The following is a 98,797-nucleotide window of genomic DNA, read 5'->3' on the forward strand; positions in this document are numbered from 1 at the left end:
GACCCGGTCGCCCGGTGAAAGCGTGTCCGGGCTTGCCGGTTCGTATTCCGCGGCGGCCGTTTCGCGGATTTCCTTCTGCAGCCGGCTGCTTATTCCGTCCTGGAGCGCGATGATCTCCTGCTGAAGCTCGCCGGCTTCCTTTATGCCGGCGCCCTGGAGCCCTGTTATTTTTTCAGCGATGAGCCGCCGGTATTTCTTCAGTTCCTCGAGGAATTCCAGTCCCTGCGCCTTTTTCACGTCCCGGGTAAGCTCCCTCAGTTCCTGTTCGCGCGCGGCGATTTTTCCCTTTTCCCGGAGGGCTTCATCGCGGAGCCGGTCCAGGTTCATCCGCTCCTCCTCCATCTCGCCGCGGTACCGCTGCGTTTCCTCGAGGAGAGCTTCCATGGAGATGTCCCTGTCGTCGATGAGGGACTTCGAGCGCTCCAGGATGCTTTCGGCCAGGCCGTAATTGCGGGCAATCTCGATGGCATAGCTGATGCCCGGAAGACCCATAATGAGCCGGTACGTGGGCCGCAGGGTCTCCAGGTCGAAGGAGACCGAGGCGTTCCGGAAAGCGCTGTCCGACGAGGCCAGCTCCTTGAGCTCCGTGTAATGGGTGGTGACGATGATCCTGCTGCCGTTTTTCACCATCTCCTCCAGGATGGCCTGCGCCAGGGCCGCGCCCTGGCGGGGATTGGTTCCTACAATTATTTCGTCGATGAGGACCAGGGTGCCGGGGCCGCCCCTGCGGATCATTTCATTTATGATGGTGATCTGTCCCGAATAGGTGGAAAGGGACTGCTGCAGGTTCTGGTCGTCGCCGATATCGGCCATGATGTCGGCGAAGATGCCGATGCGTGAATCGGCCGATGCCGGGACATGGAGCCCCATCATGACCAGGAGCACGGCTATCCCCGTGGTCTTCAGGATGACGGTTTTGCCGCCCGTATTGGCCCCGGAGATGATGAGGCAGGTAAAGGCTCCGCCGATGGAGATATCGTTGGCCACGGTTGTGTCGGGCTGCATCAGGTAGAGCAGGGGATGGCGTGCGCCGAAGAGCTCGATGACCGGTTCGTCGGGAATGACCGGCGCCGCTCCCCGTATAGCCGTGCTGAAGCGCGAGGCGGCGTTGATGAAGTCGATGTAGGCCAGGACCTCGATGTTCCGGTACAGCTCCGTTGCCCGGCTTCCCACGTGGTGCGACAGGTCTGTCAGGATGGCCAGTATCTCGTATTCCAGTTCCCGTTCCAGCATGATAATGCGGTCATTGAGGGGCCGCACCGCGTCGGGCTCCAGGTAGAGCGTGGCGCCGCTCGATGAAACGTCCTGCACGGTGCCTCCCATCTTGCCCTTCATGTTTGATTTTATGAGTATAACGTAGCGCTGTCCCACGGAGGTGATGATCTTTTCCTGGATGACATGTTCCGCCGAGGGGGAGTGGAGCACTTTGTTCAGGGTTTTTTCGATGTCATCACGGGTTATCCGGATATCCCTTCTGATTCTCTTCAGTACGGGATACTGCTCCGGGCTCAGTTCAGCGTCATCGGTAATGGAGGCTTCAAGGATTTTTGCCAGGGGGGCCAGGTCCTGGAGGGCCGTGTATTCCTCGTCCAGGGCAGGGAAAGCCTCGCGGTGTTCCTGGAGGAAATGTTTTATCCGGTGTGATGCTCCGGCGAATTTCCTGATATCCATAAGCTCATCGAGCCTGAGAACGGCCTGCTTTTCGGCCCGAACCACCAGGGGCCCTATTTCGACGATTCCCGAGAAGTCGGGAAACCTGCCCAGAATGGCCAGTTCCTTCAGGTCCGATATCTTTCTCATCTGGCGCCGGGCCGGTTCATGTTCCAGGGGTGACAGGGTGCCTGTCAGGGCCCTTCCCGTTGTTGTGGCGCACCGTGAAGCGATTTCCTCCACGATGAGGGGCCATTCCAGTACATCGAGGACTCGTTTAGAAAGTCGGTTTTCCATATAATACTGCTATGCGCCGGCATCATGGGGAGTCAAGATTTTTTTCCCTGAGCAGGGCCGATTAAATAGCCGCTTACCCATAATTTGCTTGCTATTTTTATCATCGATATTAAAAACCTATCATCTTTGATGCGTATCGCCGCTTTTATAAAAAAGATACGGCAAAATTTGTAACCAAAATCATCTGAAGGATTCAGAATGGTGTAATTGTATCTACCTCGTTTGCCGTTTTTCCGGCGGTTTTAACTTTTATTCAAATTGCATGAAATGACCTCAGCGGACCGTCAAGGGACGCTGGACGCATAAAAAATATGGAGTGGACACCTATGATCAGTGCCAATGAATTAACCAGGTATTACGGTGATTTCAAAGCGGTTAACAATATCTCCTTCACCATCCGGGACGGAGAAATTACAGGTCTTCTGGGACCCAACGGTGCGGGGAAGACTACCACGCTCCGGATGCTCACCTGCTTCCTGAAACCCTCGGGCGGCAACATCGTCGTGGATAATTACCGGATTGATGAAGAGCCCCTGAAAATAAAGGAGATAATAGGCTATCTGCCCGAATCGGCGCCCCTGTACGGGGACATGATCGTCTACGATTACCTTCAGTATGTTGCACAACTGCGCAATGTGCAGGATAGCGGTAGAATCCGCGAGATAGGCGAGCTCTGCGGCATAGGAGAGGTGATGCACAAAAATATCAACGAACTCTCCAAGGGCTACCGGCAGCGCGTGGGACTTGCCCAGGCCATGATCCATGATCCCAAGATACTCGTGCTCGACGAGCCCACCTCGGGACTGGACCCGAACCAGATCATCGAGATACGCAAACTTATCAAGGAGATCGGGAAGAAAAAAACGGTCATACTCTCAACTCACATCCTCTCCGAGGTGGAAGCAACCTGCGACAGGGTCATCATCATCAACCAGGGAAGCATCGTGGCCGATGACCGGACCGAAAACCTGCAGGCGGCAAAGGGCAGCAAAACCGTGACCGTGAAGGTCAAGGGTGCCGACTTCGAAGCGCTTTCGGGCTCCCTGGCATCGCTGCCCGGCGTGGAGAAGGTGACGAACCTGGGAGACGGCGAACTCACGGCGGCATCGGTTACCGTGGAAGGAAGCCACGACGCCCGTCCCCACATCTATGACGCCATTAAATCAAGGGACTGGACCCTCTATGAAATGAAGCAGGAACAGCGCAGTCTCGAGCATATATTCAGGGAGTTGACCATAGGAGGAAGCGATGAATAAACTGAAAGCGGCGCGCATCATCATGAACAGGGAACTGAAGGCTTACTTCGTAAGTCCCATTGCCTATATCGTTATCACAATTTTTCTTGTTTTCACGGGTTTTTTCTTTTTCAAGGATTTCTTTTATTTCAACCAGGCCGAGATGAGGAACCTCTTCCAGCTCCTTCCCCTCATGCTCTCCTTTGTCATTCCCGCCGTGACCATGCGGCTTTTCTCCGAGGAAAAACAGAGCGGAACCATAGAGCTTCTCATGACCATGCCGGTGACCTCCCTGGACACGGTCCTGGGCAAGTTCCTGGCCGGTACTGCCTTTTCGGCCATCATGCTGGCTCCCACGCTGGTCTACCTGGTGACCCTCATGATAGTGGGATCCCCCGACTTCGGTCCTGTTATCGGCGGATATCTTGGGGCCCTTCTTCTGGCCGGTGCCTATACCGCAATCGGCGTTTTATCGTCGTCACTGAGCAAGAACCAGATAATCGCCTTTTTCCTGGCCTGGGCCCTGAATTTTTCGCTCTGGCTCGTGGACAAGGTGACCCTGTTCCTGCCCTCGAAGCTGGGTTTTTTGGAATACCTGGGATCGGACTTCCATTTTCAGAACATTGCCAAGGGGCTCATCGACACCCGGGATATCATATATTTCCTTTCAATAATGGCCATCGCCATTCTTGTAACGGTTAAAATTGTCGACGAAAGGAGATAAGCGTCATGAAAATAAATATACCGGAATACATCGATAAAGTTAAAAATTATTTCACGGGAGCCGGGAAGGCTGATGATAAAAACTTCCAGCTGGCTCTCAATATAATAATTATCGTTCTCGTCAATATCGCAGCCGTCACCTTCAACATGCGGTGCGATCTCACCCGGAACAATACCTATTCACTTTCGGAGAAGAGCGAAGAGGTTGTATCAAACCTCAAGGAAGATATGAAGATAAAGGTTTTCTTTTCCAAGGACCTGCCGGCCCAGCACTCGGCCGTGCTGCGCTACCTGAAGGACCTTCTGGATGAGTATGACTATTACGGAAACCGGCACTTCAGCTATGAAATCGTCGATGATAAGGACCTGGAGAAACAGGCCTCGGATTACGGCATTCAGCCCGTGCAGAGCCAGGAGTTCGTCGATGACCAGGTGAAGCTGCGCCGGACCTACATGGCCCTGGTGCTTCAGCACGCCGACCTGGTGGAAAAGCTTGAATCGGTGACGGAAACGCAGGGGCTGGAATACAAGATAACCTCGGGCATGGAAAAGATGGCCGTTAAGATTGACGGCCTCCTGGCCCTGGAGAAACCCATGACGCTGCGCCTGTACCTGGATTCGCGGCTTGTCCACCTTCCTATCGACGGGATAGGCAAACTGCAGGATCAGGTAAAGGACGCGGTGCAGAAAAGCAATCTCCGCAATTATGATAAGATACGCCTGGAAATAGTCGATCCCTCAAAGGACAATTCCGGCGCGTCACTTACGGCAACCTACGGGCTTACCAGGCTCCAATGGAAGGCCATGCGCGACACCCTGGGAAGGCCCATTCCGGCCGGCGACGGTGTGCTGGGACTGGTCCTTAGTACGGAGAACCGTTTTCAGCGCCTTGACCTTGATGTGGCTCCCTCACTTTTCGGCAATTATGTCATTGCCGGCGCTGACAATCTCGAAGACAGGATCAACAGCGCCGTGGGGGTCATTCTCAGCAACAGCACCAGGGTCGGCTATATTTCCGGACAGGGAACGGCCGATATCAACGATGAACGGAGCAGGGAAGGGGCAGTCATACTGAAACAGCTTCTGTCCGATAAATACGAGATTGTTCCCCTCGATATCGACGGAGAGGATATTCCCTCGGGAATTGGTGTGATCATAGTCAACGGGCCAAGGGAAAAGTTCTCTGACATGGCGTTGTACCGCATCGACCAGTTTCTCATGAAGGGGAACGACGCACTGTTTTTTATCGACTCATTTTTCGAAATGCAGATGCCGCAGCAGCAGAACTTTTTCCAGCAGCAGCAGCCCATCGTGCTTCCCGTGACCACGGGCCTGGAGGATATGCTGGCCCATTACGGCATCACCGTGAACAGGGACATCGTCCTGGACGCCAACAGCGCCCGCATCAACATGGGTCAGATGATAAAGGAATATCCAGCCATGCCGGTGATACTGAAGGACGGTCTCAGCAGGGACAGTGTTATCACGCGATATCTCAACAGTGCCGTTTTCTTCAAAGCTTCGTCGCTTTCCTATGATGAGAAAAAACTGAAGGATGAAGGCCTGTCCCTCACCTGCCTGGTGTCGACATCCGATGATAGCTGGCTCATGACGGGCCGCATCGATTTCAATCCTTATCTTATGGAAGCGAACCGTTCGGGGGATATGAAGAGCTACCCCGTAGCCGCTCTCCTTTCGGGCTCCTTCGGCAGCTATTTTAAAAACAGGGAAATTCCGGTTTCAACGAAGGATAAAAAAACCATGGGGCCTCTTACGGCAACGGCCAGGCTCGATGCCACGATCAAATCGGGAAAGACCGAGATTGTTGTCGTGGGCACCTCGGAGATATCCCGTTCCGGTTTCATGATGGATTCCCGCAAGGTGCTGTCCCGGGGCCGACGCGATGAGGTCTTTTCCAATGACCTCCTCATCCACGGCATGGTGGACTATCTCGCGGGGAACGACTACATTCCGGAGATGCAGAGCAAGGACCTGGACTTCAATCCCCTGGATAAAACCGGTGACGCCACGCGCACGGCCCTGAAGACCGTGAATATAGCCGGTGTGCCCCTTCTCGTGATCCTGGGCGGCCTGCTGGTATGGCGCCGTCGCCGGGCCCGGAAAAAGGCACTGCTGAACGAATTTTCTAAAGAGGTTTGACGATGAACAGAAAGCTGGCATTCAGTCTTGGCATAATAGTAATTCTTCTGGGATACATCTGGTTTTCCCGGGGAACGGGTTCCCGGAACATCCCCGATCTTCCCGACTGGGAAGGCGAAGCAACGGAGATCACCATAAACAGGCCCGGCAGCGCCATCAAACTCGTGAATGAAAAGGGCGCATGGCTGCTGAATGATGAGAAATTTTCCGCGGACCCGCAGCGCATCGAGGGGCTGGAAAACAGGCTCCGCGATCTGGAGATCACGGACCTGATTTCCCGTAAGGGATTTTTCCAGAATTATGACCTTACTCCTGAGAAGGCCGTATCCATCACGGTCAAACAGGGAGACCGTGTTGTCCGTGATCTCATGATAGGAAAAACAGGGACTACGGGAAAGCATACCTATATACGCATCAATAAAGGCGGCGATGTCTACCAGGTTTCAGGCGTTTTTACCGGTGAGACGGGTGGTACCGTTGATGATTTCAGGGACAAGACCGTGTTTCAGGTTGAAAAGGAAGCTGTAACGGGTTTTGCCGTCAATTACAAAGGAAGGACTTTTACCTTCAAAAAAGAGGTGATCGCGCCGGAAAAAACTTCTGAAGCGGAAAACGCGAAATCGAAGATAGAGGGGGCTCCCGCGGAACCGGTGAAAAAGGAAAAATGGACCTGTGCCGGTTATGAACAGGTGGCGCTCAACTCCGCCAGGATCGACGGTCTTCTTGGCACCTTTAATCCCCTCAAGGCGTCGGGATTTGCCGCCGTGGACGGGAAATCACTGCAAAGGCCTGCTGTAATAGTGACCATCAAGGTTTATAAAAAGGATGTTATTCTCACTGTTTTTGATAAAAAAGAGGATAACAGGTATCTGGCCACATCTTCAGAGAGCCCTTACGTGTTTTATCTCGATGAATGGAAAATTAAAAAATATTTTATTGAAAATCTGAAGGATTACTCTGATAATAGCAGGTAAGAACGGGTGTAACTACATTTAACGAAACGGGATACAGAAATGAGCAATGGCAATGATATACCGAACGGATCAAATGGGTCGGATTCCAATGATCCAAACATAATTCTCGCCACGGAGATGGTACCCGAGATACTTACCATCATTCCACTTTCACAGAGACCTATTTTTCCCGGCATGATGATTCCCCTGGTCCTCTCCGGTGAAGAGATGATCAACAGCGCCAGCGTCATACTGGAGACGGATCATAAAATGGGCGGCGTTGTCCTCATCGAAAATGCCCACGAAGGGCATGTCCTTTCCAAGGATATGTACACCGTGGGTGTGGCCGTCAAAATCCTGAAGGTTACTCCCATCGATGACAAGACTATCCAGGTTATGGTCAACGCCCTGAACCGGTTTTCTCTCATGGAAGTGCTCCAGGAGGAGCCCGTGATCCAGTGGAAGGTTCATCATCATTATGAGCAGGAATATAAAAGCACCGACGAGATGAAGGCCTATTCCATGGCCATTATCAGTTCCGTCCGGGACCTGATAAAGTCCAACTCGCTTTTCCAGGAGGAGTTCAAACTCTTTCTGAACCGTTTTACCGCCGAGGATCCGGGGAAGCTGGCTGATTTTGTATCCTCCATGACCTCGGCCGATGCAAAGGATATCCAGGATGTCCTTGAGACCTTTGATATACGCAAGCGCGTGGAAAAGGTCATTTTTCTCCTGAAAAAGGAGATCGAGCTCAGCAAACTTCAGAAGAAGATTTCCAAACAGATAGAAGATAAGATGTCCAATCAGCAGAAGGAGTTCTTTTTGCGGGAGCAGCTAAAGGAGATCAAGAAGGAACTGGGCCTGGAAAAGGACGAGAAGACCTCGGAGATAGAAAAGATAGAGGACCGGCTGAAGGACCTGGTCATCTCCGACGAGGCCATGAAAAAAATAGATGAGGAGCTGAACAAGCTGAGGCTCCTGGAACCCCATTCGGCCGAGTATGGCGTCAGCCGCAACTACCTGGACTGGCTCACCACCCTGCCCTGGGGCGTGTTCTCCCATGACAATTATGATATTCAAAAGGCAAAGAAGATACTGGATCGGGACCACTACGGTCTCGATGATATAAAAGAAAGAATTCTGGAATTCATAAGTACCGGTAAAATGAAGGGTAATATCTCCGGGTCCATTATCTGCTTTGTCGGCCCTCCCGGTGTGGGAAAGACCTCTATCGGCAAGTCCGTGGCCGAGGCCCTGGGCCGCAAGTTCTACCGGTTTTCCCTGGGCGGCATGCGCGACGAGGCCGAGATAAAGGGACACCGCAGGACCTATATCGGGGCCATGCCGGGCAAGATCATCCAGAGTCTCAAGACCGTGGAGGTGTCCAATCCCGTCATCATGCTCGATGAAATCGACAAGATCGGCGTCAGCTTCCAGGGAGACCCGGCCTCGGCGCTGCTGGAGGTGCTGGACCCGGAGCAGAACGCGAATTTTCTTGATCACTATATAGATGTTCGTTTCGACCTGTCCAACGTACTTTTTATTGCCACGGCCAATCAGCTTGATACCATTCCACGGCCTCTCCTGGACCGTATGGAGGTGATGAACCTCTCGGGTTATATCCAGGAGGAGAAGGTGGAAATAGCACGCAGGTACCTGGTTCCCAAGCAGATCCATGAACACGGCCTGAAAAAGGGCATGATCAAGGTGGATACCAGGGCCATCCGCGGAGTGATTGATGGCTATGCCCGTGAAGCGGGTGTGCGGAGCCTGGAGAATCATATCAAAAAAATCATGAGAAAGGCGGCCCGCCGCTTTGCCGAGGGAGATACAAAGTCCATCATCGTGACCGAAAAGAATCTGGAGGAATTTCTCGGCAAGCCCCGCTTTACCGATGAATCGCTGTATGACAAGAAGATTCCCGGCGTGGTCATGGGACTGGCATGGACGAGCCTGGGCGGCGCTACCCTATATATCGAGGCCACGGCCATTCCGGCCAGGGCGCGGGGGTTCAAGCAGACGGGCCAGCTTGGTAATGTCATGAAGGAATCAACGGAAATTGCCTATACCTATATCAGTTCACGTGTGGATAACTACGATATCGATAAGGAATTTTTCAATACCAACCTTGTCCACCTGCATGTGCCGGCCGGGGCCACCCCCAAGGACGGTCCTTCGGCGGGTATTACCATGGCCACGGCCCTCTACTCCCTGGCGAAAAACAAGCCGATTAAAAAGTTTATCGCCATGACGGGAGAGCTCACCATTACCGGGAAGGTCCTTCCCATCGGCGGCGTAAAGGAAAAGACTATTGCGGCGAAGAAAGCAAAAGTGAAAAATATCATTTTCCCCTATGAAAACAAGAAGGATTTTGAAGAGCTGCCCGGTTATATTAAAAAGGGTTTGACCGCGCATTTTGTAAATTATTTTGACGAGGTGCTCAAAATAGTTTACTGATTGATCGGCGGTTCCCTGTTTTTCGGGAAACCGCCGATACCGTTATTTTTATGTTTTTTATTATTGACATATTCAGTATCTGATTTTATGTGATTTTCATGCGCCGCCCAGGTGGTGGAATTTGGTAGACACGCATGGTTGAGGGCCATGTGGGAGATTTCCTGTGCGGGTTCAAATCCCGCTCTGGGCACAGCGGAAAAGAAGGTGGCAAAAGATTTTGTCACCTTCTTTGTTTTTATTTTGTGAACGTTGTTGATGCTGTTCCTGCTGCTTTTCAATTCAGCATTTAATAAGGGAACCTCTAAAAATCATTATATGGATGTTCCCTTGTGGGCACAAACATTTGTAAAAGAAGGTTTTAACCCCCACTAACTCCCCCTATTAGGGAGAGAAATAACGAGGGGGTGGAAAACCTAATTTTTAAAGGTGCCCATAATTATTTTAACAAACAGGGGGTATGTATGAATCTTATATTGTTGGGAGCTCCCGGGTCCGGAAAGGGCACGGTTTCAAAATTATTGGTGGAAAAATTCGGTCTCGTCCAGATTTCAACGGGCGATATTCTCAGGGGCGCCGTTAAGGCCGGTACACCTATTGGGAAAAAGGCACAGGAGTACATGACAAGAGGAGACCTTGTTCCCGATTCCGTTATCATGGGTATTATGGAAGAGCGTCTTCAGGAAAGCGACTGTAAAAAGGGATTCATTCTTGACGGGTTTCCACGGACAATTCCTCAGGCTGAGGATCTGAACAAACTCCTGTTAAAGCTTTCCATTAAACTTGACCTTGTCGTCAATCTCGAGGTTCCCGAGGCCGAGCTTCTCAAGAGGCTCACCAGCCGGAGAACATGCTCCAATTCATCGTGCCAGGCCATTTACAATGTCATATCCAATCCTACGAAGGTAGAGGGAGTGTGTGATAAATGCGGCAGTCCCACCATCCAGAGGGATGATGAAACCGAAACCGCCATCAAACACAGGCTGAAAACCTACGATGAAAAAACAGCACCGCTTATCGGTTTTTACAAGAATGAAGATTATTTTATCTCCGCGGACTCAACGGAAAGTAAAACAGTCTACGATGAAATCGTAAAAAAAATGAAATAAAAGGAAGGATGACCGAATATCCTTTGAAATATTGAAACAAGCTCCATATTACGATATGGAAAGTCTGAAGCGGTTCATTGTGAACCGCTTTTTTTATAATGGCGGTTGTGTGAAAGTCTTGACAGAAGGTTTATTGTGTCTTAGGAATATCTACCCTGGAGCATTCCTGATAATGCAAAAATTATGATGTTTTGATCTTTATATCAATGAAAGACAAGAAAGACAAATATATAATTCTCGCGGTGGATGACCAGCCGTCGAATCTCCAGCTTGTTGAAAACATTCTCGGAGACAGGTTTGATCTTATATTCAGGAAAGATGCCCGGTCGGCCCTGGAGGTCCTGAAAAGAGAAAAGGTCGATCTCATTCTCCTTGATTATATGATGCCTGAAATGGATGGACTGCAGTTTTTACAGGTCCAGATGGACGGCGAAGCCCTGCGGAATATTCCCACTATCTTTCTCACGGCAGCCGATGATGAATCGGTCCTGCAGGAGGCCTTTTCTCTGGGTGCCTTTGATTATATTGCTAAACCCTTCAGAAAAATCGATCTCGTCGCGAGAATAAATTCCGCCCTGCAGCTGGCCAAGGAGCGGCAACGGATAAAGGAACAGAATATTGAACTGATACGGCATCGCAATCATCTTCAGGAACTGGTTGAGGAGGCCACCCTGGAAATAAAGGAAAGAGAGCTGGAAATAATACACCGGCTTGTCACCACCGTGGAATTCAGGGATACGGAAACGGCGAATCATATCAAGCGCATGGCACGTTATTCAAAACTCATTGCCCAGAAGATTCTTCCCCATGATACGGAAAGAATCAATCTCATTTACCTGGCGGCCCCCATGCATGATGTGGGCAAAATCGGTATCTCCGACAATATCCTGCTCAAGCCGGGGTCCCTGTCCGAGGATGAAAAGGATGTGATGAAGATGCATTCCCGTATCGGCTATGCTATCATGAAGGGCAGCCCCTCGGCGCTGATACAGACCGGTGCCATGATAGCCCTGACTCATCACGAAAGATGGGACGGGGACGGGTATCCCGATGGTCTGACCGGTGAGGATATTCCCCTGGAAGGCCGAATTGTCGCCGTTGCAGATGTATTTGATGCCATGACGTCGAACCGGGTATACCACGGTGCGGCCTCGATTGAAGAGGCGATTGAAACCATCGGGAGGGAATCGTCACGGCATTTTGACCCAAAATGTGTTGAAGCCTTTCTTGACCAGATCGATGCGGTCAGGCGCATAAAGGCTGAATATGGTGAATTCTGAGACTTTCCCGGTGAAGGGCCTGCTATGAAATTGTATAACAGCATATTTAGTTTTTTTGCCCGGCAGGTATCGTACGGATTTACCATCTATCTGATCTGCTTTCTTGCCTCCCTGGTGGCTCTTGTCTATGGAGTCATTTTTGTCAATTTTTCCATGGGCCTCTCGGCGCAAAGCGAGCAGGATCTGAAGGTGATGATCCTGGTGGCCCGCACCATCGCGGTGCTGGGCTTTGTTCATGCCACGGCCCTGGGTATGCTGGAGCGGGTAGGTCTGCCGGCCCTGTTTAAACCGGCCCGCCACATAAACGCCTATTTCAGAAAGGTCGGGGAACGGGAAAAAATCAGCAATGAGGAGCTGCTTGCCGCCCTGCGATACCTGATAAAATTTCCCGATTACAATATGTTCCTGACCATATTTTTCTCAGTCATCATCGTGATTATCGTTTTCACCTCGACCGTTATATATAAGTATTCCATGTTTCAGCTGCAAACCGTGGTTGCCGGAGGAATTATATCCATATACCTTTACGGAGTGCTTGCCTATACGGTCACGGATTTGACGGTGTACCGGTTCCGGAAAGCGACGTTCGGCGCCGTTATCGAGCGGGGGCTGCAGATTCCCGAAACGTACGGGCTCAGCATCCCCAGGAAAATACTCCTGATACTGGGATACCTGATGCTCGCTGTTTTCAGCCTGATATATCTTATCCTCTATACCGATATCTCGCTGAATTATCTTGTTGTATATTTTACCATTTCAGCGCTCCTCATCATTGGCCTGGTCATGGTTTATACCTATCCCATAATAAATGTATTTTACAGCGTACTGGCCGCCACGGACAGGCTTTCGCACGGAGAAGAGAGCCTCCTCGTCCTGGGGAATAATGAAAAAGAGGTTATCAATTTTGCCGCCCTGTTCAACCGGTCCATAAAGGAGTTCGTATATCTCCGGAAAAATCTCGAAGTCAAGGTAAAGGAAAGGACGGAGCTTCTGGAGAAGAAGAACAGGGAACTGCTGGAAAACGAAGAAAAATTCAAAACACTCACCGATTCGGCCCAGGATGCCATCATCATGATGGACAATGACGGCAACGTATCGTACTGGAACAATGCCGCGGAAACCATATTCGGCTACCGGCGCTTTGAGATAATGGGAAAACCCCTTCATGAGATACTGGCGCCGCGGCATTACTTCGAGCTTTTTTCGAAAAAATTCCCCGATTTCAAAAGACTCGGCAAGGGACTGCTTCTGGGGAAGACCGTTCAGCTTGCGGCAGTGCGGAAAAGCGGCGAGGAGTTCCCCGTGGAGATATCGCTCTCGGCGTTCAGGCTGGAGCATAAATGGAATGCCGTGGCCATCCTGCGCGACAGCACGGAGCGGAGGAAAACCGAAAAAGATCTCTACGAGGCGAAGATGGCTGCGGAAGCCGCCAGCAAGGCCAAGAGCGAATTTCTGGCCAACATGAGCCACGAGATCCGGACGCCCATGAACGGCATTCTCGGGTTTTCCGAGCTCATCAAGCATGAGGCAGGTGATCCGGCCATACGGGAAAAGGCCGAGATCATCTACCGCAGCGGGAGCGGGCTCCTGGAGCTGATTAATGATATTCTCGATCTTTCCAAAATAGAGGCGGGCCGCATGGAGGTTAACTATGATACCTTCGATTTTTATGACCTGCTGCGGCAGACGCACATGCTTCATTCCATCGTGGCGGAAAAAAAAGGCCTGGGATTCAAACTTGCAATAGATGAAAATATATCACGGTATATCATTTCCGATCAGAAAAAACTTCAGCAGATACTCACCAACCTGCTGAACAATGCCATTAAATTCACTATTGAAGGTTCCGTGCTGCTCAGTGCCGAGCTGCTTTCGGGCAGTGATGACGAACATATCATAAAAGTTTCCGTTGCCGATACGGGTATCGGGATTCCCGAGGAGTCGAGAGAACTCATATTCAAGTCCTTTGAGCAATCCGATTCGTCCACGACAAAGAATTTTGGCGGAACGGGCCTCGGGCTGGCCATAGCGAAAAGCTTTGTCGAAATCCTTGGCGGGAAAATCTGGGTTGATTCCGAAATGGGATCAGGCTCGGTTTTCTCCTTTGTCTTCAAGGCCCATACCGGTGCCGATGAGGAAAAAAATCTTTTCCCCGAGAACCAGGCCGTTGTTCCCGATATGCAGAACCTGAGCGTCCTGGTCGTTGATGATAACGAATACAACCGGATGCTTATGAAGTATCTTCTTCAGAAAAAAGTTAAAGTCATTCATGCCCTCGATGACGGTGATCAGGTTATGAGTTTTGTCCGGGATAATCCCGTGGACCTAATCTTTCTTGATATAAAAATGAAGAACATGGACGGGGTAACGACCTTTAAACTCCTGCGGGAAAACCCGGAATACAACAATATAAGGATTGTGGCATTTACGGCGAGCGTGATCGGTGGGAAGCACGAGGAGATGATGAGTATGGGATTCGACGGGTATCTCGAAAAGCCCATATCGAAGAATTCCTTTATGCAGCTCATGAATAAGATGTATCCCTCGGGAGAGGCGGTTATCGATTTTGATGATACCGGTGAAAGTAAAAGCAAAACGGCTCCTGCTGTTATAGATCTGGCTGAATCCATGGAACATCTGCGTTCGGCCAGCCTGGACAGGAGCGGTGACCGGAAAAAAGCCATCGATATTCTTTACGGTCTCATTGAGTCTTTTCCGGAACACGCCGAGCCTCTGTCTCTCATTCTTGAGACTATCAATAATTTTGATTACGAAAGGGCCCGCAAACTCATTGACGGCTTTCCCGTATAATAGCAAAGATGTGATAAAAAATACTTTACAAAAATGGGCCTGTTTCAATAGTAATATATAACAGTAACCGGTATTGCATGCGTTTTTCCCCGCCGCGGGCGGGGATATTTATACAGAGGCGCGTGTATCCTGCCGGCACTAAAAAGGAGAGATGCCCGAGCTGGCCGAAGGGGACGGTTTCGAAAACCGTTGTGGGTTATGCTCACCGGGGGTTCGAATCCCTCTCTCTCCGAATTGAGTAATGAGTGAGCAGTGAAGGATGATGGGTTTTTATTGCTGATCACTTTTCACTCTTCACCCGTCACTAAAAAGGAGAGGTGTCCGAGAGGCCGAAGGAGCACGGTTGGAAACCGTGTGTAGCGCAAGTTACCGGGGGTTCGAATCCCCCCTTCTCCGAATCCATAACACAGGCATGAAAATGCCGGTTTCCGCATATTGATAAGGTTTTAATGATAATCGGGGCATGCTGATATTTTTTTACTCATAACTCACTCCGGCGGACGCCGGCTCCATCAATAACACCAGGCTATTCAGGTTTGATAAGAGGTTATGGCATATCAAGTAATTGCCAGAAAATGGCGACCCCAAAAGTTCGATGATGTCGTTTTCCAGGATCATATCTCCAAGACCCTGCAAAACAGCATCCGCAATGGCCGGATTTCACACGCATATCTTTTTTCCGGCCCCCGCGGCGTGGGAAAGACTACCATGGCTAGAATCCTGGCCAAGGCACTGGACTGCGTCAACGGTCCCACCGATACCCCTTGCGGTGTCTGTGAAAACTGTATTGAAATCAAAAACGGGACCTCCTTTGATGTCATAGAAATAGACGGTGCCTCCAATAACGGTGTGGAGGATGTGCGTCAGCTGCGGGAAAATGTGAATTTTGCCCCGGTAAAAGGCAAATACAAGGTCTATATAATAGATGAAGTGCATATGGTCACCACGCAGGCCTTCAATGCCCTGCTAAAGACCCTGGAAGAGCCGCCGCCCCACGTAGTTTTTATTTTCGCCACCACGGAGTATCATAAAATACCGGAAACTATCCTGTCACGCTGCCAGAAATTTTTCTTCAAAAAAATACCGGCTGAACCCATTGTGGAGCACCTCAAGCACATAGCGAAGCAGGAGGGCTACACCATATCGGACAATGCCCTGTACCCTATCGCCCGCGCAGCCGACGGCGCCATGCGCGACGCCCAGTCCCTGCTTGACCAGGTCATTTCATTTTCCCAGCAGAGCGGGGGCGCCATCGATATCTGCGAAGAGGACGCACTGACCGTACTTGGTATAGTGACCATAGATAGTTTTACGGCCCAGCTGAAAAATATCGCCGGAGACAATGCCCTGGCCATCATGCAGGAAGTGGAGCGCGTGGTTACCATGGGCGTCGACATACCGAGATATGTGGCGGGATTCATTGATGTCCTGCGGTCACTGCGTCTGGTGAAAAACGGCGTTTCCATGCAGGGGCTTCTGGGTCTGTCCGATGAGGAAGCGGCCCTGATAAAATCCCTGTCGGGACTTTTTCATGATGAAGAGATGAGCCAGATATTCCGCATCGCCGTGGAGCTCCAGTCGGACCTCAAATATGCTAATAACGAACGGGTCAACCTGGAAATGGCCCTTCTGGATATGCTTGCCGTGAAGAGAAACCCATCTCTTGCGGAACTGCTGAGGAAGATGCAGGATGTTAAAGCGGCAGACTCCGTCGGTGCCGCATCTGCTTCTCCGCGTGCGGCGGCGTCGGCCCGTCCTGAAAAAAAAACCAAGCCGGCCCCTGAAAATAAAGACATTGCGGAAGAATCCGATGTCCGTGATGCCTGGAGCGACTTTATGAAGGGGATCATAGGCGAAAAGCAGTTTTTGCATGATATTCTCAAGCCGGCATCGATACATCTTGAGGGAAGAACACTGCATATTATTTATCCTGCGAACGAGGATAATTCTTATTATACACGTATTCTTGATACGGAAAAAAGGAATGTCGTAAAAGAGGGCATGTCCCGGAGACTCGGCGTTGACCTGAATATCAGTGTCGGTGTTGCCGTTTCCGGCACTGCAGACCCGAAGCCCGGCGCCGCAAAGGCTGCGGAAAACAATAATGGCGGTACGGGAACCGGGCAGGGCAGGGAAGGTATATCGGAGCCGGCATCCCCCATTCCCGACGCGGTAATGATGAAAAATCCCGAAGTTGAAGGTGTGGAAGGGAATAATCCTACCATTGAGAAGATAAAAGACCTGTTCCATGGTCAGATAATAGAAAAAAAAGGAGAATGAGTATGCTGAAAGGTCTTGGAGATATGGGAAACCTGATGAAACTGCAGAGAGAAATGAAAAATATTCAGAAAAAACTGCAAAAGACCCGGATGGAGGGAAAGTCCAGCGATGGTTCCGTCAAAGCCAGCGTGAACGGTGAATTCAGCCTGCTCGATATCACCATCGATCCGGCAATGGTTTCCCAGGGAGATGCAAAAAAAATAGAGAAGATGGTGGTCTCCGCCGTCAATAATGCCGTTGAAAACATGAAAAAGGAATCGGCTGCTGAAATGGCCAAACTTACGGGCGGCCTTAATATTCCGGGACTGGGCTGACCGGAATGGATCACCCCTCACGGTATCTTGAGTCCCTTACGAGGGAATTTTCCAGGCTGCCGGGAATCGGCGTAAAAAGCGCATCGCGCCTGGCCTTTCACATTCTCAAGATGAGCCATGATGATGTCAGTAATCTTGTCAGGGCAATGCTCGAGGTAAAGGAGCATATCACGGCGTGCAGGATATGCGGGGGGATTGCCGACAGTGATGTCTGTTCCATCTGCTCCGACCGGGACCGCGACTCGCATACAATCTGTATCGTGGAGAATGCCAGGGATGTGCTTACGATCGAAGGGACCAATGAATTCCACGGCCTTTACCATGTTCTCATGGGCGTCATTTCACCGCTGGACGGCATCGGGCCCGATGAACTCAATATATCCTCGCTGCTGGACCGATACTCAGCGAAGCCGGTACAGGAGATGATTCTGGCCCTGAATCCCACCGTGGAGGGGGATGCTACGGCCCTGTACCTGGCCGGGATTCTCATGCCCCTGGGTGTCCGGGTTACCAGGATAGCCCACGGTCTGCCCGTGGGTTCGGATCTTGAGTTCGCTGATAGCGCCACCATCGTCAAGTCCTTCCGGGGACGCGTGGCCATGTAATGAGGGTTTTATTTTTTTGTTTTCTGCCTTTTTTTCCCTTCAATATGAATGATGACGGGAATTCCTTCCATGTCGAACTCTTTCTGCAGTGATTTTTCGAAATAACGCACTACATCCTTCCTGAAAAGAGCGGCATTGTTCACAAAAAACTTGAATTGAGGCGGTATGGTATGTATCTGGGCCGCATAATATATCCTGATCTTGTGTCCCAGTTGCGGTAACCTGCCTGCACTCTGGAGTCGGGCAATTACCTTGTTCAGCGTAGGTGTGTCTATCCGCTTTCCGGCCTTTTCTTTCAGCTGTATGGCCGTCTGTAGAATTTTGTTTATGCGTACCTTGTTTTTCGCGGAGATGGAAATGATGGGGAAATCATCGGCACGGTAGAATTTAAAAATCAGTTTATCCTTGAATGCGTCGAAGGTTTTATCATCTTTTGGTATGGTGTCCCATTTATTTACGGCAAAAATAACGGGTTTTCCCACATTCTGGATCTCGTCGAAGATTTTTTTATCGGTTTCCGAGAGCCCGATCTCGGCGTCCATGACATGGATGACGATATCGCTCCCTTTTATTGAGTCAATAGTCCTGGTGAATGAATAATATTCAATGTTTTCAGTCATTTTGCTTTTTTTTCTGATGCCGGCCGTATCGACCACCTTTACCAGCTTCTCATGAAAAGTGAAATAATCATCCACGGAATCGCGTGTAGTGCCGGGAATTTCGGAAACAACGGACCTTTCGTAGCCCATAAAGGCATTGAGAAGGGTGGATTTGCCCGAATTAGGGCGTCCCACGATGGAAATGGTGATGTCGGGTTCCCTTACAGCGGTTTTTTTCATGGGAAGCAGTTCCGTTACTCTGTCCAGCAGCAGGGGGAGATTGTAACGCTGAAGCGCCGAGATGGGAATTATTTCCTTGAAACCCAGCTCGTAGAAGTTCGCTACATTGGCCATCTTCTCGTTGTTATCCATTTTATTGACGGCCACAATTGAGGGGATGGACATTTTGCGCACCAGCTTGGCCAGGTCCCAGTCGAAGGAGTCCGGTGCCGGGTCTTCCAGGAGCAGTATGATGGCCGACGACCGTTCCAGGTGCCTGCGCGCGTTATCCAGGATGGGCGCCGACAGTTCCGACAGGTCCGGAAGGTCGAGGCCGGGAGTGTCGGAGAGTATGAAGGAACAATCATTGTAGTGGACATTGTAGTACAGCACATCGCGGGTGAGTCCCGCATGGGCGTCGACGATGGCCTTCTTCTCCTTGATGAGAGCATTGAAGAGAGTGGACTTGCCCACGTTTCTTCTTCCGACGATTGTGACAATAGGTAATTTGCCGCTCATAGTAATACCATTTTAATTGTTTTAAAAAAAATATTAATAAACTTTTAAGGACGCAATGACGAATAATAAACAAAGAGCTCTTAGGTGACAGTGGCGTGCCGGACATTATGCGCGCCGACAGTCGGTAGTGCTGTTGATTATAGATTGCTCAATACCATAATCAACTATTCGATAATGGTTGCAGCGTCAAGTGATTAATTATAATTAACAGCATTACGTCAGTTATACGCAAAAAAATTTTTTTTGCTTGCATTAAAATTAATGATGAGTATCATTAACCAAGTAAAACTTAATTTAAAAATTGAGGTGTAATAAACATGGCAGGTAAATCAGTAAAACAGTTAAGCGACTCACTCAAGAGGAAGTCAGCGAAAGTGTCCAAGCTCCAGAAAGAGCTGAAGGCCGAAGAAGCCGCTGTCGGCAAACTGAAAAAAGACATCGACGCTGCAAAGAAAAAAGAAGCTGCTAGCAAGCCCAAGCCCAAGCCCAAAGCTAAAGCCAAAGCTAAAGCCAAAGCTAAAGCAAAGAAGTAGGCAGTGTTTTATTTAACAGGTAAAAGAAAAAAAGAGGGATGAACCCCTCTTTTTTTCTTTTATCAATGCCCGCTGGACGGGTCTTCCCAATAATTTTATTGAAGTAATCGCGGGGAATGCACGATATTTTATTAAGATGTTTTAAGTGGAATCAATTGCATTTGTGTATTATAATTTATAAAACCCATGAGGTCGCGGTCTGGTGAAGGTAAATCAGAGAAAACAGCGTGATTTCGATACGATGGAGACAATCGAAGATGTTTTTGGCATCCTGAAGGAACAATTCAGGAACAGAAAGCTGTATGTCCGCTATTCTGTGGAAAAAACGGAGATTGCCATCAACGAATTCCTGGATGATAACACGGTCATGGTCGTTACCGATCCTTCGTATAAAGCGGATAAGATAATCAGCATCTACGGTCTTTCGGAAAAATACCTTGAAGTTGATTTCGAGATAGTGGAGGAGCGCGGCCCGGGCTATTTCCACTGCCGCATAATGAGTGCCCGGAGGGCCGTAAAGGGGCGGAAGGATCTGCGATTCAAGGTAAACGCCGATGAGGCCTATGCTACGAACTTCAAGATATCGAAGCATACTATCGATATATCGGGTTTTAATATCCCCACCAGCATAAAAGTGGTGCTGGACCAGTTCCATTCCAGCAATTCCGGCATGAGCGATATCGTTAAAGTGGATGTTTTTTCAACGGGGGAAAGGGATTCGGTGCTGAAATATATGAAAAAGACGGGGAAAACCCTGTTTGTTCCCGATGCAGCAGACCCCAAGGCCTATGAGGCAATGAATGATGATTTTATCGATGCCCGGGAGCTTTTCGGGGCTGAATTTAATCTCCTGGTGAAGCGAAATGTGGAAAAGGGCTATAAATCCATTATCACGGTTCCTGTACTGTATATAACCGAGGTCTCCGATACGATACCATTCGCCTATATCCAGCTCATCTCCAAGACCGAATACTTTACCCTGGACAAGGTGCTGGATATAAAGGCCCAGTCCTTCAAGCTCGTGGACCGGATTCGCGATGCCAACACGCTGCTAATCCCGGTACACCAGGAGATAGTCGATATCAGCCGCGGCGGAGCGAAGCTCAGGATTACGAACGAGAATCTTGTGAAATCCATGCTCAAGTCAAAGGGGTTTATTTTTGATATCGTTTTCCGCCTCCAGGCTCCCATCACCATCTACGGGGATATTAAAGCCACGTACGGCGACGATAGCGGTGGCATATTCGTGGGTGTGGACTTTGAAGGCAACAGCTCCCGGAAGGACGAGATGAAGCGGTTTTATTCCATACTGCATCCCATGGAAACGGACTACAAGGCCCGCCTGATCAAATCGCTGAAGAAAAAATAACGGTTTGCGCTTTTATTTCCCCCGCGCCGTTTCCGCATCGGATTTTCTTGCATAAAAAGGATGGATTGTTGAATAGTGGGCCTTATTTCCCCCGGTTTTATATTTTTTTAATACCAATTCGAGGATAGCGCCGCCTGAAGGAATAAAATTATCCAGGTGCCGGTGATTTTTCAGAATTTCATCGACGATTGCGCCGTAGGGGACGATCCCGTCTCCGGCACACCATGTACGCGCGGCAGGATCGGCCTTTTGCAGAAGCTCTTCCATGCCGTAATCGCCGGGCGGAACCAGCTCCACCGTTTCCCCGGGCTGCTCGCCGTGCCCGTACAGGGCTCCGAACACTCGTTTTTTTCTGGCATCGAAGGCGATAAGAATCTGCTCTCCCGGCGATGCCGGCACCGAGGAGGCATAGAGCTCGTGGGTCTTTATCCCGAGGAGCGGGATATTCAAAATCTGGGCCAGCATCCTTGCCGTTGTTACGGCAATGCGGATACCCGTGAATGAGCCTGGCCCGATACCGGCGGCGATGAGATCGATGCTGCTCAGGTCAATGCGGGCCTCGTTCAGCAGCTTTTTCATGTTCTGGAAAATGGTGGCGGAATGAGTTCTATCCACTGTTTCATGGTGCATGAAGACATCAGCTTCCCTGCCGAGAATGATGAATTCCAGCGGTGTTGCCGTATCAAAGATCAGGATATTCAATGGTTATGCTCCTGGTATTCTCGTCGATGTAATCAATGAAGATTCTGTGGGAATTTTCCGGCAGCCTGTTTCCCGCGTTTCCCGCCCATTCGATCACGGCCACGCCGTCTCCTTCCCAGTATTCCTCAAAGAAGAGATTGTCGAATTCGTCATCGCGTTCGATGCGGTAAAGATCAAAATGATGCAGGGGCAGTGGCCCTTCATAGGATTCCAGCAGTGTGAAAGTCGGGCTGGTGATATCATCCTCGATGCCCATGCCCAGGGCGATGCCCTTGGCGATAATTGTTTTTCCTGCGCCCAGATTGCCATGCAGGGCGAATACATCGCCTTTTTTTGCCTGTCTGCCGATTTCGCGGAAAAATTCAAGGGTTTCCTCCGCTGAATGGGTGACGATGGTCTCTTTTTTCATATGATAGTTATTCAGAATTACATAAAATAATTGAAATAATAAACGCCATTTTGTATTATAACATAATATTATACAATTGAAATTCTTTTATACAACCGTTCTGTGCATGCGATTGTATAAAACAGAACAGCTTTTGCAATCATGATTTAGTGCTTGATTATTTGTTCAAAAGCTGGCAGAAGTGCAAAAAAAAGAATAAATCAGAATAAATGTTGAGGAGTAAACAATCAAATGATGGTTAAAAAGGAAGATAAAATACAGAAAAAGAAAAAAATCATCATAGATGCCCTGAAGGTACGTCTGAGGAACGATGTATACTCAAAAATAACGGTTCAGGATATTGCCGATGAGGCCGGGTTCTCCAAGGGTGGAGTGCTTCATTATTTTGCAACAAAAGAGGATATCTACCTGTCGCTCATCGAGGATATTTTTAATGAGTTTGATGTTGCCCACCGTCAGATTCTTCAGATGGGTCTGGAAGCCGACTCCATGGCGCCCATGTCGGCACTGGTTGGCGTCGAGAATTTTATCCTCGATAAAACCAATATTCGGATAATTATCAACCTCATTCTCTACGCCTTCGAAGATGAGAAAATACTCAAAATACTGAAAACTTACATAAGTCGTCTCAGAATATTTTATGATAATATCATCATCAATGACAGAAAATCCGTACCCACACGGCGTCGTTCCGATCTCGATGTTAAATATCTCTCACGTATTGTACAGACCATCGTAATCTTCATCGGCATTCTCGAATCCATAGATCCCATTGAACTGGACCATGTGGAGATTGTAAAGTATGTTACATCCCTTTTAAAAGCGTAACATGTACTGAGTTCAATGATCGACAAGGGGATACTGTATTCAAATCTCAATAGCGGGCTTATTTTTGAGCGGTTTTCCGCCTTTGAAAGAAATCTGGAAAAAAACCTGCCCTATATCCGGCGGCATGGTGGACTTCAGGGAATCATGCCCCTTCTGGCAGGCAAACATGTTATTATCGCCGGGGCGGGCCCTTCCCTGGAAAAGGATCTGCATTTTTTGAAAAAATATCAGTTCCGCCGGGAGCTCGTCATTATTTCCACGGATATGGCCCTCAGGCCCCTTGTGCGCAACGGGATAGTTCCCGGATTCGTCATTTCCTGCGAAACGACTCCTGTGGATTTTTTCGGAGGACTTGATACGAGGAAGATGCGGCTCCTGGCGTTTACCTGCATGTCCGGGATCAATGTGCGGAAATGGGGGGGGGAAATGCATTTTTATAACTGGATGCTTCACGAGGAGCCCTTTAGCGCGTTATGGGAAAAGGCCGGGAAGGAGCTGGGATTTGTCGCTACGGCGAGCCTGGTCACCACGCAGGCCGTGGCCATAGCCCTGGGGTGCGGCATCCAATCGCTTCTCCTCTGTGGAAACGATATGGCCTTTCTGGACAGGTTTTATCTACGTGAATCTCTTGTCCATGCCCGGCATCTGCTCGGCCAGACGCGGCTGAAGCCGATGCCTGCTCTTGAAATGGAGATTTCCCGGAGGGCCCGGGAGTATGAAATTCATCGCGATGGAAAGGGGTTTTATACCAATTCCCAGTTTCTCGCGGCAAAATTATGGCTGGAAGAACTTCTGGAGACCCAGGCTGTGCCGGTTTTCGATTGCAGCGTGCCGGGATGCTCTGTGAAAAGCGTCAGGAAGACACATATTCGGGATTATTTTCTCATGTTTGAAACGAGAAAAAAACGGAAAGGGAGGCAACGGTGATTACTCTTCATAAATTTAACGGTGAAATTTTTACGCTTAATGCGTCGCACATCGAAACCGTGGAGGAAAAACCCGATACCGTCATCACACTGGTGAATGACAGAAAGTACCTCGTAAAGGAATCCATGGAAGAGGTATTGCAGAAAACGATTGAATACTTTTCCAAACTGCATGTGGGTGCAGGCACCCTGAGCATTGAAAGGCTGGATAGGGGCAAAGACCGCTGATACGGGAACAGTGGATCATTACATGTGCTGAAAATATCTTGACAAATATGCATATCAGGGTTGATTTTATATAAGGTGGTGCCATGGTAGATTTTAGTGTAGCGGAACATGACGATGTTATTATCATCAGCATCAGCGGTGAATTTTATCTGGAAAGCGTAAGTTATGCGGAGGAGCTCTGGAATGCACAGGTGTCCAGGAAGCCCCGTGTAATTGCCTTTAATTGCAAAAAAATTAAATATATCGATTCGTCGGCCATAGGAATACTGGTTAAATTTCTCAACAGCTCGGCAAAAGCGAATGTCAAACTGGTTTTTTTTGATCTGAGCGAGACGGTCGTAACGGTATTCAAAACAGCCAAGTTGAACAATTTTTTTACCACCATGTCAAAAGAAGAATTTGAAGCTGAATATATCACACATTGATCGCCCCTCTTTCCCGTTTTGAGTTTTTCGTGTAAATAAATATACCTTATCGATGAATTTTTTTGCTTTTCGCCATTCTTTTATGCCGAAAAACTAAAAAGAGCACATAGAGCCTGAAGCGGAACTATGTCGGAAGATTTGCCGTGCTCGTTTGAAGATGGGCCTGTATTCCTGTTTTGCGGCTTATTTTCCCTATGAAGAATGATGATAAAAGATGTTACATATCAGGTAAAATGCATAAATTAATTGACATAAATGATAATTATATATTATTATGTCACATAAGTTTGCGCAAATTTGCCGGCGGGCAGAGTGTTGATTCCTGATTATATTCTTAGTACTTTTATTAGGGTGGGTGCTCCCCGCATTCGAATAAAAGATCAAAGCAAGGCGGTAGCAAATGGGCGACGATGAAAGGGATGATATAATTGAAGAGGAGGGGGCTGCTCCTGAAGAACCGGCAGGGTCCGGTGCCACCTCTAAAATCGTTAAAATACTGCTCTATGTGGCAGGAGGCATATTGCTCATTGTCCTGGTTACCGGTATATCCTATCTGGTGTCGAAGAATGTTCAGGAAAGCAATTATGAAAAAAGTCAGGATATCGTAGCGGCTCCGCCGCCTCCGCCCCTGAATACCTATGAGCTTCCTTCATTCTCAAAAACGACGGCGGACACTGAACCTCATTTTATCAAAATGCAGATTTCATTGGCTTATGAAATGAATGTGGAGCTGAATAACGAACTGGTAAACCGGAAGGATGAAATTCAGCACATTATCAACATACTCCTTCAGGGGAAAAAATATGAAGATTTGGACTCGGTGAGCGATGCAGTGGAATTGGCCGAGGAAATTAAAGCTCATATAAACGTGAGGCTTATTTCAGGGAAAATTAAGGAAGTATATTTTAAGGAGTTTGTCGTAAATTAAGCCTGCTGCGTTGAAGTTCGAATTATTGTCTTAATGGTGCTGAACAATTTTTGTCTTTCGATGGCGATGGTTTAATCTTAAGAAGCGCCTGAGTTAATGTATATTGCCGCAGGCGGAAATAGTGGAGGATGCTATGGGTGACGGCTCATTATCACAAGACGAAATTGATGCCCTGTTGCAGGGTGCCGACGATATAGGAACGATTCCAGGGACTTCCCCCTCCATGGATTTTGGAGGATCATCGGGGATGTTTTCCGGCATGGAACAGAATTCCGTCAGGGACCTGCTTAACGGCATCGTCGGTTCTGTGGCACCTTCGCTGGCCGGTTACCTGGGAGGCAAAAACCTGGTCATCACCAATGCGGTGGTGGAGGGGAAAAATCGCGATGCTATCATGGGAGAATTTCCTTCCCGGTACGTTCAGGTCGCAATGGATTACAGCGGCGTTGTAAGCGGAAAGAACCTTGTCATATTCAATCTCGCCGATGCAGGATCCATATCCTCTCTCATGATGGGTGATGAGTCCGGTGTAGCTCCGGCAGAGATGACCGAGGCGCATCAGAGCACGATCCAGGAGTTCACTAACCAGCTTCTTTCATCAATCGCAACACAGCTGGGCAACCGTCTGGGGGGCGGGATCGGTACGACACCGGCAGTGCTTTCCATGGTGCGGAATGCCAAAGAGTTGCAGCTGCCTCCGGGCGATCTGGTTAAAATCACATACGATATTATAATTGAAGGCGTTGTCAATTCTAAGCTGTATCATATAATGGACGCTAATCTGGCTTCCTCCATGTCACGGGGAGGAGGAATGCAGACCCAGTCCATGGGACCACCCCAGACATATCAGCAGCAGGCTTCCCAGGTGGGCATAAGCCCGGTGAAGTTTCCGCCTCTCGATGAAGGGATATCGCAGAGCGCTGTCGGTGATATATCTCTGCTGCTCGACGTTCCCATGACGCTCACCGTGGAGTTGGGTAGAACATCCAAACTGGTACAGGAAATACTGGGCCTTGGTGAAGGTTCCATCATCGAGCTTGATAAACTGGCCGGTGAGCCTGTCGACCTCCTGGTTAACGGAAAGCTCATTGCAAAGGGAGAGGTTGTTGTAATAGACGAGAATTTCGGTGTCAGGGTAACGGATATCGTAAGTCCCGATGAACGTCTGACCGGAATGAGGCCCTAGATTGTTGCGAGTCCCGCCATTAAAAACTAATGACGGGACTGAAATATAATGAGACATAACATGATTGTACTGGAAAAAATAAATAATTACGGGAAACGGAATGGAGCACGCATGGCGGGGTTTCTTCTCCTTGTGCTGTTTCTGATTACCCTTGCCGATGTCGCGCTCCTTGCTGAAAAGAAAAAAAAGGTCCAGTCCCCCGGCGCGGTAAAGGTAGAAAAAACTGCCGACCCGGCCGACAAGCTGAAGAAGAACGAAAAAACCGGAACTGAAGGGAATGCGGAGTCAACCGTGGAAGAAAAACAGCCCCTGGTGAAGGAAGAACCGGGTATTCCGGGAATAACCGACAAGGAATACACTGAGGATGATTTCAAACCAAAAGCGGAAGAAGAGTCCTATGCATGGATGATAATAAAGACGATCCTGATCCTGGGCATTCTCGTAGGGGCCTTCTATTACTTTTTTCAGTTTGTCACCAAAAAGGCGGGAATAAACATACAGGGCGAGGATGTGGTGAGGATACTCTCCGTCGTCCCCGTTGGTCAGAATAAATATATTCAGGTTGTAGACCTGGCAGGGAAAATACTGGTTCTCGGCATTGCCGACAGCGGGATTAATCTCATAACTGAAATAACCAGCAAGGAAGAAATGGACAGAATCCGGTTGCTGGGCTCACGTTCAAAACCGGTTCCCGAGGGCGGCTTTCAGGAATATATTAAAACCCAGATCGGCAGGGTAATTGAAAAAATAAACGACAAATATGAGCACAATACAACGACCGATACCATGCTGGGCGGTGATTCCGGCGTTGATCTGGATTATCTGAAGCGACAGAAGAAGAGATTGAAGCACTTGAATGGTAATGGCGATGAATAAAAAATACCTGTTGATAATCATGCTGGCGCTTTTGTTTGTGCCGGTGCTTGTTCATGCACAGAATGCCGGCGGAGTCCGCATGCCCATACCCAAAATCGCCTTTGACATAGAAGAGGCAGGGTCCCCGAAAGATGTTGCACTAAGCCTCCAGGTTCTGTTCCTCCTGACCATATTGACGCTGGCACCATCCATCATTCTCATGACCACGGCCTTTACGCGGGTCGTTATCGTGCTGGATTTTGTTAAAAGGGCACTTTCCCTTCAGCAGATGCCGCCTAACCAGGTGATAGTCGGTCTGTCGCTCTTTCTTACTTTTTTTATTATGGCTCCCACTTTTACGGAAATTAATGATACGGCCCTGCAGCCCTATCTTAACGGCAAAATAAACAACACCCAATTTTTTGACAAAGGCATGAAGCCTCTGAGGGGGTTCATGTTCAGGCAGACCAGGGAAAAGGATATTGCGCTTTTTATAAAGCTGGCCAAGATCGAGAAGCCCAAGAACAAGGAAGATGTGCCGTCATTTTGCCTGATTCCGGCATTTATGATCAGCGAGCTTAAACGCGCCTTTGAAATCGGTGTGTATTTATTTATTCCCTTTATCGTTATCGACATGATAGTGGCAAGCGCTTTAATGGCCATGGGTATGATAATGCTGCCCCCGGTTATGATATCGCTGCCTTTCAAGATCATTCTTTTTATTCTTGTGGACGGCTGGAATCTGCTTGTCTATGAATTGGTACGGTCTTTCAGATAAGTGCAATATCCGCTTGAAGGGATGTAAAGACCCTTTGCGGAACAGGTAAGTCGGGTTGAGGAAAAAACAATGACAGATATAATGGTAATAAAAATACTGCGTGAATCCTTGATGACGACATTGATCGTGTCGGCACCCATAATGGGAATAGGAATGATAGTAGGTCTTATCGTGGCGATATTTCAGACAACCACTTCAATACAGGAACAGACGCTGACCTTTGTTCCTAAGATTATAGCCATTTTTGCCGCATTGCTCATTTTCGCCTCGTGGATGATACGAACGCTCGTGAACTATACATACAATGTTTTTGAGATGATAGGGAAAATGGGCGGGGGGTGATGGAGTATTTTGTATATCATTTCCAGGTGTTTTTGCTGATCATGATGCGAATGAGCGCCATGATCGTCATAGCACCGTTTTATTCCAGCGCTGTCATACCGATGAGGTTGAAAGCGCTTCTTTCGTTTCTTATAGCGCTTGTTATTTTTCCCATAATAGCCTCGCACGGCTATAAGATAACGGGGAATATGGGAATATATTATCTCATGGTTTTACGGGAAGTGGTCATCGGGCTGTATATCGGCTTTCTCGTATCGGTTATGTTCGCGTCTTTTCAGCTCGCCGGGCAGTTGTTTTCGGTGCAGATGGGCTTCGGTATAAACGAAGTGCTGGATCCCCTGGGGCAGGTTTCGGTGCCCCTGATCGGACAGCTTCAGAACCTGATAGGGCTTCTGATTTTTCTTGCTATCGGCGGGCATCACTTTCTTATTGAGGCCCTGTACAGGTCATATGAACTGGCGCCTCTGGTCAGTGCGGACAAGGCTGTGATGGGGCAGCTTTTTAAATATCTCATGTATACCTTCAGCGGGATGTTTATAGTGGCTATAAAAATAGCACTTCCCATCGTAGGCGTACTGTTCCTCATCTCGGTGAGCATGGGTGTGCTGGCCAAGGCGGCTCCGCAGATGAATATCATGATGATGGGATTTCCCTTCAGCATTGTTGTCGCTTTTGGACTATTGATAATAACGGCCCCGCTCGTGGTGCGGATTATGCAGGTATCACTGGAGCGGACCTTTACATTTGTGGTAAAGGTGCTGCATCACTGGCCAGGGTGATCTGTTTTGAAAAACCGGCAGGTATTTCACCTGCTGATTATATGTTAAGGATGAAAGTGTGAGTCAATTTCTCGAAACATATTACGGCTGGAGCCATCCCGATCTGCAGGGCTTTGTTTTCAACCTGCAGCTTTTCGGCGCTGAGGATGAAGGCAGAACCGAAGAGCCTACAGAGAAAAAACTGCGGGAAGCCAGGGACAAGGGGCAGGTGGCCAAAACGCAGGAACTGGCCCAGACTCTCGTTGTCATATTCGGCATTCTGGTTGTTTTTATATTCGGGGCGTGGATTTATGATTCACTGGCGGGTATGACCAGGTATTACCTTTCATCTTTTTCACGGATGGAGATAACGTCGAAGAGTATCCAGCATGATTTCTTTTCCATAGTGTTTGAGATGACGAAGATACTGATGCCCATATTCGGGGTTGTGGTCTTTGCGGCGATTATCGGAAACGTGATACAGGTTGGGTTCCAGGTTTCAACGGATCCGTTAAAATGGGACTGGAGTAAATTAAAATTCGATCCGGCCACGGTCTTGAAAAAGATATTTTTCTCCAAGCAGGTTGCCATGAACCTCTTTAAATCGATTTTTAAGGTTCTGGCCATCGGATTTGTGGCATATCTCATTATCGTTGCCGACTTTGAGGAAATTATGGCAACGCCCGATTTTTCTCTGGCCATGGCACTGAAAATAACTATGCTATCAGGACTTAAAATAATCCTGTGGACATCGGTCCTTCTCCTTCTCCTATCTGTTCCCGATTATTTTTTCCAGAAGCAGGAATTCATTGAATCATTGAAGATGACAAAACAGGAATTAAAAGAGGAATACAAGGAAACGCAGGGGGACCCGTACCTGAAAGCCCGGTTGCGTGAGATGCAGCGTGAGCTGGTCATGAAGAATATGATCCGTGACGTCCCCCGGGCCGATGTCGTTGTAACAAACCCGACACACTTTGCCGTGGCGCTCCAGTACGACAAGGAAACCATGGAGGCCCCCACGCTAATAGCTAAAGGCGCAGACAGTATGGCACTGAAGATCCGGCAGGTGGCCAAGGAAAATAATGTGCCCATCATGGAGAACAGACCGCTTGCACAGCAGATCTACAAGGATGTGGAAGTAGGAGACATAATACCGGGAGAGCTTTTTTACGCCGTATCTTTGGTTTATGCCGAACTGTACAAAAAAAATCAGTATCAGGAAGCGATATGATGCATTCAGGTCCAGGATCGTTGAGGGGAAAGGAGGGTTGTAATGGCTGAAGCTAACAAGACGGCAATGCCGCTGTTTGCCAATTTACAGTGGATGCAGAAAACCGATATACTCATGGGAATCGGCGTCATTTCCGTAGTCATGATGCTCATCATCCCGTTGCCGACCTTCCTGCTCGATTTTCTTCTGGCAGTGAGCGTCATGATAGGCCTGCTGATTCTCATGATCGTTATGTTCATCAGCCGGTCCTTTGACTTTTCAATTTTCCCGGCTTTGCTCCTCATCACGACGGTTTTCCGCCTGGCACTGAACGTATCGTCGACGCGGCTCATACTGCTCAATGGGGCCGCCTTTGATGGGAAGATCATAAGGACATTCGGAGCCTTCGTCGTCGGGGGTAACTATGCCGTAGGTTTTATCATATTCATTATACTTGTGGCGGTTCAGTTTCTGGTAATCACCAAGGGTGCCACAAGGACCGCTGAAGTAGCGGCCCGGTTCACCCTCGATGCCATGCCGGGAAAGCAGATGAGCATAGATTCCGACCTGGCAAACGGCCTTATCAACGAGAGCGAGGCGCGGAAACGTCGTGAGGAGATTCGGAAAGAGGCGGATTTTTACGGCGCCATGGATGGTGCTTCGAAGTTCGTCCAGGGTGATGTGAAGGTCGGTATTATCATAACCGTGATTAATATAATCGGCGGATTCACCGTGGGTATGGTCATGCGGGGAGAGTCCTTTGATGTGGCGTTGAAAACATACACGCTGCTCAGTATCGGTGATGGACTTGTGGCCCAGATCCCTTCACTTCTGATAACCACTGCTACCGGTATAATCGTGACCCGTGCCGTTTCCAATGACAATATGGGCGACCAGATAGCGGACCAGCTCGGTTCTCAGCCCAAAGCCCTCTTCATTACCGCTGCAGCTCTCGGGGGCTCCGTGCTGATACCCGGTTTCCCGAAATTCTCTCTTATATTTCTTGCAGCAGGCCTTGCCGGACTCGGATACCTCCTCACGCAAACCCGAGAAGAGGAAAAAAGTCTGGCCGCGCGGGAAGAAGAAGATGCGGCCAGAAAAGATCATAAACCGGAATCCGTTCTGCCTCTCATCCAGGTCGATCCGCTGGAAGTTGAGATCGGGTATAATCTCATTCCCCTTGTCGATCCCGAGCAGGGCGGAACGCTGCTTGACCGGATAACCAATATCAGGCGCAGGAGCGCCCTCGACATGGGCCTCATCGTGCCTCCCATCAGGATCAGGGATAACATGGAACTGGAGCCTGAGGCCTATTCAATTCTCATCAAGGGCGTCGAGGTGGGCCGCGGGTATCTGCAGGTGGGCAAACTCATGGCTATGGATCCCGGCGATGTTCAGGAAAAGATCCAGGGTGGCGAATTCACGGAGCCCGTATTCGGCCTGAAGGCCATATGGATAGAAACGGAGCAGCGGGATATCGCCGAGAGCAGGGGATATACCGTGGTGGATTGTCCCACTATTACCGCCACGCATCTCACGGAAATCATCAAGAAACACGCCGACGAGATTCTGGGCAGGCAGGAAGTGCAGCAGCTCATCGATAACCTTAAAAATGATTATCCGGCTGTTATCGGAGAAGTCGAAGACAAGAAAATCGGTCTTGGAGATATTCAGAAAGTGCTGCAGAATCTGTTGCGGGAACGTGTATCAATCCGGAATATGCTCTCGATAATGGAGAGCATCGCCACCTACTCGGACCACACGCGCGAGGCGGGTCTCCTGACGGAATATGTACGGTCATCACTGGCACGGCAGATTACCAATGATTATGTGGACCGGGATAATATCCTCAATGTTATCACCGTTGATCCCGAGATCGAATCGGCCATGCGAAGCGCTCTGCATGATGATCCCGTTGAAGGCCGGATCCTAGCGCTCGATCCCGATTCTCACCGGGTGATTGTGCAGGCCCTCCTCGATGCCTTCGGCAGGGCCAGGAACCTGGGGCATACGCCCGTATTCCTTGTTTCACCCCAGGTGCGGAGCGTGACATTTGCGCTTTTAGAAAGGGAAATACCGGCACCGGCAGTACTATCGTACAATGAAATAGCCAGCACGGTCCGTGTTAACGTAATTGTATCGGCCCTGGTTTCATCGGCGGCCTGACGATAAATGACTATAAAGAAAGGAATGGTGCTGTGGATATTGCACGGCAAAACAATAAGAAGCAAGGAGTAGAATGATGAGATACGTAAAAATTCATGCCAGGACCTATAACGAAGCGATGATGAAACTGAAGACAGAGCATGGAGATGATGCAATTCCCATTAGTCACAAATATGTCAAGGAAGGCGGCATTCTTAACTCACGTTTGTTTGCCCGGGAAGTGGTGGAGCTTACTGCCGGCGTTCAGGACAGAAAAACGACGCAGAAACTGAAGCAGGAAAAGAGAAATATCGATTTTACCGTGGGCGATTCCCGTGGCCTCGATACCCTGCTGGCAGCAAAGAGCAGGCCTGTCATGGAAAAGGCCGCCGCTGCGCCCAGGGATACCCACATGGAGTCCATTAACAGGACCATCGATGTGTTGAATGAAAATCTGAATGATCTTCGCACCGGTAATGAACAGAAAAAAGTTGCTCCGGAGCCGGTAAAGGATTATACTGAGAATGCGGAACAAGAAGAGACCAGGGGTGCTGTCGGGGAATCTCTGACGATAAAACGATTTGAAAAGGAATTCCTTGATCTTAAAGATACCCTGAATAAGCTGGTTAACAGTAAGAATTCAGAAACGCCTCACGGTCACACATCGGCACAGGAACATTCCGTTATTAACAAGTATATGGAAGTGCTCAGGAAAAATGATTATGACACTGAACAATGCAATTCCATAATTAAGGAAGTGAAGAATTCTGTCAGCAAAGACGACCTGAAGGACGAATATAAGATCGAAAAGAGCCTGAAGGATCTTTTGAAGAGCAGGATAGTAACCAGCGGGCCCATTAAAATAACCAATAAAAAGAAAATAATAATGTTCGTCGGTCCTACAGGGGTTGGGAAAACAACGACCCTGGCGAAACTGGGAGCCCTTCATTCCCTGAGAGAGGGGAACCGTGTCGTGTTCATAACCATTGACAATTACCGGATAGCGGCGACGGAACAGCTGAAGAAATATGCGGAAATTATGCGTATACCCATATATGCGATAAACGACCAGAAGGAGTTCAGGGCCGTTATTGACAAGGAGAAGGCAGATATTATTTTGGTGGACACATCAGGGAGAAGTCATAGAAATGAACTTAAAATTTCAGAGATCAAGAGCTATGCGGACCTGGTGGACTATGATTTTGAGAAGATACTCTGTGTGAGCGCCAACACGAAAAAAAGCGATCTTCACGATGTATTCAGGGCCTTTGATATAATGAACTTTGACAGTGTAATAATTACTAAAGTTGATGAAACTTCTACTATTGGGAATGTTGTCGATATTGCCGATAAATATAGTAAGCCCATATCATATTTTACCAACGGACAGGAAGTGCCCAATGATATTGAGGTTGCCGATACAGATAAGATTGTCGACATGATTATGGGCGGGGCTAAACTATAAATCGTAAGGAGGTCCAAGTTGGATCAGGCTGCTAATCTCAGGAGATTAGTCCTTGAGAAGGGTACAAACCCTAAAAAAACCAAGACTATTGCCATAACAAGCGGTAAAGGGGGAGTGGGTAAAACAAGTATATCCGTCAGCCTGGCTATCGCGCTCGCCCAGGGAGGATCATCGGTCACTCTGCTTGACGCTGATCTTGGCCTGGCGAATATTAATGTAATTCTGGGTATCATACCAAAATATAACCTGTATCATGTAATCAAGGGCAAGAAAAAGCTGAAGGATATTGTCATTGAAGTACCGGAAGGTATTAAGATAATTGCCGGTGCATCGGGATTTCATCAGTTGGCCAACCTGGAGCCCAAGCAGCGTGCTGATTTTATCGGCGCTCTTGCTGAACTGGATTCAGATGACTACATGATTATTGATACGGGCGCAGGTGTTTCCCAGAACGTTCTCAGTTTTGTTATCGCCGCAGATGAAGTGATCGTAGTGACCACACCGGAACCTACGGCAATAACCGATGCATACGGGATCATCAAGTCCATTGCGGCACAGACTCCCGACAAGGTCATAAAACTTATTGTCAATCGCGTCATGTCGGTATCGGAGGGAAAACGTGTAGCACAGCGTGTGATAAATATTGCCGGTCAGTTTCTCAATATTAAAGTTGAAAATCTTGGATTTGTTTTTGATGATATTTATGTTCCCAAGTCCGTGAGAAATCAGAAACCCTTCATCGTCAGCTATCCCAAGTCAAAGGCATCGGGTTGTGTCACTATAATCGCCGATAGAATAAGCAACAGGGAAAAAATTGAAGGGAAAGGAACAGGCTTGGCATCATTTTTCAAGAATCTGATTACTATCACCGGTAGTGAGGGTGAAGAATAGAGCCTGATGAATAAAATAATCAGGGTAACAATATGAATAACGGTAATTCTCATATAGTGCGGGGAAGTCTAATCCGCATAGAGGTTTAAAAAGAGCTTGATTTGTAGATTTGTAGTTGATATATAGTAGTCTGTTGTATTTGATTCCTGTTCTGTCGTTTTAATGAAAAAAGAGCGCATCATGAATGTTCGAGATATACAGATAGAATATAAAATCAGCATGATATTCGCGTCAACTGCGCTACTGTTATCCCTGTTTTCCGGAATAATTGCCGGAATCGATAACACAGTGGTAGTAGTACGGGCAGTCTTATCGGCGGTAACATTTGCCGGTCTGGGCTTTGCAGTTATGTATGTTTTCAAAAAGTTTGTTCCGGAATTTGGTGAAATATTCAGGGGTTTTGGTTCCCGTGAAGAACAGGATTCCATTGACGTAGAAACCCCGGAATCTCAAAATGATACCTATGACGGTGATGCTACAGGTGGAGGAGCCGGCGCTGCGGCATATGCCGGCAGCGAAGGTTTTTCCGAATTCAATGAGGGTGATTTTCCCCATTTGAAAAGCAGCACGGGTGGAACCGGTCTGGAGGATTCGTTGAATGCACAAGGAGGCGGAGATGAATTTGCCGGGGGTAAAATCAATCCGTCAAAGGGGAAAATGGGAAAACATATAATTGCCAATGAGAGCTTATCCAAATATGAACCAAAGATATTGGCTGAAGCAGTACGAACCATGATGCGTAAGGGCGAGGAATAAAAAATCCGGGAAAGGGATCATGAATAATAAAAAGTTTCAAGAACTAGATGCAATAGGCGAAGAAAAACTCTGGGATAAATTCATCAAGTCCCAGGATCAGATGATCCGGGATTATTTTGTGGTCAAATATGCCCCTCTTGTTAAATATGTGGCAGGGAAAGTTTCCATGGGAATGCCCCAGAACATCGAATTTGACGACCTGGTATCCTATGGTGTTTTCGGTCTTATCGATGCAATCGGAAAGTTTGATCCGGCCCGGGGAATAAAATTCAAGACCTATGCCATGACGAGGATCAGGGGGGCCATCTTCGATGAGTTACGGTCCATCGACTGGATTCCCCGTTCCATACGGCAGAAGGCCAAACAGATCGAACAGGTAATATCAGAACTGGAAAATAAACTTGGCCGCACCGTTGAGGACGACGAGATTGCCAAGGAAATGGGCATTTCCAATGACGAGTTTCAGTCTCTTCTCAATAAGCTGAGTGGAACGTCCATGCTTTCTCTTAACGATATTTGGTACCTGGGCGATGATAATGACGAACTTTCAATCCTCGAGACTCTCGAGGCGCCTGAAAGCATGAATCCCGATATTCTCATTGAAAAAGAGGAAATACGTGATTATATTATTGATGCAATCAAAAAATTGCCGGACAAGGAAAAGAAGGTTATCGTCCTGTACTATTATGAGGATCTTACCTTGAAGGAAATAGGGGAAGTGCTCGAGGTAACGGAAAGCAGGGTTTCCCAGTTGCACACCAAGGCGATTATGAGATTACGGGGACGATTGGGGAGAATCAAGTCCAATATTGTTGGTTGATATGTCAAAATTAAAAGACCTGTTCATGGATATTGCAGATTCCGATGATTTCAGTGGCGATAATGCCGTTGAGGTTTATGCGGATTCAGTGAAGCAGGCGCTTGAACTGGCTTCGAAGGAGTTGAAAGTCGACATCTCGATGCTGGATTATGAAATTATTGAAAAAGGCGCTGCAGGATTGTTCGGATTTGGGCGCCAGCCCTACCGGATTCTTGTGCGGCCCCTGGAAGTTGCCGCAGAGCACTCTGACCTGGAAGAAATTGAAAAGAAACTAGCCGCCCATATCCCCGGAATTGTGCTTGAAGAGAAAAAGGATGTCGACGCTTCATTCAAGATTCGCGTTACAAAAAGTGGTATCTGGCTTACCGTCATTCCTCCAAAAGGGAAAGGAGTCGATATCGATGTCAACCAGATAAACAACAAGCTCTATTCCATGCGGATCAGTAATGCCGATATTTCCCTCATCGAAAAGGCGGTAAAAAAACAATCGGGTAAACCGCAAAGGCTGGGAGATTGGACGCCCAATCCCAATTATGACGGGAATATGACAGTGAATATAACCGACGATGAAATGAAAGCCTTTGTCCATTTCACGCCTCCCCGTTTTTGTGGCCGGCACATGGAGTACAATGAGGTTATCGACGCCTTGAAAGGGGCCGGTGTCGTTACGGGAATAAGAGAAGAAGTGATAAAGGAATATCTGGAAAACATGGATTACACCCACCCCCTTGCCGCGGCTGAAGGTCAACGGATGAGGAATGGACGTGATGCCTATATCGATTACAAAGTCCGTGTAGATAAAACCAGCGTAAGTTTCGAAGAGGATGAAAGCGGGAAGGTCGATTTTCGCAACCTGGAACTCCTGGAAAATGTCGTTGTTGGCCAGGTGCTGGCTGTCAAGGTTCCGGCGGAAGAGGGTGTGCCGGGCCGGACTGTTACCAATAGAATTCTACCTGCAAAATCGGGCAAGGATGTCCAGATTCAGTACGGTAAGGGGACCATCCTGTCTGAAGATGGTCGGGAGCTGACCGCTGAAATAAACGGTCAGGTTGTTTTTAAAAGAATGAAGATCAGTGTCGAGCCCGTGTATGTGGTCAACGGGGATGTCTCTCTCGAAACAGGGAATATTGTTTTTCTGGGATCGGTCATTATTTCGGGAAGCGTACAGGATAATTTTGTCGTCAAGGCTGCCGGTAATATTGAGGTAAAGGGGACTGTTCAGAAGGCCTTCCTTGAGGCAGAAGGTGACATCATCGTTCACCAGGGTATCTCGGGTCGTGAGGATTCACGGATCGAAACAACCGGAGGATCGATTTTCGCTAAATTCATACAGAACGCCAATATTGTTTCTGAGAATGATGTTCTTGTCCCCGAGGGTATCCTTCATTCCAATGTAGATGCCGGTGGACGCATTTACTGCAATGGCCGGCGTGCCCGGATTGTAGGTGGCCTGATCAGGGCTGGTGACGAGGTGAATGCGCGATTTCTGGGAGCCGATGTGGCTACTAAAACCGAAATACGTGTCGGCATCAATCCCAAGGTGCTGCAGCAGATGAGCGAGTTGGAGACAATAAAGGTGAAAATCTCCGGTGAACTTGAAGGATTGCAGAAAAACCTTACAACACTGACCAACCAGAAGAGGACATCAAAACTTTCTGAGGAAAAGGAAAAAATGTTCCAGGAATTAACGGCCAGGAACCAGAAACTCACCAGTCGGACAGAAGAAGTCAACCTGGAGCTTGAGGAACTGAATGCCTATGTAGGCATGCTGGAGCACAGGGGGAAAATTTGTGCTGAGAAGACAGTATATCCCGGTGTTGACATTTATATTAAAGATCAGAAATTTCTCGTGAAGGATCAATATAACTATATTAAATTTACCCTTGAAGGGGATGAAATCAGGCTCTCTGAATATGAGCCGCCTCAGATAATTGAAGGACAGCAGAGGATTGCTACGCTGATTCAGCGTAAGAGATAGCAGGAGAGGAATTTGGCATGTCAATTAAACCAATCGATCTTCAAACCAACATCGGACAGATGCATGAAGTGGGGAGAGGAGAACATGCCAGATCCGGCGCCGGAGTAGAGCAGCAATTGATTCTCGACAAGGAAGCAGCTCAAAAATCGGCATTAAAAAATACCAGGCTTGATGAATCGAATAAAGGTGAGAAGACGGAAGTACGAGATACTCTTGCCAACGATAAGGAAAATAAAGAAGAGCAGGCCCGGAAAGAAAAAGAAAAGAACGATCAGCACGGGGATGGAACAACGAAGACACGCTCCAAAGATGACCGAATGGGTAAGATTATTGATGTATTGAAATAGGGTGGTTGAATTTTGTGATTGCAGATATTAAAAAAAATCAAAACAAAGTAGCTTCTAAGGAGACATAATGCAACTGTTTATACTTATAGTAATCAACATCTTCATGGGAGCCCTTCTTTATCTTGTCATCAGCCTCAAACTGGAAAAATCAGCTTCGGAGTTTCGCGAAAAGAAGCTTCGCAAAGAGATGGACGACATCATAAAGGAATTCAATGCCGCAGCCGAGCGCAATATTTCCATTCTTGAAAACAGAATCAGTCTCATGAAAAGGGTAATGGAGCGAAGCGGGGATATGAACAGCCTTGATATTACCATCGGGAATGATAGCGATGGTGACAGAGAAAATGAGGAAGCATCATTTTCTTATCCGGGGAATAAGAACAGCCTGAAAACTCTTGACAATAAACAGGAGGAACCGTCGTCTTTACTGCAAAAAAAGGAAATGCCGCAATCTGCATACGGAGCCATTGATCTAAAAAAAAGCTTGCTTAAATTATTTAGAAATGTTATAGATATGATATATGATAAAAAAAATAAACTTCTTGATCGCTTTGTAAAGGGAAGTGATAACGACGGTAAATCAGACCGGACACTCCACCGCAGGAAAGCAACGGGAGTGGCAGATAGGGATATAAATCATTCCGATACTCTTATTGAAAAAGATTTTACTACGATGCAGGAATCTCTTTCACGCAAAGGCAAATTGATTGATACTGTAGATGTTGGTGGTACTCCTGATGCAATCATGGCGTGCGATGGTGAAGAGGCTGATGCAGAACTGAATGAAGAGGAAGTTCTTCGTCTTTTCTCTGAAACAAAGGACAGGTACGGTCTTATTGACGAACTCTTTGACAAGGGTTATTCAATGGAGAAAATTTCACTTCTATCGGGAATGCCCGTGGGTGAAATAAAACTGGTGTTGAATCTGAGAAAAACATTATAGCCTGTTGCAATGCTTTACGGAAACTGGCCATTTAAAGATTGTATAATGATTAATGAAGAGACGGGGTAAAGCTCTGGTAATGGAATTAAATATAAAAAGACTGACTGAAGAAGAGTTTAAGAAGTTCGCTAAACTTATTCATGATGAAAGCGGAATTTTTCTTAAGGATTCGAAGATTACCCTGCTTTCAAACAGATTGAGGAAAAGGCTTCAGGCTCTCAACTTTATGGAGTTTGCCGCCTATTATGATTATCTCCAGCGACTTTCCGGTGATGAAAAAAAACGGGAATATGAAATGCTGCTGGATGTTGTATCCACTAATGAGACGTATTTTTTCAGAAATGAAAGGCATTTTGATGCATTAATACAGACAAGCATTCCGGAACTGGCCAAAGTAAAAACAAACAAGAAATTGAGGATCTGGAGCGCAGCCTGTTCAACGGGCGAGGAGCCCTATACACTTGCTATCTGTGTTCTTGAGTGCATGAAATATTTGCAGGGATGGCAAATAGAAATTATTGCCACCGATATCGCTCTGTCCGTACTTGAATTTGCCAGGATCGGAGAGTATTCGGGTAGAAGAATTGAAAAGGTGCCACCTGAATATTTGAACAAGTATTTTATACCGAAAAAATCGGAGCCGGGAGTCTATACAGTAAAGGATGAATTAAAAAAACTGGTTAAATTCAGCTATCTTAATTTTTTTAAAAATCCTTTTCCATCCGATCTGGACATTATTTTCTGCAGGAATGTCATGATATATTTTGACAAGGAACATCAACAGAAGCTGGTGGGTGATTTTTTTAAGGTGATAAATAATCCAGGATTTTTGTTCATTGGCCATTCTGAAACGCTTCATTCTATTTCCGAAGATTTTGTCTATAGAAAAATTCTTGAAGCACCAGTGTATGTACCGAAGCCAAGGAGATAACGGTGAATTTTACTCTTATTAATGTGGGCATAGCGGATCTGAAGGTGGCCTCGGGGAGTGATATCCTGCGGACGATCCTGGGTTCATGCGTGGGCATATGCCTCTATGATGCGGAAGCGAAAGTGGGCGGCCTTTCACATATCATGCTGCCCGTGATGAAATCAAAGACGTCCTCGGAAAAGAAGTACGCCGATACGGCCATTCCCCTTCTTCTCGAGGAAATGAAAAAAATCGGAGCGAGGAAGGATAAGCTCATCGCTAAAATAATCGGCGGTGCCACCATGTTTAATCTCTCGGAAAACAGCATGATGGCCGAAATCGGCAGAAACAATATCATCAAGGTGAAGGAAATACTGGATGAAATGAAGATAAGGATTATTGCTGAAGATACAGGCGGTGACTATGGGCGGACCATTGATTTTTATATGGAGAATGGAGAGATCAAGGTTAAATCTCTTGGCAAGGAAGATAGAATATTATAGGTTGTTTTTATGGAAAGTATGACAGGCTACGCCTTTATTGAGAAGAGTTCCGATCAGTTTTCCTTCTCGGTTGAAATAAAATCTCTGAATTCTAAATATCTCGAAACATATGCTAATATTCCACGGATATTGAGAAATGAAGAGAATGATTTAATAAGCATTCTGAAGGAACGTTTTTCCCGTGGCAAGATAGAACTGAGTATTGAAATCTATGACTGGACCGATACGCGTCCCGTTTCATTGAATGCATCCCTTATAAAGAAATACTATCAAGAACTGCAGGCCATTCACAGTAGCCTGCATATTAAAGAACCTCTTCGATTTGAATCTATATTGTCTCTTGAAGGAGTGTTGAACCGGGAACGCTCGATTGTGTCAAAAAAATCGCGCAAGGACATATATACTGCTCTGGAGTATGTCGTAAAGAAAACCATTGAAATGCGGAAGAAAGAGGGGATGGCCACTAAGAAAGACATTATCAATTCCCTTGAAGTGATATTGGAAAATGCTGAAACGATCAAGAATATAGCCCGTAATTTTGTCACTGAAAAGCAACAGCTTTTACAGAAAAGGATAAACGCATTGGCCGGCGGCGCCGTGGATGACCAGAGGCTCATGTCGGAGATTGCCATCCTCGCCGACAAGCTGGACATCAATGAAGAAACGGTTAGACTCAACGACCACCTTCAGAAATATAAAACAGTGATGAAGGATAAAGGGCAAATCGGAAAAAAACTCGATTTCATTGCCCAGGAGATGTTCAGGGAAATTAATACAATATCCTCGAAATCAAATAATTCCGAGATATCGCATCTTGCCGTGGAAGTTAAAAATCACATCGATAAAATACGGGAACAATGCCGAAATGTGGTGTAAACAGATATGAAAACGACTCTTATAAATATCGGATTTGGCAATGCCGTTGTGGCGGAAAGAGTAGTGGCTGTAATTACTCCCGCATCGGCATCGGGCAAAAGGCTGCGCGATGAGGCGAAGGGCAATAATATCCTCATAGACGCCACTCATGGCCGAAAAACACGTGCCATTATCATAATGGATAGTAACCATGTTATTCTTTCGGCTATGCAACCGGAAACAATAGCTAACAGGCTCATGAGCAATGCAACGGAGTAATATCTCTCTCGTTGTTTCAGCCCCCTCAGGCGCCGGGAAAACAACCATTATACAACGACTTTTACTGGACTACGATATTCTCAGGTTCTCCGTATCAACTACAACGAGGCCGCAGCGGAGCGGAGAAATACCCGGGGAAAGCTATTATTTTGTATCAAAGGGTGATTTCAGGAATATGATCGACAAGGATGAATTTCTTGAATGGGCCGAGGTACACGATAACTACTATGGAACTTCTAAAAAAGAGATTGACAGAATACAGGCCAGGGGAAAAATCCCTATATTTGACGTCGATGTACAGGGCGCAAAAAACCTGAAAAAAAAGCTGGCTAATGGCATTTATATTTTTATAGTTCCACCTTCTCTCAAGATACTGGAGGAACGGCTGAAAAATCGGAAAACAGATACTGAAAATCAGATTGCCGTACGTCTGAAAAACGCTGTTGCCGAGCTGAAAGAATTTGCGTTGTTTGACTATATCATTATTAATGATAGACTGGATTTCGCCATTGATCAATTTAAGGCGATTATGACAGCTGAATTATGCCGAAAAGACCGGAATACGGCCGCTATTGAAAAAATTTTGGAGGTTTACAAGTGATTATACCCATGGATAAATTGATAATGTACAATTGCAACAAGTACATTTTTACGAAAGCTACAATGAAGTATGTTGATAAAATAGCCAATATAAAAAATTATCCGGAAGAAAACCTGAACTGGAAGGTTGTCCCCAATATCTTAAAGCTCACGCTTGAAGAAGAATTGAAGTTCGAATATCAGTTGCCTCATGAGCTTGCCGCCCTTGAGGCCAGTAATCCCGATGAGACCAGTGAGGAATAAATAGATATTCGTTCTATAGTGATAGCAGGGCCCACGGGCGTGGGCAAGACTGAGCTTTCATTGTTGTTGGCAGAGGATATTTTTGAAATAATATCTTTTGATTCGGTACAGATATATAAATATCTTGATATTGGTAGCGGTAAACCCGACAAGGTTCAGAGACAGAAAGTCCGGCATCACCTTATAGACATTGTTGAGCCGGATTCTGATTTCAGTGCCGGTGATTTCGTAAGATTTGCCGGTGAAAGCCTGGCGGAAATTGAGAAAAGTGGAAAAGAGTCTCTCTTCGTAGGCGGGACGGGTTTGTACATTGATTCTATTTTCGGTGGTTTATCACAAATTCCACCCGTTGAGAATCAAATACGGGAAGAGATAATACGAGAGATAGAAATAAAGGGACTGGATTTTCTTCATGGAGAACTCATGAAGATTGACAGGCATTTCGGTGAAAAAGTCCATCCCAATGATCGGCAGAGAATTATACGTGGTTTGGAAGTTTTCCGCGGTACGGGAAAGCCACTGAGCAGTTATTATGCTGTGGAAGATAATACGACCGGTCAGGATATTCTATATGTAGGTCTGTATGAAGAACGTGAAGCCCTGGTGGAGAGAACGGCTCGCAGGGTTGACCGGATGATGGAAGAGGGTTTTCTCGAAGAAGTCAGGTCCTTGCGGGAACGTGGTTTTGGCCCTGAACTGAAATCCATGCGCACCATCGGCTACCTGGAGCTCAACCGCTATCTCGATGGATTGACGGGATTATCGGAAGCAATCGAGAGTATAAAAATAGAGACCAGGCGTTACGCAAAAAGGCAGATGACCTGGTTCAGAAAAAATAAAAAAATAAACTGGTTTCACCGGCTGGAAACGGACAGAATACAAAAACTTGTCGGAGACTGGTTGAAAAAACAAAAAAATAAATACAGAGGTATGTGATACATGGCAAAGCAAATCAGTAATTTACAGGATGTATTCCTCAATAATACCAGGAAGGACAGGTGTGAAATTACTGTATACTTGGTTAATGGTGTGCCCATCAAGGGGCGTGTATTGAGTTTTGATAATTTTACAATACTCATGGAAGTAGACAAGAAGCAGAACCTGATTTACAAACACGCTGTTTCTACTCTCGTTCCTGCGAAACCAATGCCTTATCGCGATGAAAAAGAGGAAGAGCAGGGAGCCTGATGTATTAGTGTAAACTGAATGGTGATGATGAAAAGTTTTTTTATAAAAGTAATATTCATTCTCCTTATTGCTGCAGGTGGTTATATTTTCATAACATCATACCGGCCTGTTCCTGAGGGAATGATATCAGTGGTGTACGGAAATCAAGACGATGCTCCGGTGATCGTGGTTTCGGCAGGATCGCGTTTCGTGATTCAAGGTGTAGCCCCCTGGCTTTATCATATAGAAACGATCGCACTCGACAAAAGGGACAGCTTTGATGTGAAAATGACCATTCCTTCCCTGGTGGGATTAAAGGATGAATATTATGGCATCAGCATTCCCGTTTCCGTGGAATACAGTATTGAGTGGGATAAGGTTAGCGACTATACTCTTTTTAGAAATAATTCTTTAAAAATAAGCAATATAATATTTGAAGATACGGTTCGTTTTTTTAGCAATCAGCTTCAGCCCTATCTGCTTCCTTTTTATCGGGGACCGGCATTGGAATTTAGGAAAGAAGAAATAAAAGCAGCTGTTAGAAACGGGTTAACAGACAAACTGGCCGGGCAGGGAATTACTCTGAAAAGAATTGATATTTATGAAAACTGGACATATCCTGATAACGAAAGATATAGAGAAGGTCTTCAGTATCTGGCTGAATTACGCCGTATTGAAATCGAGAATGCAAAATCTCTTTCTCTTCTGAAAAATCGGCTTGAAGGCGAAAAAATTCAGGAGGAGGCCCTGTATAAAAAATACAGGGAGATGTCGCGGATTATAAAGCAGAATCCTGATATTCTGAAATATATTTATATTGACAAATTGACCGATGATTTGAAAGTGATAGTTTCATCAGACAAATCTATGGTACCTCTTTTCCTTGAAGAGGGAAAAAATAAAGGATCCGTATCTGAGAAGGGTGAAATTAACAATCTCAGATGAGAAAAATGAATTAAAAGGAGTTTTCTATGCCTTGTGGTAGAAAGAAAAAAAGGAAAAAAATTGCCAATCATAAGAGAAAAAAGAGAAGAAGGCAGAACAGGCACAAAAAGAAAGTCTAAGTGGCAGAGTAGGGAGAGATTGGTCATGAATTTTTGCCAATCTCTTTTATTTTAAGGGGTAAAACCGTTCCAGCCATGAGGAAAACGACCACCAAAACCAAAAATCAACAGGTTGAGACATCACAGTTTCACTGGAAAAGACGTCCCTCGGAGATTCGCGGTTACCAACGAACACTATATATAACTGCGGAGAACGGAGATTATATTCGCATCGACTACAATCTCCGTGAAAAGAGAATCCGCCTGTATGTTGAAGTGCAGAACGAGGGCGGCAGTCCGTATTATAGTGTGATAAAAAACGGTAAAATTACCGCAGAACGCAGTGTCCTCAGCGGTCGTACCTATGGATTTTCTGAAAAATTTTCTGAAAGGGCAGAAATATTTTCGAGTATACCGAATAATGATATAATACGTCTCATTAATTATAACTATGGTATCTCTTTTGCAAAGAAAAGATTTTCCGGCAAGGGCGCCGTCGATAAGCAGCGCCGTCTCGAAGAGACGCGTAAGCGTTACTTTGTAGAGGATAAAAACCCATACGACGATCAGTATGCCGGTGCAGAGCAGTATATCCCCAAAATAGGTTTAATAGATATCCTTGATTTTCTTGTGGGACTTGCCATTTCAGCCGGTATATTCTATTATCTGCAATTTGATTTTATCGCCATGGGCGTGATTGCGGCCTTTTTTGGTGTGTCCATCGGGATGGTGGATATGTTTATCAGGGAAAGGTCACCCATGGTTTTTAAGGTGATTTTTTTCGTAGTGACAGGCATCGCCTCATATATCTACGGCTATTACATTTCATAAATTCCCACAGTACCCATAAAAATGTCTGAATATCCAAATTAATGCTTGAAAAGTTATTTTATTCAATTAGGATATTGTTCACGGATGGCGATCCGCGGCTGAATCAGCCCTTAGTGCCGTTAGAAGTAGGGGAAGCCGGGGAATAAATTATCCTTAAGAGATAAAAATAAATAACAGGTACAAGCAGGAAACAGCTCATGATCGATTCTAAGGGCGATGTAGTTACCTCTCAGCAGGTAGTATGTTTTAAAATTGGAAACGAAGAATATGGCGTTGATATTCTTCTCGTTCAGGAAATTCTCAAGCTTCCCACTATCACAAAGCTGCCAAAGTCAGTTCCCTATATCATGGGAGTAATCGATCTCAGGGGGAAGGTCATACCAATAGTTGATCTGAGTAAAAAATTTAAAATTGACCAGAAAAGAGAGAAGCAGAGCAATCGCGCTATTGTTGTGGATATCAGCGGAAAACAGGTGGGACTGGCTATTGATTCTGTCAGCCACGTCATTAAAATAAATTCCAATGATATCGAACCGCCTCCTCCCGTTGTGAAGGGAATTTCCGGCCGTTATATCGTGGGTATCGCTAAACTTGAAACGGGTTTTGTCGTTATCCTTGATATTAACCAGATATTCACCTCGGAAGAAGTTACAAGCCTCTAGTATTGGAATGTCTCCGTCATTTATTGATGTATTTCAGAAGGCGGCTATAAGAATCGTTTCAATCTCGTCAAGGTTCAGCGGTCGTGGTGTATTCTTGAGGAATGGATATTTCATGGCTGTTTCCGCGATATTCTTGAACTCTGATTTCATCACCTCAAAATGAGACAACCGCTGGGGAATGTCTATGTCGGTTTCCAGTTTTCGAATTGCCTCAACGGCCTTGATGGCTGCCTCAATAACGGTAATATCCCGCACATCCTCTCCCATGACTTTTGACATCTGAACATATTTGCCTGGAGCGGAAGTAAGGTTAAATTCCATAATGTGAGGGAGGATAATCCCCATGGCGCTTTCAAGGTCGAGGGCTGTTTTTGATGCCAGGGCAAGGGACGTTGCCAAAGTAACTGAAAGAAAGGCTACAGAAAAGGCTATGCCGGACATTACCGATGCCGTCGAAAGGTAGAGCCGGGGTCCGGGATTCTGAGGTTCTTTAAAAGTAATGGGAAGATTCCGGAATATCATATCAATTGATTTCAGGGCAAAGGTGTTTATAATGTCGTTATTTGCCCGGGAAATGACAGATTCTGTTGCTATGGCCAGTGAGGCAACGGTATTTTTCATGATGCAGCTCTCTTCTACAAGCAGCGACAGGGATGGATCGACTATTGTCGCTTTAGGAAAAAGAATTTCATTATGATATACCTTTTTGACGCCTTCATGTATATCGTCGAGGAATAATAAAGGTGCAATCTCAAAACCGAAAACGGGGAATGCCGGCATGGTTATCATTGCAACGGGATTTTCGCTGATTTCCGGTTCGGAAAAAAGACTGTCGCAGAAAAGAAAATTGTTTATTAATAGAGAGATGGCCTTGGCGGAGTTCAGTGCTTCAATGCCTCCAAAACCGATTATCATGTTGCAATTTGTTTTCTTTGCGAATGACACGGCGGTGTCAATATCTTCCGTGTTGGGATATTCGGGTAATTCATCATAAATGATGCAGCCGATTCCTGCCCGCTTCAGATTACTTGCCACGGCCAGGGCTTTTTCGTGAAAAATTTCAATGTCGTTGGAAGTCATTATGAGGATTGCGCGGGAACCATATTGTTTAAGAATTTCAGCAATATTGTTGATAATATCCTGACGGATAAATATTTCAGTGGGTAGGTTAAAATCGGGTGTAACTGAACTTTTCAATCTAATCCTGCCATAAAAAAAGCGGACATATTTGTCGTATCTCCGCTTTATTATTCTTACAATTCAAGTGTAAAGTCAGTGCTGAAGAAATTGATTACGGCCTCAACAGGAAGTTGGCAATTTTACTAGCCACCATTTCAAGAACCTTGTTATCGTTGAAATCATAGGAGCCATTTTTTATCTGCTCTTTGATTGCATTGACTCGGTCGGCCCTGATATCTGGCGTCTCGTGAACAATCTGCATTTGTTTTGATATTTCAGCGGCTTTTTTGCCTTCTGATGATATCTGGACAGAGTCATTTTTCTTGGTCTCTTTTGTGCCCGCCGCAGGCTTGGTCTTTTTCGGCTCTATAATGTTGTTTATGTTGCTTATTTTATCAATTGCCATTTTAATAACCCTTTTATAATCTACTTACTATATCGGAATATTTTGTCAATTCTTTAATGATTTATTAAATATCTAAAATAAATATATGCAATTTTAAAGTAAAATCAAGCTAATTATTAAATACAGCAACGGTAAATTCACCCTTCTCTTTGACGGAATCGAGACCTGCGTCTTCACCGGTCAGGGTGCCGGAAATAAATTCCTCGTACACCTTGGTCATTTCGCGGCCGATGAGAACTTCTTTACCGGGAAAGACCTGGTAAAGCGCAGGGAGAAGTTTTTTGATTCTATAGGGTGACTCGTAGATAATAATGATGCCCGGGAATTCCCTTAATTTTTCCAGTTCATGGATTCGCTTTCCTGGTTTTTTGCTGAGAAATCCACCAAAGATGATGTTTTTTTCAGGAAAGCCGGCTACGGATATAATGGTCGCCAGGGCTGAAGGGCCGGGTAGGGGAATTATGGCAATACCATATTCCCGTGCTTTTCTCACCAGCATACTGCCTGGATCGGAAAGTGCCGGCGTGCCTGAATCGGTCAGGTAGGCGATATTGTTTCCTTTTTTCAGTTCAGAGCATACTTCTTCTATGCGAGCCGGTGAAGAGTGGGCATGGAGTGATCTGAGGGGGATATGTATGTCGTAGGCCATGAGCAGTTTTTTGCTCTGCCGCGTATCCTCACAGTAAATTATATTGATGGATTCTTTAAGTATTTTCAGGGCGCGCAGGGTAATATCTTCAATATTGCCTATGGGTGTCCCAATTATATAGAGTGTTCCTTCTGCCATGGTATCTCCGGTCGGCAGTGCTGTGACTTTCAGGGGGTCAGAGCATCTGTCACTATTTTATCGATATAATATGTACGTGGGTTAAATATTAATCCAGCAGTTTCCTGAAAAATTCCGGTAAATGGTATTATTTTAGCCGTTAGATTCATGTGCAGTGTGTCTTGAAGATTTTTATTTGACAGTGTGAACAATACAGAGCATGTGTACAGGATGAAATTTACAGTAATGCACAATGATTATACTTCCGCGGCCCGGACCGGTGAAATCACCACGTCACGCGGTTGTATCCGGACGCCTGTCTTTATGCCTGTGGCAACCAGGGGGGCCATACGGGCCCTGACAAACAGGGATATCGAGGAAATAGGGTTTGATATTATTCTATCCAATACGTATCATCTGTACATCCGGCCGGGGACACAGGTTCTGGAAGAAGCAGGCGGACTTCATGCCTTTATGAATTACAAAAATCCCATCCTCACAGATTCGGGAGGTTTCCAGGTCTTTTCACTTTCCGATCTTTGTAAAGTGTACGATCACGGCGTCGAATTTCGTTCACATCTTGACGGTTCGAAACATCTTTTTACACCGGAGAAGGTGCTGGACATACAGGGTGTCATAGGGTCTGATATCATGATGGTACTGGATCAGTGCACTGAATATCCCATTGAGAAAAAGGATGCCAGGGCCGCTCTTATCCGCACCGTCGATTGGGCGGGTAAATCATTCCGATACTGGAAGGAGCATTTTAATCCGGAAAAGCAAAGCCTGTTCGCCATCGTGCAGGGCAGTGTATTCGGCGATCTGCGCAGGGAATGTGTCGAGAGGCTGACGGAGATGGATTTTCCCGGCTTTGCCATCGGTGGACTCTCCGTGGGAGAACCGAAAGAACTCTACCAGGAGATCACCGGGTTCACCATGCAATACATGCCCGTTGAAAAACCGCGCTATATGATGGGCGTGGGGAGCCCTCTTGAAATTATATTCGCCATAAAGAATGGTGTTGATATGTTTGATTGTGTCATGCCCACACGCATAGCCCGTAACGGCACGCTGTACACATCGCAGGGAAGAATCAACATCAAGGCTGCGCGTTTTGAAAAGGAATACGGGCCCCTGGACCCGAATTGTTCCTGCTATGTCTGCAGAAATTTTTCCCGGGCTTACCTCAGGCATATTTTCAGGGCAGGAGAGATAGCCTCGCTTATCTACAACACCTACCATAATCTTTTTTTTATGAAAACTTTCATGGAAGAGATACGGCAAAGCATTGCTGCCGACACTTTTTTAGATACCGAAAAAAAGTGGACGGGTATATTTGGATAATTCAACTGAACGAGCAATATAATTTGTATAATTTATCTTGACATCATAATAGCATGGATTTATATTGTGTCGAACATATGTACAGCTATTTTAATCTGTGAAGGAAGGGTCGGGTATGGATATAAACACAAGGTCCAGTGGGGAAGTTGTAGTGCTGGATATTGCAGGTGAAATAGATCTTTATAATGCTCCGGAAATTAAAGATATAATAAACAAGCTTATAGAAGAGAAAAAATATAATGTTATCATCAATCTCGAAAAAGTATCCTACATTGACTCCTCGGGAATCGGAGCATTGATATCCAGCCTTTCAAACCTTAAAAAGTATCAGGGCGGACTTAAGATAATCAATGTATTTGCTTCAGTGAGAAAGGTTTTTGAGTTGACCAAGCTGACATCATTCTTTGAAATTTTTGAAGCCGAAGAGGATGCCATTAATTCCTTTACTTCATAGGTTCGGGCTTCTGATGTCCGTGCCAGTGAAGACAGAAGGCCAGACAGGCCTTTTTTAATTATAAGACGTGCGAGGGAAACCATGCGGAAACGTAATTATTATCTATTGCCATTATTGTCTGTACTTGTTTTTGCCGTTGCCTGCGGCGAACCTATTCCTATTAAAGAAATGGTTGCGGCGAGGAAATCCATCACCAAAGCCCTTTCCGTGAAGGCCGATAAATACGCGCCGGAGGAACTGGAGAAAGCCAAAACAGGACTATTTCAGGCTCATGATCAGATTAAAAAAGAAGACATGGATAAAGCCAAAATATCAGCAGAGGAATCGAACAGGGCCGCCGTAGAAGCCTATGATAAATCCATTCCCCTGCTGGCAAAAGATACTATCGAAGTGAGCGAGCAGAGCATTGCAGAAGCAGTTGAGGCAAACGCAGAGCAGCTCGCCCGTCCGGAGTATGATGAGGCCGTAGCCTCCCTTGAAAATGCCAATAACCTGTATGAAAACAAACAGTTTTATGAATCATATGAAAAAGCTCTTGATGCCGATTCAAAGGCAAAGAATGCCCGCAATGTGGCCCTGGGTAAAAAGGAAGTACTGGGGGATGCTATTGCCGAGGTAAAGATAACCCTCCAGAAGGCTGACGACTACAACGCCGATACTCATGCACCGGAAAATAAGAAACTGGCACAGGAAAACCTGGAGATTGCACAGCAGTCCTTTGACGAACTCAAGCTGAAAAAGGGATTTGCCGCAGTTGAAGTCGCGAAAATAAATGCCGATGAGGCTTATCTGAAAGCTCTGGAAAGAACGGCACATGAAGAGCTGGCCAATGCCGAGACACTGATTGAAAAGGCCTCCCAGTCCGATGGAGCCCTGGTTGCAGTCGATGAACTGTCGGCGGCAAAGGAGTCGCATAAAAACGCCAAGGAAATGCTGGCAGAATCGAGATATAAAGAGTCCATAGATTACTCAAAAGAGGCGGCTCGCTTGTCCGGTATCGTTCTGGTAACGAAAAAAGCCGGCGATACGGGAGATGTAATTGCCAAGAATGATACAATCAACGATACGAACCAGGTCGATAAAGATAAATCAGACGATGATCAGGACTATTTTCTCTATACCGTAGTGTACCGTGAAAGGCTGAAGGACTGCCTTTGGAGGATAGCTGATCGCTATTATAAGGACCCCTGGCAATGGAAAAAAATATACAATGCCAACAGGGATAAAATCAAGGATCCCGATCTCATTTATCCCGGGTGGGTATTAAAAGTGCCTAAACTGGCCAAGTAGATTTCAATAAAATTAGCATATAAAAAAATGGAGGATGGCATATCCTCTATTTTTTTTAGCGGTACTCACAGGGGAATATTTAAATAATCATTTATGCGGACTCCCTTGATAAAATTCTTGTAACCTGATACCATCGGTGTTATAACATATTATATACTGGATTCATACTTTCTTTGCCCTTGTATCGGTTATTTGTGCATGACAATTGAACCGGGAGGACAGGATCTGATATCTGCCGGCATAAAAGAATTCATTCAAGGCGGAAATTTAATTCACAATTTAACTTGACGAGTTACAACGCTGTGATTTTAACTGTTTTTTCAAGAGCATAATAAAAGTGGAATCACTAAATCCATGAAACCAAGTAATAAAAATCCCGACAATTCAATCAATGAAGAAGATCTCGATATTGATACCTTCGTAGAGGAGATTGTCCCCGAGGAAGATGATCTGGAAGATGGCGGTCTCGATGATTCCATTACGGAATCACGCGATAAGACCGAGGTTAAGAACCGGAGCAGCCAGACTTTTAATGATTCATCCATTTCATGGTATCTTGACCAGATAAACAAGATTGAGCTGCTTTCCCGGGAAGATGAAGACAGGCTTGCCCGTGCCGCCAGGGACGGCAGCGAAGATGCTAAAAACAAGCTGATAAAGGCCAATCTCCGGTTTGTGGTTTCCATCGCGAAAAAATACCAGACCAGCGGTATATCACTTCTTGACCTGATCAATGAAGGCAACATGGGGCTCATCAAGGCCGCGGAAAAATTCGACCCGGACCGGGGCTTTCATTTTATTTCATATGCCGTATGGTGGATACGTCAGGCTATTATCCTTGCCATATCTCAAAAGGCCTCGCTCATCAGGTTGCCTCTCAACAGAACCGCCGATATTCAGAAAATAGAGAAGGTTCATAAAAAGCTTGAACACAAGCTGGGACGAGAACCGACTGCGTCGGAAATAGCCGAAGAGCTGGATATGGATGATGATGAAATCAACCATCTCAGAAATATCACCCAGGACTATATATCGCTGGATTCCTCTTATGGAGAATCGGAGGATACCACCATCCTGAGCATGATCGTGGACCAGCGGGTTGATTCACCCGATAAAAAGGTGCTCGATGAATCTCTCAGTGACGCATTGAATGCCATACTGCAAACACTGACGGAATCGGAAAGGCAGATACTTCGGATGCGGTATGGATTAAATGGCTACGAGCCCATGTCATTGCAACAGATCGGAGACAAGTTCAACCTCTCCAAGGAACGCATACGTCAGATTGAGAAAAAGGCCATAAGGCGTTTAAGGCATCCTTCCAGAAGTCAGAAATTAAAAAGTTTTTTACAGGACTGATCTATGCGTTACTTTTTTCTCGGGATGCTCCCTGGAATATTAATTAACTTCTTTATTCTATCACCTTCGGGAGCCGCATCCTTATCCCCCATATTTACCTCGGGCATTAATACAATTGAAACCCTTGAACTGGCACCGGTGTCCGACGCGGGCTCCGGTGTGGAATTTCCTGTAAAAACCAATAACAATTTCTTCATGCTCAATGGGCAAGGGAAGCTTCTTCATAAAACTGATCTCCAGGGCATGCTCACGGGATTCAGCGGCAACGGCCAATACTTCGTCAAATTTGAAAAGACCGGCAAGGAAATAGAATTATTCAACCTGAAGGGAGAGCGTTTCTGGAAACAGAAATCACGGGAATACCCCTATCTTTCCCATAACGGCGCACTGGTGCTTTTAATGAATGGCGATCACAGCGCTATTCGCATTCTTGATTACAATGGAAATGAGATAGGCTCAAAAAAAGTAATAGGGCGCCTGTGCACGATCATAGCGTTTTCATCGCGCGGTGATGTGGGGGGAATCGGATTCCTCGACGGCAGCTATTATATCATACGGGGAAACGGCGATATTATTGCCAGCGGTATTACAGATAACGGTACAATGATAAAGGGACTTGCAATCAGCGATGACGGTTCCTACGCCGGCATTCATTATGGCAGCAGTGAGAAGGACAGCCTGATAGTTCTGAGCCTGGGAGAGAAGGAACAAAAGAAAAGCAGTGTTTATGACCTTCCCGCCGTCCATGTGGTGAAAACGGCAATGTATATGTCTGCACAGGGTCTCCTGGTTTTCCTTGATATGGACAGCCTGCTTATCCTGGGCAGCAATGGTAAATTACGGGAGCGGCTTGCCGTCCCGGCCAAACGCAATGGACAAAGCGATATTCATGGCGGGGATGGATTTTTTACACTCTGCTATACCATGCGTTCGGGAGAGTCCCTGTTCGCCGTCTTTCAGAAAAACGGTACCGTATTGTATAAACGGGTATTTCCCGGGGAATCCTTTCTTTCGTCCTATATTCAGGGAGGGTTTATATTGTTAAGAGGATCGGATAATCTATTTTGTTATAATCTTCGTTTCTGACTTTTTCAATCATATCCGCCAGTATTTCTATCAGCTCTGACCGTTCTCTTTTTTTACTGCCAGCCAGAAGTATGTGCAGCTTTTCCAATGCCTTGTCCTTTGCTGCCAGCTGGTATTCCAGGGGAAGCGTGTGATCACATTGTGCGAGAATTTTAATTATAGCGTAAATTCTGAAGCGGTCCATGCCCCAGTACTTTTGTGAAAGCTGGTCTTCATGACCGCCGTACCGGACCATGAGTTCTTTTTTTATCAGGCCCACCTCTTCATGCGCGGTTATGCGAAGCCATAAATCGTAATCTTCGCAGGCCGGAAGGTTTTCATCGAAGAAACCATAATCGTCAAAAAGTCCATGGTGCATGACTACGGCCGAGGGGCTTATGAGACAGAGGTCAAGTGAGGGAATGAAAATATGGCCATCTTTTTTGAGGTGCTTTGTCCGGGGATTAACACGGCGGCCTTTACGAATCCAGGTTTCTTCGCTCTGATGAATACGAATGGTGGGGTTTGCAACGATAAAGTTTTTATGCTCCTCCAGTTTATGAGGGAGCCACAGGTCATCGGAATCTATAAAGGCAAGATAGGGTGACTGGGCCTGCCGGAGTCCCCGGTTTCTGGCCGCACTGACGCCGCCATTATCCTGCCGGATATAGGTAATGCGCCGGGAAAATTCCTCCTGCAGCCGGGGGGTTGCGTCGGTGGAACCGTCGTCCACCACAACAAGTTCAAAGTCGCGGTATGTCTGGGACAGGACCGATTCAATGGCATTGCGTGTTTTTTCATGCCTGTTAAATGTGGGCAGTATTATCGTAAAATAGGGCATGAACCACAAAAGACGGGAATTGGATTTTTAACAATACTTTTTTAAGACATGAATCGGTCCAGTGGATGTTTAATGCTGGATATTTTTAAATAATTTTGTATATACTGTCAGGATATATCATAGGGAGGCAAAAATGGAAGAGATCGGCATACTGCTGTATGGATACGTTGAAGAGGATGCACGATTAATACATGATACGCTGGAGAAGCTTCTTTCCTGGGACATTGTTCTTATAAGCGCTTCCGGCAGGGAAGATTCCACGGTGGCGCAGGTCCTGGATGGGGATCATGAAAACTGTTTTGAAAACAGGGGCATTAAATTTCTCATGTTTCTCGGATTCGATGATGACCTGATAGAAAAGTCCCTGAAGGGATTTCCCCGCAAGGAACACCTGGCGCGTCCTATTTTCTGTGGTCTGACGGAAAATAATTACAACTGGACGATAGCATTTCTGGCAGAGCATTTGCTTGAAGAGAAACGGTCCTGGTCGGCAGAGGATAAACCCAAGGAGCAATAAATTGAGAAAGAGAAGGGAGACCAGAGCGGTAAGGGTTGGATCGGTGGTAATCGGCGGCGCGGCCCCCATTTCCATCCAGTCAATGACCAGTGTGCCCATTGAGGATGTGCAGGGGACAATCGGCCAGATACGCAGACTCGAGGAACAGGGTGCCGATATCGTGAGGCTCGCATTACGGAACGTTGAGGCCGTTGAATACCTGAGGGAGATTCGCAAATCCGTCAGCATGATGCTGACGGCGGACATTCACTTCAATTACCGTATTGCCCTGGAGGCTATCAAGGCGGGAGTCAACAAAGTGCGGATAAATCCCGGTAACATCGGTGACGAATCGCGCGTCTCCGAGGTAGTCAGGGCCGCAAAGGATCACGGTGTGCCCATAAGAATCGGTGTCAATGCCGGTTCAGTGGACCGGAAGAAATATCCCCATGTGACGCCGGAAAGCCTCGTCGAATCCGCCATGGAACACGTGGAAATACTCGAGAGAAATAATTTTGAGGATATTATCGTATCAATAAAATCTTCCGATGTTTTTCAGACCATTGAGGCGAACAGGATGTTTTCCCTGCGGAGTAATTATCCCCTGCACATAGGTCTTACCGAGGCTGGATACGGTCTTGCCTGCGTTGTGCAGAGTTCCATTGCAATCGGGCATCTGCTGCTGGAAGGGATAGGTGACACCATACGCGTGTCCATGACCGGTGATCCCGTCGAGGAGGTCCTTGTCGCAAAGAGAATCCTGGAGACGGTGGGTGAAAGAAATCCCCTGATCCGGCTGGTTTCCTGTCCAACCTGCGGAAGAACCGACACCGCCCTGGACATACTTCAGCTTGCCAGGGATGTGGAAGAGCGGTGTAATGCCAGTTTCGGCGATATTCTCCGGGGTATGAATAAAACGATCACCGTTGCCGTGATGGGCTGCGAAGTAAATGGTCCCGGAGAAGCGTCTGAGGCTGATTTTGGTCTGGCCGGGGCGCGTGAGGGAAATCTCCTTCTTTTTGCCCGGGGCAGCAAAATACGAAAAGTGTCTCAGGCACAGGCTGTGGATGCTCTTCTTGAGGAGATACGGACATCCCTGAGTATAAACAACTAGCATGAATCCATACGGGCGGGTTGTACTTTATTTAAAAAAGAATTGCACTTTACGTTTTGGGCTACAGTGTGTAGTCTTGTTTAAAATATATTGATGCCGGGTATATATTTTGCTATATTATTTTCACCAATACCGGCTTTTGCCGGTCTGAGTTTTACTGATAGATAATATATGATCTGACCTGTGGTGAAGGCCAGGGACTGCCGCGGGTGTGAATGTATAATAAAAGGGAACCTTTATAAATCATTATATGGATGTTCCCTTGTTGGCACAAACATTGGAAAAACCTTATTTTTAGATGTGCCAATAATAGAGAGAGTAACAGGGGCATACGCCGACTGTTGCAAGAGTGTGTGAGAATTGTATGACAAAAAAAGTCCGATTGAATGTTGATTATATACGGCCCAACTCCACGCTTGTATATCCCCTCTATTCCGATGACGGTGAAAAAATTCTCGCCGAGAGGACGATCCTTTCATTTAGTAAGCTGAATGAAATTAAACAGAAGTACGGTACCTTTGTTTATTATAATGACACGGCGGATAGATCGATAGTGCCGAGCTACAGGGTCAATATCGCCCTGAATAAAGCCAAGGCTATACTGAACGAGGTGCAGTCAACCAACAAGCTCAGTAAAACCACGTTCCGTGAAACCGAAAAGGTTGTTGAGGAAATTGTTACGGACCTTCATGCGTCCCAGATTGAGGCGATCAGTCTGCTCAAGGATCTCAAGTCCTTCGATGATTACCTGTATCATCACGCCGTGAATGTAGGAATTCTCTCCGGGGCCCTGGCCCGTCTCAACGGCTACAGCCTGGATGATGTGAAGAATATTACTCTGGGAGCTTATCTCCTGGACATAGGGCACATGATGCTGGACAAACAGCTCAGCACAAAGGAAGGCCGCTATACCATCTCCGATAAACAGAAAATGAAGCGCCACCCTCAGTTGGGATATGAACTTCTGAAAAGCATACCAGGCATCAGTCCCATTGTGCTCCAGTCGGTTCTTTTCCACCATGAGCGCTTTAACAATCAGGGGTACTTCCAGATGCCTTATGAAAATCTTCCCGAGCCGCCCAAGATAGTGGGAACCTGCGATATGTATGATGCCCTCACCTCAAAACGGCCCTATCGTAACGCTTTTACGCCTTCAGGGGCATTGCGGATCATTCTGAATTCCATTAATATTCATTTCGATTATAATCTGGTGAGCAGTTTTATCAACCAGCTCGGGTCGTTTCTCAACAGTACGCAGTCTTTTTATGCGGCCAATGATGTCTGTGAGTTGAATACAAATGAGCTCGCCCTCATTAAGGCCATCGGTTCCAAGGATCTGCTGAAGCCCCGGGTTCTCATTTTCTGCCGCTTTGAGAAACAACAGGGGAGCCTGGCAGTTCGTTTTTACGATACGCCCCTTGATGTAGACCTTCAGGGAGATGAGAAGCGTTCAATAACAAAAATACTCGATAACAAGCAGCAGGTTGATGCAATCCGGCGGAAACTTCTCGATAAGGGGTTGATATAGGAGGAGCCGGTATTCCGTGCAGTGCATATTCACGGCACCGGTTCCCGATAGTGCGGAAATTGGCCTATGAGGGACGGCGTCTTATAAGCGTTCCAGGATTAAAGGCCCGCCGTCCGCGCCGGGTCTCAAAATGAAGATGCGGACCTGTTGTCCGTCCCGTGTTTCCCGACAAGGCGATTAGATCACCGCATTTGACCTGCTGGCCCACTGCCGCCTTTATCGTTCCCAGGTGTCCGTAATAGCTGCTGTAGCCGTGTTCATGCCTGATTACGACCAGATTGCCGTATCCTCCCTCGTAGCCGGTGAAAACTACCTGCCCGTCGCGGGCGGCATAGACCGGTGAGTTCAGGGGACAGGCGAGATCAATGCCCTGGTGAAATTCATAACGCCGTGAGTCGAAGGGATTGCGCCGTGTTCCGAATCCCGATGTGCGCCTGCCGTTATTGAGCGGGTATATGAATCCAGTGCCGAGAAAGAGGGATCGTTCAAGTTGTGACATCTTCCCGCATGGAATGAAGAGGAATTTGGCTCCCTTCATATCCCCGCCGTTTACGCGGTGAATGTAGTCAAGGCTTATGCGGTTGTTTGTGAGAACTTCAGTCAGTTCCTTTTTCTTTTCCGTCCCGACTATTATGCCGCGCATATTGGGTATGAATATGACGGAGCCGGGTTTAACATCACCGGGCGAGGTGAGATCATTGACGGACATGAGCGTATCGATGTCCAGCGACACCCGAGAAAGAATGGTCCAGAATGATTCATTGTCTTTTACACGGTATCGGTAAAAACGGAGATCGGGCATTTCCTGGGCGGGGCGTTTTCCCTTCACTACAAATATTGACTGCCGCACATCATCGCGCAGGATTTTCAGCGTTTTATTATTGCTGAAGGTGAGGTTTTTCAATTCCTCTATGTCGGCGCCATTTGTTCCAGCCGATCCCCGGAGAGGGGTCATGCAGGCAAAAATAATGCAGATCAGCAGGATGCCATATACGTTTACTTTTCTCATGTTATGTCGCCATTACTGTTATTTTCGACTGTTTCGGGGATATGGTTTAGCGGAAAATACGCATGTTTTACTACAGGCTTTCCGATATAGTAGAATTTTTCAAGTCATTGCATCGCTCAATTGACAGGGTAAAAATCATATTGACAATTAAATTTGCATTAACGTATAGTGTCGCCATACTGTAAGAATTGAAGAGGTTGTTATGGCAATTACAAAGACTGCCGGTGAAATGGCAAACAATGTTATAGGTGAGAATTCATATTTTACCGGCACTTTTATAATAAACGGTTCCCTCAGGATAGACGGCAGATTCGAAGGCAAATATCTCCAGGCCGACCAGCTTTATATCGGGCGGGGCGGAAAAATTAAAACCAATATCAATGCCGTTTCGGTGATTGTTGAGGGATTGATCATTGGCAATATCAACGCTTCGAGCAGAATACTCCTCATGCCTTCGGCAAAAGTCTATGGCGACATCAGGACGCCGGAACTGATCATCCAGAACGGGGTTATCCTGGAAGGGCGATGCACCATAGCAAATGATCTCAGATCTTCGGCCAAGGAAGTTATCGAGGCCGACTATGAAAGAAATAAACTCATCCCCGACTCCTTCCTTGAAAAAAGGAAAAATGCTTAAAGTAGGCATCACCCTCGGCGATCCAGCCGGTATCGGGCCTGAAGTAGCGTTAAAAGCAGTCAAACATCTGGAAAAGGGAACCATTGCTCCGGTCCTCATCGGGAGGGCCCGGGTTCTCTTTGACCTGTATCCTTCCCTGGCAGCGGGACTTCCCGTTGTTGAAGATCCCGGAGCAGTTGCCGATCATAGTCCCTGCATTTTTGATGTACCTTTCGATGCTCCCGTGCCGGTTCCCGGTATCGGTTCCATCCTCACCGGTGCTGAATCAAAAAAATATATTGATACGGCCATAGATCTCTGGCGCGGCAATATCATCGATGCCATTGTCACGGGACCCGTACATAAGGGTTTCATTGAGAAATCAGGCACGCCCTTTACGGGACACACGGAATATATGGCCGGAGCCATCCATGAAGAAAAACCCTACATGATGATGTATTCCCGCGATTACCGTGTATTGCTGGCCACGACCCATATTCCCCTCCGGGAAGTTTATCGCCATGTTGACGTGAAGCGTCTAGTGGAGGTAATCACCATCGGTTATGAGTCCATCCGTTCTATTGACGGGGGAGATGTGGTCCTGGCCGTGACCGGCTTTGATCCCCACTGCGGTGATGACGGAGCCATCGGTGATTTTGACGGTAAAATAACGGCCGAGGCGGTACGGGAGTGCAGGTCACGGGGTATTCCTGTGGAAGGGCCTTTTTCTGCCGACACCCTCTTTATTCCGGAAAACTGGAAAAAATATAACCTGGTGATTGTGCATTACCATGATCAGGGGCTCATCCCCTTTAAGCTCCTGGCCTTTGACAGCGGCGTCAATGTGACATTGGGGCTTTCCCTGGTGAGAACCTCGGTGGATCACGGAACCGCCTTTGATATAGCGGGAAAGGATAAGGCCCAGTTCAGCAGCATGATTGAAGCGATTAAAATCGCCGAAATGCTGGTCCTCAGGCGTTGATTACCGGCCGGGAAAGGTCCTCTCCAGTTCGAGGGCAAGGTTTCTCAGGATTTCTTCTTTATCTTTGCCGGAAGCCTGGATGAAAAACACCTTGCGGACTCTGTTTCCTGAGCGTATTTTTAGAAGAACTTTTATCTCGCCGTTCCGGGTTTCTTCCGTGAACGTATCATTGCCGTCATAATTAAGCCTTTCTATTCCTGAAGAAAAGCGGAACACGGTAATTTCCAGGACATCCCGTTCCGAGGGAGCAATGATATGATGTGGAAGGATTTGACGGACTTCTTCTTCGGTAAGTATGCTGTTACGGTCTTCAATTGCTATGGCGACGTGGTTGAATTGTCTGATATCAGCTGTGCATGAGATAAAGAGAAAAATAACAATGGCGGGGATATGTTTGTGCAGGTTTTCTTTCATAAATTCTTTTATTCCTGATACAGGACTGATGAGTCATATTTAGTGCGGTGATGCAATAATTCAAATAATTATTTACAAAAAAGGAAAATTAATTGATAATTGCCCATGATTGCTATACGGGTGAAGATTAAGAATAAACCGGTGAATGGAAAATATGAGTGAAACAATTATCATCAAATCAATTTTTATTTTTATCGTGATCTGGGGGCTCAGCACAGTTCTTCTCTGGTTCAGGCCCCGTATCGAGATATTCTGGAAAATCATATCGCTGCTCATTTTTGTTTTCTATATCTGGTTCTTTTTAGATGAGATAAATTCGGGTTTTACCGCCTTTACGGCGAACTGGTATAAGACCACCATTGATTTTCTCAAGGAGTTGATCACGCTGGTCTTTGGAAATCTTTTTTTCCTGTGGCCCCTGGCCCTCATAATCATTTTTTATAAGGCTGATGATATGGGAGCCGAAAAACTGCTCAAATTCATGTGTATTCTCACCCTGGTTCTCTGGCTGGTGTTTATCGTTTATTATTATTTTAATACGGGAATTGATAAATTTTTCTACGAAAGCCTGAGAAAAATGGTTCCCAATGCTAAATAGGGCGTGTTTTGCTTTTTTTTGCTGCTTTTGCCTGATTTCAATCGATGTCGCAGCAGGAGAAAATTCCAGCCGTCTCTATGCACGGGGGGCGGTTCTCGCCGTTCAGGGCAAATATAATGAAGCCATCGATGTTTTTAAAGAGGTGATACGGCTGAGCCCCTATTACTGTCTCGGCCATTATGGCCTGGGTAAGGCCTATCTTTACAGTTTCGGGAAACTTGACGATGCCATCCTTCACCTTGAAACGGCAACGCAACTGGATCGGCGTTTTGCCCGGGCTCATTTTTACCTGGGCATGGCTTATCTTCTCAAGGGAAAGCATGTGCCAGCCATCCATGCCTTTGACGCGGCCTATGCCAGTGATGATACATACATTGAAGCGCTGTACAACATCGGTACAATTTATGACATGATGGGGAAAAAACTGAAAGCGCAGATTTATTTCCAACGGTATTATAAGTATAAAAAAAGAGAGGAAAGGCAGCTCTTTTTCTAACACTGCCGATTGCGGGTATGGCCTCTACCAAATGGGCGTGTAACGGGAATTTAAATTTTTCAACACAGAGGAACGAAGAATGATTACAGTTGGTATCGATATCGGTTCAATAACGACCAAGGTTGCCATGATGAAAGACGGGAAGCTCATGGGAACCGATGTGACGTTTACAGGCTATAACGCCGAAAAAGCCTGGCGGACTATACTGGACGATATACTGGCAAAAAATAATCTGGCCATGTCCGACGTGAATTGCATAGTGTCGACGGGCTACGGGAGAAACATGGTCTCCATAGCCACCAAGGCCATTACGGAGATAACCTGTCATGCGGCAGGGGCCCATTATCTGAATCCCCATATACGCTCAATTATTGATATAGGCGGTCAGGACAGCAAATCCATCGTCATCGACGAAAAGGGAAAGGTGGTGGATTTCGCCATGAACGACAAGTGCGCTGCCGGCACCGGCAGGTTCCTTGAGGTCATGGCCAGGGCGCTGGAGGTGGATCTGGACGGTTTCGGAGATATTTCTCTGCGCGGAAAAAATCCCGCCAGGATAAGCAGTCTCTGCACCGTATTCGCCGAATCGGAAGTGATTTCTCTCATATCTAAAGGAGAGTCGCGGGAAAATATTATTGCAGGTATTCATGAGTCCATAGCCTCTCGCGTGGCTTCAATGGCGAAACGGGTAGGCATCAGGACACCGGTCATGATGACCGGCGGAGTGGCAAAGAATATCGGCGTTGTCAAGGCCCTGGAAAACAAACTCGGGATCGATATTGAGGTATCGGTCAATGCGCAGGTCAATGGTGCCATAGGCGCCTCTGTGCTTGCCGCCGAATTATAACGTATAAATGTAATTGAAATAGATCGGAATATACGGTACACTTTGAGCAATTATTGAAAGTTGGGCATAAAGACTGTGGAACATCTATTAAATCAGATACTTATCCTGACGGAGCAGACCAGCGCGCGGGCATTGAAGGAAACCTTCATCAGTCTCATGAGCGATTATCTCCAGTCAGAACATGTGTGTTTGTATGAGATTCATACAATCCGCGATGATGATGGCAATGGGGTGCGCATGAATGCTGTAATCGCCGTCGATTCCCTGGATCATTCCAGGGAGCCCCTGTACCTGGACAATGAAAAGGCCCTGCGGGAATGCTATGAGCGGAAAATGATGGTTCTGGATAAGGGCGACGTCAACGGCCTGAGGCATATAGTGTTTCCAATTAAAGAGCAGGATATAATTACTCACCTTGTCAGTATGAGTTGCCGCGATTCCGATGCGAGCAGGAATCTCTATGAATATTTTATCCGTATATTCAATAATCAGCTCTATCTCATAAACAGCAAAGACCAGGATCATCTCACCGGTTTCCTCAACCGGCAGGCCTATAACAGGATGATCAATCCGCTGCTTTTCCAGTCTTTAAGGAATGAGATATATCTTGAGAAGCGAAAACTTTACACATTCCTGGCCCTCATGGATATTGATTACTTCAAGAGGATAAATGACCGGTATGGGCATATCATCGGTGATGAGGTCCTGATTATTTTTTCACAGATTGTCAAGGGGGTTTTCCGGCACGATGACATTCTTTTCCGATATGGAGGAGAGGAGTTCGTGATCATTTTGAAGGATGTAAATCATGAATACGCTCTCAACGTATTCGAACGGTGCAGGAAGAAGATTGAAGAGCATGTTTTCCCCCAGATCGGCCATATAAGCGTGAGTATCGGTTATACCAACATATCGGGAAACAGGGACCCGCTGGTTGTCATTGACAGGGCAGACCAGGCGCTGTATTACGCCAAGGATCAGGGGCGCAATAAAACCTGTTTTTATGAAGAGCTGGTGGAAAATAAAAAAATCATACCCGTGGATGACCGATATAATTCTGTTGAATTCTGGTAGGTGCTGTCAGGTCTCCCGGAGTATTCGCACAAGGATGCCCGTCAGGGTTTTTATGTGTGAAACCGCCTCCTCGCTGCTTCTGTCCACATTGCTTGAGAGAAACGTGAAAACAAATCCATTGAGAGCGGCAAAGAGGAGATGGGACTTCAGCCGTCGGGATTCCTGTGTTTCTTCTGTTCCAAACAGGGAGTCGGTTTTTTTAAAAAATTCACTGGTAATGGATTTCAGTTTTTTCTGGGATTCCTTCGATTTGAATTTTTCATCGATTATACAATGGTGCATCATTCTGAAATATTCGTAATGCTTGTGGACTTTCTCGATATAATCAACAGCCGCTTTCTCCAGTGTGACATTATCCTGGGCTACTTCACTCTTGAAGATGTCCAGGGCATGTGAAAAGCCCCGAAGGGCCACCTCGACGTATAACGCCTCTTTGTCGGGAAAATAACGGTAAATTGAACCGGGAGATATGCCGACCCGCTGGGCGAGGTCCCGGACATTAACCTCCTCAAATGATTTTTCAGCAAAAATACGTTCAGCCTCATCCAGTATGATTCTTTTCCTGGCCTCGCGCTCCTGTTCCTTGAGTTTTGTGAATTCATTAGTGCTGTCGATCATGTTTGTCATGCCCCGCGAATATTGAATACATGTCCAGAATGTTGGATGATTGTCCAACGAGTTGATATTTTTGTAAAGCATTTTTAGAAAGAAAAGTGAATAATGCTGTTGATAAATTCAGCAATTTAATCACGGGAATTATGGAAATTTTTGATTTTTCTGGAAAAATTTCTTTATAATGCTTATTATAAATTTTATTGACAAAAAACAAGATTGTGGCAAGAGTGGCTCGTCAGTTTCAAAGAAATGTTCAGTACCCCCCCCTCTGAACAGACTTGAACAGTTCCCCTGCAGTTGCTGCTGAAGGGGAACTGAACAAGATCTTTTTCCAAATAAGTTTATTTTTCTCCGGTTAAAATCACGGTTGACAACAGCATTTCTCGTAATATATTCTCGAATCATTCAGTACCCTTGTGCCACTGCCGCATACTTGCGCGGCGTTCAGCTGAACCGGGTAACTGTAAAACCCCCTGTAGAGAGGTGTTGGTGGGATCAGGAAAAATATTTATTGTCGGAGCCGGTCATGTGGGAGCCACAGCGGCGGCAGTCATGGCAGAGAGAAAGCTGGGTGATATTCACCTCTATGATATCACCCGGGACAGGGCCGTCGGCAATGCCATGGACATCAATCAATCGTCACCTTTTTACGGCACCGATTCGCTGGTAAGGGGATCAAACGACATTGAGGATATGCACGATTCCGATGTCGTGGTTGTGGCTGCGGGCGTACCTCGTCACAACGGAATGACACGGCTTGACCTGTTGAAGAAAAATATTGACGTTATCGACGGTGTTGGACGCAATATTCAGAAGTTCTGTCCTCATGCCCAGGTTTTCATCGTCACCAATCCCGTCGATGTTCTCACCTGGTATGCCGGAACCCGGTGGCCCGACCTGCATATATTCGGGCTGGGATGCACGCTTGACACGATTCGTTTTCAGTTTTTTCTCGCCGAAGCGCTGAAGGTTTCGGTCGATTCCGTATCGTCAATTGTTATAGGGACTCATGACGAGCACATGATTCCTCTCATTGAATATGCCACGGTATGCGGTTTGCCCGTTCAAACGCTCCTCGATGAAAGTGCGGCGGCTGAAATAATGCGCAATACCATTGAAGCCGGTTCTGATATTGTTCGTAAATTGAAGGAGAGAAGCGGATTTTACGCGGCTGCTGCTGCTATAACCCAGGTCGTTGAATCAATCGTTCTTAACAAAAGACACATCATGCCGCTGAGTATCCGATGCAACGGGGAATATGGGCACCGTGACATATGCCTGGCCCTTCCGGTCATCGTGGGAAGGGAAAAGAACAAGGAAATTGTGGAGGTTCATCTTTCTCCCGAGATCCGCATGAAGCTGGATAACTGTGCCCAGAGCATGGCAGCGGTTTTGCAGAATATCAGGATTGCATGACGTATGGTCGTTGACTATGCGGGAATAGGAAGCAGTAAAGGCAATAAAAGGAAATTCGTCACGTTATGACAGATCAGGGCAGCAACGAACTCATTAAAATACTTCAGACAATCCCCATCCTCCAGGGGTTTCAGACCGGCGATCTGGGGAAGATCATACCTCTGCTTGAATCCATCACCTATCCGGCAGAGAGCGTTATCATCAGGGAGGGCTCCAAAGGTGATTCCATGTATGTCATCGTCCGGGGTAATGTCAAGGTCTTCCGCAGAAAGGGCGGCGACACGGAAATAATTCTTAGCCATCTATCGGACGGAGCCTACTTCGGTGAACTGGCTCTCATCGACGAACTTCCCCGGTCAGCCGATATCGTCACCCTTGAGGAAACGGAAGTCCTTCGCCTGACCCGGATCGACCTGGACAGACTCCTGTCGGACAACAGGGACATAGCACTCATATTTTATCGTAACTGCCTCACCGAGACCTTTTCCCGGTTCAGACATAACCTGTCCAGTTTTACCTTTGCCCAGTTTGACCTGAATCAGAAATCGGCTATCCTGGAAGTGCTGAATGAGGATCTGTCTCATGCACGCAAGGTACAGAATTATTTTATCGATACCCAGCTTCTGGACAGTGAGAAGGATATCCTTCCCGGCATACGGCAGTCCTATGTATACCGCCCCTGCATCGATGTGGGCGGCGATTTTCTGAATATAACAAGACTCAATGACCGGCAAGCCGGCGTGATAATCGCTGATATTGAAGGGCATGGAATCACGGCGTCCCTGGGTACTGGTGTACTGAAAAGCGCTCTTTCCATGATAATGAATGATATGGGCGGCCGGCCCGTTGATGTTCTCAGGTTTCTCAACACGCACTTTAACCAGGTTATACCAAACCTCTATGCCACCTGTTATTATTCCGTAATTGATACGGAAAACAGCAGGGTTTTTCTGTCAAAGGCGGGGCATCATCATCCCCTATACTGGAAAAACCGCAACAGGGATTTTATCACCATTGAATGTTCCGGCATCGGGCTGGGAATTATGAAGGATGCGCATTTCGGAGAGGTGACCCTTGATGTTGAGAAAGGGGACCGGCTCCTATTTTATACCGACGGCATTATTGAACAGTTTAATGAAAAACAGGAGATGTATGGCCGCACCAGGCTCCTGGAAAAACTGCATGAGTTGATACTTGCGAATGAAATGAACATCCCGGAATTGATTCTTGACGACCTGAAAACATTTGCCGGGAAGGATGAATTCGATGATGATGTTACCATGCTTCTATTGGAGTTTTGACAGGCGTACGGTGATTATTTCTCAGGACGATAAATATGGCGGGACAGAGGGCGGATATGTCATATTCACCCCCTGTTTTAGCTGAATAAATATATCTATTATTCTTCCTCGTTTGATTCAGGTACTTCCTCGCTTCCTTCTTCAGAGGGTACTTCTTCGATGGTCTCATCGGGATTGTACTGGTTGTCGCTTTCCGGCTGATCAGTGTTTTCCGGAGTATATTCCTTGTCGTAGTCTTCACTGCTTTGTACTATCAATGAAGCATCCCCTGATCTCCAGGTTTTTGCCGCAGCCTGCACGGAGTAATTATTTAAAAACAGCAGTGCAACCACGGCCAGTGTAAAAATTAATGCTGGTTTATTGCCTGTTCCTCTCAATATCATACATAAAACCTCCCATGGTGATTTACCAAATGTCGATTATATGTACTCAAAAGTTACGGGATCGTCAATTAAAAAAATGCCCGATCTATGGGATAAAACAAATATTATGTGTTGTTGATAATTGCCGTTTAAATAAAAATTCAAAAATATTTTGGTTGCCATTTGGCGGGCATGACTGTTTTTATTGTTCACAACATTGAGGATAGAGTCGAAAAGAAAGAAGCATTATTAATTTATTGAGAGGAATTATATGGATATTTTTGTCGGAAACCTGGCCCCCGAAGTAACGGAAGAGGATCTCCAGGATCTTTTTGAGCTCTATGGTGAAGTGGGAACGGTGCGTATTGAATATGATGCATCGGGAGAATCCAGGGGTGTCGGCCTGGTTACCATGGCCGATAGGAATGAAGCCCTTGAGGCTATTGATGCGCTGAACAAGACTCCCCTTCAGGGCCAGAGGATAAAGGTCCGCCGTTCTTCACCGGGATTTGAGAGGGGAGTGGGTGTCTCAGAGAAGGGTCGGGGGGAACATGATGATCCATCGCCGGAGAACGATGAACCCCACGATATATAAAGGAAAAAATGCTTTCAAAAAATTCAGATATACTATTTATTGTTAACGGGGCAATGTTTTTGTTTAAATAATGAGGAAACCTCGCGTACCTTATATTAAGAAGTATCCATGAGATGAGCGGCATCATGAGAATGGCGAATCAAACGGGCGAAAAGAGGGAAAAACATGTCGGAAGAAAAGATCCTGCAGAAAATAGAAAAACTTCTCCTGATTCATGACAGCATTCCTCCCGAGGTTGTTAAGGCGAAGAATATTAAGCTGGGTCTGCGGAATATGGATGGCACCGGCGTTAATGTGGGCATTACGACCAAAGGCTACGTCGTTGGATATGAGATGATTGCGGATAAAAAGGATGCAGGGAAGTCAGTAAAAAAACCCCTGGAAGGCAAACTCTATTATTGCGGTTATGATGTGGAGAAGATTATCCGGGAACTGGAGATTGAGAAGAGATTTGGTTTTGAGGAAGTTATATTTCTATTGCTTACCGGGCTATTGCCCTCGGAGGAATACCTTAATCTTTTTTCCCAGGAACTGGCCAAACGCCGCAGGCTCACCAAGGCTGAAAGGAGCATTATTATGCAGGAGGTTGAGGACCACAATCATATGTCCGTCCTCCATAGCGCTATTTCTCATCTGAGCCGTTGTGATCCCAATCCCGACTCGACGGAATTCGGCGATGTTACCAACCAGTGTATCAATCTCATAGCGAAATTCCCCACCATTATTGCCAATTCGTATAACGTGGTAAAGTTTCGTGACGGCGGAGACCTCCATATAGTTCGTCCCAGCGAGGACCTGACAACGGCGGAAAATATTCTCTATATGATACATGGGGACCTGCCCGATACCTTTGACGCTCTTATGCTTGATAAAATTCTCATCCTCCACGCGGAACATGGCGGTGGCAACAATTCAACCTTTACCGTAAGGACCGTTTCTTCCAGTGGTGCCAATACCTACATGGCGCTCGCTACGGGCATAGCGTCTCTCAGTGGATATTTTCATACCGGATCCGATGAGTCGGTGATTGATATGATGAAGGATCTCAAAAAAAATGTTAAGAACAAGGACAGCGAAAAGCAACTGAGAACCTATGTCAATGCCCTTGTCCGGGAACATGTGGTGAACGGCGAGGGAAAGATCCCCGGGTTTGATCATGCAGTGTACACCCTTTCGGACCCGCGGTCCGTCATTCTCAGGGAACTGGCCGGGGAATATGCTCAACAGAAGGAAATGACAGGGGAATACCAGCTATTTTTTATGGTGGAAAAGATTCTAACGGAAGTCCTTTCCGAAGAACTGGGGCGACCCGTCTGTTCCAATATCGATTTTTATTCAGGTCTGTTGTACCAGATGATGGGCATACCCAGAGAACTATATACACCCCTTTTTGCCATGGCAAGGCTTGCCGGCTGGTCGGCGCACCGCCTTGAACAGCTGCGTGAGGGGAAGATAATCCGGCCCGCCTATATGCCGCCGAAGGAAGGGGATAAATCCTATATTCCCCTGGACAAGCGGGTTTGATTAGATTTTTTTTCAGAGGTCTTAAGAAAAACTGCCGATGCAATGAAAAAGTCCAGGGAGGATTTTTTCAGGCAACTATTTAAGGAGGAGTATCGAATGAGTGACTTAATCGCAAAGATCGAAACAAACAGGGGAACCATATCAATCAAACTGTTTTCAGAAAAGGTGCCGGTAACAACGGCAAATTTTGTCAATCTGGCCAAGCGCGGGTTTTATGATAATCTCAGCTTTCATCGCGTTATAGCCGATTTCATGATCCAGGGAGGATGCCCCCTGGGAAACGGACGCGGTGGTCCCGGGTACCGTTTTGAGGATGAATTTATATCGGACCTCAGGCATGACAGGCCGGGCATGCTGTCCATGGCCAATGCCGGCCCCGGAACGAACGGCAGCCAGTTTTTCATCACCCATGTGCCGACGCCATGGCTCGACGGGAAGCACACCGTATTCGGCACCGTGGTAAGTGAAGATGATCAGAAGATCGTAAACAGCATCAGTCAGGGGGATTCGATTAAAAGTATCTCAGTGGAAGGCGATGTATCGGCCCTCCTGGAGGGAGCAAAGGATCGCCTTGAAGAGTGGAATAAAACCCTGGACGCGAGTTTCAAGGGGCTGCGGTAGAATGATCTGTGGGGATAGCGTTGTAGACGCATTGTATGGACAGATCGTGATCTGTCCATACGACTATGGAACAGGAATCACCCCTTTCATATCAACACCAAGCCACTGACACGCTTCTTCCATTGAATAGAATATTTCGACCTTCCAGGGGACGCCATCGGCTTCGGCATAGGCCGTATACACGCGGGCCAGTCCATAAGCAGATGGTGTTGTAACGAGAATGGCCGTCCTGGCTTTTTCATCCCTGCTGCTCGATTTTGGACTGGAATTGTAATGAAGCTGCCGCGCATACGCAGTTTTAAACTCACCGCTTACCTTCCGCAGGTCATAGAGCTCGAGTTTTGTCGCTCCCGACCGGTTGTATTCATCGATACTATTTAACCAATCATCCAGTTCCACGAGATCTTCCAGAGTGAAAATTGTCAGATCGAGGTCTTTATATTTTTTATATGCGAAACTCATACTGGTAAAGTATCTTCCCTGTAACCTGTCAGAGTAATTATACGCCCCTTAAAAATTTACCGGCATCACCAGCTGTTTTCTCGGGGATCTCCTCCATGGGGACGTGGCCGATTCCTTCATACATGATGAGTCGTGAGTTTTTCAGATCATTACGGAACCGGCGGGCGTACTCAGGCGCGATCCATTTGTCTGCGGAGCCCCACATGATGAGGACCGGCACTGATATGATTTTTATCTTGGCGGTTTCATAGGGATTAACGTGCGTCATTTTCGCCCGGGCTATGAAGGCGTCCCTGTTTCCTTCACGCAGGGCCATGTCGTGATAGCGGTCTATGAGTTCATCGGTGACTTTGCTGTCATCGCCGTACACCTCGAGGAGGCTTTTTTTTACAAAATATCTCGGTGTCAGATAACGGGTCAACGCGCCGATTACGGGTGCTCGTGTGATCCTGAAAACCAGGGGAGGGCTTGTATGCCGGAAATATCCCGCCGAATCGATGAGGATAAGTCGTGATATCATGTCCGGGTATGCAGCGGTAAAGCTCCAGGCGATACCTCCGCCCAGTGAGTTGCCCGCTATATGGCATTTCCTGATACCCAGTCTGTCCAGGAATTCCTTCAGGAAGGCCACGTAGGATGAGGGGGAATAGTCATTGGTCCTGTTGGGACCGGTGATGCCATAAGCGGGAATATCCATTCGGATAATGCGGAAATCTTTTTTAAGTTTCCGTGTCCAACCATCCCAGGTGTGCAGAGATGAACTGGTGCCGTGTATCAGGACAAGCGGGAACCCTTTACCTTCATCGGCATAGTGGACCTGCATGCCCTGAAGTTCCATGTAGCGCGATTCCGGTATGGCGTATTTCTCTTTTATTTTTTCTACGGGAATATCACCGTGTATGTTTACCGCAATGGGGGCCAGGACCAATGCTGCCGCGAAGATGATAAGACTGATTTTGCCTGATTTACCGATCATTATTATTCCCCCGAAGTTATGTGACTATACTATGGACGGGAAAAACAATTTTGTCAAGGTGAATTTCACGGGCCGGAGCGGGAAGATAAAGGGGCCCTGCTTGAGAGTCAACGGTCAGAAGAGAGGGAGAAGCACCTTCGAAAAAAACATGGTAACCAGTGCTGCCGAGATGCCCGCCAGGAATACCACTTCAGGGTCGAAGAGTTTTACCTCGCTATTCCTTCGTTTCAACAGCCCGAGAAATAAACGTGCGCTTACGTAAAAGGTGATTATAAAAATGGCGGTTTTCAGCAGTCTTTTCAGGAGCAGTTCCATGGGGTTATTTTCCTGTTTTTAATCATATTCATTGACAATATGATCGATTCGGCTATTGTGGCAATACTTTTTTATGCATGCATTCCAGTTATGAATAACGCAGGGATAGAAACAATGAATCAGGATCAGGTAATAGAAAAACTGCTGAAGCTCGATAACTCCGTTGAGGATTTCGTTCTTACTTTTTCAGGTAAGGAGAGCAAGAAGGTGGATGGGCTCTATAAGCCCGATAACCGGGAAATCATCATACATAATAAAAATCACGAAAGCGATAATGCCCTCATGTATACGGCCATTCATGAGTTCGCTCATCATATTCATTTCACTACCTCTGTCGCGCCCATATCTTCGCGCTGTCACAACAGTCATTTCTGGAACATTTTTCATAAACTGCTGGGCAAGGCCGAGGAGATGGGTGTCTATACCAATATTTTTGAGACCGAGGATGAATTTAAAAACCTTACCGAGAGAATCCGGGGACAGTATCTCCATGAAAACGCTCGTCTCATGAAGGAGTTCGGGGAGATACTCATGCAGGCGTATGAGCTCTGCCTGAAGTATCATGCCAGTTTCGAGGATTACGTGGACAGGGTTCTGGGACTGCACCGGTCTTCGGCCAAGGCCATCATGAAATTTCATACCAAGGATATCAGTGACGAAGTGGGTTATGAGAACATGAAGATACTCGCCGGCATCAGGGACGATGATGTGCGACAACTTGCCCAGGAGGCCTTTCTCGAGGGTCAGAGCCCTGATATGGTCAAGGCACAGTACGCCTCGCGCGCCGTGCCCGATGACAAGCTGGAATACCTGGTAAAGGAACGGGACCGCCTGGAAAAATCCCTGGAGACAATTACAGTAAAGCTGGTGAAAGTTGAGCGTGAGATACAGACCATAAAGGAAAAAATATAAAGGGGTTCAGTTATGAGTAAGGTTGCCGTAATCCGCTGCGATTCTTATGACCCGGATGCCGTTGGTGCTGCAGTCCGCAGGGGAGTAGATCTCCTGGGAGGCATGGACTCCTTTGTCTCCCGGGATGAAAAGATACTCCTGAAACCCAATCTCCTGGCGGCCGATCCGCCTGATAAATGCACAACGACCCATCCTGCCGTTTTCACCGCCGTGGCCGGGCTGGTCCTTGAGACGGGGGCCCGCGTTTCTTTCGGCGACTCCCCGGCTGTGGGCAGCACGGCAGGCGCGGCTCGGAAATCGGGTTTGCTGGAGGCGGCACGTGAGCTTGATATTCCCATGGCGGATTTCAAGGAAGGTGTTGAAGCCGATTATCCTGAAGGCCGTCAGAACAAGCGTTTTGTCATAGCCAGGGCCGTGATGGAGAGTGATGGACTGGTCAGTCTTCCCAAGCTGAAGACCCATGGATTCGAAAAATATACCGGCGCGGTGAAAAACCAGTTCGGTTGTATCCCCGGAGTTCTGAAGGGTGAGTTTCACGTGAAGCTTCCCGACGCAGGCGACTTTGCCCGGATGCTCCTGGACCTCAATGCCTTTGTAAAACCGCGTCTTTATATCATGGATGGGATAATGGCCATGGAAGGCAACGGTCCGCGCGGGGGAAAGGTAAAACCCATGCACGTGCTCCTTTTTTCGGTCGACGCCGTGGCCCTGGACGCCACGGCTTGCCGGATAATCGGTGTAAATCCACGGTACGTGCCCACGGTGCAGATCGGCCATGATCTGGGATACGGCACGGCAGGTGAGGATGCTGTGGAGATTCTCGGCGACGATATTACTTCATTTGTCGACAATACCTTTGACATAGACCGAGATCCCCTTAAGCCCTTCCGGGCCGCCGGGATCATGAAATTTTTCCGGAACAGGATTGTCCCGAAACCGGTCATTGATGAAAGCCGGTGCGTCCGATGCGGAATCTGTATTGATATGTGCCCGGCGCAGCCCAAGGCGGTCAACTGGGACCGGGGAGACAAATCATGTGCACCTGTGTATTCCTACGCATCGTGTATCCGCTGCTATTGCTGCCAGGAACTGTGCCCTGAGAGTGCCATCACCCTCAAAAAACCCATGGTGAGAAAACTTTTTTCCCGCTCTTAATAAAGGTGTCAGGTAAATAAATAAAACTCCTCCGGCGCCAGGTCCGCTGACTGGACATTCATGGCCAGGACAAGATACTTGCGTATATCGAGACACAAATGGCATTTCGAGATATAGTGGTTTTTTGAAATAAATTCGTGCTCCCTCCGGGCGTATTCCAACAGGGCGCCGATGCCCTGTTCATGGAGGATAGTGATGAAGGGGTACTTCCCGCTATCGAGCGGTTTGCCCAGATCGGATCTGGCGATGGCCATGCCGCTGCAGAGTCCCGGCAGGTAATTGCCGAAGCAGTCAAAATGAAAATGAGTTACATCGGCCAGTTCGTCGCAGGGTTGTGAGGATGCGATAATTTCTTCAGTGTCGATCCCCGGCAGGCTCTCCTGAAAAAGGGTAATTGCCCTGCCGCCCATGTGCATCCATACGCGCGAGGGTACCTGCCGGAGATAATCAGGGCCGAAGGCCTGCAGGTATTCATCGAGGGAATGGGGCTTCGTATCATCAAAGGAGTTGATGTCGTCATAAAAGTTTTGGACCCAGGGGAACGTGTATACGCCGGCTTCCTCGCAGGCTTCCAGCACGCCCTTGACTTTGGAAAAGGGGATGTATTCGTTGTGAAAGGGGCTCATGGAAATGAGGAGTGTAGAGAGTCCGAATTTTTTCAGAGACGAAAGGATTTCCACGGTCCCGGCCCTGTCGTGGTACCATGACGAGTTGGTTTCCACATATTCGATGCGGATATTTTCTTCGTAAGCCGTTTTTAGTACCTGTTTCAATGATTCAATATTGAGGAAGGGCTCTCCACCGCCTATATGGATGGAGTAGCAGCCAAGCTCAATTATTTTTCTAAAGGCCTCCCGCGCTTCCGGCATTTTAATATACTTTTTTTCCCACCGGGGTGAACACGCATAGAGGCAGTGACGGCACTGGGAAGAGCAATAATAGTTGGTTATAAGACCGCCCGATTCCAGGCGGTTGATGGTGAGTGATTTCATATCGAATGCCCCGTTCTTTTCATATACACTGTAATATTAATTTACGGCAGGAGTTTGAAGTTTCTCAATGAAGAGCCGGAATATCCCATGCATCGATGGATTATCATCAATCATTTTTTCGGGATGAAACTGAACGCCCATGACAAACTGCTTTCCCGTGTTTTCAATGGCTTCAACTGAACCATCCACAGAACGGGCCGAGACACGGAATCCCGGAGCGGTATTTTTTACAGCCTGGTGATGATAGGTGTTTACAGATATCACTTTTTCTCCAAACAGGTCATTAAGCAATGTGCCCTTCTCAATGACAATATCATGATAACATGCCGTAGCATGTTTATAGAAGACAAGATTAACCTGATTCCTGTGCGGCACGGGATTGTCGCTCCTGAGCATGGAGGGGATATCCTGATATAGTGTTCCCCCGTAAAAAACATTGATCATCTGTTCTCCGCGACATATGCCCAATACAGGAATATTCATTTTTCGTGCATACGCCAGAACCCGGAATTCCAGGGAATCCAGCGCCGTGTCCACTGCTTCAAGTCTGGTGTCATGCTTCTCGCCGTACCGGGACGGATCAATATCGTAGCCGCCTGGAATGAGGATTCCATTGCAGAGTGATAATTTCCGGCCTGCATCTTCATCGGTGTCGTTAACTGAGATCATTATGATGCCGGCGCCATATTTTTGTAGAGCTGTTTTATATTGCTCGTTGATGTCAATTCCCAGGCGGAGTAGTTTACACTGAATGTTCCCGTAGGTGATGCCAATTCGGGGCCCGTTTCCGGTGATGGCCTGTTCACGACAGCCCGTCAGAATAATGAGCAGAATAAGGAAGCCGAGGGTTATTTTTTTTATCATCATACGCCCCTATTACAAAAAAGAACATTTATAAGGTTGAGCTAATGTTAGAATTGATGCTACCCTACAACAGGCAGTATCATAATTTCAATGCTTTTTTCTTCTAAGATAGTGACCAGTTGTTGACATGAAGCTTTGAGTATATGATAATTGCGGATCAATATATATAGCCGGGCGGTTATGGGAAAAACCAGAGAATTGTTTAATAAGATACTATTTTCATCCGTCATTCCCCGGAATGAACAGGATGTGGAAGAGACGGGTCGGCGCCGCCTTTTTGTGATTTTTTTGCTCCTCCTTATCGTACCTCTTCTGATATTCGGTAGTATCTGGACCATGAAAGGCAGTTATTCGTTCGGTCTTAGTGATATAACACTCTGCTTTATGCTTATATTTTTTATACTATTACTCCGGAGAATGAGGAAGGGACTGATATTTTACCGCATTACGACACTGCTCCTTGTTTGCATTCTCACCTACTGGTTGTATACCGGTGCCGTCGAAGGAACGGCAAGCCTATGGGTGATAGCGTTTCCTTCTTATGCTTTTTTTCTTATGGGACGGCGCGAGGGGCTTTACTGGACCGTGCTGGTTTTTGCAATGTGCTTACTATTGTTCATTGATCCCTGGCATTTCACCGATGCATATCGCTATCCGACGCCCTTCGTCATCCGTCACCTGGGAACGCTTCTGCTGGTTCTGCTCTTCACCTATAATTATGAATCGGTGAAAGAGCTTTTCCGTGACGGCATGAGGTCCGAACAGGCCGATCTGGTCATGGAAAGAAACAGGCTGGTGGAGGCGAAGGCAAAAGTAGATTCTGTGAACGCACTTCTGAGCAATGAAGTGGAGATACGGGAGAAGGTGGAGGACGAGCTGCGCCGGCACAGGGATAATCTTGAGGCCATGGTTGAGGAGAGGACAAATGCCATTCTCTATAAAAATGAACAACTGGGGAAGGCCCTTGAAGAGCTGGCAAGCGTTAACAGGGAACTTTCGACATCGAGGGAAAGGCTGGCAGCCAGCGAGTCCCGGTATCGTCTTCTTGCCGATAATGTGACGGACCTTATATGGGCAACGGACATGAACTTGAAATTTCAATATGTAAGCCCGTCCGTTTATCATATGTACGGCTATACCGTTGAAGAGGCCATGAACCTGATGCCGGAGAAACTCAATACCAGGGAGTCCTTTGAGAGAATCGCCAGGGCATACCAAGTCCAGGTAGAGCTGGAAAATTCCGGTACAGCCGATCCCGACCGGTATGTCACGCTGGATGTTGACCAGATCCGGAAGGACGGTTCGATTCTGCCCGTGGAAATGAAGGTATCCTTTCTTCGCAATGAAGAGAAAGCAGCCGTGGGTATTATCGGCGTCACCCGTGACATCAGCGAGAGGAAAAAAACACAGGAGATTCTCATTCAGACGGAGAAAATGATGACCGTGGGCGGACTGGCCGCGGGCATGGCCCATGAGATCAACAATCCCCTGAGCATAATACTGAGCAGCGCGCAGAATATGGAAAACCGCCTGTCCGCGGGAAGGGCGGCAAATGCGGCGATAGCGGAAAAGTATGGTCTGTCTCTGGAAATGGTACGCGTGTTCCTGGACGAAAGGGGCATCTTCAGGTATATCGGCGGTATACAGGAGGCCGGTAAAAGGGCCTCGGAGATAGTGAAAAACATGCTCAGCTTCAGCAGGAGAAGTGAATCATCACCCAGACCGCATGTACTGAAGGACCTGGTTGAACGAAGCATTGACCTGGCCTCGAAAGATTACGATCTGAAGAAAAAATATGATTTCAGGAGAATCAGAATCGTAAGAAATTATGAAGAACCATCCCCGAAGATTGACTGTGTCGGAACCGAAATAGAACAGGTTATCATCAATCTTCTGAAAAACGCGGCATATGCAATCTCGGAAATCATTGATCCGCATTTCAGGCCCGAGATCGGCATCACTCTTTTAGGCAGAGACGGGTTTGCCGTTCTCGATATCGCCGATAATGGTCCGGGAATCGACAGGGACAGGATCCGCCGTATATTTGAACCTTTTTATACAACTAAAGAGCCGGGTTCAGGCACAGGCCTGGGACTTTCCGTGTCCTATTTTATCATCACCAACAATCATCACGGCACCATCTCCGTTGAGTCAGAGCCGGGCAAGGGAGCCAGGTTCTGTATAAGGCTACCCTTAAGTCAGACAAGGCCTGTTCCGGTGAAATGACGTCACCTGCCTGAGGCAGCACAATCCGTTTACCGGCCCCGTCCTTTATTCATCATCACTTAGTTTTTCAGTGACGTCCTTTGCAGTCCCTGCCGCATCAATGGTTTTTCCCAGTATATCGGAACCGGCAGATTTGATTGTTTCCGAATCGGCGTTTTTGACGGTCTTTTCTATCATTTCCGCAGCTTCGTCACCGTGTTTTACCGTATCATCGCCGAATTTTGAAAGCAGGCCGATGATCCGTCTGCATCCGGTGAAGGAAAAGGAAAGGGCAAGAACCAGGGCCGAAATCAAAATTCTGTTTCTCATGGGAATTCTCCTTTTATTTATAATTTTATATAGCCGTGACCGTTGTATGGGGTATCGGTTGTCTTTATTGTCGTGTTGTGGCCAGTGTTACCGCCAGGGCCGCCAGAACCGTTCCGGCAAAAAGGTTCAGTATTTTTTCAAACCGCGCCGATTGTGACAGCCATTTGCCAATGGCGCCTGCGAGAAAACTGATGAGCCCGAAGACCAGCATGGTTACGGCAATGAAGATAAGTCCCAGGAGGAATAACTGGAGCGTCATGGAGCCGTTCCCGGGATTTGCGAACTGGGGGAGGAAGGCCATGAAAAAGATCGATACCTTGGGATTGGTAATGTTCATGATTATTCCTCTCCGGTAAAGGTGCAGCGACGGGCTTTCGCCGGTGTTTTTTAAATCAGAACTCTTTGAGGCGTGACGGAATGTGAGTATCGAGAGATAGAGCAGGTATGCGGCACCGGCGTACTTCAGTATGTTGAAGGCGATGAGGGATGTACGGAATATGACGGAGACTCCCAGGGCCACAATGACGGTATGCACGATAAGGCCGGTGCACAGCCCCAGGGTTATTTTAATCCCCGTCGATCTGCCATAGGCGATGGACTGGGAGAGCACAAAAATATTGTCGGGGCCCGGCGCGAAGGCCAGCAGCAGGGAGGCCGAAATGAACATGAGCAGGGCATTGTATTCGATCATGACTGTTACCTGTAAGGGATGATTATCCACGGGAATACATATATCCGGGATGTGTTCCAGTATATGAATATTCGCGGCATTTGCGTCAAGTATATATCGGGGAATATGGTCTGACTATCGCTTTCTGCAGGCGTCGAAAATCAGGGTGGTCATTTCCCGGATTACGGCGTTTACGTTGAATTTTGTGTTAAAGATGACAGGATTAAGGCATGCCCGGTCAATGCTGCCAAAGAGCAGATGTCTCATGGCCAGTGGGGAGATATCTTCCCGTAATTCCCCCTCTTTAACTCCTTCCTGAATGATGGAAAGAATCAGTTCCCCGTATTTTTTGAAAAGATGGTAAGGCGCGCTTTCATAGTAATCATAAGAATTCCTTACTTCCAGGAGGACCACCCTGGCCAGAACCCGGTCGGTGTCGCAGGAGCGAACATAATATTTTATGAAATGGTTGAGCTTGTTGATGGACCCGCTGATTTTATTTAATTCATCCGTACTGTTCTTAAGCGATATTTCAAGATATTCCTGGAGCAGGCTGTGAAGCACGTCTCGTTTGTCCTTAAAATACTTGTATATAAGCGGCTCCGTGACGCCGGCAGTACCGGCGATGTCAGCTATCTTGATGGAACTGAAATCCTTTGATTCCAGCAGGACCCGCAGGGCGTCAATGATTTTTTTTCTGCCCGGGGGAGGTAGTTTTTTTAATGATGAATCCTTCATGAAGCAGATATGCATAAGTATGGTCTGGCCTGTAAAGTAATTAATAACAGGTTAGTGAAATTAATTAAATTATTGCTTGACTAGGTTAGTAAAATTAACTAACTTGATTATCGTAATATTTAAATACGGCTGCACCAGGGTGTTTGTGTGCGTCCCTGCTTTTGGCCGGCATAAAATTGTCACCAGGATGTTACTATGAAATCATTTTTTGATCCCCAATCCATGGTCATTTTCGGTCTTACCTCGAAAAACATCAATATCCCCGCATACATTCTGAAAAATACCCTTCGCTGGGGATATCAGGGCGCCATATTCGGTGTCACACCTGGACATGCCGGTGAAGAGGTGGAGGGGATACGCGTCCATAACTGTCTGGAAGACCTTCCCGTGGTGCCGGAACTGGCGGTCATGCTGATCCCGGCGCGTTTTATTCCGTCGGCCATGGAGGATTGCGGAAGGCTGGGGGTTAAAAGGATAGCCATCCTTGCCGGCGGATTCAACGAATCGGGGGAAAACGGCGAAGACCTGGCCCGCAGTATCACCGGGGTCGCTGCGAAGTATGGTATACGCTTCATGGGGCCCAATGGACTGGCCGTGGCGGACGCTCACAGCGGAATTTGCCTTCCTTTTGTTCCGCATAGGAAAATGGGCGAGGGAGGTTTTTCGTTTATTACACAGAGCGGCGGGCTGTGCCTGGTGCTCTGGAATATAATGAACGACGAAAATGTGGGAATGGCCAAGTTCGCCAGTATCGGAAACAAACTCAATATCGACGAGGCTGATATTCTGGAATATCTCGGCACGGACCCGCGGACTACGGTGATCGGATTGTACCTGGAAAGTATCGGCAACGGCCGGCGCCTGGTGGAGGCGGCAAAAAAAATAAATAAACCCATCATAGCGCTCAAGGCCAATGTCTCGGCCGCCGGATCGCGGGCCGCAATGAGCCACACTGCGTCCATGAGTAACGACGACGATATCGTCAATGCCGCTTTCGAACAGGCCGGTATTATACGGATAAATCATGTTCACGAGTTTATCAGCATGGCGAAAATTTTCAGCCTGCCTCCCATGCGGGGCAACAGGCTTATGGTTATGACTCCGGGGGGAGGCGCTGCGGTGATAAAGGCCGATCTGTGCGAACAGTATGGCTTCGAATTCGCTGATCCGGGAAGGGAGTTCTATGAAGGGCTGAATCAGTATACCAATGCCGGTGTCATTCGGTTTTCCAATCCCCTGGATATGGGTGATATTTACAATGTCAGGGCTTACCCGGAAATTTTTCGTAACGCTCTCAGTAATGAAAATGTCGACGGCGCCATATATGGTCACGCCCTCCCGCTTTTCCCCGATGATGACAGCAGTATTTTCAGACAGATGTTCTACACCGATATCACCGCTGAGACCGCCGATGTAATAAATTCCACAGGTAAGCCCCTGGGAATAAGTATGTCTTCACCGCAGACATCTCATGTGAAAATATGCAGAAAATTTGATTATCCCCTTTTCAGCAGGACAGAGGAAATGATTAAGGCGCTTCGCGTTCAGGCCGATTTCCATGCCAGGATGGCAAGGGGAGAAGAAAAACCTGCAGCATCACGGACTGATATGGACGAGAAAGCCCTTAATACATGGCTGCATGACCATGAGGGGGACTTGGGAGAGGAGATCCTCGAACTACTGGGCCTTGCGGGGATTCCGGTCATGGATTCATGTGTTGTCCGGCACGAAGAAGAGGCGGCACGGGCAGCATCTGAGACGGGATATCCTCTGGTTATGAAGATAGTTTCGCCCGATGTGCTGCACAAGAGTGACGCGGGCGGTGTCGTAATCGATATCCGCGATGAAGATGCGGCCCGGAAGGCCTTTGGCGATATCAGGGAAAACGTTGTGTCCATGTGCCCCGATGCCCGCATTGAAGGAATGCGGCTTATGAGGATGGCGGAGCCCGGACATGACATGTTTGTAGGAGCGCTTCGTGACGAGTCTTTCGGCCCGGTCGTGGTTTTTGGTTACGGAGGAATATATACCGAAGTCTTCAGGGATATTGACAGGGTGCTCTGTCCTTCTTCGCGGAAGGAGATCGAGGGTAAACTGATGAAGCTGAAATGCACGTCGATTCTCAGGGGCGCGCGGGGGCGGGGGAGAAGCGATATCGAGGCTTATATCGATATCATTCAGAGAGTTTCACATCTCATGTTTCTGTGCGACGGCCTGTGCGAACTGGACCTCAATCCTGTAAGGGTTTTTAATTCTGAATCGGGAGCCCTTGTGCTTGATGCCAGGGGAAGAATTAAAGGTGCAAAAATGACGGAGAGTATTTCACGGTGAGGATAAAAATAAATCCCTCCGCCCGCAGGCGGGGGAGGGATCGGAGAATGGTGAGATTTGTAAGAGATTATTCTTCCGCTGCAGTACCGTCTGTCATGTTTATGATGAATGTTTTTTCCTTATCAATCACCAGTACAGGATAGCAGGTTCCGTTGAAGGTTATCATCGCGTCGAGGGAGAAGGTCTTTTCCACTTCCTTGTCGTCGGTCGTGGCTGTTTTTTCCACATTAATGACAAGGTGAATCGTTCCGCTCAAGGGATAGGGATACGTCTCCCTGTCCGTAGACCATATTACATCGCCGTATGCTTTTGACAATGTCATGTGGTATGAATGGATAAATTTGTCCAGGGGGTGCGTCCTGGTTGCCGTCTTGTCGGCAGTACCGGTCCCGTTGATAGTGATGGTTTCGTTTTCACCGACAAGGCCTGTAATGTCGAACTGGTGTGTACGGGTTACGCTTTTAACAAGCACGGGCGTGATCAGTTCCGACGTGAATGAATCGCTCCAAACGACTTTTTCCGTGGTCAGGGCGTCATAGGTATCTTGTTCTTCACCGTCGATGTCATAATACGCTACGGTAAAAGTGATATCGGCGGAACCGTTCCTATTGTATCCGTTCATCACACGGTGATGGGCTACATAGGGCTCCAGCAGGCAGAGAGAATCACAATTCTGATCACAGGTACAGTCACAATCCTGATCACAGTTCTGATCGCAGGTACAGCTGCAGTCCTGATCGCCCGTCTGATCACAGGTACAGTCGCAATCCTGATCACAGTTCTGATCGCAGGTGCAGTCGCAATCCTGATCGCAGGTGTGGTCACATGTTCCGTCACATGTACCGTTCCTGACAGGTCCAACGGCATCAACCGCTTCCTCCATGACGGCCAGATCGTCGTAGCTGGCTGTGGAATAAGAAGCGGCAATTACGGAAGCCGTATCTTCAACAACGGCGGTGTAGTCATTGGATGAATCCTGTGACACTTCACAGCCGGAATAAATAAAAGGCACAAAAAACAGTGTTAGAATAAGCAGTGATTTTTTCATGTTTAAACCTCCCTTTTCGCCCATGGCGGTATATGATTTTGTATTGATGCGCATGTTAACAGAGAACATCCCTTGGAAATTTGAAGAGCAGGTATTCGTCGTATGACAACGACTCTTTAAAAGTACTACAAACAAGGTAGATAATCCGGACATCTTTGCAGAAAAAATATTGTATTAATCAGCTCCAATCCCCGGGAAATATTAATTGACATTTCCGTTGATGCAGTGCCTCATTCCATCCAATAGCGTAAGAATTCACGGTTTTCCATGGATTCTTCAGATAATTCAGATATTTGCGAGGAACCGATGAAAGCCCTGAAAATGTATATCCTCTTTAGTATTATTGTTTTGCTGGTAACCGGGAATCCCGGTTATTCCGACGGCGGCTGCGAGGGAGAAAACGTCCCGCTGTCGGCATCTGAAAAAAATTATGCGGCGGCTGTATTGAATAAAATCAAGGCAGTGCTGCCGAAAATGACGGGCTACTATCCAACCTTCCAGGAAAGTCCCGCGGAAGATTACTTCATGGATTGTGATAAAAAAAAGTATGTAAAAGATTCCGAGGTATATGCCACCTACGCCACGCAGGTAACTGCTGAGAACATGGGAGGTATAGAGGAATGCTCAAAACTAATGGAGAACGCGGGTCCCGGTGATGCCGATCAGCTGAAAGCGGCCCTTGCCTTCCAGGAGTGCATGAAGGGCAGCGGTGTGGGGACCGGGTCGATCAAGGTGGTGATCAACCAGGGCGGAGTATTCGGCGGTTCAGGAGACCAGGGGAGCATTAACCTCTCCCTTTTTAAAAGTATAACCATTGCCGGGGCCGATAACGCTTTTCAGGATGCCAATGGTGTCATATACATCTGCCTGGGGAACTGGACCGTGAAACAGCCTCCCGAGTGGGACCACCGTGCCCTGGTGGCGCAGATACCGGTCAACAGGATAAATGCCGTGGTAAATATGATCATTATCGTGGAAGCCAGCAACGACAAAATACGGAAGGATATTTTGGGCCAGATCAATATCAGATCCCTGAAGGCCCTGATAACAAAATAAAGCTGTTTTCAGCAGGAATGATTGTGTGAGAAAGGGTATCCCCGTGGGGATACCCTTTTTATTTTTTGTGGATTTAAACATGAATCGATATAATTTTCTTGAAATGGGACCGGTTTCCATGGTATATTCACAAGGGTTTATATTTTATTGCCTTTTTGATCCTGTCTTTATTTTACTACAATATAACAGATGTTATAAAAAGCGGATTTATCCGCAATTCGACTATTCAGGAGGGATGTATGAAAAAGATTATTGCTGTTTCCCTGGGGTGCATGATAGGGATTTCCATGCTCATGCTGGGCATGGCCGTTTCCAAGGATTATACCGGCTGTTATATCTGCAGCGGCAAATCGGGCACCTACGTTAAGTATAAAGGCGACGATACCTTTGATAAAAGAAAAAAGGCCAAGGCCCTGGGATGCGAGGTGGGAGGCACTTCATCGTCATGCGACGCTGCGAATTATACAATACTGGGAACCGTGGATTGATGCCGGACGCCTGGTAGGGCACGGTTTCAAACCGTTCCCTACCAGGTGCCGACCATTCACTACAGGGGCATTGAATCACATCTGAATCAGGAGCGTGCTCAGGTTGAAGTTATATTTTCTGAGAGAGGGGTTGTAAACCCTGGAATAGGATCTGAAGTTCACTTTTGACCAGTTTTCCCTTTGGAGCTTTTTCAGGTACGTATCAGCATTGTATTTCGTGATGGGAAACATTTTCGATTTAATGAGGACATTGTCCTCGGCAAAATCATGTCCCATGAAATAATCATGGATGAGCACGGCTGCCCAGGCCCCGTCAATGAAATGGCCGCCGATCGATACATAGAGGTTTCCGTCTTTGACCGCCTCAAGTCCCTCCTGGCTCCAGTCAATGCCGCCGGTGATGATGTCCGAGCCGATTTTGCAGCCCAGCTCCCAGGCTCCTTCCACAACGCCGAGAGCCACGGCGTCTCCCGCGGCCCATATCACTGAAGCCTGGGGATACCGGCTCTTTTTGAAGAGGCAGAATTTTTCGCGCGCCACGATGCCGCTCCAGTTCGTGGAAAATACCTGTTCGAGAATTATATCATTGCGCTCCCGCACGGCCCGTTTCAATCCTTCGACACGTTCGATCGACGCATTGTCGGCGATATTGCCTGAGAGGGCAACCATGTGGATTTTTCCGTCAGGTGCTCTCCGGGCCTTTCCGCTTAGTATCATGGCAAGTCGGTATCCGGCCTCGACGTCGTCGGGAACCAGTTCTCCAATCCAGTATTTGTATTTTTCGCGCGGCTTCCCCATATCCTCATCTTCCTGGAACCCGGCATTGACTACGAAGGCCGGGATTCGCGCCTCCTCGGCCATTCTCATTATAAAGGGGCCCTGCTTTTTGAAGTTCTGAAAAACCAGGACGCTGGTGTTTCCCGCCTCTATCGTTTTTCTCACCTGTTCCACCATTTTCAGGTGATTGCCGTAAGCGTAATGAATGTTCATGGTCATGTCCAGATCGTTCACTGCTTCCTGCATGAAACCGGTGAACTTGCTCCAGAACATATCTTCGGGACCGCGCGGCGAAAAGAAAGCAAGGGTGATTTTCCGCTGTGTTCCTTCGAGAGGCGGAAGCACCGCCGTGACAAGAATCAACACTATGCCCAGGCATATCTTCCTGATATGCCGCCTTGTCCCTCGATCTGCAATCCCGCCCTGCAGGGAATGTGAGAATATGCATGCCTTCATTGCCGGCCTCCGTGATACGATGTGACTGTAGAAAGTAAAACGGGGGCTCCCTTTTATGGGGAGCACCCGTTTCTATTAGTATCCATGATGTATTTTACGGCAAGAATAAAATCTGCCGATCCCGGGATTATTTCGCTCCCGGGGTCAGGAAATAGATCTTCCTTATATTCTCATAGCCCGCCGGGGGAGTTCCCGTTGTGGCGGTATCATCGGGGTTATACCGGGCGTAATACGATACCACTGCCGCGATCTCGGCGTCGGTGGTGAAGAAGGAAACCGCTTCCGCTTCGGCCCGGGTCGGCATGTCCATGAGATGGATGATGCAGTACTGGCCCACGACGTTTTCATCCACATCGGCCGTGGCTGCATTATCTGTAGGAAGGCCGGGAAAATCCGCGGTGTTCAGGACGCCCACAACCTGCATCCGGGAATAGCCGTAAAAATCGAAGTTCATGACATTGCTGACATTAAAATATGACGGAAGCAGGCCGCCGATGAGCGACAGAAGGCTGTTCAGTGAATCATAGGCCTTCTGGTAACACTCGTCATAGCCATACCATTCCACGGTGAAAAAGTCGCCGTTGGAGAAGCTTCCACTGTCGACGATTTTTCCCGTGGCCGGTATAACGCCGCCCGTGCCGTACATTTCACCTTCAAGAAAATCAGTGAAGTCGTCGCAGATATTCACCTGTCCGTCAACATACCCCTTGCCCATCATGTAGTCGTACTCACGGAAGGTCTGCTGATTCATGGCGTAATTGCCGCTGCAGCCGGGAGCGTCTGTCGACGTGCACGCGGGATAATCATATCCGGTTGTGGCACATGCCGTGCAGTCGAAGGTCTGTTCTGAAACCGTAAGGTACACGGTATAAACCCTGGTCGCGACAATAGTACCGCTTATAATAGATGCCCTTCGTCGGAGAACGATCTCAATGGTGTTCAGGCCCGCAGTGAGATTGTTGATCGTTACCGTGCCGGAATAATCCATTTCCGTGCCATTTACCACCACATCGCAGTTGCTGTTATAAACAAGGCTGTCCTGCTTGTCCGGTGAGAGCGTGACAGTTGTGGTGCCGGCTGGAACAGTGGCCGTATATGCGTAAACCCCGCCTGAAAATTCCGGTGAAAGGGGAACCGACCAGGTTTTGCCGTTCGCTGTCCTCTCAATCTCCAGGTCGGTCAGCGATATCTGACTGAGAGTAAAGGGGCCGCCGGTATCTTCATCACTGTAGTCATGAGCGCGATACACAACGACCGTATATACCGCTGTCTGACCATTGTATGAAGCAGTGATGACAGCCGTATTATTCCCTTCCACGAGAGCGAGAGTGCCGTCGCCCGTGATTGTTGCACCGGCAGGAGTGACCGTGGCGGCAATGTCCGCGGAGCTTACGGTGCTGGCCACAGAGGCGGTATAGAATGTTGTTGTCTCGACAAAAGAAGGAGAAATCTCGGGATTCCCATCGGCCGTGACGGTGATACCGCTGACGCCGAGTTTCACGTCTTTTGTTATAGTAATGGTGTAGGTATAGCTTTCACTGTCATGGGAAACCGTAACAGTTACTGTATTGTCTCCGGTCAGAAGGCCCGTATTGCCCGTAACCGTCACGGTCGCTTCGGCGTAATTGCGTGTCACCTCGACAGTCACGGAAGAAACATCGGGACCCACACCGGCCGTATATGCCGTTGTTCCCTGGCTGAAGGCCGGAGTAAGAGCAACGGCAGCGCCGTCGGCCGAAAGGGTAAGGGCCGTGATCTCCAGGGGCGGTACGTCCCGGGTAACGGTGATGATATAGGTCAATGACTCGTCACCCGATTCGATGGTTACTGTTACGGTATTGGCGCCAACCACAAGATCCATATTGCCCGTAACCGTTACGGTTGCCGTAGCAGGATCGGTTACAGCAACAACATCTACCGAAGTTGCGTCATTGGGTACTTCCGCTGCATACAGAAACTCATTGGGGTCGAAGACAGGGTCAAGGGTTACAGGGGAGCCATCGGCTGAGAGGGTCAGGGAGTCAATGGATAGCTGTGCTGACGCGCTCTGTTCCCTGGTGATGCTGATGGTATAGGACAGGGTGTCCGTCCCGGACGTGATGGTAACCTGAACTATGTTGGCACCGACATGCAAGCCCGTATTGCCGCTTACGGTGACCGTTGCATCGGACGGGTCCGTAACCGTAATTACGTCCACATCGGTGATATCGTTGGTTACCATGGCCGTATAAGCCGCTGTATCCTGAGCAAAGACGGGAGAAAGGGGTATATCCTCCGTTCCCGATGACAGGGTGAGGGAAGATATCTGCAGTGTTGATGCATCATTATTACTGCCGCCGCCTCCGCCGCACATCATAAGGCCCGGTGACAGAAGAAGAGTTATAAGTAAAGGAATCATCCTTTTCATTGATACCATAAGTGAGAACCTCCTGTTTGGAATTAAAAACAATTATGTTTGACAGAAACCGTCCAGAAGGTATCATTAATCAAAAGGGATTTCTCATGATTCCGTGATATATCAAAAAATGAGGCTGGGCAATTGTTGATATATCAAATATTGCGTAAAAGTATGAATTTATGGCCTTTTACGACCCTATTTCAGGGCGTGTGTTGAAATAGTATGGCCGGATGTTGAAAATTTATGAGATATACTAAAAAAAATACGGGAAAACCGTTTATACTCTGGTGCGCCATTATCGTGACGGTCCTGTGCATGCCGGGGCGTGGGGAGATCGCGGGACGGCGGATCAAAGCGGCCTATTTCATCTATGGCGGCAGGCAGATCCTCCAGTATGAATTTCTCTGCGATCTTCTTTTTACCGACATGCATTACTGTATGGAAAAGGCCGCCCGTGACCTGGGTATCACCCTAGATACCTTTTCCATGGAACTGGATCTGGCAAAAATGGAAAGGGAGCTCAACCGCTGTGTTGAAACATTTAAACCCGACGTGTTTATATGCCAGGGAGGTTCTGAAAGCGCCCGGTTTATTGTCCAGTTCGGAGAGCTGAAAAAGATCCCCACCATAACCATGAATACGGGGTTTCTTCCATCGGATGATATGGGAAAGCCCCGTGAAAAATACCGGTTCTGGATCGGTGATATCCATCCCGACGATATTGATGTGGGATACCGCCAGGGGGTTCTGCTCAGTCAGGAAGCCCTGAAAAGATGGCCCGCCCCCGTGGACATGATAGCCTTTACGGGCATCGGGTTTGACCAGGCCTCGCAGACCAGGGTTGCGGGCCTGAAACAAGCCCTGGAAAAGTTTCCCGTTGTGAAATTGCGACAGGTTTTCACCACGCGTTATATGAGCTTCCTCGCCGCCGAGAAGTTCATCCTGGTAAAAAAAAGCAGGTACCGGGAAACACGCGTTGTCTGGACCGTCTGTGACAGCATCGCTCTTGGTGTGGCGCGCGGCGCCCGGAAGATGGGGCTGGTTCCCGGTCGTGATATTATTATTTGCGGCACGGACTGGACCGCCGGAGGCCTCAAAGGGGTGGAGGAGGGGGATGTTTTTCTTTCTGCCGGAGGCCATTATCTCGAAGGGGCATGGACCATGGTTCTCATTCACGATTATTTCCGGGGGAAGGATTTCGCCCGGGAAAAAACGACATTTGTAACTCCCATGTACATGGTCACCGCGAAGGATGTTCTTCCTTATAAGAAAATACGGTCACGGGAGTATATCGATACCCTTGACTTTAAACGCTACTCGAAAATATATGACGAATCCATAGAGCAGTATCGGTTCGATGCGGCGGATCTCCTGGAAAAATGATGGTCAGGATTAGGGCAGCATGGCGTAAAATTACGCTTGTACGGGCGTCCCTTCGGTGCGAGTATGTGCCGGAGAGGAATATCGCCTCATCCAGGATATTATCAAGAGCACAATGGAAGTAATGAAAAAACTATTTCTGCATATCTCCCGGCTTCCTTCCAGCCCGGTCCTCATTGTGCTGGTCATGGGATTTACCATATCGGCTTCCCTTGGCGTTCTTTCCATCAGGTGGAGTTCAGGGGACCGGGAAAGTCTTGCTGAAAAGGGGCAGCGCCTGGCCGCCCTCATTATTTCAACCAACCTGGAAAACATGATGGACCTGAATAGAGCGGCGATGCGGTCCACGGCCGAGTCATTCATGGAGGATATGGATATCGAATCCATTATCATCCGCGACGGTAGCGGCGCTGTTTTGGTTAACACGGCCAAACAATCCTATCGTACGACGAGCATAAAAGTGAAGAAACCCTTCAGCGTTGAAGGCATGAAAATCGGCACCCTGGAAATTACGGTTTCCAACGCCTCGAAGTGGAAAAACACGGAACGCGTCGCCGAACTCATAGCATCGTCAAGTATTGACCATATCTGGGACTATAATATCAGTTCCCTGAAGGCCGGTGTATCGTCGTTCTTCAAGGATCAGGATATAAAAGCCATCCGCATAAGCGAGGAGAGCGGGATAGAGCTGGTGCGCCTTGAACGGGAGGCGGGGGGAACGGAAGAACTGAAAATACATAAAAAGCTCTTCAGGGGAGACCGTTTTATAGGAACCCTCGAAGTGGTCTTCTGCGACTGCAGCGCGGTGCTGCAGGAGCATAGCCGGAAAAACCACCTCATTATCTATATGGTCCTGGCCATTGTATTCGGTGCAGCCTCGCTTATCCTCGTTGTCCGCAACAACCGGCGAAAAACCCGGGAAGAGGATTTGCTGCAGCACGATGCTGCCGTCAGGCAGCCGCTGACCTGGTCAATATCGGGTTCAACGGAAGAAAAAATGGAAAAAGCCATGGCCTATATCGGCGAAAATTATACATCGGCCATATCGCGTGAAGGACTGGCTGCCATGTTGAATCTTAACCCCGACAACATGGGCCGGTATTTCAAAATGTATACCGGTGAGCGGATAAACGACTATATAAACCGTCTCCGGGTCGAGAAGGCCGCTTCACTGCTCATAGAGACTCCCGATAATATTGTCCACATCGCCTTTGCCGTGGGCTTTGAAAATCTCAGCACCTTTAACCGCGCCTTTCAGAAGATAAGAGAAGAAACCCCCACGGAATTCAGAAAAAAGCACCATTCCTGACGAAGCACTCCGGCCGTGAACGCATATCCCTGTTCGCATTTACTGATATCAGTGATTGCCCGGCCTGAAATCCTGATGTATCAATGAATCAGGAGATTCCTTTCCGCTTTTAGGCTATAAAATCTGTTGTAAATCAATCCATCGTTTTCCGTGCATGCTTCACGGGATGCAGACCCGTTTGCGCAGTGCTGAAGATAAAGAAAAGGAGCTATGAACCGCCATGCCATTGAAGGAATTGAAAAAATTGAAAAGATTAAAGATAATAAACAGCCTGTTTCACGCAGGGCTGTTTTCATTGATACTGGTCTGCCTTGTCTTTTCCTCCGGCGGTTGCGGGAAAAGCGCCGGTTATATTTACCTGACCGACAATTATGAGCTGGAGGACCAGGTCCATGATCTCATGGATCAAATGAGCCTGAAGGAAAAGGTGGAACAGATGAGCGGCAGTAATGAAAATTATCTGTTCGGCCTCCTTGCCCAGTACACTGCAAGCGATACGTCTTTCACGCGCCTGGGAATACCGGAAATGGTCTACCGTGACGGCCCCCGCGGCGCCCGTTCCATGAACAATGCCATGGTCAATTCAACTGCTTTCCCCGTGGCAGCCCTGCGGGCCTCGTCGTGGGATACGGATCTGGAAAACAGGATAGGCCGGGCCATTGCCGATGAGGTTCGCGCCATGGACGCTCATGTGTTACTGGCGCCCACCATCAACCAGGTCATGCATCCTCGCCACGGCCGCTGCCAGGAAACGTACGGTGAGGATACTTTTCTTCTGGGCAGTATGGGCGTCGCCTTCATAAAGGGCGTGCAGTCCGATCCGCCCGCCGGAACCTGGCGCGTCCAGAGCTGTGTCAAGCATTTCGCCGCAAACAATATCGAGAATACGCGGGAACAGGTAAACGCCCGGCTGAATGAAAGAACGCTCCGCGAGGTGTTTCTGCCCCATTTTAAAATGGCCGTGGACGAGGCGAACGTGGCGGCCTTCATGGGATCATATAACCGGGTCAACGGGACCTATTCATGCCAGTCGGAATACCTGCTGCGCAGTATACTGAAAGACGAATGGAAATTCAGCGGATATGTCCTGTCGGACTGGTTTGCCGCAACGGACACCGTGGAATCCCTGCGGGCCGGACTTGATATTGAGATGCCCTTCAGCAATCCCCTGAAACTCTCGGACAGCAATCCTTATGCTTACGGTACCAACCTGGCGAGCGCCGTGAGGAACGGCCTCGTGTCCGAGGACCTGGTGGACGAAGCTGTGCTCCGTATTCTCATGAAAAAGATCGAATATGGTGTCATTGACCATCCCTGGGGCCAGGGCGGTGTAGAAAGAAATGAAACCGCCCTCGATGAGGACATGCTGGCATCGACGGAGCACGTGGCGCTGGCCCGCGAAGCTGCGGAAAAGGGCATTGTGCTCCTGGAAAACCGGGATAACACGCTTCCCCTGGACCGCGCGTCCCTGAACGGGAAAACAATCGCCATTGTGGGCCGTTATTCCGAAACCTTTTTTCTGAGGGACCAGAGCAGCTATGCCGGCGGGGACCTGTATATAAATATTCTTACGGGAGATATCGGCAGCAGCTGGGTTTCGCCTCCCGATAATGTACCGAACGGGAACGACTGCGTATTTGACGGCGACGGTGAAATTACCAACCTGGGCGTCATCGACTATGATAACCAGGCCGTGAGCATAACAAAGGGCATTGAGTATATCGCCGGGAGCGGCATAACGGTCACGCACCAGGACACTGTGGCTGACAACACGACGGCCGTGCAGAACGCCGATTATGTCATTGTCGTTACGGGCTATGTGCCCAATGACCTTTTCGCCTCCATGGGACAGGGCGGCACGGGAGAGGAGGGGGAGTATAAAGACCGGGGGAGCCTGGAGCTGAACGACTATGACAAGGCCAATGTCAACGCGTCCCTGGCTGAAAATAGCAGCGTTATCGTGATCCTCCAGAGCGGCGGGGCCGTCATAGTGAAGGACTTTGTCGATCATGCGAGCCTGAAAGGGCTCATTATGGCCTTCTATCCCGGCATGCAGGGCGGGATCGCCCTGGGCAGAATTCTTTTCGGCGATGTTAATCCCGGCGGCAAGCTCTGCCAGACCTTTCCTGAAAACGAATCGGACCTGCCTCCCTTTGACAATATCAGCATGAACGTCGACTATAATTATTATCACGGCTACCGCTGGCTTGACCGGAAGGGGGTAGAGCCCCGTTACTGCTTCGGCTACGGACTGAGCTATTGCAATTATAGTTACTCGAACCTTGTCATTGACGATAACATCCTCGATGAGAACGAAACACTCACGGTAAGCGTCGATGTGACCAATACGGGAAGCCGTGAAGGCGAAGAGGTGGTCCAGCTCTACGTGGGTTACGGAAACACTGCCGTTGGTGATGCGATCGGCCGCCCCGTTAAGGAATTGAAGGCTTTCAGACGTGTCGCCATTGCCGCCGGAGATACTGAAACCGTCACGCTCACGGTGCCGGTGTCGAAACTCGCCTATTATGACCCGGCCTTGCAGGCATGGGTTGTGGAGAAAATGGTCTACGGGCTCTATGTCGGTCCCTCGTCCGATACGGGTGATCCCCGTATGCAGACGGCGACGTTCATTATTACGAACTGAGCAGTACGGTCCCGCCTGTCATGATCCGAGGCTAATGCATCGTGGTATGGTGAGGGCGGGTCCGGGATTTTATAAATAATGCTTATATGTATGGAGAAGACGCAATGAGAAGAATAATACAATCGATTGTTTTCATGTTCACGATACTGATCACAACAGTCACGGGCATTCAGGCCCAGGATACGGAGAATACGGACATTCAGCCCGGGATAGACAATACCGCAAAGGAAACGACGGCCCGGGAGACCGGAATTCTGGGCAACTTCAGCCTGGACGGATATTTCTGGGTGGACCCCAGCTACCGTTTTGCCTACGACGGACTTTCCGATAAGGACTATCGCGATACATCACTCCAGGGCCGGTTGGTCCTGGGAGTCAATTACCGGAAGGAGTTGAAAGATTATTATGTCCTGGCACGTGCCGAGATAATATCCCATGTTGATGAGCCAAAAGATATCGACACTCTCGATTCCTACCTGCAGTGCGGAAATAAATACTGGGATGTGCAGATCGGGCGCTTTCTGGCCTATGAGTTGTATCATAAAGGCCAGGGCCTGGAGCTCTATACTGATGAGGACGCCGGTGCCATTGACGCGCCTGACCTGTACGAGGTAGACTATGTCCGGGGACATGCCGATGATGCGGGACAGGTGGCGTTTCACATATTTCCCCTGAAGGGAATAGACATGATGGACCTGAAAATCGAGGTGGCCGGGATCTACGGCCAGGAATCGGCGAGCCAGAACGACTTTGGCATCCGTCCCGTCGTGGATTATTCATACTGGCGCTTCCAGGTCGTGGCCGGCATGGAGTATCTCTTAAAAAAATCCAGGGACACGGCCAGTAAAACAAAATCGGAAGTCACGGGATACGGCGGGAGGCTCCAGTATAATACAGATTTCATCACCGCCGGTGTAAACTTCGCCCGTGCCAGCCGGGACTCCTACACTACCACGGGGGTCATGGACACGGCCGGGACCTATACAATTACCAGCTTTGGTGGATTTGCCGACATCGATTTCTGGCGGAACAGCATCGGCCTGGGCTGCCATTACACGACTTACAAAGCGGAAAACCTCGATGATAAGACGCACCTGCAGCCCTTTGTTTCTTATCTTTACCGGCTGCCCTTTGAGGGGCTCACGGTGAAAGGAGTCTTCTCCTGGGCGCTTGCAGATATCGACGGGCTCGGCGTTTCAAATGCCTATACGAACGACATATACAGTATGCGTATCCGCATACGCTACGATTTTCTATAACGAATACGGGGCATAAGGGAGGGATGATGATGATAAGTACGGGAGAAACCCGCTCCGCAGCAGCGGGTGAAAAAAAATATACCAGGGAACTGTCCATACTGACAAGCCTTTTTTTCATGTGGGGTTTCCTTACCTGTCTTAATGACATACTGATACCTCACCTTAAATCGGTATTTGCACTTAACTATGCCCGGGCTATGCTGGTGCAGTTCTGCTTTTTTGGCGCCTACTTTCTCATGTCACTGCCATCGGGGTATATACTCAAAAAGGTGGGATATAAGAACGGCATTGTCATGGGTCTTCTCATCGCCGGAACGGGGTGTTTTCTTTTTTATCCCTCGGCGGCATACCGGTCATACTATATGTTCCTGTCGGCCTTTTTCGTGCTGGCCTCGGGGATTACACTTCTGCAGGTTTCGGCCAACCCCTACGTGACAGTGCTGGGCCGGGAGGAGACGGCTTCCAGCAGGCTGAACCTTACCCAGGCCTTTAATTCCCTGGGCACCACTATCGCCCCGTACTTCGGGTCCATGCTCATACTGGCCGTGGCGGTCAAAACTACAGGGGAAACGGCTGTCATGAGCGGGACTGAGCGTGAAGCTCATCACGCGGTCCAGGCCGCGGCCGTACAGGTCCCGTACCTGGGCCTGGGCGCCGCCCTGTTTATTATCGCCGCCGTCTTTGCCTTTATAAAACTGCCCGACATCGGGAAAACGGAAGACGGGGAAAAAACAACGGGTGATTCCCGGAAAGGAGACCGTGAAGGGAAAACAAGCGCGTGGGAATACCGGCACCTGGTCCTGGGCGCCCTGGGCATATTTCTCTATGTCGGGGCCGAGGTATCCATAGGCAGCTTCCTGGTGAACTTTTTCGGCCAGTCCAATATGGGCGGCCTTTCGGAAATATCGGCCGGGAAACTGGTCAGCTGGTACTGGGGCGGGGCCATGGTGGGCCGGTTTATCGGTTCAGCCCTGATGCGGAAGATCAATCCCCGGCGAATACTGGCCTTCAACGCTTCGGCCGCGGCTTTCCTGGTCCTGGCGGCCGTGCTGACCCGGGGGAATGTGTCCATGGTCGCTATTCTTCTCGTGGGCCTGTGCAATTCCATCATGTTCCCCACGATCTTCAGTCTCTCGATCAGGGGCCTGGGCCCCCACACCGGCGAGGGATCGGGCATCCTCTGCATGGCCATCGTGGGAGGGGCCATAGTTCCTTTCCTGCAGGGACTCATCGCTGACAGGGCGGGCATCCAGCCTTCATTTATGCTGCCGGCTGTCTGTTACCTGTATATCGTGTTTTTCAGTGTGAAGGGTGCCGATGTCTGTGAAAAAGAGAAGGGGGCGCTGCAGTATGAAGTGTGAAGTGCTGAACAGAGGTGAAAACTTCGACCGAACCGTCCTCGTGGCCGACGTGGGCGGCACCAATGTGAATTTCGGTCTCATGGGATTCTGCGAAGGAGACTGTACAATTATCGCCAAAGGAAAAGAGAAATCAACGGCCGTGAGCAATTTCACGGAATCCATAGCGCGTTTCGTCGGCAGGTTGATGGAAACGGGCCTTCACATCGCGCCGGAACGATGCTGTATCGCCGCGGCCGGTCCAGTTAGCGAAAACTCCTGCAAGCTTACGAATCAGAACTGGCATATAGACGGAGGAGAAATCCAGGATTTTCTGGGCATGGAAACGACTGTTATTAACGATTTTATTGCCGTGAGCCGTGGAATTCCCTTCCTGGATCACGCCTCGCCGGGATCAATAGTCCCGGTACCGCATTCCGATGGATATACGGGATGCCCCGATCCGTCGGGGGTGAAGCTCGTCATAGGCCCGGGCACCGGGCTTGGCGTATCTTACATGGTACCCGGCGGCGGCTCCTATATTCCCTTTCCTTCGGAAGGTGGCCATTCCGATTTCGCCGCCTTTGATGAGGAGACGACTCGCCTTAAAACCTTCGTCACCAATAATACGCTTGTAAAGCCCGGCATCGAACCGTTTCTATCGGGACCGGGAATCGTCAATATTTTCAAATTCCTCAACCGGGCGAGAAATTTTCCCGCCGATGAGGGCTATGCAGCGGTTATGGCCGCTCCCGACGGTGAAAAAGCGGAACTGATCTCGGCCTATGGAGAAAAAAGCGCTGTGTGCCGTGAGACCATGCGTCTTTTCGCCCGGATACTGGGCCATGTAGCCGGCAGCTTCAGCGCCATTTTTCTGCCCTCGGGCGGCGTCTACATCGCCGGGGGCATTGCGGCCAAGAATATGGACTGCATCATCGGCAGGGGCCATTTCATGGCCTGCTTCGAGCAGAGCTACAACCGGGCCATGCGGGAGTTCCTCAAGACCGCCCCGGTTTATATCGTAACGGATTATTCCGTATCGCTCTACGGGGCTGCTGCTGCGGCTGTTGAGTATGGAGTTGGCCTCAACCCCCGGCCCCATATCCCGCAGGAGAGGGGGAGGTCTGTGCAGTAAATCAACTCAGTGTCATCTCCGGCCGCTCTCTGACCGGGCCCGTACCGTAGTGGGGCCGTCTCAGAACAAAATTCTGGACGGCCTTTTTGTTATGTTGTTTTATCAACAAAAATAGATGATAT

At 47.8% G+C, this 98,797-nt stretch carries 97 protein-coding genes and 3 tRNA genes (1 of these 100 running past the window's edge); 77 read left to right on the forward strand and 23 right to left on the reverse strand.

Annotated elements, in window-relative coordinates; genetic code table 11:
- On the reverse strand, positions 1-1,947 hold the 5' portion of the coding sequence (locus tag CVV44_22000; protein PKL35480.1) for a hypothetical protein. The gene continues 471 nt to the left of window position 1, outside the view; 1,947 of the gene's 2,418 nt are visible here — the first part of the coding sequence; the start codon lies at positions 1,945-1,947; its stop codon lies beyond the left edge, outside the window.
- Positions 1,948-2,273: 326 nt separating this feature from the next.
- Here CVV44_22000 and CVV44_22005 point away from each other — a divergent pair, with 326 nt between their 5' ends.
- The 14 genes from CVV44_22005 (at position 2,274) to CVV44_22070 (ending at position 17,871) form a co-directional block, all read left to right on the forward strand.
- Positions 2,274-3,203, forward strand: coding sequence for an ABC transporter (locus CVV44_22005; protein PKL35481.1), 930 nt, complete (start codon positions 2,274-2,276; stop codon positions 3,201-3,203).
- 22 nt (positions 3,204-3,225) lie between these two features.
- Positions 3,226-3,906: an ABC transporter gene (locus CVV44_22010; protein ID PKL35582.1), complete on the forward strand. Its 681-nt coding sequence runs from the start codon at positions 3,226-3,228 to the stop codon at positions 3,904-3,906.
- A gap of 5 nt (positions 3,907-3,911) precedes the next feature.
- Positions 3,912-6,065 carry a hypothetical protein gene (locus CVV44_22015; protein ID PKL35482.1) on the forward strand — a complete coding sequence of 718 codons (2,154 nt, stop codon included), beginning with the start codon at positions 3,912-3,914 and terminating at the stop codon, positions 6,063-6,065.
- 2 nt (positions 6,066-6,067) lie between these two features.
- Complete coding sequence (locus tag CVV44_22020; GenBank protein PKL35483.1) at positions 6,068-7,039, forward strand: hypothetical protein; 972 nt, start codon at positions 6,068-6,070, stop codon at positions 7,037-7,039.
- A gap of 39 nt (positions 7,040-7,078) precedes the next feature.
- Positions 7,079-9,475, forward strand: coding sequence for an endopeptidase La (gene lon, locus CVV44_22025; protein ID PKL35484.1), 2,397 nt, complete (start codon positions 7,079-7,081; stop codon positions 9,473-9,475).
- Positions 9,476-9,580: 105 nt separating this feature from the next.
- Positions 9,581-9,665: transfer RNA gene (locus tag CVV44_22030), tRNA-Leu, on the forward strand.
- Positions 9,666-9,936: 271 nt separating this feature from the next.
- Positions 9,937-10,581, forward strand: a complete 645-nt coding sequence (locus CVV44_22035) for an adenylate kinase (protein PKL35485.1) — start codon at positions 9,937-9,939, stop codon at positions 10,579-10,581.
- Between the two features lie 191 nt (positions 10,582-10,772).
- Positions 10,773-11,861: a two-component system response regulator gene (locus tag CVV44_22040; GenBank protein ID PKL35486.1), complete on the forward strand. Its 1,089-nt coding sequence runs from the start codon at positions 10,773-10,775 to the stop codon at positions 11,859-11,861.
- 24 nt (positions 11,862-11,885) lie between these two features.
- Entirely contained in the window at positions 11,886-14,672 is a 2,787-nt protein-coding gene (locus tag CVV44_22045; protein PKL35487.1) for a hypothetical protein, read from the forward strand.
- Positions 14,673-14,817: 145 nt separating this feature from the next.
- A tRNA-Ser gene (locus CVV44_22050) sits at positions 14,818-14,904 on the forward strand.
- 79 nt (positions 14,905-14,983) lie between these two features.
- Positions 14,984-15,068: transfer RNA gene (locus CVV44_22055), tRNA-Ser, on the forward strand.
- A 153-nt stretch (positions 15,069-15,221) separates the two neighbouring features.
- On the forward strand, positions 15,222-16,952 hold the full coding sequence (locus CVV44_22060; GenBank protein PKL35488.1) for a DNA polymerase III subunit gamma/tau: 1,731 nt from the start codon (positions 15,222-15,224) through the stop codon (positions 16,950-16,952).
- Complete coding sequence (locus tag CVV44_22065; GenBank protein PKL35489.1) at positions 16,949-17,266, forward strand: nucleoid-associated protein, YbaB/EbfC family; 318 nt, start codon at positions 16,949-16,951, stop codon at positions 17,264-17,266. The genes CVV44_22060 and CVV44_22065 overlap by 4 nt, the downstream gene beginning before the upstream one ends.
- 5 nt (positions 17,267-17,271) lie before the next feature.
- Positions 17,272-17,871, forward strand: a complete 600-nt coding sequence (locus tag CVV44_22070) for a recombination protein RecR (GenBank protein ID PKL35490.1) — start codon at positions 17,272-17,274, stop codon at positions 17,869-17,871.
- 8 nt (positions 17,872-17,879) lie between these two features.
- Here the strand turns inward: CVV44_22070 and CVV44_22075 are convergent, their stop codons facing one another.
- Positions 17,880-19,208, reverse strand: a complete 1,329-nt coding sequence (locus CVV44_22075) for a ribosome biogenesis GTPase Der (GenBank protein PKL35491.1) — start codon at positions 19,206-19,208, stop codon at positions 17,880-17,882.
- Between the two features lie 317 nt (positions 19,209-19,525).
- On the opposite strand from CVV44_22075, the gene CVV44_22080 reads away from it, so the two are divergent.
- The gene (locus tag CVV44_22080; protein ID PKL35492.1) at positions 19,526-19,741 is read left to right on the forward strand and encodes a hypothetical protein; all 216 of its coding nucleotides are present in this window, start codon (positions 19,526-19,528) and stop codon (positions 19,739-19,741) included.
- Positions 19,742-19,943: 202 nt separating this feature from the next.
- Complete coding sequence (locus CVV44_22085; GenBank protein PKL35493.1) at positions 19,944-21,110, forward strand: hypothetical protein; 1,167 nt, start codon at positions 19,944-19,946, stop codon at positions 21,108-21,110.
- Between the two features lie 12 nt (positions 21,111-21,122).
- On the opposite strand, the gene tsaB is transcribed toward CVV44_22085, so the two are convergent.
- Positions 21,123-21,812 carry a tRNA (adenosine(37)-N6)-threonylcarbamoyltransferase complex dimerization subunit type 1 TsaB gene (tsaB, locus tag CVV44_22090; protein ID PKL35494.1) on the reverse strand — a complete coding sequence of 230 codons (690 nt, stop codon included), beginning with the start codon at positions 21,810-21,812 and terminating at the stop codon, positions 21,123-21,125.
- On the reverse strand, positions 21,793-22,221 hold the full coding sequence (locus tag CVV44_22095; protein ID PKL35495.1) for a tRNA (adenosine(37)-N6)-threonylcarbamoyltransferase complex ATPase subunit type 1 TsaE: 429 nt from the start codon (positions 22,219-22,221) through the stop codon (positions 21,793-21,795). The genes tsaB and CVV44_22095 overlap by 20 nt, the downstream gene beginning before the upstream one ends.
- A 231-nt stretch (positions 22,222-22,452) precedes the next feature.
- Here CVV44_22095 and CVV44_22100 point away from each other — a divergent pair, with 231 nt between their 5' ends.
- The 30 genes from CVV44_22100 (at position 22,453) to CVV44_22245 (ending at position 47,126) form a co-directional block, all read left to right on the forward strand.
- A complete protein-coding gene (locus CVV44_22100) occupies positions 22,453-23,049 on the forward strand; it encodes a hypothetical protein (protein PKL35496.1) in 597 nt (198 codons plus the stop codon).
- Positions 23,050-23,064: 15 nt separating this feature from the next.
- Positions 23,065-23,976, forward strand: a complete 912-nt coding sequence (locus CVV44_22105) for a hypothetical protein (protein PKL35497.1) — start codon at positions 23,065-23,067, stop codon at positions 23,974-23,976.
- The gene (locus CVV44_22110; GenBank protein PKL35498.1) at positions 23,973-24,203 is read left to right on the forward strand and encodes a flagellar protein; all 231 of its coding nucleotides are present in this window, start codon (positions 23,973-23,975) and stop codon (positions 24,201-24,203) included. Before CVV44_22105 ends, CVV44_22110 begins: the two co-directional genes overlap by 4 nt.
- Positions 24,204-24,286: 83 nt before the next feature.
- Positions 24,287-24,628, forward strand: coding sequence for a hypothetical protein (locus CVV44_22115; protein PKL35499.1), 342 nt, complete (start codon positions 24,287-24,289; stop codon positions 24,626-24,628).
- A 400-nt stretch (positions 24,629-25,028) separates the two neighbouring features.
- On the forward strand, positions 25,029-25,556 hold the full coding sequence (locus tag CVV44_22120; protein PKL35500.1) for an endoflagellar basal body-associated protein: 528 nt from the start codon (positions 25,029-25,031) through the stop codon (positions 25,554-25,556).
- A gap of 121 nt (positions 25,557-25,677) precedes the next feature.
- Positions 25,678-26,742, forward strand: coding sequence for a flagellar motor switch protein FliN (gene fliN, locus CVV44_22125; GenBank protein PKL35501.1), 1,065 nt, complete (start codon positions 25,678-25,680; stop codon positions 26,740-26,742).
- Between the two features lie 48 nt (positions 26,743-26,790).
- Entirely contained in the window at positions 26,791-27,618 is an 828-nt protein-coding gene (locus CVV44_22130) for a hypothetical protein (protein PKL35502.1), read from the forward strand.
- The gene (gene fliP, locus CVV44_22135) at positions 27,605-28,375 is read left to right on the forward strand and encodes a flagellar biosynthetic protein FliP (GenBank protein ID PKL35503.1); all 771 of its coding nucleotides are present in this window, start codon (positions 27,605-27,607) and stop codon (positions 28,373-28,375) included. The genes CVV44_22130 and fliP overlap by 14 nt, the downstream gene beginning before the upstream one ends.
- A 69-nt stretch (positions 28,376-28,444) precedes the next feature.
- Positions 28,445-28,717: a flagellar biosynthetic protein FliQ gene (gene fliQ, locus CVV44_22140; GenBank protein ID PKL35504.1), complete on the forward strand. Its 273-nt coding sequence runs from the start codon at positions 28,445-28,447 to the stop codon at positions 28,715-28,717.
- The gene (gene fliR, locus CVV44_22145) at positions 28,717-29,496 is read left to right on the forward strand and encodes a flagellar biosynthetic protein FliR (GenBank protein PKL35505.1); all 780 of its coding nucleotides are present in this window, start codon (positions 28,717-28,719) and stop codon (positions 29,494-29,496) included. Before fliQ ends, fliR begins: the two co-directional genes overlap by 1 nt.
- Positions 29,497-29,554: 58 nt before the next feature.
- Positions 29,555-30,709 (forward strand): flagellar biosynthesis protein FlhB, encoded by a 1,155-nt coding sequence (flhB, locus tag CVV44_22150; GenBank protein PKL35506.1) that lies wholly within the window; start codon positions 29,555-29,557, stop codon positions 30,707-30,709.
- A 66-nt stretch (positions 30,710-30,775) separates the two neighbouring features.
- Positions 30,776-32,854 (forward strand): flagellar biosynthesis protein FlhA, encoded by a 2,079-nt coding sequence (gene flhA, locus CVV44_22155; protein ID PKL35583.1) that lies wholly within the window; start codon positions 30,776-30,778, stop codon positions 32,852-32,854.
- Between the two features lie 73 nt (positions 32,855-32,927).
- On the forward strand, positions 32,928-34,298 hold the full coding sequence (gene flhF / locus CVV44_22160; protein PKL35507.1) for a flagellar biosynthesis protein FlhF: 1,371 nt from the start codon (positions 32,928-32,930) through the stop codon (positions 34,296-34,298).
- 18 nt (positions 34,299-34,316) lie between these two features.
- Entirely contained in the window at positions 34,317-35,189 is an 873-nt protein-coding gene (locus CVV44_22165) for an ATP-binding protein (GenBank protein PKL35508.1), read from the forward strand.
- Positions 35,190-35,351: 162 nt separating this feature from the next.
- Positions 35,352-35,945, forward strand: coding sequence for a hypothetical protein (locus tag CVV44_22170; protein PKL35509.1), 594 nt, complete (start codon positions 35,352-35,354; stop codon positions 35,943-35,945).
- Positions 35,946-35,964: 19 nt separating this feature from the next.
- On the forward strand, positions 35,965-36,765 hold the full coding sequence (locus CVV44_22175; protein ID PKL35510.1) for an RNA polymerase sigma factor WhiG: 801 nt from the start codon (positions 35,965-35,967) through the stop codon (positions 36,763-36,765).
- A 1-nt stretch (position 36,766) separates the two neighbouring features.
- Positions 36,767-38,743 carry a polymerase gene (locus CVV44_22180; protein PKL35511.1) on the forward strand — a complete coding sequence of 659 codons (1,977 nt, stop codon included), beginning with the start codon at positions 36,767-36,769 and terminating at the stop codon, positions 38,741-38,743.
- A gap of 17 nt (positions 38,744-38,760) precedes the next feature.
- A complete protein-coding gene (locus CVV44_22185; protein PKL35512.1) occupies positions 38,761-39,090 on the forward strand; it encodes a hypothetical protein in 330 nt (109 codons plus the stop codon).
- A gap of 67 nt (positions 39,091-39,157) precedes the next feature.
- Positions 39,158-40,033, forward strand: a complete 876-nt coding sequence (locus CVV44_22190; GenBank protein PKL35513.1) for a hypothetical protein — start codon at positions 39,158-39,160, stop codon at positions 40,031-40,033.
- Positions 40,034-40,085: 52 nt separating this feature from the next.
- Positions 40,086-40,964 (forward strand): hypothetical protein, encoded by an 879-nt coding sequence (locus CVV44_22195; GenBank protein PKL35514.1) that lies wholly within the window; start codon positions 40,086-40,088, stop codon positions 40,962-40,964.
- Between the two features lie 2 nt (positions 40,965-40,966).
- Positions 40,967-41,446, forward strand: a complete 480-nt coding sequence (locus CVV44_22200; protein ID PKL35515.1) for a chemotaxis protein CheD — start codon at positions 40,967-40,969, stop codon at positions 41,444-41,446.
- Between the two features lie 9 nt (positions 41,447-41,455).
- On the forward strand, positions 41,456-42,322 hold the full coding sequence (locus CVV44_22205; protein ID PKL35516.1) for a YicC family protein: 867 nt from the start codon (positions 41,456-41,458) through the stop codon (positions 42,320-42,322).
- Positions 42,323-42,328: 6 nt separating this feature from the next.
- Positions 42,329-42,580, forward strand: coding sequence for a hypothetical protein (locus tag CVV44_22210; protein PKL35517.1), 252 nt, complete (start codon positions 42,329-42,331; stop codon positions 42,578-42,580).
- Positions 42,567-43,181 carry a guanylate kinase gene (locus CVV44_22215; GenBank protein PKL35518.1) on the forward strand — a complete coding sequence of 205 codons (615 nt, stop codon included), beginning with the start codon at positions 42,567-42,569 and terminating at the stop codon, positions 43,179-43,181. The genes CVV44_22210 and CVV44_22215 overlap by 14 nt, the downstream gene beginning before the upstream one ends.
- Positions 43,178-43,423: a hypothetical protein gene (locus tag CVV44_22220; protein ID PKL35519.1), complete on the forward strand. Its 246-nt coding sequence runs from the start codon at positions 43,178-43,180 to the stop codon at positions 43,421-43,423. The genes CVV44_22215 and CVV44_22220 overlap by 4 nt, the downstream gene beginning before the upstream one ends.
- Positions 43,424-44,359, forward strand: a complete 936-nt coding sequence (locus CVV44_22225; protein PKL35520.1) for a tRNA (adenosine(37)-N6)-dimethylallyltransferase MiaA — start codon at positions 43,424-43,426, stop codon at positions 44,357-44,359.
- 3 nt (positions 44,360-44,362) lie between these two features.
- Positions 44,363-44,611: an RNA chaperone Hfq gene (hfq, locus tag CVV44_22230; protein ID PKL35521.1), complete on the forward strand. Its 249-nt coding sequence runs from the start codon at positions 44,363-44,365 to the stop codon at positions 44,609-44,611.
- 18 nt (positions 44,612-44,629) lie between these two features.
- Positions 44,630-45,535 carry a hypothetical protein gene (locus tag CVV44_22235; protein ID PKL35522.1) on the forward strand — a complete coding sequence of 302 codons (906 nt, stop codon included), beginning with the start codon at positions 44,630-44,632 and terminating at the stop codon, positions 45,533-45,535.
- 194 nt (positions 45,536-45,729) lie between these two features.
- Positions 45,730-46,464, forward strand: coding sequence for a hypothetical protein (locus CVV44_22240; protein ID PKL35523.1), 735 nt, complete (start codon positions 45,730-45,732; stop codon positions 46,462-46,464).
- Between the two features lie 197 nt (positions 46,465-46,661).
- On the forward strand, positions 46,662-47,126 hold the full coding sequence (locus CVV44_22245) for a chemotaxis protein CheW (GenBank protein PKL35524.1): 465 nt from the start codon (positions 46,662-46,664) through the stop codon (positions 47,124-47,126).
- Between the two features lie 33 nt (positions 47,127-47,159).
- Here CVV44_22245 and CVV44_22250 read toward each other — a convergent pair whose 3' ends face one another.
- The 3 genes from CVV44_22250 to rsmI all read right to left on the reverse strand — a co-directional run bounded on the left by CVV44_22250 (position 47,160) and on the right by rsmI (position 49,498).
- Positions 47,160-48,386 carry a hypothetical protein gene (locus CVV44_22250; GenBank protein PKL35525.1) on the reverse strand — a complete coding sequence of 409 codons (1,227 nt, stop codon included), beginning with the start codon at positions 48,384-48,386 and terminating at the stop codon, positions 47,160-47,162.
- 31 nt (positions 48,387-48,417) lie between these two features.
- Positions 48,418-48,711 (reverse strand): flagellar biosynthesis anti-sigma factor FlgM, encoded by a 294-nt coding sequence (flgM, locus tag CVV44_22255; GenBank protein PKL35526.1) that lies wholly within the window; start codon positions 48,709-48,711, stop codon positions 48,418-48,420.
- A gap of 109 nt (positions 48,712-48,820) precedes the next feature.
- The gene (gene rsmI / locus CVV44_22260; GenBank protein PKL35527.1) at positions 48,821-49,498 is read right to left on the reverse strand and encodes a 16S rRNA (cytidine(1402)-2'-O)-methyltransferase; all 678 of its coding nucleotides are present in this window, start codon (positions 49,496-49,498) and stop codon (positions 48,821-48,823) included.
- Positions 49,499-49,699: 201 nt separating this feature from the next.
- Between rsmI and CVV44_22265 the strand changes: the two genes are divergently transcribed.
- The 5 genes from CVV44_22265 (at position 49,700) to CVV44_22285 (ending at position 55,010) form a co-directional block, all read left to right on the forward strand.
- Positions 49,700-50,821, forward strand: coding sequence for a tRNA guanosine(34) transglycosylase Tgt (locus CVV44_22265; protein ID PKL35584.1), 1,122 nt, complete (start codon positions 49,700-49,702; stop codon positions 50,819-50,821).
- Positions 50,822-50,936: 115 nt separating this feature from the next.
- Complete coding sequence (locus tag CVV44_22270; GenBank protein PKL35528.1) at positions 50,937-51,275, forward strand: anti-sigma factor antagonist; 339 nt, start codon at positions 50,937-50,939, stop codon at positions 51,273-51,275.
- Positions 51,276-51,356: 81 nt separating this feature from the next.
- Positions 51,357-52,565: a hypothetical protein gene (locus tag CVV44_22275; GenBank protein ID PKL35529.1), complete on the forward strand. Its 1,209-nt coding sequence runs from the start codon at positions 51,357-51,359 to the stop codon at positions 52,563-52,565.
- A 354-nt stretch (positions 52,566-52,919) separates the two neighbouring features.
- Complete coding sequence (locus CVV44_22280) at positions 52,920-53,924, forward strand: RNA polymerase subunit sigma (GenBank protein ID PKL35530.1); 1,005 nt, start codon at positions 52,920-52,922, stop codon at positions 53,922-53,924.
- Positions 53,925-53,927: 3 nt separating this feature from the next.
- On the forward strand, positions 53,928-55,010 hold the full coding sequence (locus CVV44_22285) for a hypothetical protein (GenBank protein ID PKL35531.1): 1,083 nt from the start codon (positions 53,928-53,930) through the stop codon (positions 55,008-55,010).
- Here CVV44_22285 and CVV44_22290 read toward each other — a convergent pair.
- Entirely contained in the window at positions 54,958-55,830 is an 873-nt protein-coding gene (locus tag CVV44_22290; GenBank protein PKL35532.1) for a glycosyl transferase, read from the reverse strand. The two genes, CVV44_22285 and CVV44_22290, sit on opposite strands and share 53 nt — an antisense overlap.
- A 133-nt stretch (positions 55,831-55,963) precedes the next feature.
- Here CVV44_22290 and CVV44_22295 point away from each other — a divergent pair, with 133 nt between their 5' ends.
- The 3 genes from CVV44_22295 (at position 55,964) to CVV44_22305 (ending at position 58,968) form a co-directional block, all read left to right on the forward strand.
- The gene (locus CVV44_22295; GenBank protein ID PKL35533.1) at positions 55,964-56,347 is read left to right on the forward strand and encodes a hypothetical protein; all 384 of its coding nucleotides are present in this window, start codon (positions 55,964-55,966) and stop codon (positions 56,345-56,347) included.
- A gap of 1 nt (position 56,348) precedes the next feature.
- Entirely contained in the window at positions 56,349-57,440 is a 1,092-nt protein-coding gene (locus tag CVV44_22300; GenBank protein ID PKL35534.1) for a 4-hydroxy-3-methylbut-2-en-1-yl diphosphate synthase, read from the forward strand.
- A gap of 364 nt (positions 57,441-57,804) precedes the next feature.
- Complete coding sequence (locus tag CVV44_22305) at positions 57,805-58,968, forward strand: hypothetical protein (GenBank protein ID PKL35535.1); 1,164 nt, start codon at positions 57,805-57,807, stop codon at positions 58,966-58,968.
- Between the two features lie 64 nt (positions 58,969-59,032).
- On the opposite strand, the gene CVV44_22310 is transcribed toward CVV44_22305, so the two are convergent.
- Positions 59,033-59,977, reverse strand: a complete 945-nt coding sequence (locus CVV44_22310; protein PKL35536.1) for a peptidase M23 — start codon at positions 59,975-59,977, stop codon at positions 59,033-59,035.
- 202 nt (positions 59,978-60,179) lie between these two features.
- Between CVV44_22310 and CVV44_22315 the strand changes: the two genes are divergently transcribed.
- Complete coding sequence (locus CVV44_22315) at positions 60,180-60,614, forward strand: cell division protein (protein PKL35537.1); 435 nt, start codon at positions 60,180-60,182, stop codon at positions 60,612-60,614.
- Entirely contained in the window at positions 60,517-61,575 is a 1,059-nt protein-coding gene (gene pdxA / locus CVV44_22320) for a 4-hydroxythreonine-4-phosphate dehydrogenase PdxA (GenBank protein PKL35538.1), read from the forward strand. The genes CVV44_22315 and pdxA overlap by 98 nt, the downstream gene beginning before the upstream one ends.
- Here pdxA and CVV44_22325 read toward each other — a convergent pair whose 3' ends face one another.
- The gene (locus CVV44_22325) at positions 61,576-61,989 is read right to left on the reverse strand and encodes a hypothetical protein (protein PKL35539.1); all 414 of its coding nucleotides are present in this window, start codon (positions 61,987-61,989) and stop codon (positions 61,576-61,578) included. It lies immediately after the preceding gene.
- 145 nt (positions 61,990-62,134) lie between these two features.
- On the opposite strand from CVV44_22325, the gene CVV44_22330 reads away from it, so the two are divergent.
- The 4 genes from CVV44_22330 to CVV44_22345 all read left to right on the forward strand — a co-directional run bounded on the left by CVV44_22330 (position 62,135) and on the right by CVV44_22345 (position 65,004).
- A complete protein-coding gene (locus tag CVV44_22330; protein ID PKL35540.1) occupies positions 62,135-62,587 on the forward strand; it encodes a hypothetical protein in 453 nt (150 codons plus the stop codon).
- Positions 62,577-63,083: a hypothetical protein gene (locus tag CVV44_22335; protein PKL35541.1), complete on the forward strand. Its 507-nt coding sequence runs from the start codon at positions 62,577-62,579 to the stop codon at positions 63,081-63,083. Before CVV44_22330 ends, CVV44_22335 begins: the two co-directional genes overlap by 11 nt.
- 79 nt (positions 63,084-63,162) lie before the next feature.
- The gene (locus tag CVV44_22340; GenBank protein ID PKL35542.1) at positions 63,163-63,930 is read left to right on the forward strand and encodes a 2-hydroxyglutaryl-CoA dehydratase; all 768 of its coding nucleotides are present in this window, start codon (positions 63,163-63,165) and stop codon (positions 63,928-63,930) included.
- Positions 63,931-63,990: 60 nt separating this feature from the next.
- Positions 63,991-65,004, forward strand: a complete 1,014-nt coding sequence (locus CVV44_22345) for a hypothetical protein (GenBank protein PKL35543.1) — start codon at positions 63,991-63,993, stop codon at positions 65,002-65,004.
- A 6-nt stretch (positions 65,005-65,010) separates the two neighbouring features.
- Here CVV44_22345 and CVV44_22350 read toward each other — a convergent pair whose 3' ends face one another.
- The gene (locus CVV44_22350) at positions 65,011-65,703 is read right to left on the reverse strand and encodes a TetR/AcrR family transcriptional regulator (protein PKL35544.1); all 693 of its coding nucleotides are present in this window, start codon (positions 65,701-65,703) and stop codon (positions 65,011-65,013) included.
- 276 nt (positions 65,704-65,979) lie between these two features.
- Between CVV44_22350 and CVV44_22355 the strand changes: the two genes are divergently transcribed.
- Together CVV44_22355 and CVV44_22360 are read left to right on the forward strand one after the other, a co-directional pair.
- Complete coding sequence (locus CVV44_22355; protein PKL35545.1) at positions 65,980-67,035, forward strand: malate dehydrogenase; 1,056 nt, start codon at positions 65,980-65,982, stop codon at positions 67,033-67,035.
- A gap of 65 nt (positions 67,036-67,100) precedes the next feature.
- Entirely contained in the window at positions 67,101-68,336 is a 1,236-nt protein-coding gene (locus CVV44_22360) for a hypothetical protein (GenBank protein ID PKL35546.1), read from the forward strand.
- A gap of 98 nt (positions 68,337-68,434) precedes the next feature.
- On the opposite strand, the gene CVV44_22365 is transcribed toward CVV44_22360, so the two are convergent.
- On the reverse strand, positions 68,435-68,719 hold the full coding sequence (locus CVV44_22365; protein PKL35547.1) for a hypothetical protein: 285 nt from the start codon (positions 68,717-68,719) through the stop codon (positions 68,435-68,437).
- A gap of 250 nt (positions 68,720-68,969) precedes the next feature.
- Between CVV44_22365 and CVV44_22370 the strand changes: the two genes are divergently transcribed.
- From CVV44_22370 to CVV44_22380, 3 genes are all read left to right on the forward strand, one after another.
- Complete coding sequence (locus tag CVV44_22370) at positions 68,970-69,293, forward strand: RNA-binding protein (GenBank protein ID PKL35548.1); 324 nt, start codon at positions 68,970-68,972, stop codon at positions 69,291-69,293.
- A 165-nt stretch (positions 69,294-69,458) separates the two neighbouring features.
- The gene (locus tag CVV44_22375; GenBank protein ID PKL35549.1) at positions 69,459-70,817 is read left to right on the forward strand and encodes a citrate synthase; all 1,359 of its coding nucleotides are present in this window, start codon (positions 69,459-69,461) and stop codon (positions 70,815-70,817) included.
- Positions 70,818-70,913: 96 nt separating this feature from the next.
- A complete protein-coding gene (locus CVV44_22380; protein ID PKL35550.1) occupies positions 70,914-71,438 on the forward strand; it encodes a peptidylprolyl isomerase in 525 nt (174 codons plus the stop codon).
- Positions 71,439-71,501: 63 nt separating this feature from the next.
- On the opposite strand, the gene CVV44_22385 is transcribed toward CVV44_22380, so the two are convergent.
- From CVV44_22385 to CVV44_22395, 3 genes are all read right to left on the reverse strand, one after another.
- Positions 71,502-71,900, reverse strand: a complete 399-nt coding sequence (locus CVV44_22385) for a hypothetical protein (GenBank protein ID PKL35551.1) — start codon at positions 71,898-71,900, stop codon at positions 71,502-71,504.
- Positions 71,901-71,937: 37 nt separating this feature from the next.
- Positions 71,938-72,876, reverse strand: coding sequence for an alpha/beta hydrolase (locus tag CVV44_22390; protein PKL35552.1), 939 nt, complete (start codon positions 72,874-72,876; stop codon positions 71,938-71,940).
- Positions 72,877-72,990: 114 nt separating this feature from the next.
- Positions 72,991-73,191 (reverse strand): hypothetical protein, encoded by a 201-nt coding sequence (locus CVV44_22395; GenBank protein ID PKL35553.1) that lies wholly within the window; start codon positions 73,189-73,191, stop codon positions 72,991-72,993.
- Positions 73,192-73,305: 114 nt separating this feature from the next.
- Here CVV44_22395 and CVV44_22400 point away from each other — a divergent pair, with 114 nt between their 5' ends.
- Positions 73,306-74,103 carry a hypothetical protein gene (locus CVV44_22400; protein PKL35554.1) on the forward strand — a complete coding sequence of 266 codons (798 nt, stop codon included), beginning with the start codon at positions 73,306-73,308 and terminating at the stop codon, positions 74,101-74,103.
- A 12-nt stretch (positions 74,104-74,115) separates the two neighbouring features.
- Positions 74,116-75,258, forward strand: a complete 1,143-nt coding sequence (locus CVV44_22405; GenBank protein PKL35555.1) for a hypothetical protein — start codon at positions 74,116-74,118, stop codon at positions 75,256-75,258.
- A gap of 8 nt (positions 75,259-75,266) precedes the next feature.
- Here the strand turns inward: CVV44_22405 and CVV44_22410 are convergent, their stop codons facing one another.
- Entirely contained in the window at positions 75,267-76,250 is a 984-nt protein-coding gene (locus CVV44_22410) for a radical SAM protein (GenBank protein ID PKL35556.1), read from the reverse strand.
- Positions 76,251-76,286: 36 nt separating this feature from the next.
- A complete protein-coding gene (locus CVV44_22415; protein PKL35557.1) occupies positions 76,287-77,117 on the reverse strand; it encodes a hypothetical protein in 831 nt (276 codons plus the stop codon).
- Between the two features lie 177 nt (positions 77,118-77,294).
- Between CVV44_22415 and CVV44_22420 the strand changes: the two genes are divergently transcribed.
- Positions 77,295-79,340, forward strand: coding sequence for a hypothetical protein (locus CVV44_22420; protein ID PKL35558.1), 2,046 nt, complete (start codon positions 77,295-77,297; stop codon positions 79,338-79,340).
- A gap of 45 nt (positions 79,341-79,385) precedes the next feature.
- Here the strand turns inward: CVV44_22420 and CVV44_22425 are convergent, their stop codons facing one another.
- The 3 genes from CVV44_22425 to CVV44_22435 form a co-directional block, all read right to left on the reverse strand.
- Complete coding sequence (locus tag CVV44_22425) at positions 79,386-79,649, reverse strand: hypothetical protein (protein ID PKL35559.1); 264 nt, start codon at positions 79,647-79,649, stop codon at positions 79,386-79,388.
- A 64-nt stretch (positions 79,650-79,713) separates the two neighbouring features.
- A complete protein-coding gene (locus CVV44_22430) occupies positions 79,714-80,340 on the reverse strand; it encodes a threonine transporter RhtB (GenBank protein ID PKL35560.1) in 627 nt (208 codons plus the stop codon).
- A 114-nt stretch (positions 80,341-80,454) separates the two neighbouring features.
- Complete coding sequence (locus tag CVV44_22435; GenBank protein ID PKL35561.1) at positions 80,455-81,072, reverse strand: TetR/AcrR family transcriptional regulator; 618 nt, start codon at positions 81,070-81,072, stop codon at positions 80,455-80,457.
- A gap of 180 nt (positions 81,073-81,252) precedes the next feature.
- Here CVV44_22435 and CVV44_22440 point away from each other — a divergent pair, with 180 nt between their 5' ends.
- On the forward strand, positions 81,253-83,388 hold the full coding sequence (locus tag CVV44_22440) for a hypothetical protein (GenBank protein PKL35562.1): 2,136 nt from the start codon (positions 81,253-81,255) through the stop codon (positions 83,386-83,388).
- Between the two features lie 67 nt (positions 83,389-83,455).
- On the opposite strand, the gene CVV44_22445 is transcribed toward CVV44_22440, so the two are convergent.
- On the reverse strand, positions 83,456-84,490 hold the full coding sequence (locus CVV44_22445; protein PKL35563.1) for a hypothetical protein: 1,035 nt from the start codon (positions 84,488-84,490) through the stop codon (positions 83,456-83,458).
- A 252-nt stretch (positions 84,491-84,742) separates the two neighbouring features.
- Between CVV44_22445 and CVV44_22450 the strand changes: the two genes are divergently transcribed.
- The gene (locus tag CVV44_22450) at positions 84,743-85,492 is read left to right on the forward strand and encodes a hypothetical protein (GenBank protein PKL35564.1); all 750 of its coding nucleotides are present in this window, start codon (positions 84,743-84,745) and stop codon (positions 85,490-85,492) included.
- Between the two features lie 239 nt (positions 85,493-85,731).
- Entirely contained in the window at positions 85,732-85,980 is a 249-nt protein-coding gene (locus tag CVV44_22455; protein PKL35565.1) for a hypothetical protein, read from the forward strand.
- A 75-nt stretch (positions 85,981-86,055) separates the two neighbouring features.
- Here the strand turns inward: CVV44_22455 and CVV44_22460 are convergent, their stop codons facing one another.
- Both CVV44_22460 and CVV44_22465 read right to left on the reverse strand, forming a co-directional pair.
- Positions 86,056-87,213, reverse strand: coding sequence for a hypothetical protein (locus CVV44_22460; protein ID PKL35566.1), 1,158 nt, complete (start codon positions 87,211-87,213; stop codon positions 86,056-86,058).
- Positions 87,214-87,340: 127 nt separating this feature from the next.
- Positions 87,341-89,629: a hypothetical protein gene (locus tag CVV44_22465; protein PKL35567.1), complete on the reverse strand. Its 2,289-nt coding sequence runs from the start codon at positions 89,627-89,629 to the stop codon at positions 87,341-87,343.
- A 225-nt stretch (positions 89,630-89,854) separates the two neighbouring features.
- On the opposite strand from CVV44_22465, the gene CVV44_22470 reads away from it, so the two are divergent.
- The 6 genes from CVV44_22470 to CVV44_22495 all read left to right on the forward strand — a co-directional run bounded on the left by CVV44_22470 (position 89,855) and on the right by CVV44_22495 (position 98,675).
- Positions 89,855-90,994, forward strand: coding sequence for a hypothetical protein (locus tag CVV44_22470; GenBank protein PKL35568.1), 1,140 nt, complete (start codon positions 89,855-89,857; stop codon positions 90,992-90,994).
- 112 nt (positions 90,995-91,106) lie between these two features.
- Positions 91,107-92,300 carry a hypothetical protein gene (locus CVV44_22475; GenBank protein ID PKL35569.1) on the forward strand — a complete coding sequence of 398 codons (1,194 nt, stop codon included), beginning with the start codon at positions 91,107-91,109 and terminating at the stop codon, positions 92,298-92,300.
- A 220-nt stretch (positions 92,301-92,520) separates the two neighbouring features.
- The gene (locus CVV44_22480) at positions 92,521-94,944 is read left to right on the forward strand and encodes a hypothetical protein (GenBank protein PKL35570.1); all 2,424 of its coding nucleotides are present in this window, start codon (positions 92,521-92,523) and stop codon (positions 94,942-94,944) included.
- Between the two features lie 104 nt (positions 94,945-95,048).
- Complete coding sequence (locus CVV44_22485) at positions 95,049-96,203, forward strand: hypothetical protein (protein ID PKL35571.1); 1,155 nt, start codon at positions 95,049-95,051, stop codon at positions 96,201-96,203.
- A gap of 29 nt (positions 96,204-96,232) precedes the next feature.
- Complete coding sequence (fucP, locus tag CVV44_22490; GenBank protein PKL35585.1) at positions 96,233-97,564, forward strand: L-fucose:H+ symporter permease; 1,332 nt, start codon at positions 96,233-96,235, stop codon at positions 97,562-97,564.
- Positions 97,521-98,675, forward strand: a complete 1,155-nt coding sequence (locus CVV44_22495; GenBank protein PKL35572.1) for a glucokinase — start codon at positions 97,521-97,523, stop codon at positions 98,673-98,675. Before fucP ends, CVV44_22495 begins: the two co-directional genes overlap by 44 nt.
- The last annotated feature ends 122 nt before the right edge of the window (positions 98,676-98,797 follow it).

The sequence above is a fragment of the Spirochaetae bacterium HGW-Spirochaetae-1 genome, assembly GCA_002839375.1.
In the GTDB taxonomy this organism is placed as follows: Bacteria; Spirochaetota; UBA4802; order UBA4802; family UBA5550; genus PGXY01.

What these genes read in the sequence shown, in the direction of transcription:
- CVV44_22005 (PKL35481.1), top strand. Translation starts at nt 2,274, where the DNA reads ATGATCAGTGCCAATGAATTAACCAGGTATTACGGTGATTTCAAAGCG.
- CVV44_22010 (PKL35582.1), top strand. Translation starts at nt 3,226, where the DNA reads ATGAACAGGGAACTGAAGGCTTACTTCGTAAGTCCCATTGCCTATATC.
- CVV44_22015 (PKL35482.1), top strand. Translation starts at nt 3,912, where the DNA reads ATGAAAATAAATATACCGGAATACATCGATAAAGTTAAAAATTATTTC.
- CVV44_22020 (PKL35483.1), top strand. Translation starts at nt 6,068, where the DNA reads ATGAACAGAAAGCTGGCATTCAGTCTTGGCATAATAGTAATTCTTCTG.
- lon (PKL35484.1), top strand. Translation starts at nt 7,079, where the DNA reads ATGAGCAATGGCAATGATATACCGAACGGATCAAATGGGTCGGATTCC.
- CVV44_22035 (PKL35485.1), top strand. Translation starts at nt 9,937, where the DNA reads ATGAATCTTATATTGTTGGGAGCTCCCGGGTCCGGAAAGGGCACGGTT.
- CVV44_22045 (PKL35487.1), top strand. Translation starts at nt 11,886, where the DNA reads ATGAAATTGTATAACAGCATATTTAGTTTTTTTGCCCGGCAGGTATCG.
- CVV44_22060 (PKL35488.1), top strand. Translation starts at nt 15,222, where the DNA reads ATGGCATATCAAGTAATTGCCAGAAAATGGCGACCCCAAAAGTTCGAT.
- CVV44_22065 (PKL35489.1), top strand. Translation starts at nt 16,949, where the DNA reads ATGAGTATGCTGAAAGGTCTTGGAGATATGGGAAACCTGATGAAACTG.
- CVV44_22070 (PKL35490.1), top strand. Translation starts at nt 17,272, where the DNA reads ATGGATCACCCCTCACGGTATCTTGAGTCCCTTACGAGGGAATTTTCC.
- CVV44_22075 (PKL35491.1), bottom strand. Translation starts at nt 19,208, where the DNA reads ATGAGCGGCAAATTACCTATTGTCACAATCGTCGGAAGAAGAAACGTG.
- CVV44_22080 (PKL35492.1), top strand. Translation starts at nt 19,526, where the DNA reads ATGGCAGGTAAATCAGTAAAACAGTTAAGCGACTCACTCAAGAGGAAG.
- CVV44_22095 (PKL35495.1), bottom strand. Translation starts at nt 22,221, where the DNA reads ATGAAAAAAGAGACCATCGTCACCCATTCAGCGGAGGAAACCCTTGAA.
- CVV44_22100 (PKL35496.1), top strand. Translation starts at nt 22,453, where the DNA reads ATGATGGTTAAAAAGGAAGATAAAATACAGAAAAAGAAAAAAATCATC.
- CVV44_22105 (PKL35497.1), top strand. Translation starts at nt 23,065, where the DNA reads ATGATCGACAAGGGGATACTGTATTCAAATCTCAATAGCGGGCTTATT.
- CVV44_22115 (PKL35499.1), top strand. Translation starts at nt 24,287, where the DNA reads ATGGTAGATTTTAGTGTAGCGGAACATGACGATGTTATTATCATCAGC.
- CVV44_22120 (PKL35500.1), top strand. Translation starts at nt 25,029, where the DNA reads ATGGGCGACGATGAAAGGGATGATATAATTGAAGAGGAGGGGGCTGCT.
- CVV44_22130 (PKL35502.1), top strand. Translation starts at nt 26,791, where the DNA reads ATGAGACATAACATGATTGTACTGGAAAAAATAAATAATTACGGGAAA.
- fliP (PKL35503.1), top strand. Translation starts at nt 27,605, where the DNA reads ATGGCGATGAATAAAAAATACCTGTTGATAATCATGCTGGCGCTTTTG.
- fliQ (PKL35504.1), top strand. Translation starts at nt 28,445, where the DNA reads ATGACAGATATAATGGTAATAAAAATACTGCGTGAATCCTTGATGACG.
- fliR (PKL35505.1), top strand. Translation starts at nt 28,717, where the DNA reads ATGGAGTATTTTGTATATCATTTCCAGGTGTTTTTGCTGATCATGATG.
- flhA (PKL35583.1), top strand. Translation starts at nt 30,776, where the DNA reads ATGCCGCTGTTTGCCAATTTACAGTGGATGCAGAAAACCGATATACTC.
- flhF (PKL35507.1), top strand. Translation starts at nt 32,928, where the DNA reads ATGATGAGATACGTAAAAATTCATGCCAGGACCTATAACGAAGCGATG.
- CVV44_22170 (PKL35509.1), top strand. Translation starts at nt 35,352, where the DNA reads ATGAAAAAAGAGCGCATCATGAATGTTCGAGATATACAGATAGAATAT.
- CVV44_22175 (PKL35510.1), top strand. Translation starts at nt 35,965, where the DNA reads ATGAATAATAAAAAGTTTCAAGAACTAGATGCAATAGGCGAAGAAAAA.
- CVV44_22180 (PKL35511.1), top strand. Translation starts at nt 36,767, where the DNA reads ATGTCAAAATTAAAAGACCTGTTCATGGATATTGCAGATTCCGATGAT.
- CVV44_22185 (PKL35512.1), top strand. Translation starts at nt 38,761, where the DNA reads ATGTCAATTAAACCAATCGATCTTCAAACCAACATCGGACAGATGCAT.
- CVV44_22190 (PKL35513.1), top strand. Translation starts at nt 39,158, where the DNA reads ATGCAACTGTTTATACTTATAGTAATCAACATCTTCATGGGAGCCCTT.
- CVV44_22195 (PKL35514.1), top strand. Translation starts at nt 40,086, where the DNA reads ATGAAGAGACGGGGTAAAGCTCTGGTAATGGAATTAAATATAAAAAGA.
- CVV44_22205 (PKL35516.1), top strand. Translation starts at nt 41,456, where the DNA reads ATGGAAAGTATGACAGGCTACGCCTTTATTGAGAAGAGTTCCGATCAG.
- CVV44_22210 (PKL35517.1), top strand. Translation starts at nt 42,329, where the DNA reads ATGAAAACGACTCTTATAAATATCGGATTTGGCAATGCCGTTGTGGCG.
- CVV44_22215 (PKL35518.1), top strand. Translation starts at nt 42,567, where the DNA reads ATGCAACGGAGTAATATCTCTCTCGTTGTTTCAGCCCCCTCAGGCGCC.
- hfq (PKL35521.1), top strand. Translation starts at nt 44,363, where the DNA reads ATGGCAAAGCAAATCAGTAATTTACAGGATGTATTCCTCAATAATACC.
- CVV44_22235 (PKL35522.1), top strand. Translation starts at nt 44,630, where the DNA reads ATGGTGATGATGAAAAGTTTTTTTATAAAAGTAATATTCATTCTCCTT.
- CVV44_22240 (PKL35523.1), top strand. Translation starts at nt 45,730, where the DNA reads ATGAGGAAAACGACCACCAAAACCAAAAATCAACAGGTTGAGACATCA.
- CVV44_22245 (PKL35524.1), top strand. Translation starts at nt 46,662, where the DNA reads ATGATCGATTCTAAGGGCGATGTAGTTACCTCTCAGCAGGTAGTATGT.
- flgM (PKL35526.1), bottom strand. Translation starts at nt 48,711, where the DNA reads ATGGCAATTGATAAAATAAGCAACATAAACAACATTATAGAGCCGAAA.
- rsmI (PKL35527.1), bottom strand. Translation starts at nt 49,498, where the DNA reads ATGGCAGAAGGAACACTCTATATAATTGGGACACCCATAGGCAATATT.
- CVV44_22270 (PKL35528.1), top strand. Translation starts at nt 50,937, where the DNA reads ATGGATATAAACACAAGGTCCAGTGGGGAAGTTGTAGTGCTGGATATT.
- CVV44_22275 (PKL35529.1), top strand. Translation starts at nt 51,357, where the DNA reads ATGCGGAAACGTAATTATTATCTATTGCCATTATTGTCTGTACTTGTT.
- CVV44_22280 (PKL35530.1), top strand. Translation starts at nt 52,920, where the DNA reads ATGAAACCAAGTAATAAAAATCCCGACAATTCAATCAATGAAGAAGAT.
- CVV44_22285 (PKL35531.1), top strand. Translation starts at nt 53,928, where the DNA reads ATGCGTTACTTTTTTCTCGGGATGCTCCCTGGAATATTAATTAACTTC.
- CVV44_22290 (PKL35532.1), bottom strand. Translation starts at nt 55,830, where the DNA reads ATGCCCTATTTTACGATAATACTGCCCACATTTAACAGGCATGAAAAA.
- CVV44_22295 (PKL35533.1), top strand. Translation starts at nt 55,964, where the DNA reads ATGGAAGAGATCGGCATACTGCTGTATGGATACGTTGAAGAGGATGCA.
- CVV44_22305 (PKL35535.1), top strand. Translation starts at nt 57,805, where the DNA reads ATGACAAAAAAAGTCCGATTGAATGTTGATTATATACGGCCCAACTCC.
- CVV44_22310 (PKL35536.1), bottom strand. Translation starts at nt 59,977, where the DNA reads ATGAGAAAAGTAAACGTATATGGCATCCTGCTGATCTGCATTATTTTT.
- CVV44_22315 (PKL35537.1), top strand. Translation starts at nt 60,180, where the DNA reads ATGGCAATTACAAAGACTGCCGGTGAAATGGCAAACAATGTTATAGGT.
- pdxA (PKL35538.1), top strand. Translation starts at nt 60,517, where the DNA reads ATGATCTCAGATCTTCGGCCAAGGAAGTTATCGAGGCCGACTATGAAA.
- CVV44_22325 (PKL35539.1), bottom strand. Translation starts at nt 61,989, where the DNA reads ATGAAAGAAAACCTGCACAAACATATCCCCGCCATTGTTATTTTTCTC.
- CVV44_22330 (PKL35540.1), top strand. Translation starts at nt 62,135, where the DNA reads ATGGAAAATATGAGTGAAACAATTATCATCAAATCAATTTTTATTTTT.
- CVV44_22335 (PKL35541.1), top strand. Translation starts at nt 62,577, where the DNA reads ATGCTAAATAGGGCGTGTTTTGCTTTTTTTTGCTGCTTTTGCCTGATT.
- CVV44_22340 (PKL35542.1), top strand. Translation starts at nt 63,163, where the DNA reads ATGATTACAGTTGGTATCGATATCGGTTCAATAACGACCAAGGTTGCC.
- CVV44_22350 (PKL35544.1), bottom strand. Translation starts at nt 65,703, where the DNA reads ATGCTTTACAAAAATATCAACTCGTTGGACAATCATCCAACATTCTGG.
- CVV44_22360 (PKL35546.1), top strand. Translation starts at nt 67,101, where the DNA reads ATGACAGATCAGGGCAGCAACGAACTCATTAAAATACTTCAGACAATC.
- CVV44_22365 (PKL35547.1), bottom strand. Translation starts at nt 68,719, where the DNA reads ATGATATTGAGAGGAACAGGCAATAAACCAGCATTAATTTTTACACTG.
- CVV44_22370 (PKL35548.1), top strand. Translation starts at nt 68,970, where the DNA reads ATGGATATTTTTGTCGGAAACCTGGCCCCCGAAGTAACGGAAGAGGAT.
- CVV44_22375 (PKL35549.1), top strand. Translation starts at nt 69,459, where the DNA reads ATGTCGGAAGAAAAGATCCTGCAGAAAATAGAAAAACTTCTCCTGATT.
- CVV44_22380 (PKL35550.1), top strand. Translation starts at nt 70,914, where the DNA reads ATGAGTGACTTAATCGCAAAGATCGAAACAAACAGGGGAACCATATCA.
- CVV44_22385 (PKL35551.1), bottom strand. Translation starts at nt 71,900, where the DNA reads ATGAGTTTCGCATATAAAAAATATAAAGACCTCGATCTGACAATTTTC.
- CVV44_22390 (PKL35552.1), bottom strand. Translation starts at nt 72,876, where the DNA reads ATGATCGGTAAATCAGGCAAAATCAGTCTTATCATCTTCGCGGCAGCA.
- CVV44_22395 (PKL35553.1), bottom strand. Translation starts at nt 73,191, where the DNA reads ATGGAACTGCTCCTGAAAAGACTGCTGAAAACCGCCATTTTTATAATC.
- CVV44_22400 (PKL35554.1), top strand. Translation starts at nt 73,306, where the DNA reads ATGAATCAGGATCAGGTAATAGAAAAACTGCTGAAGCTCGATAACTCC.
- CVV44_22405 (PKL35555.1), top strand. Translation starts at nt 74,116, where the DNA reads ATGAGTAAGGTTGCCGTAATCCGCTGCGATTCTTATGACCCGGATGCC.
- CVV44_22410 (PKL35556.1), bottom strand. Translation starts at nt 76,250, where the DNA reads ATGAAATCACTCACCATCAACCGCCTGGAATCGGGCGGTCTTATAACC.
- CVV44_22415 (PKL35557.1), bottom strand. Translation starts at nt 77,117, where the DNA reads ATGATGATAAAAAAAATAACCCTCGGCTTCCTTATTCTGCTCATTATT.
- CVV44_22420 (PKL35558.1), top strand. Translation starts at nt 77,295, where the DNA reads ATGGGAAAAACCAGAGAATTGTTTAATAAGATACTATTTTCATCCGTC.
- CVV44_22425 (PKL35559.1), bottom strand. Translation starts at nt 79,649, where the DNA reads ATGAGAAACAGAATTTTGATTTCGGCCCTGGTTCTTGCCCTTTCCTTT.
- CVV44_22430 (PKL35560.1), bottom strand. Translation starts at nt 80,340, where the DNA reads ATGATCGAATACAATGCCCTGCTCATGTTCATTTCGGCCTCCCTGCTG.
- CVV44_22435 (PKL35561.1), bottom strand. Translation starts at nt 81,072, where the DNA reads ATGCATATCTGCTTCATGAAGGATTCATCATTAAAAAAACTACCTCCC.
- CVV44_22440 (PKL35562.1), top strand. Translation starts at nt 81,253, where the DNA reads ATGAAATCATTTTTTGATCCCCAATCCATGGTCATTTTCGGTCTTACC.
- CVV44_22445 (PKL35563.1), bottom strand. Translation starts at nt 84,490, where the DNA reads ATGCGCATCAATACAAAATCATATACCGCCATGGGCGAAAAGGGAGGT.
- CVV44_22450 (PKL35564.1), top strand. Translation starts at nt 84,743, where the DNA reads ATGAAAGCCCTGAAAATGTATATCCTCTTTAGTATTATTGTTTTGCTG.
- CVV44_22455 (PKL35565.1), top strand. Translation starts at nt 85,732, where the DNA reads ATGAAAAAGATTATTGCTGTTTCCCTGGGGTGCATGATAGGGATTTCC.
- CVV44_22460 (PKL35566.1), bottom strand. Translation starts at nt 87,213, where the DNA reads ATGAAGGCATGCATATTCTCACATTCCCTGCAGGGCGGGATTGCAGAT.
- CVV44_22465 (PKL35567.1), bottom strand. Translation starts at nt 89,629, where the DNA reads ATGGTATCAATGAAAAGGATGATTCCTTTACTTATAACTCTTCTTCTG.
- CVV44_22470 (PKL35568.1), top strand. Translation starts at nt 89,855, where the DNA reads ATGAGATATACTAAAAAAAATACGGGAAAACCGTTTATACTCTGGTGC.
- CVV44_22475 (PKL35569.1), top strand. Translation starts at nt 91,107, where the DNA reads ATGGAAGTAATGAAAAAACTATTTCTGCATATCTCCCGGCTTCCTTCC.
- CVV44_22480 (PKL35570.1), top strand. Translation starts at nt 92,521, where the DNA reads ATGCCATTGAAGGAATTGAAAAAATTGAAAAGATTAAAGATAATAAAC.
- CVV44_22485 (PKL35571.1), top strand. Translation starts at nt 95,049, where the DNA reads ATGAGAAGAATAATACAATCGATTGTTTTCATGTTCACGATACTGATC.
- fucP (PKL35585.1), top strand. Translation starts at nt 96,233, where the DNA reads ATGATAAGTACGGGAGAAACCCGCTCCGCAGCAGCGGGTGAAAAAAAA.
- CVV44_22495 (PKL35572.1), top strand. Translation starts at nt 97,521, where the DNA reads ATGTCTGTGAAAAAGAGAAGGGGGCGCTGCAGTATGAAGTGTGAAGTG.